Below are 103,439 nucleotides of genomic sequence, written 5' to 3' on the forward strand. Positions count from 1 at the left end.
GTTTTTAGGATTGAAAGTTAACAGGTACCCACTCTGTTTACAAGCAATATTTGAGGGGAAGGCTCAGGGTCAGGTCCGACATTCGGACATTTTGGAACTTTCCCTCCGTTCGAAAGTTCCAAATTTTCGTCTTTTGTCCGAATGTCGGACCTGACCCCCGGCTGTTACGCTGTGCGCTGGCGGCGCCGCGCGGCGATGCTCAGCGACAGCGCCGAGACCAGGAAGTAGAACGCGCCGAAACCTGCGTAGCCGGCGACGGTGGCGATCGATGGCTCCGCCGGCAACTGGGCTTGGGAGATGAAGAACGCTCCGGCAAGCGCCGATTGCGCGCCGCTCAGTATCATCGCCCATTGCGCGCCGTGGCTTTTCCAGCGGCGCAGCGCGGTGCCGAGCTGCAGCAATCCTGACCCGATGGCCCAGGCGCCGAACACAACCAACACCCGGTGCATGTCCGGCAGGCTGACCGCGATCGCCAACGCGACGGCAAGGCTCACGAGGACGTTGATCAGCTGGGTACGGTTCCGCGCCAGCCCGCCGCTGCGTTTGCCGTCGATGAAATTGGCCAGCGCGTCCCATGCCGGATAGCCGATCAGCAGCAGCGCGCTGGCGGTAGCCGAGTTTTTGCCTATCGTTATCGCCGCGATGAGCCATAGCGCCGAAAAAGCCGCGCGGACATAGTAGTAGCGGTTGAGCCAGTTTTCCTGCGCCGCCGGGATGTTGATATTTACTTGCTGAGACATAATATTTTCCGTTTATGTGCTACCTACTAGTTGGTAGGTATTGAGGTTAAAAAAACCGATCCCTAAGCGCATCAGCGCTTAGCGGCTCGATGAAACTACGGTTGCGATAAATACCGCGCCAACTGGGCGCTGGCGATGGTGCCGAACATCGAGCCGTCGCCATAGGCGCGCGCCGACAGCATCGCGCCGTGAACCGTGGCCATGAAGATCTCCGCCTCGACCTGCGGCGTGTAGGCCGCCTGGATCGTTCCTCGCCGTATCGCCTCGGCGAGCACCGAGGCCAGCCAACCCGAGAGGAACCGGAAGTGGGCGCGCACTTCGATCGCCACCTCTTCCGGCAAAATTGGCAATTCGCCCGCCAGCAGGGCGCAGACGCAAAACGGCGCGCTCAGATCTTCGATGCATTTCGACCAGTGCTGGATGTACGCGCGCAGCTGCTCCACCGGATCGGCAATGGCTTGCTGGAGATGGCCCAGCCCTTCCTCCGTGGCTTGGCGGTGTTGCACCACGAGCGCCTTGACCAGATCCACCTTGTTCGGGAAATGGTGGTGGATGCTGGCCTTGCGTATACCGACCACCTCGGCGATATCGGCGTAGCTGAAGCCGTTATAGCCTCCGGCGATGATCAGTCCCCGTGCACAGGAGACGATTTCTTCGGCGGTATTGGATAATTTACTCATGCGTGAATGCTACCTTCTAGTAGGTAGGCTGGTCAAGAACTATTTGGATAGCGGTCCTGACCGGTGACACCGCTGTCGCCGGGCGACTAGTTCTCGCGCCTCGCTGGGAATTACGGCTGCCGTGTCGAAACGGGCGATGCGCCTTGCCGGTAGCCGTCGGTCAGGGTGTTGAGGAAGGCCACCAGGTCGGCGATGTCGCGTTCGCTCAGGGACGGCGCGCCGCCCGGGCGGCCGCCGAACGGCGCGTCCATGTTGACGTTGGCCTCCAGCCCGGCCGGCTGGTCGTCGAACTTGCGATCCTTGTACCACTTCATCGGCGTCGTATCGCGCGTGGCGTAGAAGCGCACCACGTCCTCCAGTCGGCTAAAGCTGCCATTGTGGAAGTAGGCCTTGCGTAGCGCGACGTTGCGTAGCGATGGCGTTTTGAAGCGGCCGCAATATTCCTTGTGGTCCTTGAGGTCGGTGCGGTCCGGGCCGCACAGGCCGAGGTCGTAGTGGCGCGGGTCGGCGTTGACCAGCAGCTTGCGGTTGCGCGGCACGCCGATGTTGATCAAGCCATAGTCGGTGAACTGCGGGAACACGCCGCCCGGCGAGATGCGGCTGATGTGGCAGGACGCGCAGTTGCCCTTGGTTTCGTCGTTGAACACCTGCAGCCCACGCAACTCCGGCGCCGACAGCGTGGCCTGCTTGCGCAGGAACGCGTCGTACTTGCTGCTGTAGGGATAGAAATCGGCCGGGCTTTCCTGGAACACCTCCAGCGCCATCAGCGCGCCCTGCAAGGCGGCGTTGGGCCGGGCGAAGATGTCTTCGCCGTACACCTCCTTGAACTTCGCCGCCAGCGGACTGGCCCGCAGCCGCGCCAGCACCGCCGCCTCGTCCTTGTTGCCCATCTCGCGCGCCGACAGAAGCGGCCCCAGCGCCTGCTCGTGCGCCGACCGCGCGCGGCCGTCCCAGTCGTGGCCGCCGGTGGGGCCGGCGTCGGTGCTGTCGTCGCCGTCGTCGTCATGGTAGTGCTCGCTGAAGGCGGGGGCGTTCTGGATGTAGCGCAGCGACGGCGTCGCGCGCGTGCCTTCGGTCTTGCCGTCGGCGCCGCCCAGCTGCGCCGCCAGATTGTTGTCGGGACCGTAGGCGTTGTCGGGACTGTGGCAGCTGGCGCAGGACAGCTTGCCCGACGCCGACAGGCTGGCGTCGTTGAACATGGCACGCCCGAGCTCGGTCAGCTCGGGTACCGTCGGCCGCCGTCCGGCCGGCGGCGCGTAGGCGGCTCGCGGCGCATCGGCAGAGGGTTGTGTCACTGCGGCGGGCGTGGCGGATGAGGGGGCCGTCGCGCGCTGGCAGGCACCCAGCAGCATGGTCAGTAAAAGTGCATAAATAATTTTCATGTGCTCAGACTACCAATATGACATGACCACTACATGACTGTTAGAAAACGATACAAAACGATACGTTTCCGGCCATTCCATTTCATCGTCCTGACATATTCGCCGCCTAGCATGAGCCGCTTTCATCCCACCCTCGAGGCAAGAACATGACATCCAAACTGAAAACCGCCCTGCGGCCGCTGCCATTGCTGCTGTTGGCGGCCGGCATCGGCGCCGGCCTGATCGCTTGCGGCAGTTCCTCCGACGGCGATGTGCCCACCCTGTCCGGCCAGGTGGTTGGCAGTTACTACGAAAACGCCTCGGTCTGCCTGGAAAGCACCAGCGCCAAGCTGACCTGCGACAGCAATTCTGGCAGCGTGCGCACCGGCGCCGACGGCAGCTTCAAGGTCACCGGCACCAACAGTGGCCAGCTGCTGGTCACCGTCGGTACCGACGCCATCCGCCACGACGCGCCGGGCGACGCCGGCACCAAGGTCACGCAGAAGCTGGTGTTCCGTGCGCCGAACGGCCACACCGGCATCATCGATGCCGTCAGCACCGAGCTGAGCGCGATCATGGACGCCAACGGCGGCGACTTCGCCAAGGCCAGCGCCCAGCTGGCGGCCCGCATCGGCGTGGCCGAAAGCAATCTGCTGGCCGACGTCAACAAGGTTTCCGGCGACGACCAGGCCAAGCTGAAAGCCGAGAACGACAACTTCACCGCCGTCATCGCCGCCGCCGGCACGCAGAGCGCCAGTGCCGACGTGGCCAACGCCATCAGCGCCGGCGCCGCGCTGGGCAACATCAAGAACATCGTCGTCATCTACGCGGAGAACCGGGGCTTCGACAATCTGTACGGCCTGTTCCCTGGCGCGAATGGCGTGCCCGGCGTCAACCCGAGCTCGACCGGCGGCTATGTGGCGCAGAAGGATGCCGACAACAGCACCCTGCCGGTGCTGCCGCCGACCTGGGGCGGCATGACCGCAGCCGGCCAGAGCCTGGTGATCACGCAGGCGCAGTCGGCCAACCTGCCGAACAAGCCATTCCAGATCGACGACGTCAACAGCCCGATCGCGATACCGCAGTCGGTCATCACGCGCGACCTGGTGCACCGCTACTACAACAACCAGATGCAGATCAACGGCGGCGCCAACGACAAGTTCGCCCTGTATTCGGATGCCGGCGGCCTGACCATGGGTTACTACGACGGCAGCAAGATGAAGATGTGGGACATCGCCAGGCAGTACGCGCTGGCCGACAACCTGTTCATCGGCGCCTTCGGCGGCTCGTTCCTGACCCACCAGTATTTGATCTGCGCTTGCGCGCCGCAATACCCGAACGCCGACAAGTCGGTGGCGGCAGGCTCGATCTCGAAGATCGACGTCGACGCCAAGGGCAACTTCGTGCGCCTGACACCGTCGGCCACCTCGCCCGGCAGCGTGCTGAACGGCGCGCAGACCTACGCCAACGACAGCACCTTGACGCCGGCCGACGCCAGCGGCATGTTCTACGCGGTCAACACCATGCAGCCGCCGTTCCAGCCGAGCAGCAACGCCCCGGCCGGCGCCGACGGCAGCCACCTGTACGCCGATCCGGCCAAGGCCAACACCTTGCCGCCGCAAACGCAGAAAAACATCGGCGACATGCTGACCAGTAAGAACATCGACTGGGCCTGGTACGCCGGCGCCTGGAACAGCACCACCGCCAACGCCACCTCGGCCACGCGCGGCAGCTTTGCCAACCCGCCCAACTTCCAGTTCCACCACCAGCCGTTCAACTACTTCGCCGAGATGGACCCGGTGGCGAACCCGGCCTACCGCGCGGCGCATTTGAAGGACTACGACACGCAGTTCGTGGCCGACGTCGCCGCCGGCACCTTGCCGCCGGTGGCGTTCTACAAGCCGCAGGGCAACCTTAACCAGCACCCCGGCTACGCCTCGGTGGCCGACGGCGACGCCCACATCGCCGACGTCATCGCCAAGCTGAAGCAGAGTCCGCAGTGGAAGAACATGCTGGTGATCGTCACCTATGACGAGAACGGCGGCTTCTACGACCACGCCGCGCCACCGAAGGGCGACCGTTGGGGCCCCGGCACGCGCGTGCCGGCGATCATCGTGTCGCCGTTCGTGAAGAAGGGTTCGGTCGATCATACGCAGTACGACTCGGCCTCGATCCTGCGCGCCATCACGCATCGTTTCAACCTGCCGGTGCTCGATGGCTTGACGGTGCGCGACCAGGCGCTGGCCGCCAACGGCGCCAAGCCGATGGGCGATTTCAGCGCGGCGCTGGCCCTGACGCCGCAGGAGTAGGCGACCGGCGCCGCACGGGAAACCGGTGCCACAAACAAAAATGGCCGGGATCGCACCCGGCCATTTTTTTCGTGTGGACGAAAGATCAGATTATTTGGCGGCCTTGAGCAGGCGCGCGACGTCCAGCGCGAAATAGGTCAGCACGGCGTCGGCGCCGGCGCGCTTGAACGCCAGCATCGATTCCATCATCACCTTGTCGTGGTCGAGCCAGCCGTTTTGCGCGGCCGCCTTGATCATCGCGTACTCGCCGCTGACCTGGTAGGCGAAGGTCGGCACCTTGAACTCGTCCTTGACGCGGCGCACGATGTCCAGATACGGCATGCCAGGCTTGACCATCACCATGTCGGCGCCCTCGGCCAGGTCCAGGCCCACTTCGCGCAGGGCCTCGTCGGAATTGGCCGGGTCCATCTGGTAGGTGTTCTTGTCGCCCTTGCCGAGATTGCCGGCCGAGCCGACCGCGTCGCGGAACGGGCCGTAGAAGGCCGACGCGTATTTGGCCGAATACGCCATGATGCGCGTGTGGATGTGTCCCTTTTCCTCCAGCGCCGCGCGGATCGCGCCGATGCGCCCGTCCATCATGTCCGACGGCGCCACCACGTCGACGCCGGCGTCCGCGTGGCACAGCGCTTGGCGGATCAGCATGTCGGTGGTGATGTCGTTGATGACGTAGCCGTTGTCGTCGATCAGGCCGTCCTGGCCGTGGCTGGTGTACGGGTCGAGCGCGATGTCGGTCAGGATGCCCAGTTGCGGGAACGCCTGCTTCAGCGCGCGCACGGCGCGCGGCACCAGGCCGTCCGGATTGGTCGCCTCGACGCCGTCCGGCGTCTTCTTCGACACGTCGACCACCGGGAACAGCGCCAGCACCGGCACGCCCAGGCTCACGCATTCCTCGGCCACCTTCAGCAACAGGTCGACCGAGACCCGCTCCACACCCGGCATCGACAGCACCGGCTCGCGCTGGTGCGTGCCTTCGAGGATGAACACCGGGTAGATCAGGTCCGAGGCCGTGACCGCGTTCTCGCGCATCAGCGCGCGGGAGAACGGGTCGCGGCGCATGCGGCGCATGCGGATGCCGGGGAATTGGGCGGAGGCGTGGGGTGTGTGCATCGTGAAAACCTTTACAGCGGAATAAAAGCGGCGGGATTAAAGCGCAGAATTATTTTTTGTCGTCTGGTTCGACGTCGTCTTCCATCTCGATCAGTTCGACCTGGGCCGCCGCTTCCTCGTCGGTGACGCCGGCCAGTTCCAGGATCTTGTCGTTGGCTTCGTCGATGCCGATGCGCTTAAGCGCGGAGAACAGTTGCACGGTGAAAGGAAAGCCTTCGCCGTCCTCGTCCACATAGCTGTCGAGCTTGGCTTTGGCCTGTCGCAGCACGTTGACCGATTCGTTGCGGTTCAACTTGTCAACCTTGGTCAGAATGCAATGGATCGGCTTGCCGGTCGGGGCGAACCATTCGAGCATCTGGATATCCAGGTCGGTGAATGGGCGGCGCGAGTCCATGATCAGGATCAGTGCGGCCAGTTGCTCGCGGCGCTGCACGTAGTCGCCCAGCAGGCGCTGCCAGTGCAGCTTGGCCGAACCGGACACTTCCGCGTAGCCGTAGCCGGGCAAGTCGACCAGCAGGCATTCGATTTCCTCGACGATGGTCGGGTCCTTGCGGTGCTGCGCGACGTGCGCGCCGCCGATGGAAAAGTAGTTGATGTGCTGGGTGCGGCCCGGGGTCTTGGACGCGAACGCCAGCCCTTTCTGGTTGCACAGGATGTTGATGGCGGTCGATTTGCCGGCGTTGGAGCGACCTGCAAAGGCGATTTCCGGCACCGTGGTATCGGGCAGATCACGCAATTGGTTGACGGTCGTAAAGAAGCGGGCTTGCCAGAGTTTGGACATGGGATGGGGAAAAATGCAACAAAAGGGAGCAAATATGCTGGAAAGCTATTGTACAATGAGTGGTTACGAAGTGTTGCCATGCATATTTCGTGCTAGCGTGGGCGACAGTTTCAAAAAAACTTTTTAGACTCGTCTCAGGGTGCTTGAATGAATCGTGTGTTTTCACCATTTGTAAAATCCTTGCTCATCGCTCTGCTGGCAGTCACCGCCTCCGCCTCCGCCGAAGAGAAAAAGCCTGCCACCGCCGCTCCGAAGATCGACGCGGCCAAAGGCGGCGCCCTGTACACCGATGGCGACAACGCGCGCGGCCTGCCGGCTTGCGTTTCCTGCCACGGCGCCAACGGCAATTCGACTATCGCCATCAATCCGAAACTGTCGTCCCAGCACGAGGGTTATATTTATAAGCAACTGGTGAACTTTACGACGCCGGAGCGGAATCAACCGGTGATGACGACCTACGCCAAGATGCTGACGGACGAGGAAAAGCACAACATCTCGGCCTGGCTGAGCACCCAGGCCACCAAGCCGGGGGCCGCGAAGAACAAGGATACGATAGAACTGGGCAAGAAGATCTACCGTGGCGGCATCGCCGACAAGAACGTGCCGGCCTGCGCCAGCTGTCACGGCGCCAGCGGCGGCGGCATCCCGGTGCAATATCCGCGCATCGCCGGCCAGCATCAGGATTACACGGTCGCGCAACTGGGCTTGTTCAAGTCCGGCGGCCGCAAGAACAGCGCGCAGATGAGCACGATCGCGCAGCGCATGTCGGACGAGGAAATGAAGGCCGTCGCCGATTACGTCGCTGGCTTGAAATAAAGTTGGCTTTGCCGCGCCGGTTGGCGCGGCGCCGCGAATAGACAAGGGCAGCAGCGCGAGCGGGCTGCCCTTTTTGTTGGTGCCGGGTGATACACTTGGTAGCTGCATCTTTTATTGAGACGTCCCACGCATGAGTAGCCCCAGCACCACCGGTATCGAACTGAAGACACGCCGCCCCATCGTCGGCGAGATCGTTGAACTGATTTCCTCCATGCGCTTCGCCATCGCGCTGCTGGCGATGATCGCCATCGCCGCCGTCATCGGCACGGTGATGAAGCAGAACGAGGCGACGCCGAACTACATCAACCAGTTCGGGCCGTTCTGGTACGAGGTGTTCGACAAGACCGGGCTGTATTCCGTGTATTCGGCGTGGTGGTTCCTGCTGCTGATGGGCATGCTGGTGACGTCGACCTCGCTGTGCATCGCACGCAACTCGCCGAAGATGATCAAGGACATGCGCAGCTGGCGCGAGAACGTGCGCGAGCAGTCGCTGCTGAACTTCCACCACAAGATGCAATGGCGCGCGCCGCTGGCCCGCGCGGCGCTGGCGCAACAAACCGCCGCCCGCCTGGCCGACGCCGGCTACAAGGTCAAGCTGGTCGAGAAGGACCACGGCATCTTGCTGGCGGCCAAGCAGGGCGCGGCCAACAAGTTCGGCTATATCTTCGCGCACTCGGCCATCGTCATCATTTGCGTCGGCGCGCTGTTCGATTCGGACATGCCGATCCGTTTCCAGGAATGGTTCCTCGGCAAGACGCCGTTCGGCGGCAGTGGCTTGATCTCGGCGGTGCCGCCGCAGCACCGCCTGAGCACGGCCAATCCCACCTTCCGTGGCAACACCCTGATTCCCGAGGGCGGATCGAGCGACAGCGCGCTGCTGCAGCGCGCTGACGGCGTGCTGATCCAGGAATTGCCGGTGACGATCAACCTGAAGAAATTCACCATCGACTTCTACAGCACCGGCATGCCCAAGCTGTTCGCCAGCGAGGTCGAGGTCAAGGACCATGCCAGCGGCGAGGTGGTCAAGGCGGTCATCGAGGTCAACAAACCGTTGTTATACAAGGGGCTGGCGATCTACCAGTCCAGCTTTGAGGATGGCGGCAGCAAACTGAAGCTGACCGGCTTCCCGATGACCGGCGCCGACACCACGCCGTTCGCCATCGCCGGCGAGGTCGGCGGCAACACCCCGCTGGGCAAGGAGTACACGGTCGAGTGGTCGGGCTTCCGCCCGTTCAACGTCGAGAACCTGGCCAGCCAGGACGCGCGCGCCGTCACGCAGGGCAAGAGCCTGCAGGAGCAGTTCGCGCAGGGACTCGACAAGCACACCGGCTCGGCCGGGCGCAACGCCAACAACAAGGATTTGAAGAACGTCGGCCCGAGCGTGCAGTACAAGCTGCGCGACAAGACCGGCCAGGCGCGCGAATTCCAGAACTACATGCAGCCGGTCACGGTCGATGGCGCCACCGTGTTCCTGGCCGGCGTGCGCTCGAATCCGTCGGACGCCTTCAGTTTCCTGCGCATTCCGGCCGACGACGCCCACAGCGTCAACGAGTGGATGCGCCTGCGCGCCGCGCTGACCGATCCGGCGCTGCGCGACGCCGCCGCCAAACGCTACGCCGAGCGCGCCGCGCCGAAGGGCCCGAACGCGGAAACCCTGCGCGAGCAGATCGAGGCGTCGGCGCAAAAAAGCCTGACCCTGTTCGCCGGCGACAGCAAGGCGGCCGGCTTCCTGGCCATTTCGCAATTCCTGGAGAAGGTGCCGGAAGCGGGCCGCGAGAAGACCGCCGAGGTGTTCATGAAGATCCTCAACGGCAGCCTGTGGGAGTTGTGGCAGGCCGCGCGCGCCAAGTCCGGTCTGCCGGAGGTGAGCGCCGACGAGAACCACGGCCGCTGGCTGCTGCTGGCCACCAACGCGCTGTCGGATGCCTTCTTCTACGGCGCGCCGGTGTACCTGCAGCTCGACGAGTTCGTCGAGGTCAAGGCGTCGGTGTTCCAGGTGACGCGCTCACCGGGCAAGAACGTGGTCTACCTTGGCTGCGCGCTGCTGGTGCTGGGCGTGTTCTCGATGTTCTACATCCGTGAGCGCCGGCTGTGGGTGTGGATCAAGGACGAGGGTGACGGCGCGGAGGCGCTGATGGCCATGAGCACGCAGCGCAAGACGCTCGATTTCGAGCGCGAATTTGAAACTTTGAAAGAAAAGCTGCCACAATCGGCATAATTGCAATTTGTGGAGCAAACCCAGCGGTACCGGAGAACACAATGGAACTCACTAAAACTCAGCAAACCTATATTCAGGCGCCAGGCTATTTCAAGCGATTGACGACGTTCGACTGGATCTTCGCGCTGGCGCTGCTGGCCGGCGCCGTGTTCGGCCTGAACCGCTACGGCCACTTCATGGACATCTATGAAAAGGCGATCCTGCTGCTGGCCGCGCCCACCTTCGCCGCGCTCGGCTGGCACTGGAAGCCGGTGCGCTGGATGATGCCGCTGGTGGCGCTGCTGTCGCTGTGGGCGATCTCGATGTACGACGGCCAGCTCGACATGGGCAGCACCAAGTTCTGGCTGCGCTACATGCTGTCGAGCCAGTCGGCGATCCTGTGGATGAGCGTGATGTTCTGCCTGTCGACCCTGTTCTACTGGATCGGCTTCGCCGGCCGCTCGGACTCGATCTCCAGCCTGGGCTCCAAGCTGAGCTGGGCCGCCGTCGTGCTCGGCTGGACCGGCATGATGGTGCGCTGGTACGAGTCCTACCTGATCGGCGCCGACGTCGGCCACATTCCGGTGTCGAACCTGTATGAAGTGTTCATCCTGTTCTCGCTGATCACGGCGATGTTCTACCTGTACTTCGAGCAGCGCTACGCGACCCGCCAGATGGGGCCGTTCGTGCTGCTGATCATCAGCGCCGCCATCGGCTTCCTGTTCTGGTACACCACCTCGCGCGACGCCGCCGAGATCCAGCCGCTGCTGCCTGCGCTGCAGAGCTGGTGGATGAAAATCCACGTGCCGGCCAACTTCATCGGCTACGGCAACTTCGCGCTGGCGGCGATGGTCGCGGCGGCCTATCTGCTGAAGACCTCGGGCTACCTGAAGGACCGCCTGCCGTCGGAGGAGGTGCTGGACGACGTCATGTACAAGGCCATCTCGGCCGGCTTCGCCTTCTTCACGATCGCCACCATTCTCGGCGCGCTGTGGGCGGCCGAGGCGTGGGGCGGCTACTGGTCGTGGGACCCGAAGGAGACCTGGGCGCTGATCGTCTGGCTCAACTACGCGGCCTGGCTGCACATGCGCCTGATGACGGGCCTGCGCGGCCGTCCGGCGGCGTGGTGGGCGCTGGTGGGCCTGCTGGTGACCACGTTCGCCTTCCTGGGCGTCAACATGTTCCTGTCCGGCCTGCACTCCTACGGCAAGCTCTAAAGCCGAGCGCGGCCGGCGCCCGGGCGTTCATCTAAACCACGTAGGGCGGATTAGCGCAGCGTAATCCGCCATGCATGCGCCGCCGGCGGCAAGCGCGAAGTCACCGTCTCGCGCTTGCTGTTTAAGCAACGAAATGTAATCGCAATGTAATCAGCGGGTAGCGACGATTGGTGTAATGTTCAGGCTATTGGTAACCGAGTCTGAATTTTGCATCTTTCTGGAGTCAACATGCTGATCAAGCGTAGCCCCAACGGCATCGACCTGCCGTTCTCATCGGAAATCACGCCGCGCGAACTGTACGAATCGCGCCGCAGCTTCATGAAGCAGATCGCCTTGGGCGCCGTGGGCAGCGCCACGCTGTTGGAAATGGCCAACCGCGAAGCATTCGCCCAGGGAGCCAATCCCAAACTGGCCGCCAAGCTGAACCCGGCGTACTCGGCGCTCGACAAGCAGACGCCGTACAAGGACGCCACCAGCTACAACAATTTCTACGAGTTCGGCACCGACAAGAGCGACCCGGCGCAAAACGCCGGCACCTTGAAGACGCGTCCGTGGACCGTCACCATCGAAGGCGAGGTCAAGAAACCGATGACGCTCGACATCGACGCGCTGCTGAAGCTGGCGCCGCTGGAAGAGCGCGTCTACCGCCTGCGCTGCGTGGAAGGCTGGTCGATGGTGATCCCGTGGATCGGCTACTCGTTCTCCGAAATCATCAAAAAGGTTGAGCCCACCGGCAACGCCAAGTACGTCGAATTCATCACCCTGGCCGACAAGAAGCAAATGCCCGGCGTCGGCAGCCGCGTACTCGACTGGCCGTACACGGAGGGCCTGCGCATCGACGAGGCCAACCACCCGCTGGCGCTGCTGACTCTGGGCATGTACGGCGAGAACCTGGCCAACCAGAACGGCGCCCCGGTGCGCATGGTGCTGCCATGGAAATACGGCTTCAAGTCGGGCAAGTCGATCGTCAAGATCCGCTTCGTCAAGGACCAGCCGCGCACGTCGTGGAATATCTCGGCGCCGCGCGAGTACGGTTTCTACTCCAACGTCAATCCGGAAGTCGACCACCCGCGCTGGTCGCAGGCGTCCGAGCGCCGCATCGGCGAGGACGGCTTCCTGGCGCGCAAGCGCAAGACCTTGATGTTCAACGGCTACAACGATGTCGCACCGCTGTACGCCGGCATGGATTTGAAGAAGTTCTTCTAGCCATGGCTTTTAATCCGACCGCGCGGCAGGCGAGCCTGATCAAGGCCGCCGTCTTCGTGCTGGCGCTGGTGCCCTTGCTGCGCATGGTCTACCTGACGGTGACAGGGCAGCTGGTCGAGCCGCTCGAATTCATCACGCGCGGCACCGGCGACTGGACCTTGTACTTCCTGTGCTTCACGCTGGCGGTGACGCCGCTGCGGCGGCTGACCAAGTGGAACTGGCTGGTCAAGCTGCGGCGCATGCTGGGGCTGTATATGTTCTTCTACGGCTTTTTGCACTTCATGACCTTCCTGTGGTTCGATCACTTCTTCGACTTCGCGGAGATGTGGAAGGACGTACTCAAGCGGCCATTCATCACGGTGGGCTTCATCGCCTTCGTGCTGCTGATACCGTTGGCGGTAACGAGCACCAACGCCATGGTCAAGCGCCTGGGCGGCAAGCGCTGGCAATGGCTGCACCGGCTGATCTACGTGATCGCGCCGCTGGCGATCCTGCACTTCTGGTGGATGAAGGCCGGCAAGCACAACTTCACCGAACCGATCATCTACGGCACCATCCTCGGCGCGCTGCTGCTGATGCGCGTCTACTGGGCGCGCGCCAAGGCCAAGGCGGTATGAACCGATGCCAACCGGTGGCGGCTTAATCGTAGGATCACGTAGGGCGGATTAGCGAAGCGTAATCCGCCAAGCTGCCGAGCCGCCGACGGCTTGCGCGTCCCCAACGAGGGTCGCCTTATGTCAGTGCCCGATACCTGAAATCACGCAGCACCACACTCCCGCCGCCCGCGCTGTAGATCCCCACCTTCAAGCTCAGGAATCCGCCAAACACATTGTGGTGGATGCCGGACACCTCCATGCGCAGCCCGTGCAACACCCACGTCTTGCCGTTGTCGTGCGAGTAGCGGAACGTGACGACATGATCGTCGTTGGTCATGCGCACCCGCACCGACGACGTCGCGCGGTTGGCGCGCATCCACGATTGTTCTTCCGCATACTCGAACGTCTTGACCAGCTCCGGCGTGAAGCCCAGCCCGACGAACGCCTTGTGGTTGTAGAACAGCAGCAGCCCGCCCTCGGCCTGGCCGTTCAGCTCCAAGGTCAATTCCACCTCGTAGTTGCGGTCGCCCACGGTGCAGGTGAGCGGCCGGCTGTCCGCCGGCGAGGCGCCCCGGCCGGCGATCCGCAAACCCTGCGCGGTGTATAGCGCCCGCTGCATCTCGTCCGGCGCCGGATCGTGGAAGGCCCACTGCACGCCGAAGCGGTTGCGTTTGAAATCATCGGACAGCGCCTGGCCGGCCGTCCCGGCCTTGCCGCCCTTCGGCTTGGCCAGCGGCTTGGACAGATCGCCGCCGAGCGCGCGGAACCAGCCGTCGTCGGTCCACTCCATCGGTTCGAGCAGGGTCTGGCGTCCCAAGGTGCGGTAGCCGTTTTCGTAGCCGTGGTACACCATCCACCAGTCGCCGGCCGGACCCTCGACCAGGGTCGCATGGCCGCGCGACCACCATGGCTCGGACGTGCCGAGGCTGCGCACCAGCGGGTTGTGCGGGCAATGCTCCCACGGCCCGTGGATCGAGGTCGAGCGCGCGGCGATGACCATGTGGCCGGTCACCGGTCCGGCCGTGCCGCCGACGGCCGTGACCAGATAGAACCACTTGCCGCGCCGGAGCAGCTTGGGGCCTTCCGGCGCGAAATTCTCCACCACCCAATCGTCCGGATAGCGCCAAGGCTTGTACGCTTGCTCGAGCGGTCCGTCGGTCGCCAGCCCGTCGTCGGTCAGGCGGATCTTGCGGATGCCGTTGACGAACAGGTAGCGCTTGCCGTCCTCGCCGACGATGTGTCCGGGGTCGATGCAACCGCTGATCTTCAGGTCCACCGGCTCGCTCCACGGGCCTTCGATGCGGTCGGCCCAGATGGCGTAGATCGACCAGGCGCTGCCATCGGGTGCGGCCGGGATGTAAATGAAATATTTGCCGTCGTGCTTGCACAGGTCCACCGCCCAGATCGTGCCCAGCGGCTTCGACAGCGAGGGGCCGACCGGGCGCCAGTTCACCAGGTCGGTCGAGTGCCAGATCACCAGCCCCGGGTACGAGTAGAACGACGAGTAGGTGAGATAGTAATCCTTGCCGTCCTTGAGGATGGTCGGATCGGGATGGTCGCCCGAGATGATCGGGTTGATATAGGTGCCGTCGCCCTGGTCGGCCTGGCGTTGGCCTTCGATGCCCCGGCGCCACTGGCGCGGCGCGGCGGTGACGGGCGAGGTGGCGCAGTCGGCCGCCGCCGTGACGCCGGGCGCGATGCCCAGGCCGGCGCCGGCCAGCAGGGTTTTGAACGCGTCTCTGCGCGATTGATTGGTCACGTGGTGTCTCCAGTGAAAATAAACAGGTGGGCGGGGGCCTTACGGCCCCGCCCGTGTAGAAATGGTGGACCTGACCCCGGAGTTTTACTTGCCGGCGGTTAGCTTGAGCAGGTAGACGTCGTTTTCGCGCAGCGGCAGCGAGAGGCTGGCGCGGCCGTCGGCGCCGACCCGCACCGTGCGGCGTTCGGACGCCTTGCCGGTGGCTTCGGACTTCAACGCGGCCACTTGCGGCCGGGTCAGCTGCTTGGGCGAGCCCATGTCGATGAAGGCGGTGTAGGCGTCGTTTTTCCGGTAGCCGACTTGCGCGATGCTCAGGTTGTAGACGCCTTGCTTCAAGCCCTGCAGTTTGACGTCGACCTTGCCCTTGGCTTTGGGCGGCAGGTCCTTGACGAAGTATTGCTGGTTGTTGGTGCCTTCCGGCAAGGTGTGCGTGTAGTCCCACAGCAGCACCTGAACCTCGCCCTTGGCGTTGACCGTCGCCAGCGAGTGGGCGTCTTTGTTCTTCAGCTCGGTGTCCGCCAGCTGGTTGAGGAACTGGTAGGCGAAGTAGGCCGGCTTTTTGATGCCTTGCGTGTTCATCAGGCCGAAACCGCCGTGGAAGGCTTCGAAGCGCGGACCCGGCTCCTCGAAGATGTCGGTGAAGACCCAGTACGACATCGATTGCGCGGCGTTGCCGACCTGCTTGAGCTTTTGCAGGATGTAGGCGGCCTGGTGGTAGCTGTCGTGCGTCGGATCGGCCGGCGTGTACGACGAGCTCCATTCGGTGTAGTGCAGCTCGAGCTTCGGCATGGCGGACGCGCCGATCTCCTTGCGGTTGCGCAGCACGTCGCCGCTGATCGCCGCTTCGTCCTTGATCAGCACGGTGCCCTTGGTGCCGTATTCGTCCAGGAAACCCTCGCCGACGCCGTAGGTGTGGGTGCTGACGAAGTCCAGCGGGACGTTGTTTTCCTTGCAGTAGGCGATCATCTCCGGGATCCAGGCCGCGCCGGCCGTTGCCGGACCGCCGACCTTGTAGCTCGGGTCGACGCTCTTGACGCCGCGCGCGGCGTGGGCGTACAGCTTGAAATACTCGGCTTGCGTGCCGGCCCAGAAGCCATCGAGGTTGGGCTCGTTCCAGACTTCGAAGTACCAGCTGGCCACTTCGGCCCGGCCGTAGCGCTCGGTCCAGTGCTTGGTCAGCGCCTGGACCAGTTTTTCCCAGCGCTCGTAGCTGCGCGGCGGCGTGACGTTGCCCTTCCACCAGAAGATGGTTTTGTCGCCGCTGGCCATGGCCGACGGCATGAAGCCGAGCTCGACAAACGGTTTGACATCGATGCTGATCAGATAATCGAACAGCGCGTCGATATATTGGAAGTTATATTCGTCATTGCCTTTGGCGTCGGTTTTATAGACGCCCATGTCGTCGGTCAATAAACCGTGCATGCGGATATATTTAAAACCGGCGTCACGTTTTATTTCGGCCAATTGCTGTTGCCAATCCGCCCGCAGCCCCTCGTTGGCGCGGCCTGCGCCGATCGCGAAATTGAAGGTTTTATTGAGTTTTCCCTGAACCTGTTTGGCATTCAGATCGATGACGCGATCTTGTGCGTTTCCGTAAAATGGAAACGCCAGGGCCGCGCTGAGCAGCATCGTTGCGAGTGGATTGAAACGCATTCGTTTGGGCTTTCGAAAGGTGGACGAACACCGCGCGTCGGCAACGCGCGGCATGACCCCCCAGCGTAACGCCGGCGGGCGCGCTGCGCCAGCGTCTCCACGCGAAATTGCGAGGGAAATGCAGATTTTGCTACGAATTTTTGAGTTGGTGTTAGCGCTATCCGCACTGGCCGGCTAGTCCGCTGGCGGGCGCTCGCACACCGTTCGGAAGGCTTTCGGCGTGCATCCGTACTCTTCTTTGAACAGCTTGTTGAAATATGAAACGTTGCGATAGCCGACCGAATAGGCGATTTCCGCGACCGCCGCCGTTTCTTTTTCCGCCAGCAGGCGGGCCGCCTCGGTCAGGCGCAGTTTATTTAAATATCCGCTGAAGGTGTGGCCGAATTCGGATTTGAGAATATCGTTGATCTTATTGCGATTAACACCGGTCTCGGCGACGATTTGTTCCAGGTCGAGTTCGGCGTTGGCATAGCCGTTGGCGATATAACGCAGAATGGCCGCCTTTTCCTTATCGCGGTGCGGTTCGATCGACAATTGCTGATACGCGACCAGCGGCAAATCCTTGCGCAGCTTTTCCTTGACGTCGGCGATCAGCGCGCGCGTGTGCCGGCGGAACGTCCACAGGCCGAAGCCGCTCCAGCACACGGCCAGCATGATGGCCAGCGCCGCCAGGTAGCGGTAGTCGCGGCCGGTGAGCACCAGGCTGTCGATCTCGACCCGGGACTCGACGTTCTTCGGGCTTTGGAAGGTGCTGCCGATGGAGATTTTGGGCACCTGGTCGAGCTTGTACGCCTGGTGCGACAGGTCGAGCTTGAACATGTCGAACCACCATTGCGGTGTTTCCAGCCGCGTCAGATCCAGTTCGACGGTCGAACCGTTCGGGCCGCACGAGAAAAACGCCGACGGCGCGCGGTAGGTCAGCCAGTCGCCGCGCCGGGAGACTTTTTTCTCCAGGGTCGAGGCCGTCAGGCTCAAGGTGTTGGCCGGTGTGCACCGGGCCGACAGCGCCACCGATGTGTAACGGGATAAATCCACGTGCGCCGGCGTGCCGTCGCGGTTGGAGAAAAACAGGCCGACGGCGGCGAAGGGGTAGCGCGCGTCCGACGACAGCTTGAAGTTGAAGCCCAGCCGCCGGCTGTCGCCGTCGATGCGGGCCAGCGATTGCGGCAGGTCGGAGTCGGGTTTGACGCGCCAGGGTAGGGCGCTGTCGCGCTGCGGCAGCAGCGGCGCGCGCAGATAGCTCAGGCTCAGACCGACGTAGCCGGCCAGCACGCTCGCCGCGAGGAGCACGAGGAAGCCGTACAGCGTCTTTTTATAGAATTCCTGCATCGATGGCCGGACACGGATTATCAGCGGATTGATAGGCAAGAAGCCGCCGGCCTCGCGGCGGGCGGCTTCCGTGGGAGCACTTCAGCTTACTTGATCAGCGATTCGAGCGCGAACAGGTCGGCCGGTTGTTCGCGCCGGCGCACCTCGTGGCAGACGGTGCCGTCGACGATGATCTCGGCGGCGCGCCCGCGCGTGTTGTAGTTCGACGCCATCGTCATGCCGTAGGCGCCGGCCGTGTGCATCACCAGCAGGTCGCCGGCGGCCACCGCCAGTTGGCGGTCGCGCGCCAGCCAGTCGCCGGACTCGCAGATCGGGCCGACCACGTCATAGGTCAGCGCATCGGCGTTGCCGATCGCCACCGGCTGCATGTCCATCCAGGCCTGGTACAGCGCCGGACGGGCCATGTCGTTCATGGCGGCGTCGACCACGCAGAAGTTCTTCTCTTCGCCGTGCTTGAGGAATTCGACCCGGGTCAGCAGCACGCCGGTGTCGCCGACGATGGAGCGGCCCGGCTCGAAGATCACCTTGATGGCCTTGCCGTCGTGGCGCGCCGCGCGCCAGGCGTCGATCTTGGCGAACAGGCGGCCCAGGTAGTCGCCCACCCGCACCGGCGCGGCCTCGCCCGCCTCGCGGTAGTCGATGCCGATGCCGCCGCCGATGTCGACGTGGTGCAGCACGATGCCCTCGTCGCCCAGTTTATCGATCAGCTCGATCAAGCGGTCGAGCGCCTCCAGCAGCGGCGCGTCGTCCAGCAGCTGCGAGCCGATGTGGCAGTCGATGCCGGCCACTTCCAGGTGCGGCAAGGTGGCGGCGGTGCGGTAGGTGGCCAGCGCGTCGTCGAAGGCGACGCCGAACTTGCTCGCCTTGAGGCCGGTGGCGATGTACGGGTGGGTCTTGGGGTCGACGTTGGGGTTCACGCGCAGCGACACGCGCGCGGTCTTGCCCATGGCGCCGGCCACCTCGTTGAGGCGGTGCAGCTCGGGGATCGACTCGACGTTGAAGCACAGGATGTCGTGCGACAGCGCCAGGCGCATCTCGTCGGCGCTCTTGCCCACGCCGGAGAAGATCACCTTGCGCGGGTCGCCGCCGGCGGCCAGCACGCGCAGCAGCTCGCCGCCGGAGACGATGTCGAAGCCGGCGCCCTGGCGTGCCAGCAGGTCCAGGATGGCCAGGTTGGAATTGGCCTTCATGGCGTAGCAGACCAGCGCGTCGCGCCCGGCGCAGGCGTCGGCATAGGAGGCGAAGTTGGCCAGCAGCGCCGCCTTCGAGTACACATAGGTCGGCGTGCCGAACTGTTCGGCGATGGCGCTCAGCGCGACGCCTTCGGCGTGCAGCACGCCGTCTTGATACGAAAATTGCGACATAGGAATTATTGTTGGGGTGCTGGGAGAGTGGACGGAACCGGGGACGGCGTCACGGGAACCGGTGTGGCGGGCGCGCCGGGCAACGTGTCGGATGGCGCGACCGGCGTGACAGTGGCCGGGGTGCCGGCGGGCGTTACCTTGGCCGCGCCGCTCTTGGCTGGCTTGGCGGTCGGTTTGGGCAGGTACAGCGGGCCGGTTTGGCCGCAGCCGCTCAATAACACGGTTAGCGCCAGGGTAATGGTGCCGATAAACAAACGAAAAGAGGACTTCACGATAAAATCATGGATTGACTATAGATTATTGGAGTGTAGCATGGGCGAATCAGAATTCCTGGCGCAGGCCGAAGCCACCCTCGACGCGATCGAGGCGGCCTTGGACCAATTGAACGACGACGACATGGTCGACGTCGAATGCAGCCGCAGTGGCAATGTGCTGGAAATCGAGTTCATCGACAACGGTTCCAAGGTCATCGTCAACAGCCAGGCGGCGATGCAGGAGTTGTGGGTGGCGGCCCGCTCGGGCGGTTTCCACTACCGCCAGAAGGATGGCAAGTGGCTCAACACCCGCGACGGCTCCGAGCTGTTCGCGGCGCTGTCGGAGATCGTCACCGCCCAGGGCGGCGCCCCGGTGGTGGTGGCACCGAAGGCGTAAGCGCCCGCCGCCAGCGCCGTCAGAACAACTCGTTCTTGACGGCGTCCTTGGCCTTTTCCTCGGCCGGCGTGCCCTGGGCGGCGCCGTCGATGTTATGCACGCCCGTGCCCGGCGGATTCTCCGCGTAGTAGTACTCGTCGCCCACCAGCATCACCCCTTCCGGCACGGCCCGTTCCTCGATCGGGATGTTCTTCAGCGCCTTCTGCATGAAATTGATCCAGATCGGCAGCGCCAGGCCGCCGCCGGTCTCGCGGTTGCCCAGGTTCTTAGGCTGGTCGTAGCCGATCCAGGCGATGCCCACCAGCTTGGGCTGGTAGCCGGCGAACCAGGCGTCGATCGAGTCGTTGGTGGTGCCGGTCTTGCCGGAGATGTCGGGCCGCTTGAGCGAGAGCGCCTTGGCCGCCGTGCCGAAGCGCACCACGTCCTTGAGCATGCTGTCCATCAGGAAGGCGTTGCGCTCGTCGATGACGCGGTTCTTCTCGTCGCCGGCCCGGTCCGGATTGGCCTGCGACAGGATCTTGCCGTCGGCGTCGGTCACCTTGGAGATCAGGTAGGGGCTGACCTTGTAGCCGCCGTTGGCGAACACCGAGTAGGCGCCGGCCATCTGCAGCGGCGTGACGTTGCCCGCGCCCAGCGCCAGCGTCAAATACGGCGGGTTCTTGTCGGCGTCGAAGCCGAAGCGGGTGGTGTATTCCTGGCCGTACTTGGCGCCGATCTTGTGCAGGATGCGGATCGAGATCATGTTCTTGGACTTGGTCAGGCCGCGCCGCATCGTCATCGGTCCCTCGTACTTGCCGTCGTAGTTCTTCGGCTCCCAGGCCTGGCCGCCGGTCTGGCCGGCGTCGAACGAGATCGGCGCGTCGTTGATGATGGTCGACGGCGACAGGCCGCGCTCGAGCGAGGCCGAGTAGATGAACGGTTTGAACGACGAGCCCGGCTGGCGCCAGGCCTGGGTGACGTGGTTGAACTTGTTGCGGTTGTAGTCGAAGCCGCCGACCATGGCCTTGATGGCGCCGTCCTCGGTGCTGGCGGCAACGAAGGCCGATTCGATCTGCGGCATCTGCGTCACTTCCCAGTCCTTGCCCTCCTGCATCACGCGGATCACCGCGCCACGGCGGATGCGCTTGTTCGGCAAGGCTTTTTCCGACAGCCACGAGCGGCCCATCTCCAGGCCGGCGCCGGCGATCTTGATCTCCTCGCCGGAGGCGGTGACGGCGACGATCTGCTGCGGCGTGGCCTTGAGCACCATGGCGGCGACGATGTCGTCGCTGTCCGGGTGGTCGGCCAGCTCGGTCTCGATGACGTCGTCGGCCTCCTCCTTGTTGGCCGGGATGTCGATATACGCCTCCGGGCCGCGGTAGGCGTGGCGGCGCTCGTAGTCCATGACGCCCTTGCGCAGCGCCAGGTAGGCGGCGTCCTGGTCGGCCTTGGTGATGGTGGTGAACACGTTCAGGCCGCGCGTGTAGGTGTCCTCCTTGAACTGTTCATAGACCAGCTGGCGTGCCATTTCCGCAACATATTCGGCGTGCACGCCGAATTCGCTGCTGTCGGTCTTGACCTTCAGCGGCTCGGCCTTGGCGGTCTCGAACTGCGCGTCCGTGATATAGCCCAACGCGTGCATGCGCTGCAGGATGTACTGTTGGCGGGTTTTGGCGCGTTTCGGGTTGACCACCGGGTTGTAGGCCGACGGCGCCTTCGGCAGGCCGGCCAGCATGGCGGCCTCGGCCACGGTGATGTCGCGCAGGTTCTTGCCGAAGTAGATCTGCGCCGCCGACGAGAAGCCGTAGGCGCGCTGGCCCAGGTAGATCTGGTTCATATAGACCTCGAGGATCTGGTCCTTGGTCAGGTTCTTTTCGATCTTCCACGCCAGCAGGATCTCATAGGCCTTGCGCTTGAGCGTCTGCTCGCTCGACAGGAAGAAATTGCGGGCCACCTGCTGGGTGATGGTCGAGGCGCCCTGTTTGGCGCCGCCGGTGGCGTTGTGCACGGCCGCCCGCAGGATGCCGGTGTAGTCGATGCCGCCGTGCTGGTAGAAGCGGTCGTCCTCGATCGCCAGCACGGCCTTTTTCATCACGTCCGGGATGTCCTTGATGCGCACCAGGTTGCGGCGCTCCTCGCCGAACTCGCCGATCAGCACGTTGTCGGCCGAGAAGATGCGCAGCGGCATTTTGGGGCGGTAGTCGGTCAAGGTGTCCAGTTCCGGCAGGTTGGGATAGGCCATCGCCAGGCCGAACACGACCAGCAGCACGGCGCCGACGCCCAGGCCGAGCACCGACAGGCCGGCCATCAGCAGCCAGCGGGTGGGCGATTTGCCCGGTTTCTTGCCGGTCTTTTTGCCCGAGGACTTGTCGGAGGAGGGTGGCGGTGCCGAATTGGAGGAAGCCATTGCGGTGCGATCTTTCTGTTATGAGTGCGAAGCATTATAAGCGAGCGCAAACCCCTACGGCGCGCCGTGCCTTGCGACAGAAATACTTTCCTATGATCAACAAAACAACGGAGTTGTTTTTGCTGCCACGCGGTCAACAATAAGTGTGGCGAAAGTCTCACACTGTAACAATCGTGCACAGTAGAAATATCTTTACACTTATATAGGCACGATTTAATGTGGGGGCTTGCTTAAGCCGGGCTTAGGCGTGATTCAGCTTTTAGCTCTGCTATGTAGCGCAGCCGACATCCCGGCGCCGGAGACTCTCGCATGATCGATTTCAAGATGCTGTTCGGGCAGGCCAGCGCGCCGCTGATGGGCCTGGACATCAGCACCTCCAGCGTGCGCGTGGTGGAGCTGGCCCAGGGCGCCAAGGGCGAGCTGCGGCTGGAGCGCTACGCCGCCGAGCCGTTGCCGCGCGGCGCCGTCGTCGATGGCAACATCGAGAACATGGACCAGGTGGTCGAGGTGGTGCGGCGCGTCTGGAAGAAAAGCGGCAGCCGCGCCAAGCTGGCCGCGCTGGGCATGCCGCCGGCGTCGGTCATCACCAAGAAAATCATCCTGCCGGCCGGCCTGTCGGAGGACCAGCTCGAGGTGCAGGTCGAATCCGAGGCCAGCCAGTACATCCCGTTCGCGCTCGACGAGGTCAGCCTGGACTTCGACGTCATCGGCGCGGCCGCCAACTCGCCCGAGGACATCGAGGTCATGCTGGCAGCCTCGCGCCGCGAGAAGGTCGAGGACCGGGTCGCCATCGCCGAGGCGTCCGGCCTGAAGGCGACCGTGATGGACATCGAATCGTACGCCGCCCGCGCCGCGCTCGACCGCATCACCGCGCAACTGCCCGAGGCCGGCGCCGGCCAGGTGGTGGCGCTGTTCCAGATCGGCGCCCAGGTCACCCATATCTCCGTCATGCTCGACGGCGCCACCGTCTACGAGCGCGAGCAGCCCTTCGGCGGCAACTCGCTGACCCAGGACATCGTGCGCGCCTACGGCATGGCCTTCGACGAGGCCGAGGCGCGCAAGAAGAGCGGCGACCTGCCCGACAACTACGCGCCGGAGCTGCTCACGCCCTTCCTCGAGAGCGCGGCGATGGAGGTCACGCGGGCGATCCAGTTCTTCTACACCTCCACCCCCTACACCCGGGTCGACCAGCTGTTCCTGGCCGGCGGCTGCGCCGTCATCCCCGGCCTGCTCGAACTGGTCGCCGGCCGCACCCGGATCGCCAGCGCCGTCATCTCGCCGTTCAAGGGCATGCAGCTGGGGGCGTCGGTGCGCGAGGCGCAGCTGCGCGCCGACGCCCCGGCCTACCTGGTCGCCTGCGGCCTGGCGCTGCGGAGGTTCGGCTGATGATACGCATCAACCTGTTGCCCCACCGCGAGGAAAAGCGCAAGCAGAAGAAGTCCGCCTTCTTCGCGCTGCTGGCGCTGGGCGGCGTCATCGGCGTCGGCGTGGTGCTGCTGGTGGGCGGCTACAACGCCCGCGCGATCTCCATCCAGGGCGAGCGCAACCAGGTGCTGAAGACCGCCATCAGCGGACTCGACAAGAAAATCGCCGAGATCGCCACGCTGAAGCAGGAGATCGAGGCGCTCAAGGCGCGCCAGCAGGCGGTCGAGGATTTGCAGGGCGACCGCAACCAGCCGGTCTACCTGCTCGACGAGCTGGTCAGGCAGACCCCGCCCGGCGTCTATCTGAAAAGTTTCAAGCAGGAGGGGCAGAAGGTGTCGGTGCTCGGCTACGCGCAGTCGCAGGAGCGCGTGTCCGAACTGCTGCGCAACCTGGCGGGCGTGTCGCCGTGGCTGGAGCGCCCGGACTTGATCGAAGTCAAATCGACCGCCCTCGGCCAGGGCAAGACCAGCAAGAAAGTGGTGGAATTCAACCTGATGGTCCTGATCAAGCGCCCGCGCGACAAGGACGGGGTCCCCGCTGACAAGGGCGGGGCCAAGTCCGGCGCGGCCGCCACCACGGCGGCCTTGTCCGTCCCGCCCACCAGTCCGGCCACCGGCGTCAAGCCGGTCCAGCCCTAGGAGCGATGGCGATGCCGACAGCGATGGCGACAAGCAACCTCGATCTGAACCAGCTGGGCGCGCGGCTGGCCGGGCAGTTCCGCAACCTCAACGACCGCCATCCCGGCCAGTGGCCGCTGGCGCCGCGCCTGCTGTGCGCCGTCGGCGTGGCGGCGGCGGTGATGGTGGCCGGCTACTTCGGCTACTGGAGTTCGCAGTTCGAGGAGCAGGAGGCGGGCGCCCTGGCCGAGCTCAAGTTGCGCGACGAATACCGCTTCAAGACCGGCCAGGCGGTCAACCTGGAGGCGCTGCGGGCGCAGAAGGTGCAGGTCGACCAGTATGTCGAACGGCTGCAGAAGCAGCTGCCCAGCAAGGCCGAGATGGCCGCCTTGCTGACCGACATCAACCAGGCCGGCTCCGGCCGCGGCCTGCAGTTCGAGCTGTTCAAGCCGGCCCAGGTGGTGGTCAAGGATTACTACGCGGAGTTGCCGATCGATATCAAGGTCACCGGCGGCTACCACGACATCGGCGCCTTCGCCGGCGACATGGCCAACCTGTCGCGCATCGTCACGCTCAACAACATGGCGCTGAGCACCGGCAAGGACGGCGTGCTGACCCTGGAGGCGGTGGCCAAGACCTTCCGCTACCTCGATCCGGAAGAGGTGCAGGCGCAGCGCAAGGCGGCGGCCGACAAGAAAAAGGCGGCGAAAAAATCATGAGCACGTTGAGATCGCTCCCCTTGTGGCTGGTGACGGCGGCGCTGCCGCTGCTGTCGGCCTGCGGCGACGACGACGCCCAGCAGGTGCGCGCGTGGATGCGCGAGGTCGATGCCCAGACCAAGGTGGCGGTGCCGCCGCTGGCCGAGCCCAAGACCTTCATCCCGTTCGCCTACGCCCAGAAGGACCAGGTCGATCCGTTCAATCCGAACAAGCTGCTGGCCGAGCTGGCCAAGCTGGACGCGCGCCCCGGCGGCGGCCTGCGCCCGGACCTCGACCGGCGCAAGGAGCTGCTCGAGAGCTATCCGCTCGACACCGTCAAGATGGTCGGCACCATCGAGAAGAACGGCGTCATCCACGCGGTGCTGCAGATCGACCGTTCGGTGCACCAGGTCGTCAAGGGCCAGCACATCGGACAGAACTACGGCCGGATCACCGGCATCACCGAGGACGCGGTCAGCATCAGGGAAATCGTCCAGGACGCGACCGGCGACTGGGTCGAACGCATGTCGAAGCTGGAACTGCAGGAAAGCAAGGAGAATATCAAATGACCGCTCGAACCACGGCCCGGCGCGCGCCGGCCGCCTGCCGGGCGCCTCGGTGGGCCCTCGCTCTGACCATGACCTTGACCCTGGCCCTGGCGCCGCAGCCGCAAGGCGTCAGCGCCCAGCCCGCCGCCACGGCGGCCACCGCCAACGCCATCGAGTCGATCAGCGCCAACCAGCAGGGCGCCAACGTCATCGTCAAGATCGCGCTGAAAAACCCGCCCGACAAACTCCCCCTCGGCTTCGCCATCACCAATCCCTCCCGCGTCGCGCTCGATCTCGGCGCCACCGTCAACGGCACCGGCAAGACCACGCAGGAGTTCAACGTGGGCGACCTGCGCAGCGTCAACGTGGTGCAGGCGGGCGGGCGCTCGCGCCTGGTGTTCAACCTCAAACGCAGCCTCAATTACGCCACCGCCATCGACGGCAACGCCATCATCCTGACCATCGACGGTTCCGGCGGCGTGGCCACGGCGGTCGACGGCCGCGGCCTGCCGGTCGCCCCGGCCGCCACGGCGGCGCCCGGGCGCCAGATGCTGCGCGACCTCGATTTCCGCCGCGGCGCCAACGGCGAGGGCAGGGTCGTGGTCGACCTGCCCAACAACCAGGTGGCCGTCGACGTGCGCCAGACGCCGACCGGCGTGGTGGTCGACTTCCTCAAGACGGGGCTGCCGGAGACCTTGCGCCGCCGGCTCGACGTCGGCGACTTCGGCACGCCGGTGGCGCTGGTGACCAGCGTGCCCTACGGCGACAACACGCGCCTGACGGTCGAGGCGCGCGGGCTGTGGGAGCAGACCGTGTACCAGAGCGACACCCAGCTGGTGATCGACGTCAAGCCGATCAAGGAGGACCCGAACAAGCTGACCCAGGGCTCGCAGGGCTACCGCGGCGAGAAGCTCTCGTTCAACTTCCAGAACGTCGAGGTGCGCGCGGCGCTGCAGGCGATCGCCGACATCTCCGGCCTGAACATCATCACCAGCGACAGCGTCAGCGGCAACCTGACGTTGCGCCTGAAGGAGGTGCCGTGGGACCAGGCGCTGGACGTGGTGCTGCAGGCCAAGGGCCTGGACATGCGCAAGAACGGCAACGTGCTGTGGATCGCGCCCAAGGAGGAGTTGCTGACCAAGGAAAAGCTGGAACTGGAGCAGCGCGCCCAGATCGCCGACCTCGAACCGCTCAAGTCGGAGATCTTCCAGCTCAACTACCAGAAAGCCGAGGCCTTCAAGACCGTCTTCGGCCTCGAGGGCGGCGACGCCAAGAACCGCATCCTGTCCAAGCGCGGCAGCGCCATCATCGAGCCGCGCACCAACCAGCTGTTCGTCACCGACATCGCCTCCAAGCTCGAGGACGTGCGCCGGCTCATCGCCAAGACCGACATCGCCACCAAGCAGGTGCTGATCGAGGCGCGCATCGTCGAGGCCAGCGACACCTTCACCCGCAACCTCGGCGCCAAGCTCGGCTTCGCCGACATGCGCACCATCCGCGGCGGCGACGCCGGCTACCAGATCGGCAACGGCAATACCCGCATCGGCATCGGCGGCAACATGAACGGCATCGGCCAGACCACCGGCCAGGTGGCGCTCAACGACGGCACCTTCGACAACACCCAGTTCGTCAATCTGCCGGCGGGCAACATCAACGGCGTCCCGGCCGGCAGCCTGGCGATCAGCCTGTTCTCGTCGGCGGCCAACCGCTTCCTCAACCTCGAACTGTCGGCGCTGGAGGCCGATGGCACCGGCAAGATCATCTCCAGCCCGCGCGTGATCACCGCCGACAAGGCCATCGCGCTGATCGAGCAGGGCATCGAGCTGCCCTACCAGGTCGCCACCAGCAGCGGCGCGACCTCGATCCAGTTCCGCAAGGCCAACCTGCGGCTGGAGGTGACGCCGCAGATCACGCCGGACGGCAACGTCGTCATCGACGTCGACGTCAACAAGGACAGCGTGGGCCAGGAGACACGCGCCGGCTTCGCCATCGACACCAAGCACGTCAAGACGCAGGTGATGGTCGAGAACGGCGGTACGGTGGTGCTCGGCGGCATCTACCAGCAAACCGAGCGCAACACCACCAGCAAGGTGCCGCTGCTGGGCGACGTGCCGGTGCTGGGCTATCTGTTCCGCACCAATTCGCGCACCAACGACAAGACGGAGTTGTTGGTGTTTATCACGCCGAAGATCGTCGCCGAGCGCCTGTCGACGCGTTGATCCGGGATGTTTTGTCTGTTTGAGTGATTCACTTATTCTAGTTATGGGAAACACGGTCATGAAAAAATTCACGGGATGGCTGGTGATGGTGGTGTGCGCCGGGGTGCTGTCGGCCTGCGGTGGCGGCGGCGGTTCGCCGGGGACCAATGGCAGCGGGGTGGCGCCATCCAAGGCGGCCAGCGTGGTGCTCACGGCCAGCGCTACGACCATCGCCTCGTCCGGCCTGGACGGCACCGAGGTGACCTTGACGGCCATCGTCAAGGACGCCGGCGGCAACGCGCTGTCCGGCGAAACGGTCAGTTTCACCACCAGCTCGGGCACCGTGACAAGCACCAACCGCCTGAGCAGCGCCGCCGGCGAGGTGGTCGAAAAGCTCAGCGTCAAGGGCGACAGCTCGCTGCGCAAGATCACCGTGACGGCCAGCGCCGGCGGCCGGACCTCGAGCCCGGTCACCATCGACGTGGTCAACGCCGTGCCGACCTTGTCGCTGACCACCGACGCCGCCACCCTGGCCTCGGTCGGCACCGCCGGCAACGAGGTGACGGTGGTGGCGCTGGTGCGCGACTCCAACAACACCGTCATGCCCGGCGTGCCGGTCGACCTGCGGGCCGATTCGGGCAGCCTGAGCCTGACCACCCGCACCACCAACGCCCAGGGCATCGTCACCGAGAAGCTCGGCACCGGCGGCGACGCCACCTCCCGCTCGATCAAGGTCACCGCCTCGGTGGCCGGCGCCGTGCCGGTCACCACCATCGTCAACGTGGCCGGCAACGGCTTGACCATCAACGCCGCGCGCACCATCAACGTCGGCGCCAGCGCCGACATCACCGTCAAGCTGGTCGATTCGGCCGGCAACGCGCTGGTCGGCAAACCGGTCGTGTTCGGCTCGAACGCCAATACCCTGGTGGTCAAGGGCGGCGGCGCGGCCGTCACCAACGCCGCTGGCCAGCTCATCCTCAGCTACACGGCCACCGGCGGCAGCGCCGACGTGGTCACCGTGCGCGCGATGGGGGAGGCGGCCTCGACCAGCATCACCATCAATTCGTCGGCGTTCGCCATCCGCTCGCTCAACGCCGGCGGCGCCGTACAGACCACGGCCGCCATCGGCGGCTGCCAGCAAGTCTCCGTCACCGGCGGCCCGAGCGGCAACGTCACCATCAGCAGCTCGCGCGGCACGGTCTACAGCGACGCCGCGTGCGCCGTGCCGTTGGCCGGCACCCTGCCGTTGAGCGGCGGGGCGGCGGTGGCCTACCTCAACGCCACCGGTCCCGGGGTCGCCACGTTGACGGCCAGCGCATCCGGCCTGACCACGCAGGCCGAGCTGGAATTCGTCGCGCCGCTGACCGGCACGGCCACCATCTCGCTGCAGGCCGACCCGGCCGTGATCGGCGCCAACACGGCCGGCAGCACCACCCAGCAGGCCACCTTGCGCGCCGTGGTGCGCGACGGTCCGGCGCAAAACAACCCGGTCAAGAACGCCACGGTGGCCTTCTCCATCCTCACCGATCCGAGCGGCGGCACGCTGACGCAGCCGTCGGAAGTGCTCACCGCCGCCGACGGTTCGGCCACCGTCAGCTATGTTGCCGGGACCACCGCCACCGCCACCAACGGCGTGCGCATCCAGGCCAGGGTGGTCGGCGGCTCCGGCGCCACGGCGGCGGTCAACCTGACCGTGGCGCAAAAGTCGCTGTTCATCAGCGCCGGCACCGGCAACACCATCGGCTTGCCGAACAGCGCCACCTACCAGGCCGACTACGCCGTCATCGTCACCGACGCGGCCGGCAACGCCGTGCCGGGCGTCAAACTGACCGCCTCGGTGCTGCCATACCGCTACTACAAGGGGGCGCTGACCTTCAGGCCGCCGCAGGGACCGTGGGAACGGGTGATGACCGCACAGTGCGACAACGAGGACCTGAACGCCAACGGCATCCTTGACCCGGGCGAGGACTTGAACGGCAACGGCACCCTGCAGCCGGGTATTCCGGTGACGGTCACCACCAACGTGGTCACCGACGCCAGCGGCCGCGCCACCGTGTCGCTGGTCTACCCGCGCAACTTCGTCAATTGGCTCGACGTCAACCTGACCATCCGCGGGTCGGCGTCATCCGGCACCGAGTCTTCGTACACCTCTCTGGTACACTTGATGGGCTTGAGCACCGATTACAGTGATCTCGCAGTTACGCCACCAGGCGTGGTCAGCCCTTACGGGGTGGCGGCATCGTGCAGCAACCCGCAGTGATCTGCAGCCATCGGCCGCGATCCGCTGGCGGGGGAGCCGATGCCGCCGCCCGCATTTAGTTGGATCGTGCATGCAAAATGTGTTTTTAGTCGGCCTGATGGGGGCGGGAAAGACCACCATCGGCCGTATTTTGGCCCGCAAACTGGGTCTGCGGTTCATGGATTCGGACCACGAGATCGAGGCGCGCACCGGCGCCTCCATCCCGTGGATCTTCGAAATCGAGGGTGAACCGAGCTTTCGCCGGCGCGAGGCGGAGGTCATCCGCGAGCTGACCGGCCAGCGGGACCTGGTGCTGGCCACCGGCGGCGGCGCCGTGCTCGATCCGGAAAACCGCGCCTTCCTCAAGGCGCGCGGCACCGTCATCTACCTGCGCACGACCGTGCACAGCATCCTGCAGCGCACCGCGCACGACAAGAACAGGCCGCTGCTGCAGACGGCCGACCCGCGCAAAAAGCTCGAGGAATTGATGGCCGTGCGCGATCCGCTGTACATGGAGATCGCCGACGTGGTGATCGATACCGGCCGACCTAACGTACAATCGATGGTCCAATCCATTTTGACCCAGTTGGAGAGGCTGGCCTGCGAGGCCGCGCCCAACTGCGTCACCCAAGCGGAACCATCGATGAACGAAGAATCCACCATCCTGTTGAATGTCGATCTGGGCGAGCGCAGCTACCCGATCTCGATCGGCCCGGCGCTGCTCGCCGACGGCGCGCTGCTGGCGCGCCACGTCCACGGCGGCAAGGTCGCCATCGTCACCAACACCACCGTCGCGCCGCTGTACCTGGAGCGCGTCGAGGCCGGCCTGCGTAGTGCCGGCAAGCAAGTAATGACCGTCGTGCTGCCCGACGGCGAGGAATACAAGACCTGGCCGAGCCTGATGCAGATCTTCGACGCGCTGCTGGCCAACAAGGCCGACCGTAAGACCACGCTGATCGCCCTCGGCGGCGGCGTCATCGGCGACCTGACCGGCTACGCGGCCGCCAGCTACATGCGCGGGATCGACTTCATCCAGGTGCCGACCACCTTGTTGTCGCAGGTCGACTCGTCGGTCGGCGGCAAGACCGGCATCAACCATCCGCTGGGCAAGAACATGATCGGCGCCTTCTACCAGCCGCGCGCGGTGATCGCCGACACCTCGACCCTGGAAACCCTGCCGGCGCGCGAGCTGTCGGCCGGCCTGGCCGAAGTCATCAAGCACGGCGCCATCATCGACGCCGCCTTCTTCGACTGGATCGAGGCCAACATCGGCAAGCTGATGGCGCGCGACAAGGGCGCGCTGGCGTACGCCATCGCCCGCTCGTGCGAGATCAAGGCCGACGTCGTGCGCCAGGACGAGCGCGAGGGCGGCCTGCGCGCCATCCTCAATTTCGGCCACACCTTCGGCCACGCCATCGAGAACGGCCTGGGCTACGGCCAGTGGTTGCACGGCGAGGCCGTCGGCTGCGGCATGGTGATGGCGGCCGACCTGTCACAGCGCATGGGGCTGGTCGACGAGGCCACCGTGGCGCGCGTGCGCGCGCTGGTCGAGGCGGCCGGCCTGCCGGTCAAGGCGCCCGACCTGGGCGCCGAGCGCTGGCTGGAACTGATGGAGGTCGACAAGAAGAACGAGGGCGGCGCCATCAAATTCATCCTGCTCAAGCCGCTGGGTGCGCCAAGCATCACCAACGCGCCGCGCGAGCTGCTGCTGGCCACTCTGGCCGCCAGCGTCTAGGCGGGGGCGACGATGCTGCCCGAAGAGTACCTGGCCCCGTACGCCGCCCATTCGGCCGGCGGCGCCGGTCGCCGCTATCCGGAAACGGCGCATTCGTCGCGCAGCCAGTTCCAGCGCGACCGCGACCGCATCATCCATTCGTCGGCGTTCCGTCGGCTCGAGTATAAAACCCAGGTCTTCCTCAACCATGAGGGCGACCTGTTCCGTACCCGGTTGACGCACAGCCTGGAGGTGGCGCAGGTTGGCCGTTCGCTGGCGCGCAACCTGCGCCTGAACGAGGACCTGGTCGAGGCGATTTCGCTGGCGCACGACCTCGGCCACACGCCTTTCGGCCACGTCGGCCAGGACGTGCTCAACGAATGCATGAAGGAACACGGCGGCTTCGAGCACAACCTGCAAAGCCTGCGCGTGGTAGACGAGCTCGAGGAGCACTACGGCGCCTACGACGGCCTCAACCTGATGTTCGAGACGCGCGAGGGCATCCTCAAGCACTGCTCGCTGACCAACGCCCGCCTGCTGGGGCCGGTCGCGGTGCGCTTCATCGACCGCACGCAGCCGTCGCTGGAGGCGCAGCTGACCAACCTCGCCGACGAGATCGCCTACAACAGCCACGACATCGACGACGGCCTGCGCTCCGGCCTGATCACAATCGAGCAACTCGAGCAGGTCGATTTCTTCGCGCGCCTGTGGCGCGACGTCCAGCACACCTTCCCGGGGCTGTCGGGACGGCGCGCGATCTACGAAACGTTGCGGCGGCTGATCACGGCGCTGGCCGACGACCTGATCGTCACCTCCGGCGCCTTGCTGGCCGACGCCGCGCCCAAGAACATCGACGACGTGCGCGCCGCGCCGCCGCTGATCCGCTTCTCCGACCCGATGCGCAAGGACGCCACCGAGCTCAAGCGCTTCCTGCGCGAGAACCTGTACCGCCATTACAAGGTCAACCGCATGCGCGTGAAGGCCAGCCGCATCGTGCGCGAACTGTATGAATCGTTCATGGCCGAGCCCGTCTTGCTGCCGCCGGATTACCAGGACAAATCGGGCGACGCCGGCAAGCAGGCGCGCAAGATCGCCGACTACATCGCCGGCATGACCGACCGCTACGCCATCCGCGAACACCGCCGTTTGTTCTCGCTCGACGAGCTTTGAGGCGGCTCAAACGTGCACCCTTGATCGTCCGCGCCGTTGGTATGATCATGGGGGATGGACGAGCAAATCAAACAACTCGATACACGCCTGAGCTCGGTGGAGAGGGACTTGGCCGTGTTGACTGCGCAGGCCGAACATGTGCAGCTGCACTACGCGACGAAAGAAGTCGTGGCGGAGTTGCGCACAGAAATTGTCGCATCCGAGCTAAGGCTGAGTAAGCAAATAGCCTCTTTGGAAGAAAAAATTCTCGACCTGGAAAACCGGCATTTGCGCTGGACCGTCGGAGCCATAGTCGCCGTCGCAGGCATCGTGCTAGCCATCGTTCGAACATTCTCGTGAGGTGGTCTATGGATGAGCAAATTGTTGAGCTCGATAGACGGTTAGTCATGGTGGAAAAAGACGTTGCCACGTTGAAGGCAGAGGCGGCATTTGCACGCGAGCACTTTGTGACTAAGCAAGACTTTGCCAGACTCGAAGAACGCGTCGCATCCATCCAGGCCAACTATGCGACAAAAGAGGGGGTGGCGGGAGGGCTGGCGGCGTTGGAAGCCAGAATAATGTGCAAACTTTCGCAGCTTGAAAGTCGCATGGTGCGCTGGTGCGTCGGCACCATGATCACGCTGACCGGCGTGGCCATGGCCGTCGTCAAGTTCTCTCTTTAAAACGCCATCCGCGCCTGCGCATCGCGCGCGTCGCCCATCAACTCCAGCAGCAGCTTCTTGATCGGCGCCGGCAGCGCCGCGTCGGCGAGTTTGGCCGCGTCGTACCAGACGTGGCCGGCCTCGGCCGCCATCGGCGCGCGCCGCGCCAAGGTCACGCGGTACGGCGCGATGTGCAGCTTGTAGTGCGTGAACACATGCGTGACCGTCGACAGCCGCTCGTGCGATTCCATTTCACCGAACTTGCCGACCGCTAGTATCAGCGCGTCGTCGCCGGCCGCCGGGATGTCGTCGTCCTCGGCCAGCACATGGCCGTCGAGCTCCGGCAGCGACAACAGGCCGCCCCAGATCCCGGTCGGCGGACGCTGCTCCAGCAGCACCTGGCCGTTGTCGATAATCGCCAGCATCACCGAGTGCTTCTCCGGCGACGTCTTCTTCGGCTTGCGCACCGGCAGGTCCTTGGTCCGGTTGGTGGCGAAGGCCACGCAGCGCGGCTGCATCGGGCAGCGCTCGCACGACGGGCTGCTGCGCGTGCACAAGGTCGCGCCCATGTCCATCAGCCCCTGTGTGTACGACTCGATGCCTTGCTCCGGCAACAGCGCCTCGGCGCGACGCCACATCATCTCCTCGGTGCGGCGCTCGCCCGGATAGGCGTCGATGCCGAACACGCGCGCGAACACCCGCTTGACGTTGCCGTCCATGATGGCGGCGCGCGTGCCGCTGGAAAACGCCGAGATCGCCGCCGCCGTCGAGCGGCCGATGCCGGGCAGCTCGGCCAGCAGCGCCGGGTCGGACGGGAACACGCCGTCGTACTCGGCCACCACGCGCTGCGCGCACTTGTGCAGGTTGCGCGCGCGGGTGTAGTAGCCCAGGCCGCTCCATTGCGCCATGACGTCCTCGACCGGCGCCGCCGCCAGGTCGCGCAGGGTGGGGAAACGTTCAAGGAAGCGCGCGTAGTAGCCCAGCACCGCCGACACCTGCGTTTGCTGCAGCATGATTTCGGACAGCCAGATCAGATACGCGTCGGTGGTGTTTTGCCACGGCAGCGCGTGGCGCCCGTGCTGTTTCTGCCAGCCGATCAGGTCCGATGAAAAACTCGGATCGGCGAAATTCTCGACAACTTCTACCTTCATTTGCATCCTAAATTAAACATGTTGCGCGGCTTGGCGCGGCTTAATCCGTCACGCTTCGTCGGCGGCTCATGGCCGATTACGCGCTGCGCGCTAATCCGCCCTACGAAAATCTATCTTGTTAAGCGGCGGCGTCGAGCGCCTCGAACTCCGCGTTGATGGCGGTGCCGATGGCGGCCGCCAGTTCCGTCAGGCGCAGCTTCTGCGCCTCCAGCTGCTGCTGGCTGCTTTCGAACGCGTCGATTTTCTGCTCCAGGCTGTCGGTGGCGTCGTGGATGCGCTGGATCGACGCCAGCCGGTGCTTGAGCTGATCCTTGTGCTGGCGGATCTGCGCCTCCAGCGGCGCCATGATCACCTTCAGCCACGCCTCGGCGTCGTTGTTGGCCGACTTGAAACAGCCGCGCACGCGCGAGGCGATGGTGTCGAAGAACTTCTCCATCAGCACGACGCGGCTGGTCGTGATCAACGTCGCAGTGCCGAACTGTTTGTAGTAGATCGCCTCGATCGACGCGATCTCGTCGCGGTACAGTTGCAGCGAAAACGGCATCGGCAGCGCCAGGGTCAAGCCGTGCTCGCTGGCGAAGCGGCGGTACATCACGCCCATCATCTCGCTGATCTCGACGGTCTTGCGCTCGGACGCGTCGAGGTTGGCGCGGATGCGCTCGAAGTAATTGCGCACCGCCTCGCGCACGCCGGTGAAGAAGCGGCTGCGCTGCATCTGTTCGCGCACCACGTCGATGTCGTCGCGCACGATGTCCATGCCGATGCTGGTGTAGAGCTCGGTCGACAGCCGGGTGAACACGGCGCGCGTGGCCTGCAGCTTGAACAGGCTGGTGTCGAATTCCTTTTTCTCGACGTCGATGCGGCGCATCATGTGGGCGATCACCGTCTGGTTCTTGCCGCGCAGGCTCTTGAGCTCGTGCAGCTGCTCGACGATGCCGCGCGAGCGCGCATTGACCAGCGCCATTTGCGCCACGCTCAGCGCCTGTAATTCTTCGCGCAGTTGCTTGCGCACGATGTCCTTCTTGGCCGGGATCAGCTCGTCGAACAGCGCCGCTTCGAGCGCCTGCAGGCGGCTGCGGGCGAGCAGGGCGTTGTCCTGTGTGATCTTGCCCACCAGCGCCTTTTGCGCCGACACCGGAAACACCTGGCGCGGCTCGAGCGCCAGCACGTGCGCGACATTGGCCTGCTGGCGTTCGATCTCGACGTCGACCTCGGCATGGCTGCGCAGCTCGTCCCACATGCTGTCGATCTTGTTGAGCACGACGAGGCGGCCTGCGCCGGCGCCGATGTGGTTGCGCCAGACCTCGATGTCGCTCTTGGTCACGCCGGTGTCGGCGGCCAGGATGAACAGCACCGCGTGCGCATTCGGAATCAGGTTCAAGGTCAGTTCCGGCTCGGTGCCGATGGCGTTCAGGCCGGGCGTGTCGAGGATCACCAGCCCCTGCTTGAGCAGCGGGTGCGGGAAGTTGATGATGGCGTGGCGCCACAGCGAGATCTCGACCTTGCCGTCCTCGCTCAGGGTGACCGGCATGTCGGGATCGTCCTCGTCGTACAAGCCGTAGCGCTTGGCCTCCTCGACCGGCACGTGGCGCGTCATGCTGACCTGCTTGAAGACCTCGTGCATGTCGGCGCCGACCTCCAGGTTCAGCGGCAGCACGGTCCAGGCCGATGGTTGATCGCGGTAGTCGCCGGTCGACAGGTTGTCGGCCCGCGTCTCGATCGGCAGCAGGCGGATCGACGGCGCGAAGCTGGGGTCGTACATCAGCTCGGTCGGACACATGGTGGTGCGGCCGGCGGCCGACGGCAGGATGCGCTGGCCGTAGTCGGCGAAGAAGATGGCGTTGATCAGCTCGGATTTGCCGCGCGAGAACTCGGCGACGAAGGCCACCGACAACTTATCGTCGGCCAGCCGCGCCAGGGTGCGGCCGATGCGCTGGTCGGTGGCGGCGTCGGTCAACGACGCGGCCGCCACCCAGGACTGGTAGTTTTTCAGCGCCGTCACCACGCCTTGCCGCCAGGCGCTGTACTGCTCGAAATCCCTGGCCATCATGCTTTCCGCCCTTGTTCTAAAGTTCACTTTTGGCAATTGACACAGTAAAAAGTGGAGCGCTGTCCTTGCTTGATCTGCCGCACCGGCGCCGCGCACACCTTGCAGGGCACGCCAGCACGATCATAGACGAAATACGTCTGCTGGAAATAACCGGACTGGCCGTTGACGCTAATAAAGTCGCGCAAGGTGCTGCCGCCCTGGATGATGGCTTCGGCCAGGATCTCGCGGATCGCCTGCGCCAGTTTCTCGTAGCGCGCCAGGCTGATACGCTTGGCGGGCGTCTTTGGATTGATGCCCGCGCGAAATAAACTTTCCGAAGCGTAAATATTGCCGACGCCGACTACGATATCGCCGGCCAGCAGCACTTGCTTGACCGGGGCGCTGCGCTGGCGGGTCTGATCGTACAACAATTTGCCGGTAAAGCCCGTTTCCAGCGGCTCCACGCCCAGTTCGCGCAGCAGGACGTGGTGTTCAAGCAGGCCGTCGGCGTCGTCGTGCCACAGCACGGCGCCGAAGCGGCGCGGGTCCTTCATGCGCAGCACCTGTTTGCCTTGCGGCCCCTCGATCACCAGATCGAAATGGTCGTGCTTTTCCGGCTCGATGTCGGTGTCCATCACCCGCAGGTGGCCCGACATGCCCAGGTGGATGATCAGGGTGCCGTGCTCGAAGTGGACCAGCAGGTATTTTCCGCGCCGCCCGGTGCGCACCACCAGCCGTCCGGCCAGCAATTGTTGCAACTGGGCGGGAAACGGCCAGCGCAGGCCCTCGCGGCGCAGCACCACGTCGCGCACGGTGCGGCCTTCGATATGGGGCGCGACGCCGCGCCGTGTCACTTCAACTTCTGGCAATTCTGGCATGTGGATGGCAAATGAGTGAAAACAAGGGCAAGCGTTTCAGAGTGGGGCGGCATTTCGGGCCGATGATCGTACATCAAGGCGGTAAAAGCCGGCGCAACCTGGCCGGCGTAAAATATTTGGTTACACTAGTCAAAACACGCAAGCGATGCGTTGCGCGTAAAATCAGCTGACCATTGCCGACCAGGATCTTCCCTTGAAAAACGCTTTCGCCATTGTAACCCTCTCTGCCTTGCTGTCGGCGTGCGCCATGGCGCCGCAAAAACAGGCCGAGTCCACCGCCGCACCGGAGCCTGCCGCCCCCGACAGCGCCGCCGCCGTGGTGGAGGCGCCCGCGCCCGTGCCGGAAGTGCTACCCAACAATGCCCTGACCGGCGACATGCTGTTCCGCATCACCAAGGCCGAGCTCGAGTTCAAGCAGGGACAATGGCAGGGCGCGTATATCACGATGCTGTCGCTGGCCCAGCAGACCCGCGATCCGCGCCTGGCACGCCGCGCCGCCGAGATGGCGCTGGCCGCCAAGCAGGGCCAGGAGGCGCTGGCGGCGATCCGCCTGTGGCGCGAACTGGCGCCCGATTCGGACGAGGCGACCCAGTATTTCCTCGGCTTTGCCGTCGTCAACGATGACCTGAGCGAAGCGGAGGCGATTTTCGCCCAGCGCCTGAAGGCGGCGCCGCCGGCCCAGCGCGGCATGGCGATGTTGCAGATGCAGCAATTCATGCTGCGCGCCAAGGACAAGGCCGCCGCGTTCGCGCTGCAGGAGCGCGTGCTGGCGCCCTATGACGACATGCTGGAAAGCCACCTGATCCTGGCGCAGGGCGCCTTCGCCGTCAACGACGCCGAGCGCGCCCGCGCCGAGGCGCAAAAAGCCCAGGCCATCAAGCCCGACTCCGAGCTGGCGGTGCTGACCATGGCGCAGGTGTCCGGCGACATCGACGCCGCGGGCAAGGTGTTGACCGCTTTCCTGGAGAAATATCCGAAGGCGCGCGAGGTGCGCGCGGCCTACGCCCGCATCCTGGTCGACGCCAAGCGGCTCGAGCCGGCCCGCCAGGAATTCCTGACCTTGCTGAAGGACCAGCCCGACAACATCGCGACCTTGTACGCGCTGGGCGTGATGGCGATGCAGGCCAACGATTTGCCCGAGGCGGAGAAATATTTCACGCGTTTCATCACCGTCATGGACGACCATCCCGACGACGAGCGCGACCCCTCCAAGGTTCTGATGATACTGTCGCAGATCGCCGAGCAGCGCGGCGACATCGACGGCGCCTACAAATGGCTGGAGAAAATCGAAGGCGACGATCCCAAGCTGTACCTGAACGCGCGCATGAAAATGGCGACCCTGACGGCGCGCAAGGGCGATGTCGACGGCGCGCGCAAGCAGCTGGCCACCTTGACGCCGGCCGACCCCGCCGACCAGGCGCAGATCTTCCAGACCGACGCCCAGTTGCTGCGCGACGCCGGCGATACCCGCGCCGCCTACACGGTGCTGGAGAACGCCGTCAAACGCTATCCGGACAATCCGGACCTGCTGTACGACTTCGCGCTGGTGGCGGAAAAACTGGGCAACGTGGAGCTGATGGAAAAAGCGCTGCGCCAGGTGATGATCGCCGCGCCCGACAACCAGCACGCCTACAACGCGCTGGGCTATTCGCTGGCCGAGCGCAACGAGCGCCTGCCGGAGGCCTATGCGCTGATCGACCAGGCGATGAAGATGGCGCCGGGCGACCCGTTCATCATGGACAGCATGGGCTGGGTACAATTCCGCATGGGGAACCTGGACGAGGCGGAATCGCTGTTGCGCCGCGCCTACGCGCTGCGGGCCGATCCGGAAATCGCCGTGCATCTGGGCGAGGTGCTGTTCGTCAAGGGCGACGTCACCGGCGCGCAAAAGTTGTGGCAGGAAGCCAAAAGCAAAGACCCCAAGAACGACGCGCTCAAGAACACGCTGGCGCGCCTGAACCAAAACCTCTAACAACCGATAGCAATCACCACTGATGACGATTTCCATTTTCCGCCGCGCGGCAAGCGCGCTGGCACTGGCCGGCGCGCTTGCCGTGCTGGCCGGCTGCGCCACCACCTCCGCGCCACGCTCGACCACCGCCGTCGCGCCGTACCGCGACACGCTCGACCTGGCCGGACGCATCGCCATCAATTACAGCCGGGACGGCAAACAGGAGTCGCTGAGCGGCAAGTTCACCTGGCGGCAAACGGCGGCCAACACCGACGTCACCTTGATCTCGCCGACCGGGCAGACGGTCGCCGTCATCAACGTCACGCCGACCTCGGCCACGTTGAAGCGCAGCGGCGAGCCGACCCGCACCGCGTCCGACCTCGACAGCCTGACCCGTCAGACCCTGGGCTGGACCTTGCCGGTTTCCGGCCTGCGCGACTGGCTGCAGGGCTACGCGGTCGCCGCCGACGGCAGCCGCTTCACCGCCTCGCCGGCCAGCGATACCGTCGTCACCCGCGACGGCTGGAAGCTCGACTACGTGTCGTGGCAAGATGATTCGGCGGCCGTGCCGCAGCCGAAACGCATTGACGCCACCCGCATCGCGCTGGGCCAGCAGGTCGATGACATGTCGATCCGCATCGTGATCGATCCTGCCGCACAATAAATTGATACCCCGATGACCAGTCTGAAGAATTGTCCGGCCCCGGCCAAACTGAACCTTTTCCTGCACGTCAACGGCCGCCGCGCCGACGGCTACCACCTGCTGCAAACCGTGTTCCAGCTGGTCGATCACGGCGACACCTTGCATTTCACCTTGCGCGACGACGACGCGCTGCGCCGCGTGACGGCGATCGAAGGGGTGCCGGAGGAGGGCGACCTGATCATCCGCGCCGCCAGGCTGTTGCAGGCCGAGGTGCTGCGCCGCACCGGCGCTTTGCCGCGCGGCGTCGACATCGCCATCGACAAGATCCTGCCGATGGGCGGCGGCCTGGGCGGCGGTTCGTCGGACGCGGCCACCACCTTGATGGTATTGAACCATTTGTGGCGCGCCGGTCTAACGAATGAGGAGTTGATGGCGCTGGGCCTGCCGCTGGGCGCGGACATCCCGTTCTTCATCTTCGGCGAAACCGCGTTCGCCGAGGGCGTGGGCGAGGCGCTGCAACCGGTGAAAGCGCCCGATTGTTGGTATGTCGTCATCGAACCCGGGGTGGCGGTGCCGACTGCGGCAATTTTTTGCTCGGAACGTTTGACAAGGAGCACACCGCCCGTCATAATAACGGACTTTTCCAGCTGCCACGAAAATCAAACTGATTTGAAGGGGTACGGAAGGAACGATTTACAGCAAGTGGCAACGAGTTTGTTCCCGCCGGTGGCAGAGGCGATAGAATGGCTTAGCGCTTACGGTGATGCCAGGATGACTGGTTCCGGTGCTTGTGTATTTTGTGCAGTGGCAACCCAGGCTGACGCCGACGCGGTACTTCAACAAGTGCCCGCCAAGTGGAAAGCATGGAAAGCCGAGGCGCTGACACGGCATCCACTCACTAAAATGTTGTAGACGGGTAAAAAAAGATTTGGCTTGGCGTGAAATTGGCGATAAAATACTCGCCGTTGTAGCGACAAGCAGTCAGTTGCGTAGGGGAATCGCCAAGCTGGTTAAGGCACTGGATTTTGATTCCAGCATACCAAGGTTCGAATCCTTGTTCCCCTGCCATTCGTTTTCCTTGTGTCACCGTCGAGGCGTTAGTCTCCGGCCAAGGCAAGCATCAATGTCCGCGCCCAGCGCGGATCATTCTGAGTACAGCGCCACGCGGCTTCCGCTGGCGACATCAAAAATTTCATCGACTATCTCTGGGACTCCCATGGCTTACGAAAACCTGATGGTTTTTACCGGCAACGCTAATCCTGCGTTGGCAGAAGGAGTCGCAAAAAATCTCGGCATTCCACTCGGCAAGGCAAACGTTTCGAAATTCTCGGACGGCGAAGTGATGGTCGAGATTAACGAGAACGTTCGCGGTAAAGACGTTTTCGTTCTGCAATCGACTTGCGCACCAACCAACGACAGCCTGATGGAGTTGATCCTGATGGTCGACGCGTTGAAACGCGCATCGGCAGGCCGCATCACCGCCGCCATCCCTTATTTCGGTTACGCCCGTCAAGACCGCCGCCCGCGTTCGGCGCGCGTCGCGATCTCGGCCAAAGTCGTGGCCAATATGCTGGAAAGCGCCGGCGTCGAGCGCGTCCTGATCATGGACCTGCACGCGGACCAGATCCAGGGCTTCTTCGATATCCCGGTCGATAATATTTATGCTTCGCCAATTCTGCTGAGCGATCTGCAGAAGAAGAACTACCAGGACCTGCTGGTGGTGTCGCCGGACGTCGGCGGTGTGGTACGTGCGCGCGCCCTGGCCAAACGCCTGGGCTGCGACCTGGCCATCATCGACAAGCGCCGTCCGAAAGCCAACGTTTCCGAAGTGATGAACATCATCGGTGAAGTCGAAGGCCGCAACTGCGTCATCATGGATGACATGGTCGATACCGCCGGTACGCTGGTCAAGGCGGCGGAAGTGCTGAAGGAGCGCGGCGCCACCAAGGTGGTCGCGTATTGCACCCACGCGGTCCTGTCGGGTCCTGCGATCGAGCGCATCGCCAACTCGTCGCTGGACGAGCTGGTCGTGACCGACACGATTCCGCTGTCCGACGCGGCCCGTGCCTGCGGCAAGATCCGCCAGTTGACCTGCGCGCCGCTGCTGGCCGAGACGTTCAAACGCATCATTAAGGGCGATTCCGTGATCTCCCTGTTTATCGATTAATCGATAAACTAAGCGATAAACGACGCTACTGTTTTTTAGCGGCGCGCGTGGCAAATATGCCCCGCGCGCCGTTGTACTTCCCGGTTTCATGAGCGTAGTCAGCTCATTTTCGAAGCACCCTGGTCGCGGGGGCTTCATAACACGAGGCGCGAGCCTTGTTATTTTTGGAGTTACACATGAAAGTTGTTGCATTCAAACGCGAATTGCAAGGTTCCGGAGCGAGCCGCCGCCTGCGCAATTCGGGCCAAACCCCAGGCATCATCTACGGCGGTACTGAAGCGCCAGTGACCATCTCGCTGGACCACAACGCGCTGTACCACGCGCTGAAAAAAGAAGCCTTCCACTCGTCGATCCTGGATCTGGAAATCGACGGCAAGACCCAGCAAGTGCTGCTGCGCGACTTCCAAGTCCACGCGTTCAAGCAACTGGTTCTGCACGCTGACTTCCAGCGCGTCGACGCATCGAAAAAAGTGCACATGAAAGTTGCCCTGCACTTCGCCAACGCCGAAATCTCGCCAGCGGTCAAACTGCACGGCGCGACCATCAGCCACGTCGCCAACGAAATCGAAGTGTCGTGCCTGCCGAAAGACCTGCCAGAGTTCATCACCGTCGACCTGACCAACATCGACGTCGGCAGCTCGCTGCACATCGACGAACTGACGCTGCCAGCAGGTGTTACCGCTGTTGCCGCCGGCACCAACCTGACCATCGCCACCGCTTCGGTGCCGCCAGGTCACGTGTCGGCCGAAGCCGACGCCGCTGAAGCCGCTCCAGCAGCCGATGCCAAGCCAGCCGCTAAAGCCAAGAAGTAATATTGAACGCCGCAGCGATGCGGCGGCAATGAAGGACCCCCGCTAGCCCCAGGCCGTCGGGGGTTTTTTTTCGTTTGACCGATAATATCGTTTTCCTTGATTGAGCATCCCATGCCCATACGTCTCATCGTCGGCCTCGGCAATCCCGGCGCCGAATACGAACAAACCCGCCACAACGCCGGCTTCTGGCTGGTCGACAACCTTGCCAACGACGTCGGCGCGCGCCTGCAGCGCGAGACCAAGTACAACGCGCTGGCCGCCAAGAGCCAGATCGCCGGACAGGAGGTGTGGCTGCTGGAACCGCAGACGTATATGAACCGCTCCGGGCAATCGGTTGGCGGCCTGTGCCGCTTTTTCAAGATCAACCCGGACGAAGTGCTGGTGGTGCACGACGAGCTCGATCTGATGCCCGGCATCGCGCGCCTGAAGAAGGGCGGCTCGTCGGGCGGCCACAACGGCCTCAAGGACATCACCGCCGCGCTCGGCACGCAGGATTACTGGCGGCTGCGCTTGGGTATCGGCCATCCGCGCACGCTCAGCCTGCAACAGCAGGTGGCCGACTTCGTGCTGCACCGGCCGCGCCGCGAGGACCAGGACCTGATCGAGCAGGCCATCGAAAAATCGCTGCAGGTCATGCCGCTGATCGTCGACGGCAAATTCGAGGCGGCGACGATGAAACTGCATACAGTCTAAAGCCGGCGCGTCGATGGTATGCTGAGGGAACTATTTCCCTCAGACTAAGGACACCATCAATGAAGCGCTTGCCGATCGCCGCACTCGTAACATCTTTATTGTTGGCCGTTGTTCAAACGCAGGCCCAGGCACAAGGCCCGGACAGCGGCGCCGTCGCCAGGCAGATCGACGGCATGTATCCCAAGCTCGACGTCATCTACAAGGACTTGCACGCGCATCCGGAAGTGGCCTTCCAGGAAGTGCGCACGGCCGCCAAGCTGGCCGCCGAGATGCGCGCCATCGGCTTCGATGTCACCGAGAAGGTCGGCAAGACAGGCATCGTCGCCCTCTACAAGAACGGGGCCGGCCCGACGGTGCTGGTGCGCACCGAGATGGACGGCCTGCCGATGGAGGAAAAATCCGGCTTCGCCTACGCCAGCAAGGCCCACGCGACGCTCGACGGCAAGGACACGATGGTCGCCCACAGCTGCGGCCACGACGTCCACATGACGGCCTGGCTGGGCGCCGCGCGCACCCTGGTGGCGATGAAATCGCAATGGAAGGGCACGCTGATGTTCATCGGCCAGCCGGCCGAGGAGATCGTCGCCGGCGCCAAGGCCATGCTCGACGACGGCCTGTTCAAGCGCTTCCCGAAACCGGACTACGCCTTCGCGTTGCACTCGTGGCCGCTGGCCCACGGCACCATTGGCTACAACAGCGGCCCGGTGTCGTCGAACTCGGACGCGATCGAAATCACCTTCAAGGGGCGCGGCGGCCACGGCTCGGCGCCGGACAAGGCGCTCGACCCGATCACCATCGCCGCCCGCTTCGTGGTCGACGTGCAGACGGTCATCAGCCGCGAAAAGGATCCAAAGGAATTCGGCGTGGTGACGATAGGCGCGATCAACGGCGGCAGCGTCGGCAACATCATCCCGGACTCGGTCAAGGTGCGCGGCACCATCCGCACCTACAACCCGGCGGTGCGCGCCAAGATCCTGGCCGGCGTGCGCCGCGTCGCCAACGCGTCGGCCGCGATGGCCGACGCGCCAGCGCCGGACGTCGAGCTGATCACCGGCGGCGCGGCCATCGTCAACAACGACGCGCTGGTCACGCGCACCGAGGGCGTGCTCAAGCAAGCCTTCGGCGATGCAAACGTCTCGCGCATGCCGGCCATGACGGCCAGCGAGGACTTCTCGGTCTACGCCAACGAGGGCATCCCGTCGATGTTCTTCTTCACCGGCGTCTACGATCCCAAGGCGGTGGCCGAGGCGGACAAGCCGGGCGGCAAGCCGATCGCCTTCAACCACTCGCCGTACTACGCGCCGGTGCCGGAGCCGTCGATCAAGACGGCGGCCCAGGCGATGACCCTGGCGGTGCTGAACGTGATGTCCAAATAAATCAGGGGCCGCCTGTTTATTTGCTGGCGGCGATCCATTTGTCCACGCGGGCCTCCAGGATCGGCAACGGCAATGTGCCGTCGCCGATCACCACCTGGTGGAATTTCTGGTAGCTGAACTTGTCGCCCAGCGCCGCCTGCGCCCGCGCGCGCAATTCCAGTATTTTCAGCGAGCCGATCTTGTAGCTCAGCGCCTGGGCCGGCCACACCATGTAACGCTCGATCTGGTTCTTGGCGCGCGCCTCGCTCCAGCCCAGCGTGTCGGCCAGATAGGTGATCGCCTGCTCGCGGCTCCAGCCCTTGGCGTGCATGCCGGTGTCGACCACCAGGCGCGCCGCGCGCAGCATCTCCGCGTTCAGGTGGCCGTAGTAGGCGACCGGATCGTCATACAGGCCCAGCTCGCGGCCCAGCGTTTCCGAATACAAGGCCCAGCCTTCGGTATAGGCCGCGCTGTTGGGATTCTCGGTGCTGAACTTGCGGAAGTCCGGCAGATCCAGCTCTTTCAACAGCGCGCCGTGCAGGTGGTGGCCCGGCACGCCCTCGTGCAGGAACAGGCTGACCATGTCGACCCGGCTGTACTGCTTGGCATCATTGACCACCGGCCAGAACACGCCTGGATGCGAGCCGTCCGCCGCCGGCGGCGTGTAGTGGTCGGAGGCGGTCGCGCGCGTCAGCTCCGGTTCCAGATGCAATTCCATCTTCCCCTTCGGGATCAGGCTGAAGTAGGCCGGCAGCTCGGCCTGCACCGTCGCGTAGAGTGCGCGGTAGGCGTCCAGCACCTGCTCGTCGGTGGTAAAGATCTTGAACTTCTGCTGCCCCGCCATCCATTGCGGCAACTGCTTTTCCGGGCCGTCATAGCCCAGCTTCGGCCCCAGCGCCGTCAACTGCTGCTGGATGCGCGCCACTTCCTTCAGGCCCAGCGCGTGCACCGCGTCCGGCGTCAACGGCAGGTTGGTGCTGTCCTTGATGCGGGCCGCGTACCAGGCGGCGCCGTTCGGCAGCGCGCTCCAGCCGGTGCTGGCGCGGCTGGCCGGCAGGTATTCGTTTTGCAGGAAATCCACCAGGCGGGTCAGCGCCGGGGCGATCTTGGTATCGACCGTATTCAGGTAGGCTGCCGTTAGCCGCTGCTTGTCGGCGGCGGAAAACTGCGCCGGCAGGCGCGTGATGGGCGAATAGTAGACGCTGGTCTCCGGCGTGGCCGCGCGCAGGTTCTGGAACTGCGGCAGCATCGCCACCGTGATCGCCTTCGGCTGCACGATGCCGGCGCGGATGCCTTGTTTCATGTTGGCGATGGCCTGGTCTATCCACGCCGGCAACTGCTTCAGGCGGCCCAGGTAGGCTTGATACTGGGCGACCGTGCCCAGCGGCTGCGAGCCGGTGCCGTCGGCGTAATTGGCCAAGGTGCTGGGGACGTTGTCGAACTGGTTGAGCGGCAGCAGATGTTCCGGGAAGGATTCCAGCTGCATGGCGTTATTAAGTTCGTAGGACAGCAGATCGTAGGTCAGCTGGTCCGGCTCGCCGAGCTGGTCGCGCCGCACCGCCATCAACTGCTTTTGCATCTGGCGGTACTGCGTGAACTGGGCGGCGCGCACGGCGGGGGAGATGGCCAGGCCGATCTGATCGTTGTAGCGGCTGTCGCCGTTGGCGGTGGCGAACAGCAGGGGATCGAATTTGCAGCGCGCCGTGTGGAAGGCGGCGGCCAGTTTCGCCAGTTGTTTCTGCGCCTGGCTGGCCTGGGCGGCGGAGGTCTGCGCGGCCTGGGCAGGCAACATGCCGGCGCCGGCGAAAAGAAGGGTGGCGGTCAGTATCGAGGTCCGCAGCGAGGCGCGGCAGCGAGTGTGGGGCATGGACATTTCCTGGTAAGCAGATAAGCCGCCCATCGGGCGGCTTATCTTGACGGCGTGTTGGGCAATTGTTCGCCAGGAAGTCTAGCACTAAACAATCGCCCCGGAAATTGCCCGCCCGGCCGGAACCTTAGTTCGAACGCAGGCCGCCGTCGACCACGCGCACATCGTCGCCCTGGTGCCACGATGGCTGCTCGGTCTGGTGGAACTTGCGCACCGAACCGTCGTTCATGCGGACCACGATGTCGTAGCTCTTGCTGGCCTTGACCTTGCCCTCGATCTGGTTGCCGGCGACCGCGCCGCCGATGGCGCCGGCCACGGTGGCCAGCTTGCGGCCGTTGCCGCCGCCGACCTGGTTGCCCAGCAGGCCGCCGACCAGCGCGCCGCCGACCGCGCCCACGCCACTGCCTTCGGCGCGGGTTTCGATTTCGTTGACGGCTTCGATCACGCCACAATTGTTGCAGACCGCCGGCGCGTTCTTGACCGGGGTGTGCTTGACGACAGGAGGCTTGTCGCGCACCACTTCGCGGACGGGCTCGCGCACCGGCTCGCGGACTTGCTCACGCACCGGTTCGCGCACCTGGTCGCGGCCGGGCGCGGCCGGCGCGGTTTGCTCGACCAGCGGCTGGCCGTTGGGCGCCAGCGCCGGGTCCTGGTTCTGGGAATTGGAGGAAGGCAGCCAGCCCATGATGGCGGCGACGCCGACGCCACTGACCAGCACAACGGCGGCGGCGGCGGCCATGATCATCGGATGCAGCTTGGAATTGGATGTGTTGTTCATTTTTCTACCTTTTATGTGTTGAGTGGCTTGTTTGACTACAAGCAACTAACGCGCTGGCCGGAAATCCGACTGACGCAGATTTCGTATCAAATGTAAGCAATTGTTCCCGGAATGCATGACGCGGCCGGCTTTGGGCCTGTTTTTTTGATGACTGGGGGCGGGGGAGGTACAATTGATCCTTGAACGCTTTAAATAGCAGGAATATTCAGAAAACGCCCGCGTCGGCCGTTTTTCACCAGCCGCTCGCCGGCAACATTTGATTATTAAAAGGTTTTCCATGAGTCTCCAATGCGGCATCGTCGGCCTGCCCAACGTCGGCAAGTCCACCCTCTTCAACGCCCTGACCAAGGCCGGCATCCCGGCTGAAAACTACCCGTTCTGCACCATCGAGCCCAACGTCGGCGTGGTCGAGGTGCCGGACCCGCGCATGGCCGCGCTGGCCGCCATCGTCAAGCCGGAACGCATGGTCAACGCCATCGTCGAATTCGTCGACATCGCCGGCCTGGTGGCCGGCGCGTCGCAGGGCGAGGGCCTGGGCAACCAGTTCCTGTCGCACATCCGCGAAACGGACGCCATCGTCAACGTCGTGCGCTGCTTCGAGGACGACAACGTGATCCACGTGTCCGGCAAGGTCAGCCCGCTGGACGACATCGAAGTGATCCAGACCGAGCTGGCGCTGGCCGACCTGGGCACCGTGGAAAAAGCCATCCACCGCGAAAACAAGAAAGCCCGTTCCGGCGACAAGGACGCGGCCAAGCTGCTGGCCATCATGGAGCGCATCGTGCCGCACCTGAACGAAGCCAAGCCGGTGCGCGCCATGGGCCTGGACGCCGACGAGATGGCCCTGATCAAGCCGCTGTGCCTGATCACCGCCAAGCCGGCCATGTACGTCGCCAACGTCTCCGACACCGGCTTCAAGAACAATCCGCTGCTCGACCAGCTGACCGCCTACGCCGCCACCCAGAACGCGCCGATCGTCGCGATCTGCGCCTCGATCGAAGCCGAGATCGCCGATCTGGAAGACGCCGACAAGACCGAGTTCCTGAACGACATGGGCATGGAAGAGCCTGGCCTGGACCGCCTGATCCGCGCCGCCTACAACCTGCTGGGCCTGCAGACCTACTTCACCGCCGGCGTCAAGGAAGTGCGCGCCTGGACCATCCACATCGGCGACACCGCGCCGCAGGCGGCCGGCGTCATCCACACCGACTTCGAACGCGGCTTCATCCGCGCACAGACCATCGCCTACGACGACTACATCCAGTACAAGGGCGAGGGCGGCGCCAAGGAGGCGGGCAAGATGCGCGCCGAGGGCAAGGAATACGTGGTCAAGGATGGCGACGTGCTGAACTTCCTGTTCAACGTCTAAGCGTCCGTTTCACCCTTCAAGAAGCCCCGTCCAGACGGGGCTTTTTCACATCCGCGTCGGCCGCCTCCTCGTCCTGCCGGTACTTGATGCACCAGTCGACAAAGCTGCGCAACGCCGCCGACATATGCTTGCGGCTGGGGTAGTACAGGTAGAACCCCGGCATGGCCGGGCACCATTCGTCGAGCAGGCGCACCAGTTTGCCCCGGCGGATGTGCTCGCGCGCGTAGTACTCGTGCACGAAGGCGATGCCGACGCCGTCGCGGGCGGCGTCGACCATCATCTCGTCGTCGTCGAGCACCAGCGGACCGTCGACGCTGACGGCCACGCTCTTGCCGTCGCGCTCGAACTCCCATGAATAGATCACGCCGCTGGGAAAGCGGCGCCCGATGCACGGCAAGGCGCGCAGGTCGAGCGGCCCGTCGGGGCGTCCGTGCACGGCCAGGCATTCGGGCGAGGCCACCACGGCGAAGCGCAGCGCCGCGCCGATGGGGACGGCGACCATGTCCAGCGCCAGGCTCTCGCCGAAGCGCACGCCGGCGTCGTAGCCCTGGGCGACGATGTCGACCAGCTGGTCGTCGGTGATGACCTCGATCGTGACGTTGGGGTGGACCTTCAGAAAGCCGCTGAGCATGGGCGCGAGCAGCAGGCGCGCCGCCGGGCGCGGCACGTTGAGTCGCAGCGTGCCCTGGATCGTGTCGCGGAAACCGTTGATCTCGTCGAGCGCCTGTTCCAGATCCTGGATCACGCGGCTCACGCGCGCGTACAAATGCTTGCCGGCCTCGGTCGGCTCGACGCTGCGGGTGGTGCGGTTGAGCAGGCGTATGCCCAGCCGCGCCTCCAGCGCCCGCATGGTGTGGCTCAGCGACGAGGCGGTGACGTTTCTTTCCTCGGCCGCCTTGCGGAAGCTGCGGTGGCGTGCCACGGCGATGAATACTTCGAGGTCGTTGAGGTCATGCCGCATAGGTGGATTCCGAATAATAAGGACGGCGGCCATACCGTGGAGGTCACACCCCGCGAAACAGCTTGTCGCGGGATGCTGTTGATCCGCATCAAACAAGCTGTATTCATTAATGAAATATTTTCAGTGGTACAAGTGGTTTACCGCTGATTGTGTTGATTATAAAGCAAATATATCATCATTTCCATTATTCGAAGACGGAGGGAAATGATGAAACAGCGGAAATTAGGCAATGGCGGCTTGCAGGTCTCGGCCATCGGTTTGGGTTGCATGGGCATGAGTTTCGCCTACGGCGGCGGCGACGACGACGTCTCGGCCCGCACCATCGAACGCGCCGTCGACCTCGGCGTCACCTTCTTCGACACGGCCGAGGTCTACGGCCCCTACGTCAACGAGGAGCTGGTCGGCAAGGCGCTGCGCGGCGTGCGCAACAAGGTGCAAATCGCCACCAAGTTCGGCTTCCGCATCCTGCCGCACGGCCAGGGCATGGAGCGCATGGCCGGCGTCGACAGCCGGCCCGAACACGTCCGCGAGGCGGTCACGGGCTCGCTGCGCCGGCTCGGCGTCGAGACCATCGACCTGCTCTACCAGCACCGGCCCGATCCGTCCGTGCCGGTCGAGGAGGTGGTCGGCGCGATGGCCGACCTGGTGAAGGAAGGCAAGGTGCGCCACCTGGGCCTGTCCGAAGTGTCGGCCGAGACGGTGCGGCGGGCGCACGCGGTCCATCCGATCGCCGCCGTGCAAAGCGAATACTCGCTGTGGAGCCGCGACCCCGAGCGCCACGTGCTGCCCGCATGCCGCGAGCTGGGCATCGGCTTCGTGCCGTACAGCCCGCTGGGCCGGGGTTTCCTGACCGGCGCCCTGACCTCGACCGACGCCCTGGCGCAAGACGACTTCCGCCGCACCCTGCCGCGCTTCCAGGACGCCGCCCTGCGCAGCAACCTGGCGCTGATCGGCCAGCTGTCGCAACTGGCCGCCGGCCGTGGCGCGACCGTGGCGCAGCTGGCGCTGGCCTGGCTGCTGGCCCAGGACGAGCAAATCGTGCCGATCCCCGGCGCCCGCCGCATCCCCCACCTCGAGGAGAACGCGGCCGCCGCCGACGTGGCGCTCGATACGGCGGAACTGGCCGCCATCGAGGCCATCTTCAGCGCCAACAGCGTGCAGGGCGCCCGCTACGCCCAGGGCGACCTCGACCTGCTCGAACGCTGAGCCCGCACCCACCCCTCCGGCGGCCGCCGCGCGGTCGCCGACCCACCAAGGAATCAATGTGTCTGCAAGCAATCTGAATCAAAAGATGCCGGTCTCCATCTACGCGCTCGCCGTCGGCGCCTTCGGAATCGGCACGACGGAATTCATCGTCATGGGCCTGCTGATGGAAATGGCGCGCGACTTCAACACCACCATCAGCGGCGCCGGCTACATCATCACCGTCTACGCGCTGGGGGTGGTGCTGGGCGCGCCCCTGCTCACGCCCTTCCTCGGCCGGCTGCCGCGGCGGCCGGCGCTGATCGGCCTGATGGCCCTGTTCACCCTGGGCAACGCCGCCTGCGCGCTGTCCGACTCGTTCTGGCAAATCCTGCTGGCCAGGCTGTTGACCTCGTTCGCCCACGCCTCGTACTTCGGCATCGGTTCGGTGGTGGCGGCCGACCTGGCGCCGCCGGGCAGGAAATCGAGCGCGCTGTCGACCATGTTCCTGGGCGCGACCCTGGCCAACGTCATCGGCGTGCCGCTGGGAACCCTGATCGGGCAAACCTACGGCTGGCGCGCCAGCTTCTGCGCGGTGACCATCGTCGGCCTGCTGGCCACCCTGGCGACGGCCGTGTTCGTGCCGAAACTGGCGCGCGCCGCCACCGCCCCCAACCTGCGGGCCGAGCTGCGCGTGCTGCGCCAGCCCGAGATGTTGCAAGCCTTCGCCGTGACCGTGCTCGGCTTCGGCGGCACGTTCGCCGCCTTCACCTACATCGCGCCGTTCCTGACCCAGGTGACGGGCCTGCCGGAGCAGTATGTCTCGCCGATGCTGGTGCTGTTCGGGCTGGGCATGGTGGTGGGCAATCCGATCGGCGGCAGGCTGGCCGACCGCGACACGGCGCTGGCGCTGCGCCTGACCCTGGGCGCGCTGGCCACGGTGCTGCTGTTGCTGGTGCCCGCGGCGCGCAATCCGTACGCGGTGGCGGTACTGGTCTTCCTGTTCGGCGCGGCGATGTTCGCCACCATCTCGCCGTTGCAAACCCAGGTGCTCGAACGGGGCGCCGGCGCGCCGACCCTGGCGGCGGCGTGCAACATCGCCGCCTTCAACCTGGGCAATGCCGGCGGCGCCTGGGCCGGCGGGGTGGTGATCGCCTCGGGCCTGGGACTGGCGCTGGTGCCGGCGGTGGGCGCGGCCATCACCTTGGCCGGCCTGGTGGTCGCCATGCGCTACGGCCGGGTCAACGCGGTGGCGGCCCGCGGTATCGGCCGATAAGCGGCCAATAGGCGGCCAATAACTAGAAATTACGGGGATCTTTTTTTTGTTGTTGTCCATGAAAGGGGAATGTATGACTTACGTCGTTGTCGTTGGGGATCACTTCAAGAAGTTCGCGAGTGATAAGAAGCATGTCTTGACCGTCAGTGAGCTGGAGCGGGAAATCTGGCAGGGTACCGCGCCGGGCCGGGAGGCCATCGTCATCGGACAGGGTGTCGAGCATGACCGCTTTGTCGGCCTGGTCAACCTGATGGAGCGCCGCCGCAAGCGCGGCGTGCGGGTGCAAAACATGCCGCAGATACTGGACCAGTGCGATCCATTGCACCAGCGCAGCGTGCACAAGCACAGGCGCGAGAACGTGCTGATCACCAAACCGGTGGCCGGTCCCGACGGCACGTACCACGCCCAGCTGTCGATTTGCGACTCGGGCGAGCTGCTCAACGACCACGCGACCGGCCAGCATATCCAGGGCATCGTGCTGACCGAGGCGGGCCGGCAGATGCTGATCTCGACCTCCGAGTACCACCTGCTCGACGGCGCCGACGCCGGCCGCTGCTATTTCGTGCTCAACTCGCTCAACACGGAATTCAAGCAGTTCGCCTTCCCGTTGCCGGTCACCATCGTGTTCCGCGCCTTGTCGCAATCGCACAAGCCGGGACGCTATCTGAAAGTCGACTGCGAGATCTCCTTCCTGCAGAACGACGTGCCGGTGGCCGTGGTGCGCAGCAGTTACTGCGCCTACTCGGCCCAGTACATCGAGGAGAAGGAATCGACGCTGGCCATCTCGGCCTGCGACGGCGTCCACCGGCAAGCCGACGCGGACCTGCCCGCGCTGGCGGCCTGAGGCGGGCGGCGTCATGGCCATCGCCTTTTTCGATGTGGACGAAACGCTGATCGCGATGAAAAGCATGTTCTCCTTCCTGCGCGTGTTCCTGGCGCGGGTGGAGGACCCCACGCACGGCAGCTACCAGCGCATCATGGCCACCATCGACAGGCAGGTCGCCATGGGGGCGTCGCGCGAGGACATCAACCGCTATTACTACTCGCTCTACTGCGGGCACCGCCAGTCGGAGGTGCGGCGCCACGCGCAGGCCTTCTTCGACGCCATGGCCGTGCCCTACCAGATGGACGTGGTGCGCCGCCTCAAGGCGCACCAGGCCGCCGGCGACGAGGTGGTGGCGGTGTCGGGCGCGATGCGCGACATCATTTATCCCGTCATGGACCGCCTCGGCGTGCACGCCTACCTGTGCTCCGAGCCGGAGGTGGTCGACGACCACTACACGGGGCGCCTGCTGGCGCAGGCCATCGGCGCCGGCAAGGGGCGGCTGGTGCGCGCGTACTGCGCCGGGCGCGGGATCGACGCCGCCAACTGCACCGCCTATGGCGACCACGTCTCGGACGCCGACATGCTGGGCGCGGTCGGGCGTGGCGTGGCGGTCCATCCGCAGGAGGCCATGCGGCGGCTGGCGCGCGAGCGGCGCTGGGAGGTGATGCCGGCCGCCGCCTGACACGGCGCCGGGCCGGGCCCGGCGCCATCTGAATTTTCTTTTTACTTTAATCAAGGACAGGCATGAAATATCGTTATCTGGGCAATACGGGTTTATCGGTGTCGGAAGTGTGCTTCGGCGCCATGACGTTCGGCGAGCAGGGCGCGTTCCTGGGCGCGCCGGACCGCAACTGGTCGGAGTTCGGCGTCGTCGGCGGCTCCGAGGCGACCAATATGGTGCACATGGCGCTCGACCACGGCGTCAACTTCTTCGACACGGCCGACGTCTACAAGAACGGCCAGGGCGAGGAGCTGCTGGGCGCGGCGCTCAAGGGCCGCCGCCAGTCGACCGTCATCGGCACCAAGGGCCGCTGGCGCACCGGCGAGGACCCCAACCAGGTCGGCTCGACCCGCCACCACCTGATCGCCGCCGTCGACGAGAGCCTGGCGCGGCTGCAGACGGACTACATCGACATCTACCACCTGCACGGTTTCGATCCGCGCACCTCGATCGAGGAAACGCTGCGCGTGCTCGACGACCTGGTGCGCAGCGGCAAAATCCGTTATCTGGGCGTGTCCAACTTCGCCGCCTGGCAACTGGCCAAGGCGCTGGGCGTGTCGGAGCGGCGCAACCTCGAGCGTTTCGTCGTCTACCAGGGGTATTACAACCTGGCCGCGCGCGAGCTCGAGCATGAGATCGTGCCGCTGTGCGTGGACCAGAACGTCGGCCTGACGATCTGGAGCCCGCTGGCCGGCGGCTTCCTGACCGGCAAATACAAGCGCGGCGAACCGCTGCAGCCGGGCAGCCGCCTGTCGCACGCCACGCCGTTCGAGTCGGCCCCCGTGGCCGACCGCGAGCAAGCCTTCGACGTCATCGACGCCATGGGCCGCATCGCCGCCGAGCGCGGCGTGACGGTGCCGCAGGTGGCCTTGAACTGGCTGCTGCGCAAGCCCGGCGTGACCTCGCTGGTGATCGGCGCCACCCGCCCGGCGCAGCTGGGCGACAACCTGGCGGCGGTCGAGTGGGAATTGTCGGCGGAAGAGCTGCGGCTGCTCGACGGCGTGAGCGCGCGCGAGAAACCGTATCCCTACTGGCATATGTGCAATGTGGCCGGCGACCGCCGCCTGCCGCACGATATCTATCCATAAGCCGGCCCGGGATCGATCCAGGGCGGCCGCCGACGGCCGGGTTCGCCCGGCCACGGCGGCGCGATTTTCAAGGCAAGGGCCGGCGCGGGGCGCGCCGGCCAACAGGGGATGGAATATGAACGCACGGGTATTGATAGTGGGGGCCGGGCCGGTCGGCCTGTTCGTCGGCGCCGAGCTGGCCAAGTACGGCATCGCGGCCGATATCATCGACAAGAACACCGGTGGCAACAGCCATTCGAAGGCGCTCAGCGTCAGCGCCGCCAGCCTGAAGGCCTTCCACGGCCTCGGCTTGCAGCGCGAGTTCGCCGGTCGCGGCAAACCGATCCACGAGATCGAGGTCTACTTCAACGGCGCGCGCTGCGCCCGCATCGACAAGCGCAAGCTGGGCGGCTTGTACGACTACTACCTCAGCGTGCCGCAGCCGGAGACCGAATCGCTGCTGCGGCTGGCGCTCGAGCGCGCCGACGGCAAGGTCGACTACGGCCACGAACTGACCCGGCTCGAGCAGGACGCCGACGGGGTCGACGTGGTCATCCGCGCCGCCGGCGGCCGGGCGGAGCGCCGGCGCTACGAAATGGTGCTCGGCTGCGACGGCGCCCAGAGCAGCGTGCGCCAACTGCTGGGCATGCCGTTCGAGGGCTACGACTATGACGTCCACTTCATCATGGGCGACGTGTACTTCGACGGCGGCGCCGGGTCGGACGCGACCTCCTACCACGTCTACGAGGACGGTTTCATGATCTTCCTGCCGATGGAGAACGGCCTGACCCGGCTGGTGGTGAGCAAGCCGGGGCCGCTGCCGCCGGGGCGCCCGGCGCCCGACCAGGCCGAGCTGCAAGAATTCCTGACCCGGTATTACCCGAGGCCGCTGCGCATCAGCCAGGTCGTGTGGGGCTCGAGCGCGCGCTTCTTTAACCGCCTGGCCGGCAGCAACCATGTCGGCCGCGTGTTCCTGGCGGGCGACGCTTTCCATCTGTTCAGCCCGATAGGCGGACAGGGGATGAACACCGGCATCCAGGACGCCGCCAACCTCGGCTGGAAGATCGCGTTTTACCTCAACGGCGCGGCCAAGACCGCGCTGCTGGACAGCTACCGGCGCGAACGCTACATCGCGGTCGGCAAGGCGGCCGACCTGACGGACGCCAACACCGAACTGATACTGCGGCGCGGCGGCGGCGACCACATGCGCTGGCGCTACACGCCGGCCATGGCCAACCGCGGCTTCTACCGCCGGCGCCTGTCGCACGACTTTTCCGGCCTGCTGGCCGACCACAACGTCGAAAGCGCGTCGCTGGTGGGCCGCCACGTGCCGTACCGCGCGCGCGACGACGGCCTGCTGGGGCTGCGCAGCACCTACGACATCCCCAAGCTGGGCCGCAATGTGCTGTTCTGCAACGACGACGTGGCCGACGCCGCGCTCGAACGCTTGCGGCGCTACGAGCGCGTGGTGGTGGCGGCCGGCCTGCCGGCCGGCGACCACGACTGGCGCGCGGCGTTGACCCTGGACCGGCACGCGGCCTGCCTGGTGCGCCCGGACGGCTACGTCGGCTTCTGCGGCAGCCTCGACGAACTTGAACGTTATCTCGACCATCTTTACCACTGAACAGGGAGCCGGCATGAGCCAAACAATGAAGCACGCAACGCAGCGCGCAACGGCGCACGACACGGCGCACGACACGGGGCGCGCGGACGGGCACGCCGCCGAACCCGGCGCGAAGGAGGTCGAGGACGCCGGCCGGCGCCGCCTGTTGCGCCTGGGCGCGGCGGGACTGCTGGGGCAAGGCCTGATGCCGGAGTCGGCGCTGGCGCTGGTGACCGGCGCGCCGTCGGCGGTGGACGGCGTGCTGCCGTTGCGCCGGCTGGGGGCGGGCGGCCCGCTGGTGCCGGCGGTCGGCCTGGGTTGCATGGGGATGTCCGAATTCTACGGCAAGGCCGACGCCCGCGCGGTGCGGCGCACGCTCGACGCCGCGCTCGAGCGCGGCACGATGCTGCTCGACACGGCCGACATGTACGGCAGCGGCGCCAACGAACGCCTGCTCGGGCAGTATCTGCGCGGGCGCCGCTCGGGCGCCGTCGTCGCCACCAAGTTCGGCATCGTGCGCGAGCGGCAGGGCTGGCACGTGGACAACCGCCCGGCCTATGTCAAGGCGGCGTGCGAGGCGTCGCTGCGCCGCCTCGGCATCGACTGCATCGACATTTATTACGCGCACCGCATCGATCCCGGCCATCCGGTCGAGGACATGATCGGCGCGATGGCGCAGCTGGTCAAGGAGGGCAAGGTGCGCGCGATCGGCCTGTCGGAGGCGGCGCCGTCGACCATCCGCCGCGCGCACGCGGTCCATCCGATCGCGGCCGTGGAGACCGAGTATTCGCTGTTCAGCCGCGAGCCCGAGCGCGAGCTGATCCCGCTGTGCGCGGAGATCGGCGCCGCCTTCGTGCCGTACGCGCCGCTCAGCCGTGGATTGCTCGGCGGCCAGGCGGCGCCGGCCGACAAGCTGGAGGCGGACGATTTCCGCAAGCACCTGCCGCGCTTCCAGGCCGACAACTTCCGGCAAAACCAAGCCATCGTCGCGGCCTTCGCGGCGCTGGCGCGGCGGCGCGAATGCGGCAGCGCGACCTTGGCGCTGGCCTGGCTGCTGGGGCAGGGCGCGCATCTGGTTCCGATTCCCGGCACCCGCCGCGCCGACCACCTGGCCGACAACCTGGCGGCGGCGTCGCTGCAGCTGTCCGCCGAGGAGCGGGCGGAGATCGAACGCCTGTTCCCGGTGGGCGTGGCGCATGGCAAGCGGTACTCGGATACGGAGTTGACGACAGTCGATTTGTAACCTGCAAGCAAAACAAGAGGGCGCTATAAACGCAGTGGCCCCGGCATGCAACACTGGGGCCGTTAATACAAGAAGGCCGCGAATTTCGCGGCTCTTTTTCGCCTAGACGCCCGGGGGGAAGGGCACTGGAAAGTCGGCCGGTGTAAATTAATCGCATTATTTGTATCAAAATGTGACTGGAGGCATTATTTCTGATTTGCAATCGTGATAACATGTGATGTTACCAAAACAATCAGAAAGAATTCCCGTGAGTAAAGACGTTATCTTCATCGACAGCCGCGCCGGCGGCGCCTCCCTCGTCAGTGGCCAAGTCGGTCCGGATACCGAAATTATCATACTGGATGGAATGCAGAACGGCCTGGAGCAGATGGCCCGGGCGCTGATTGGCCGCTCCGGGCTGGATTCGGTTCAATTGATCTCCCACGGAGCCGCCGGCACCTTATTGCTCGGCAATATGCTGATCACCAGAGATGATCTGGCTAGCTATCAGTTCCAGCTTCGGCTCATCGGAGCGAGCCTGGCCGAAGGCGGCGACTTCTTGCTGTACGGTAGCGACGTCGCCCATGGCGAGGCCGGCCAGCACTTCATCGAGGCGCTGGCTCTGGCGACCGGCGCCGACGTTGCCGCGTCGACCGACCTGAGTGGTCCCGCCGGGCTGGGCGGAAACTGGACGCTGGAGGCGGCGGTAGGGACGGTAGAGACGGCGTCGCTGAGCGTGGCGACCGGCGACACGCTCGGCCTGTACACCGGGACTTCGAGCAATGACACGCTTCAAGGAGGGTACGGCAGCGATACTATCTTGGGTGGAGACGGCGACGACTCCATCAGCGGAAGTTATTATTCGAGCTCCGGGCGCGGCGGCGACCATTTGGACGGTGGGAATGGCAATGACAGCATCTGGGGAAGTTTCGAGAACGATCTGCTCATCGGTGGCGCGGGCGATGATACGCTCGAGAGCGGTACTGGGCGAGACACGGTTCAAGGTGGGGAAGGTGATGATCTCATTAACATGTACTCCCCTAACGCGGACCAGTTGATTGACGGCGGCGCCGGCAACGACACCATTTACGCTGACGGCAACGACACCGTCACGGGGGGCGATGGTAACGACCTTATCCTGAATGCCGCATGGACCGATCGCCCGGTTTTGCTGCAGGTGGATGGTGGGGCCGGCGACGATACGATCCACATGCTTTTCTTTCCCACGCCCGACCAACAAATGTTGGCCACGGGCGGTACTGGCAGGGATACGTTTGTCCCTGGGACGTATAACGTTAATGGCCAGAATATCGTGACGGACTTCAGCGCCGGTCCCGGCGGTGATCGTATCGATGTGTCCCAGTTGCTTATTAATAGCACCACTTTCGGTATGACCACGGCAATCAATCCGTTTGACGCGTCATACCGCTACCTGCGTTTAATCCAGGACGGTAGCGACACCTTGCTTCAGTACGATGTTGATGGAATAGCCTCCGGGACCGATGAGTACAAAACGGTCCTGGTGCTTCGAAACGTCAATGCAAGCAGCCTGACCAAAGAAAATTTCACCGATTTGATTTCGCCGGACGGCGGCAAAATCGGCGGCCAAGTGGTTATCACACCGAATGGATTGGGCGTGCTGCAAGGCGGTTTTTACAACGACACCATCACCGGTGGCACAGGCACCAACACGCTGGCGGGCGGTTACGGTAACGATCGTTTGCAAGGTGGTAACCAGCCGGACGGCGAGACCGGCGACAAGATGAGCGGCGGTGCTGGTGACGACACGCTGATCGGCGGCACGGGCAACGACACCTTGCGCGGGGAGTCGGGGAGTGATTACCTCGACGGCGGCAGCGGCGACGACCACCTGATCAGCGGCGGGATTGATAGCGACAGCAACAAGGGCATCGATACGCTGATCGGCGGCGACGGCAACGATATCTTGTCGTTCCGTGCAATCTTCTACAACGGCGCACCGGTAATCATCAATGGCGGCGCCGGCGACGATGTGATCGATGCATGGAGCGGGGCTGGCTTGGGCGTCATTAGTGGCATCCTTACCGGTGGCAGCGGCAGCGACACCTTTGGCACGCCCATTTCGTTCTTTTCCGTCGGCAACATCCTCCAGGTCACCGATTTCAAGGTCGGTGCCGGTGGCGACCGCGTCGATGCAGAAGGGCTGCTCAGCGATGATATCCTTAATTTCAAGACGAATCCATGGCTGACCGGTAGCGGCTTTGTGCGCCTGCTGCAGTCGGGCGCCGACACGTTGGTACAGCACGATATGGATGGCATCGGCGGCGCCCAAACGTTCGTCACGGTGCTGGCGCTTCAAAACGTCAACGCGAGCCAACTCACGCAGGCCAACTGGCTGGCGCACTTGCTCGAAGGCGGGACCGGCGACAATACCTTGTACGGCGGCTTCGGCGCGGACACCCTGAGCGGCGCCGGTGGCAATGACGTGCTGGACGGCGGCGTGGGCGACAACCTGTTGCTGGGCGGCGCCGGGAACGACACGCTGCTCGGCGGCGCCGGCGCGGACCAGCTCGGCGCAGGCGCAGGCGTCGACATCGCCGACGGCGGCGCCGGCGTCGACACGCTGACGGTGCTGGGCAACTTCGCCGACTATGCGCGCACGCGCGTCAACGCCGCCGACACCCTGCTGGTCAACACGACGACCGGCGAAAGCCTCACGCTGCGCAACATCGAACATGTCGTGTTTGCCGACGGCAGCCGGACGATGGCGCAAGTCTTCACCAACCTCGTCACCAACTTCGACGACGTGCTGGCAGGTGACGGCGGCGCCAACGTCCTCGATGGCGGCAAAGGCAGCGACACCATGGCCGGCGGCGGTGGCGACGATATCTACACGGTGGACGTGCCGGGCGACGTCATCGTGGAATCCGCGGACGGGGGAATCGACCGCGTGGACGTCGCGCTGAGCGCCGCCGGCACCTACGTGCTGGCGGCCAACGTGGAAAACGCCACCGTGACGGCGGCGGCGATCGCCGTCAACCTGACCGGCAATGCATTGGATAACAGGCTGATTGGCAACGCGGCGGCCAATACGCTGCTGGGCGATGCGGGCAACGATATGCTCGACGGCGGCGCCGGCAACGACAAGCTGACCGGCGGCAGCGGCGATGACACCTATGTGGTGGACGCGGCGGGCGACACGGTCACCGAGCTGGTCAATGAGGGCGCCGACACGGTGGAAACCACGCTGGCCAGCTATGTGCTGGGAACCAACGTGGAGAACCTGGCCTACAAAGGCCTGGCCGCCTTCACGGGCAAAGGCAACGAATTGGCCAACCGCATCACCGCCGGCAATGGCGGTTCCACGCTCGACGGCGCGGCCGGCAACGACATCCTCAACGGCGGCGCCGGCAACGACAGTCTGCAAGGCGGGCTGGGCGACGACGTGCTGACCGCCGGCGGCGGCAAGGACAGCGTCGACGGTGGCGCCGGCGCGGACGTGCTGCGAGGCCTGGGCAAGTTCAGCGACTATGCCGTCGCGCGGCCGACCGCGACCGACACGGTGCTGACCGATGGCGCGGGCAACGCGCTCACCGTGCGCGGCGTGGAAAGCTTCGCCTTCGCCGATGGCGACAAGACCTTGACGCAGGTACAGGACAACGTCCCCAGTTCCTCAAACGACAACCTGCGTGGCACCGACGGCAACGACGTGCTCAACGGCGGCCTCGGCGTCGACACCTTGAGCGGCGGCCTGGGCGACGACACCTACGTGATCCTCAACGCGGCCGACATGGTGTTGGAAAACGCCGGCGAAGGCCTCGACCTGGTCCAGGTGGCGTTGACGGCGGCCGGCACCTACGTGCTGGCGGCCAACGTGGAAAACGCCAGCGTGACGGCGGCTGCGGCGGTGGCGGTCAACCTCACCGGCAACGAACTCGACAACGTCCTGACCGGCAACGCGGCGGCCAACACGCTGACCGGCGGCGCCGGCAACGACATGCTGATCGGCGGCGCCGGCAGCGACGTCCTCAAGGGCGGCACCGGCGACGACACCTACATCGTGGCCGAGGCGGGTGACACCGTCACCGAACTGGCGGGGGAGGGCGCGGACAGCGTCAGCGCGTCGCTGGCGAGCTACACGTTGACGGCCAACGTCGAGAACCTGGCCTATACCGGCGCGGCCGCCTTCACCGGCACCGGCAACGCGCTCGACAACATCATCACCGGCGGCAACGCCGGCAACAAGCTCGACGGCGGGGCCGGCAACGACAAACTCGCCGGTGGCAACGGCGCGGACAACCTGATCGGCGGCCTGGGCGATGATACCTTCATCGGCGCGACAGGCAAGGATACCGTCGACGGCGGCGCCGGCGCCGACCTGCTGCAAGGCCTGGGCAAGTTCGGCGACTACGTCGTCACGCGGCCGGCGGCGACCGACACCGTGCTGACCGACGGCGCGGGCAACGTGATCACCGCCCGCGGCGTGGAGAATTTCGCCTTCGCCGATGGCGACAAGACGCTGGCGCAGGTACAGGACAACGTTCCCAGCGGCCAAAACGACAACCTGCGCGGCACCAACGGCAACGATGTGCTCAACGGCGGCCTCGGCGTCGACACCTTGAGCGGTGGCCTGGGCGACGACACCTATGTGATCCTCAATACGGCCGACGTGGTGGTGGAAAGCGTCGGCGAAGGCCTCGATCTGGTCCAGGTGGCGCTGACGGCTGCCGGCACCTACGCGCTGGCAGCCAACCTGGAAAACGCCACCGTGACGGCGGCCGCGACGGTGGCGGTCAACCTCACCGGCAACGAACTCGACAACGTCCTGACCGGCAACGCGGCGGCCAACACGCTGACCGGCGGCGCCGGCAACGACATGCTGATCGGCGGCGCCGGCAGCGACGTCCTCAAGGGCGGCACCGGCAACGACACCTACATCGTGGCCGAGGCGGGCGATGTCGTCACCGAACTGGCCGGCGAGGACACGGACACCGTGCGCGCGTCGCTGGCGAGCTACACGTTGACCGCCAACGTCGAGAACCTGGCCTATACCGGCGCGGCCGCCTTCACCGGCACCGGCAACGCCATGGATAACATCATCACCGGCGGCAACACCGGCAACAAGCTCGACGGCGGAGCCGGCAACGATCAGCTCACCGGCGGCAATGGCGCCGACAATCTGGTCGGCGGTCTGGGCGACGACACCTTCATCGGCGCCACTGGAAAGGATACCGTCGACGGCGGCGCCGGCGCCGACCTGCTGCAAGGTTTGGGCAACTTCGACAGCTATGTGGTGACGCGGCCGACCGCGACCGACACGGTGCTGACCGATCGCGCGGGCAACGTGATCAGCGTGCGCAGCGTGGAAAACTTCGCCTTCGCCGATGGCGACCGGACCTTGGAGCAGGTGCAAGACAACATCGCCAGCGTCGGCAACGACAGTCTGCGTGGCACCGACGACGCCGACGTACTCAACGGCGGCCTCGGCGTCGACACCTTGAGCGGCGGCTTGGGCAACGACACCTATGTGCTTCTCAACGCGGCGGACGTGGTGGTGGAAGGCGAGGGCGAAGGCCTCGACGTGGTCGAGGTGGCGTTGACGGCGGCCGGCACCTATGTGCTGGCGGCCAACGTGGAGGACGCCACCGTGACGGCGGCGGCCTCGGTGGCGGTCAACCTCACCGGCAATGAACTCGACAACGAACTGACCGGCAACGCGGCGGCCAACACACTGACCGGCGGCGCCGGCAACGACAGGCTCGATGGCGCCGCCGGCGCCGACAAGCTGATTGGCGGCAGCGGCGACGACATGTATCTGGTGGATGTGGCCGGCGATGTCGTCACCGAATTGGCGGGCGAGGGCACGGACGGCGTGCGCACGTCGCTGGCGACCTACACGCTGGCGGCCAATGTCGAAAATCTGGCGTACACCGGCAAGGCCGCGTTCACCGGCACCGGCAACGCGCTCGACAACGTGATCACCGGCGGCGACGCCGGCAACAAGCTCGACGGCGGGGCCGGCAACGATCAACTCACCGGCGGCAATGGCGCCGACAACCTGATCGGCGGCCTGGGCGACGACACCTTCATCGGCGCGACGGGCAAGGACACCATCAATGGCGGCAGCGGCGATGCCGATGTGCTGTCCGGTCTGGGCGCGCGGGCCGACTATGTCGTCACCCGGCCGAACGCGGACGACACGGTGCTGACCGATCGCGCGGGTAATGTGATCGCCGTGCGCGGCGTGGAAAGCTTCGCCTTCGCCGATGGAGATCAGACGCTGGCGCAGGTACAGTACAACGTTCCCAGCGTCTTGAACGACAGCCTGTACGGTACCGCCGGCGCCGATACGCTCGACGGCGGCGCCGGTGCCGACACCATGGATGGCGGTGACGGCGACGATACCTACCTCATCGACAACGTCGGCGATGTGATCAATGAAGGCCAGTACTTCGGCACCGACGTCGCGCTGGTGGCGCTGACCACCGCCGGCACCTATACGCTGGGCGGCGACGTCGAGATCGCCAAGGTGACCTCGGCCGCCTCGGTGGCGGTCAACCTCACCGGCAACGACGTCGACAACCTGTTGACCGGCAATGCGGCCGTCAATACGCTCATCGGCGGCGCGGGCAACGACACGCTCGATGGCGCTGCCGGCAGCGACAAGCTGGTTGGCGCCGCCGGCGACGATACCTATGTGGTGGATGTGGCCGGCGATGTCGTCACCGAGCTGGCCGACGAGGGGACGGACACCGTACGGACGTCGCTGGCGACCCACGCCTTGGCGGCCAACGTCGAGAACCTGGTCTATACCGGTACGGCGGCCTTCACCGGCACCGGCAACGGGTTCGACAACGTGATCACCGGCGGCAACGCCGGCAACAAGCTCGACGGCGGGGCCGGCAACGATCAGCTCACCGGCGGCAATGGCGCCGACAACTTGATCGGCGGCCTGGGCGACGACACCTTCATCGGCGCGACCGGCAAGGACACCATCAACGGCGGCGGCGGCGGCGATGCGCTGACCGGTCTCGGCGCGCGAGCCGATTACACCCTCAGCCGGCCGAACGCGGACGATATCGTGCTCACCGACAAAGCCGGCAACATGCTGACCGTGCGCGATGTGGAATGGTTCGAATTTTCCGACGGTCCGCTGGGACTGGAGAGTCTGGTGTACAACGTGCCGAGCATCGGCGCCGATACCCTGGCGGGCGGCGCCGGCGCCGACACGCTGGACGGCGGCGCCGGCGCCGACACCATGGATGGCGGTGACGGCGACGATACCTACGTCATCGACAATGTCGGCGATGTCGTCATCGAGGGCCAGTACTTCGGCAACGACGTCGCGCTGGTGGCGCTGGCCACCGCCGGCACCTACACGCTGGGCGACAACGTCGAGACCGGCAAGGTGACGGCGGCCGCCACGGTGGCGGTCAACCTGACTGGCAACGATCTCGACAACAAGTTGACCGGCAATGCGGCCGCCAACACGCTGATCGGCGGCGGCGGCAACGATGTCCTCGACGGCGGCGCCGGCAGCGACAAGCTGCTGGGCGGCGATGGCGACGACGTCTACCTCGTCAACGACGCCGCCGACGTGATCACCGAGGCCGTGGACGCGGGCCGCGACGTTGTCAAGACGTCGCTGGCCAGCTACGCGCTGGCCGCCAACGTCGAGCTACTGAATTACACTGGCACGGTGGCCTTCACCGGCATCGGCAATGCGGGGGACAACGAGATCACCGGAGGCAATTTCGGCAACAAACTCGACGGTGGCGACGGCAACGATACACTGGTCGGCGGCACTGGCAACGACAACCTGATCGGCGGCGCGGGCGACGATGACTTCCTGGGCGGCGGCGGCAACGACACCATTGATGGCGGCCTGGGCCAGGACCGTTTCTGGATGCAGTCGGTGGCGCACGATCAGGTGAAGGTGACCCGCGTCAGCGCCACCAACACCGTGCTGACCGATGGCGCCGGCAACATGGTCACCTTGCGCAATATCGAATCGGTGGAGTTCAGCGACTGGCACGCCACGCTCGACGAGCTGATATACAACCTGCCCAGCCCCGGCGGCGACCACCTGTATGGCAGCTGGGACGCCGATCGGCTCAATGGCGGCCTCGGCGCCGATACGCTCGAAGGCTACGCCGGCGACGACACCTACGTGATCGCCGACAAGGCCGCCGTCGTGCTCGAAGGCGCCGATGGCGGCAACGACACCGTCGAGGTGGCGCTGACGGCGGCCGGCACCTACACGCTGGCCGACAACGTGGAAATCGCCACGGTGACGGCCGCCGCCTCGGTGGCGGTCAACCTCGTTGGCAACGCCCTGGACAACAGGCTGACCGGCAATGCCGCCGCCAATACCCTGAGCGGCGGCGCCGGCAACGACACCATCGACGGCGGCGCCGGCGCGGACCAGATGGCCGGCGGCACCGGCAATGACATCTATGTCGTCACCGAGAGCGGCGACGTGGTCACCGAGCTGGCCGACGGTGGCGCCGACACGGTGATCACCACCTTGTCGAGCTACGCGCTGGCGGCCAATGTCGAGCTGCTGTTTTACGCCGGCAGCGGCATGTTCACCGCCACCGGCAACGCCCTCGACAATTTCATGGGCGCGCGTGACGGCGGCTCCAAGCTCGACGGTGGTGGCGGTGACGACTTCCTCGTTGGCGGCGCCGGCAATGACAGCCTGGCCGGCGGCGTCGGCAACGATGAGTTCGAGGCATCGGCCGGCGTCGATACCATCGACGGCGGCGCCGGCAACGACACGGTGTGGGGCCTGGACGACTACCGCACCTACAGCATCGTGCGGCTGAACGCGACCGACACCATGCTGACGCACAATTCCGGCGCCAAGGTCACCGTGCGCAACGTCGAGTCATTCGGCTTCGGCGGCACCGTGAAGTCGACGGAGCAGATGCTGAGCAACAGTGTCGGCCCCGGCAGCGATACCGTCATTGGCGGTGCCGGCGACGACATCCTCGACGGCGGCGTCGGCGACGACGTGTTGGCAGGCGGCGCTGGCGACGACCTCTACAAGGTGTCCTCGCCGGGCGACTACGTTTACGAAGAGTGGAACGAAGGCCATGACATGGTCGAAGTGGGGTTCGCGACGGCCGGCACCTACACGATGGATGTCAATCTGGAGGACGCCATTATCACCGGCACCGCCGCCATCAATATCGTCGGCAACGGGGAGAACAACTACCTGGGCGGCAACGCCGCCGCCAACAACCTGCGCGGCGAATCCGGCGACGACACGCTGGTCGGCGGCGCCGGCAGCGACACCATGGCCGGCGGCATCGGCGACGACATCTATTGGGTGGCCGACAGCGGCGACCAGGTACGGGAAAACGCCGGCGAAGGTTACGACGTGGTGTACAGCAAGCTGGCCGCCCACGCCCTCGCGGCCAACGTGGAGGACCTGATGTATGACGGCACCGGTGCCTTCTCCGGGAAAGGCAACGACGGCGACAACCGCCTGTACGCCGGCTACAGCAGCGGCGCCACGCTGGATGGCGGCGCCGGCAATGACCTCATGGTCGGCGGCGCCGGCAACGACAGCCTGTCCGGCGGCGTGGGTGACGATCAATTCCAGGCCAGCGAAGGCAAGGACACCATCGACGGTGGAGCCGGCCTGGACGCTTTCTACGGCATGAACGCGTTCTCCAGCTACAGCATCTTCCGCGCAAACGGCACCGACACCGTGCTGACCGATGGCGACGGCCATGTCTACACGGTGCGCAACGTTGAAAACTTCTACTTCAACGGCGGTCTGAAGACGCTGGCGCAGGTGCAGCAAAACACCGCCAGCACCGGCGCCGACCAGCTGTTCGGCACCGATGGCAACGACACGCTTGACGGCGGCGCCGGCGCCGACACGATGACGGGCGGGTACGGCCTTGATGTCTACGTGGTCGACAACGTCAACGACAAGGTCGTCGAAACGGTCGATGGCGCGTACGACTCGGTCCTGGTGGCGCTGAGCGCCGCCGGCACCTACGTCATGGCGGCCAACGTCGAGCGTGCGGTGGTCACGTCGGCCCTCGGCGCGGGGGCGGTCAACGTCACCGGCAACGAGCTCGACAACGAAATCACCGGCAATGCGGCCGCCAACAAATTGATCGGCGGCGATGGCGCGGATCTGCTCGACGGCGGCGCCGGCAACGATGCGCTCACCGGCGGCGCCGGCGCCGACATCTTCGTGCTCAACAGCTTGGTCGGCACGGACACGGTCACCGACTTCGTCTCCGGCACCGACCATCTTCTGCTGAACCTGGCAGGGCTGGGCGTGGGCAATCGCGACCTGTCGCTCGACGGCGCCACGACGCGCGAGGCGCCGGGCGGTTTCGCGCACGAGTCCGAGCTGGTGTTGTTCAGCGCCCGCATGGCCAGCGCCAGCGCCGCCAACGCCGCCGCCGTGATCGGCTCGGCAAGCAGCGCCTACGCCGTTGGCGAGACCGCGCTGTTCGCGGTCTCGACCGGCGCGGCCACCAACTTGTACCTGTTCAAGTCCAGCGGCGCCGACGCGGTGGTTTCCGCCGCCGAGCTGACCCAGCTGGCGGTGCTGACCGGCACGCCAAGCACCGTGCTGGCGGATTACATGATCTAAGGGCGCGGCAAGCCGTATCCGGACCACGTGGAACGGATACGCATTTGCTCGTTTTTACCTGTCGATCTGCCAACATAAATTTTTAATAAATATATATATATTTAATTCCAATGGCCAAAACTAGCCCTACCGACGCAAGCGTTCCTAGCCCAACGAACGGCATGTTGCCGATCGACCGCGATGCCAGCGGACAAGTAATCAACGGCACCGCCGGCGACGATTTTATTTTTGTGTGGGGCGGTAACAATACGCTGGTGGGCGCGGACGGCAACGACGACCTAAACACGATGACGAGCAGTTTCGGCAATGTCCTGCTGGGGCAAAATGGCGATGATTCGCTGTTGGGCGGTCGCGCCGGCGACCTTCTCGACGGTGGCGATGGCAATGATCGTCTGCTGGCATGGGGCAATAGCGGCATCGACACGCTCTTGGGCGGCGCTGGCGATGACACGATCATCATAGGCGTAGAGGGCAGTCTCGATGGCACCATCATTGCCGATGGCGGGCGCGGAGATGACGTCTTCGAGTTGGGCATCCAGGATGGCTGGAACACGACAAGCATGGCGCTGACCGGTGGCCTGGGCAGCGATAGCTATAGCCTCCGAGACATAAGAAGCACCAACGCCACCATCCTCGATTTCATGGTCGGCCCCGGTGGCGACCGGATCGACCTGGACGCGCTGCTCGATCGCGCCTCCCAGGAAAACAACGGCTACCGGGGGGGCAACCCGTTCGGACCGGACATCCGGTATGTCCGCCTGGTCCAGAGCGGCGCCGACACTTTGCTGCAATTCGATGTGGATGGCGCGGCCGGAAACCGGTCCGATTTTCAAACCATGTTGACGCTCAAAGGCGTGGATGCCGGCACGTTGACCGCGGATAATTTTGTTGATGGTCTGCCCGCCTCGCCGGTCGATCCCTCCGGCGCGCAAGTTGCGGGCCGCGTCGTCACCGGTACCGCTAACGCCGATACCTTGGACGGAGGTCACTTCAACGACACCATCGCCGGCGGGGACGGCGCGGACTTTCTGTCGGGCGATACGGGCGCTGACATGTTGTATGGTGACGCGGGCGACGATTATCTGAATGGCGGGATAGCGGAAGATTACCTTGATGGCGGCGCCGGTAACGATACGCTGACCGGCAAGTTAGATGATGGCGATACGCTGGTGGGCGGCGATGGTAACGATGTTTTCTACGCCTTGTGGGGCAGCACGGAACGCAACGTTACTGGCACCGTTTCGCTGGTGGTCGAAGGCGGCGCCGGCGACGATGTGCTCAGCGTGTATCTCCAAGGCACCGGCCGTGTCACCGCGAACGGCGGCGCCGGGCGCGACACGTACGAGATGATTGATCCCGATGGCGTCGCTCGTCTCCACGTCGAGGATTTTGTTGCGGGCAAGGGCGGCGATCAGATCGATCTAACCGAATTGCTGAATAGCAGCACCAGGTGGCATCTCGGCACGGACAATCCCGGCTATGCCGGTGGCAATCCCTTCACGGCGGAGGCCGGCGTCATCCGCCTGGTGCAGGAGGGGGCTGACACCCTGTTGCAGTATGACCTGGACGGCGTCGCCGGCACCGAATTCGACTTCGTGACGGTGGCGGTGCTGTCCAACGTCCGGGTCGGCGATCTGGATGCCAGCAATTTTGTGGGCGGCATCTCGCCGGACGGCTCGCCCGTAACGGGCCGGCTGCTTCTGGCCGAGAAGGACGCGAGCTGGCATCAGAGCATGGACGGCAGCTACTTTAACGACACCATCATCGGCGGCGGCGTGTCCCAGTACCTGATCGGCTACGGTGGTGACGACGTGCTGACGGCCGGGGCGAAACCGGCGGGTGGCGAGGGCGATATCCTGATCGGCGGCGCGGGCAATGACCACTACGTGGTCGCGTCGCCCGGCGACGTGGTCATCGAACAAGAAAACATGGGATATGACACGGTGGATGTCGCTTATACGAGGACGGGTACCTTTGTCATGCCGGACCACGTGGAGAACGCCACGGTCACCGCGGCCGCCTCGGTCGCGGTCCATATCACCGGCAACGCGCTTGACAACCATCTGAGCGGCAATGCGGCGGCCAATACGCTGAGCGGCGGCGCCGGCAACGACACGCTCGATGGCGCAGCCGGCGCCGACAAGCTGGCAGGCGGCAGCGGCGACGATACCTATGTGGTTGATGTCACGGGCGATGTCGTCACCGAGTTGGCGGGTGAGGGCACGGACACCGTGCGCACCTCGCTGGCGAGCTACACGCTGAAGGCCAACGTCGAGAACCTGGCCTACACCGGCGCGGCCGTCTTCACCGGCACCGGCAACGCGCTCGACAACGTGATCACCGGCGGCAACGCCGGCAACAAGCTCGACGGCGGCGCCGGCAACGACAAACTCATCGGCGGCAGTGGCGCCGACAATCTGATCGGCGGCCTGGGCGACGACACCTTCATCGGCGCGACCGGCAAGGACAGCGTCGACGGCGGCGCCGGCGCCGATCTGCTGCAAGGCTTGGGCAAGTTCGGCGACTATGTCGTCACGCGGCCGACATTGACCGACACGGTGCTGACCGACGGCGCGGGCAACGTGATCACCGTGCGCGGCGTGGAGAACTTCGCCTTCGCCGACGGCGACCGGACGCTGGCGCAGGTGCAAGACAACATCGCCAGCCCCGGCAACGACAGCCTGCGCGGCAGCGCCGGATCGGACAGCGAAACGATGGACGGCGGCTTGGGCGCCGACACCATGACCGGCGGCGCCGGCGACACTACTTATATCGTCGACAACGTGGGTGACACCATCGTCGAAGGTGCTGGTCACGGCACGGACACGGCGCGCGTGTCATTGGCCGGCGGCGCCACTTTCACGCTGGTCGACGGGCTGGAAAACGCCGTCATCACCGGGACGGCGGCCGTCAATCTAATGGGTAACATGCTGGCCAATGCCCTCACCGGCAACGCCGCAGCCAATACGCTCATCAGCATCGGCGGCGACGACACCCTCGATGGCGGCGCCGGCGCCGATAAGTTGTTCGGCGGCACCGGGAACGATGTCTATATCGTGACCGACGTCGGCGATGTGGTCACCGAATACAGTGGCGAAGGGCTCGACGAAGTGCGTACCACCTTGTCGAGCTACACGCTGGGCGCCGATGTCGAGCGGCTGACCTTCACCGGCAAAGGGGCGTTCGCCGGCACCGGAACCGGGCTTTACAATGTGCTCACCGGCGGCGACGGCGGCAACAAGCTCACCGGCGCCGATGGTGGCGACGTGCTCACCGGCGGCGCCGGCGCCGACAGCCTCGTGGGCGGCGCGGGCAATGACAGCTTTGTCGGCGCCGTCGGCAAGGACACCATCGACGGCGGCGCGGACGATGACGTGCTGAGCGGACTGGGCGCCCTTGCCGGCTACACCGTCACCCGGCCGAACGCTGTCGACACGGTGCTCACCGACGCCGGCGGCAACGTGCTCACGCTGCGCAATGTCGAGACGGTGGTCTTCGCCGACGCCACCCGGACCATCGCGCAACTTCAATACAACATCGCCAGCATGGGGGACGACAGGCTGGACGGCACCTCCGGCGCCGACACGCTCGACGGCGGCCTCGGTGACGATATGATGACAGGCGGCGGCGGCGACGACACCTACGTCGTCGAGCGCTACGGCGACGTGGTCGTCGAGGCTTACGACGGCGGCATCGACCTGGTTCAAGTGGCCTACACCGCCGCCGGCGGCTACCTGTTGGGGGATTACCAGGAAAACGCCACCGTCACGGCCGCTGCCTCGGTCGCGGTCGACCTTTACGGCAACCGGGGCGGCAACGTCCTGACCGGCAACGCCGCAGCCAACAAGCTGTACGGCAACGACGGCAACGACACGCTCGACGGCGGCGCCGGCAAGGACCAGCTGATCGGCGACTTCGGCGACGATGTGTACATCATCGCCGATGCCGGCGATGTGGTCGTCGAACTGGATAGCCAGGGGGAAGACGTGGTGCGCACCACGTTGTCGGGCTACACGTTGGCGGACAACGTGGAGGCGCTCGACTACGCGGGCAAGGCGGCGTTTGCCGGGACCGGCAATCTATTGAACAACGTCATTCACGGCGGCAACGGCGGCGCGCGGCTTGATGGCCGCGGCGGCGACGATACCCTGTATGGCGGCAGCGGTGCCGACAACCTGCAAGGCGGGCAGGGCAACGACGTGCTGGTCGTCAGCGCTGGCAGGGACACCATCGACGGCGGCGACGATTTCGACCTGTTGCGCGGGTTGGGTGATTTCGCCGACTACACCGTGACCCGTACGAGCGCGACCGAGATCATGCTGGTCGACAAGGCCGGCAATACACTCACCGTTCGCAACATCGAAGGCTTTGAGTTTTCCGACTTCACCCGCGACCCGGACACCGTGGTCTACAACACGGTCACGCCATTCGGCGACAGGATCTACGGTACCGACGGCGCCGACACACTCGACGGGGGCGCGGGGGCCGACACCATGAGCGGTGGTGACGGCGCGGACGTCTACATGATCGACAACGTCGCCGATGTCATCCTGGAAAACTATGGCTATACCGACGTGGCGCTGGTGGCGTTGAAGACGGCGGGCACTTACCATCTGGCTGACGCCGTCGAGAACGCCACGGTGACGGCGGCCGCCTCGATCGCCGTCAACCTGATCGGTAATTATGATAGCAACGAGCTGACCGGTAACGCAGCCGCCAACATCCTCGACGGTGGCATCGGCGATGACACCCTTGATGGCGGCGCCGGCAGCGATCGGCTGCTGGGCGGCGTCGGCAACGACGTCTACATCGTCGCCGACGCCGGCGACGTCGTCGTCGAAGCGGTCGACGAGGGCTTCGACACCGTGCGCACCACGCGCGCCAGCTACGCGTTGGGTACCAATGTCGAGCGCCTGTCCTTTATCGGCAGCGGTGGCTTCAGCGGTACAGGCAACGAGTTGAACAATATGCTGGAGGGCGGCGACGGTGGCGTCAAACTGGACGGCGGCGCTGGCGACGACTTCGTCGGCGGTGGCCGGGGCAACGACAGCCTGCTCGGCGGCGCGGGTGACGATATATTGCAGTCCGGCGGCGGCCGCGACACCATCGACGGCGGTGCCGGCGAGGATAGGGTATGGATGGCGGGCGACGCGTACGGCGCTTTCACCGTCAAGCGCATCAGCGCGACGGAGACGGTCGTGACCGATTTTCACGGCAATTCGGTTACCCTGCGCAACGTCGAAACGCTAGAGTTCGCCGGCTTGCCCATACGTATAGAGGACTTGCACTACAACATCCCAAGTCCGGGCAACGACCAGCTGTACGGCCGTGCGGGCGAAAGCGACACCCTCGACGGCGGTCTTGGCGTTGACACCTTGCGGGGGTTTGGCGGCGACGACACTTATGTGATCGTTGACGCCGCCAGCCTCGTTCTGGAAGACGAGAACGACGGGCGCGACCTGGTGCAGGTGGCCCTCACCAGGGCCGGCACCTACGCGCTGGCCGACAACGTCGAGGACGCCACCGTGACGGCGGCCGCCTCGGTCGCGGTCAACCTGACCGGCAACGCGCTCGACAACCTCCTGACGGGCAACGCCGCCGCCAACACGCTATTGGGCGGACTGGGCAACGACACCCTCGACGGCGGCCTCGGCAATGACGCGCTGCGGGGCGGCGACGGCGACGACCTCTACCGCGTGGGCCAGGCCGGCGACAGCGTCACCGAACTGGCCGGCGAGGGCCTGGACACGGTCGCCACCACCTTGGCGAGCTACACCCTCGGCGCCAACCTGGAGATGCTGGAATACGGCGGCACGGCGCTGTTCACCGGCACCGGCAACGCGCTGGACAACCTGATCCTGGCCGGCGACGGCGGCTCCAAACTGGACGGCGGCGCCGGCGACGACGTGCTCGCCGGCGGCCGCGGCAACGACAACCTGCTGGGCGGCGCCGGCAACGACGCCTTCTTCAGCGGCGCCGGGCGCGACAGCGTCGACGGCGGCGCCGGCAGCGATCGCTTGCGCGCGCTGGATTACTTCGGCAATTACACGGTGACCCGTCCGAACGCCACCGACGTGGTGCTCACGCACCGCTCGGGGGCCTCGGTGACGGTGCACGACGTCGAGTTCTTCGATTTCGCCGACGCCACGCTGACACTGGCCGAGCTGCGCGAAAACATCGCCAGCCCGGGCAACGACGCCATCCACGGCAGCGGGGGGCGCGACGCGCTGGACGGCGGCGCCGGCAACGACACCCTGTCGGGCGGGCTCGGCGACGATGTCTACCGGCTCTCGGCGAGTGGCGACGTCGTCGTCGAAATGCCGGACGAAGGCCTGGACCTGGCGGTGCTGGACTTCGCGGCGGCCGGCAGCTACACGATGGCCGACAATCTCGAGCAGGTCATCATGGTCGATGCCGCCAAGGTGGCGATCAATGTCGTCGGCAACGCGCTGGACAACTACATCGGCGGCAACGCGGCGGCGAACAACCTTGCCGGCGGCGCCGGCAACGACGTGCTGGCCGGCGGCGCCGGCAACGACACGCTCACCGGCGGCGGCGGCGACGACGAATACCAGGTCGCCGAAACGGGCGATGTGATCGTCGAGAAAGCCGGCGAGGGCGTCGACCACGTCTTTAGCAAGGCGGCCGTCTATACGCTGGGCGCCAATGTCGAGCGGTTGATTTTCAACGGCAGCGGCGCCTTCACCGGCACCGGCAACGCCGACGCCAACCAGTTGTTCGCCGGCAGCAGCAACGCGGCCAAGCTGGACGGCGGCGCCGGCAACGACACCCTGGTCGGCGGCGCCGGCAACGACTCGCTGGCCGGCGGCCTGGGCGACGACCAACTGGAGGCCGGCGCCGGCCGCGACACGCTCGACGGCGGCGCCGGCTTCGACATCGTCAACAGCCTGGGCGCGTTCTCCGGATACAAAATCACGCGCACGACCGCCACCGACACCGTGCTGACCGACGCCAACGGCGTGGCCACCACGGTGCGCGGCGTCGAGCATTTCTACTTCGACGGCGTCGGCATGACCCTGGCGCAGGTGCAGAACAACTCCGGCGGCATCGGCAACGACGTGATCGTCGGCACCGCCGGCGGCGACGTGCTCGATGGCGGCGTCGGCGCCGACACCATGGTCGGCGGCGACGGCGACGACACCTATGTGGCCGACAACGCCGGCGACGTGGCGACCGAGAACGCCGGCGAGGGTGACGACCTGGTGAGCGTGACGATGGCCTCCGGCACCTACGTGCTGGGGGGCAACGTCGAGAGCGCGGTCGTCGTCTCGACGGGCGCCGTGCACCTGACCGGCAACGCGTCGGACAACCTGCTGGCCGGCAATGCGGCCGCCAACCGGCTCGCCGGCGGCGACGGCGACGACACGCTCGTCGGCAACGCCGGCAACGACACCATGGTCGGCGGCGCGGGTGACGACCTGTATCTGGTCGAGGAAACCGGCGATGTGATCACCGAGCTGGCCGGCGGCGGCCTCGACACGGTGCTGACCAAGGCGTCGGCCTACACCTTGTCCGCCAATGTCGACGACATGTTCTACCAGGGCTCGGGCGCGTTCACCGGCACCGGCAACGAGATCGACAACCTGATCTTCGGCGGTGGCGGCGGCGCCCGGCTCGATGGCCGTGGCGGCAACGATACGCTGCAAGGCGGCGACGGCAATGACAGCCTGGCCGGCGGCGCCGGCGACGACCAGCTGTTCGCCATGGCCGGCGCCGATACCCTCGACGGCGGCACCGGCGACGACACCGCCCGCCTGGCGGGCGCGTTCGCCGATTATACGATCGCGCGCCCGAACGCCAGCGACGTCGTGCTCAGCGACCGGGCGGGCAACGTCGCCACGCTGCGCAACATCGACACCGTGTACTTCGCCGACATCCTGATGACCATCGAGGCGATCAAACTGGGCGGCAACGTCGCCACGACCGGTAACGACGCGCTGCAAGGCGGCGCCGGCAACGACACCATCGACGGCCTGGCCGGCAACGACACCATGACCGGTGGCGGCGGCGACGACGTCTACGTCGTCAGCGCGGCGGGCGACGTCATCGTCGAGTCCCCGCTCGAAGGCGTCGACCGGGCCGCCGTCGCCTTCAGCGCCGCCGGCACCTACGTGCTCGCCGAGAACGTCGAGAACGCCACCGTCACGGCGGCGGCCGGCATCGCCGTCAACGTGACCGGCAACGCGCAGGACAACATCCTGGTCGGCAACGCGGCGGCCAATACGCTGGCGGGCGGCGCCGGCAACGACACGCTCAACGGCGCCGCCGGGGCCGACAGCCTGGCCGGCGGCGACGGCGACGACTACTATGTGGTCGACGCCGCCGGCGACAGGGCGGTCGAGGCGCTCGATGCCGGCACCGACAGCGTCGACACGTCGCTGGCCAGTTACACGTTGGCCGCCAACGTGGAGAACCTGCGCTACACCGGCGCGGCGGCCTTCACCGGCACCGGCAACGGGCTGGACAACACCATCCAGTCCGGCGCGGGCAACGACGTGCTCAACGGTGCGGCGGGCGACGATGTGCTGACCGGCGGGGCGGGCAGTGACCGGCTCACCGGTGGCGCCGGCGCCGACACCTTCGTGCTCAACAGCCTGGCCGGCGCCGACACCATCACCGACTTCGTCTCCGGCACCGACCATCTCGCGCTGAACCTGGCCGCGCTGGGCGTGGGCGATGGCGACTTGTCGCTGGACGGCGCCGACACGCGCGATGCGCCGGGCGGTTTCGCTTCCGGGGCCGAGCTGGTGTTGTTCAGCCAGCGCGCGGCCGGCGCCGGCGCCGCCAACGCGGCAGCCGTGATCGGTTCGGCGAGCGGCGTCTACGCGGCGGGCGAGACGGCGCTGTTCGCGGTCTCGACCGGCAGCGCTACCACCTTGTATCTGTTCAAGTCCGGCGACGACGACGCCACGGTGTCGGCCGCCGAGCTGACGCAGGTGGCGGTGCTGACCGGCACGCCGACGACGGCGCTGGCGGATTACCTGATCTAAGGGGCGGCGATCGGGAAACCGCGCATGGTCTGAAACACGTAGGGCGGATTAGGCGGAACGCCGTAATCCGCCCTACGTGTTTCAGGCATTATTCAGGCCGCACGAAATCCAGCAGCGCCGGCAGGCATTGCCGCCTCAGGTCGTAGCGTTCGACGATGGTCCGGCGGGCGGCGTCGCGCAGGTGATGCAGCTCCGCGCGCCGCTCCAGCGCGTCGGCCACGGCGGCCGCCAGCGCCTGGTGGTCGAAGAAGTCGACCAGCAAGCCGTTGCGCCCGTGCTCGATCACCTCGCGCACCGGCGCCGTGTCGGATGCCACGATCAGGCAGCCGCAGCTCATCGCCTCCATCAGCGACCACGACAGTACGAACGGGTAGGTCAGGTAGGTGTACACCGCCGCCACCTGCATCAGTTGCGTCAGCACTTCGTGCGGCACTTTGCCGACGAAATGCACGCGGCCGGCATCGATGCCGCCGGCCACCTCGTCGCGGAATATCTGTTTCCACGTTTTGCCCTTGGGCGGAGGGGCGCCGTAGCTGACGCCGTCGCCGCCGACGATGACCACGCGCGCGTTGGGCCGGCGCTTGAACAGCTCCGGCAGCGCGCGCATGAAGGTGTGATAGCCGCGATACGGTTCCAGCTGGCGCGCCACGAACACCACCACCTCGTCGTCCGCCCGCAACGTCAGGCCGGCCGAGCGCAGGTGCACCGAGGCGGCGGCGTCGGGCTGGAAACGGTCGGTGTCGATGCCGTCGTGGATGACCGAGATACGCTCGCGGAACCAGGCCGGATGGCGGTCGCGCTGGAACGTGGTCGGCGACAAGGCGCCGTCGGCCACCGACATCGCGTGCAGCAGATGGGTGTTGCGCAGCCGGAGCCGCTGCACCGCCGCCGCGTTCGGCCGTGAGAACTCGGGATCGAAGAACGAGTCGCCGCCCTCGAGCTCATAGTAGTACTCGGCGTAGACCAGCAGTTTGGCCTCGGGGAACACGTCCTTGACGAACAAGGCTTCGCCCCAGCCCGGATGGACGAACACCACGTCCGGCGCGTAGCCCTCGTCCTTGAGCGCTTGCATGGCGGCGGCGGCCGATTCGCCGCGCAGCACCTTGCTCTGCAGATCCTTGAGCTGGGGCGGGGCGGGGCGGTGGTGGGCGCCCGCCTCGACCGCATGGCGAACGTAGCGCACGCCCGGCAGGGCGACGGCCGGCTCGCACATGCCGAGGCCGACCACTTCGTGCCCCTGGGCCGCCAGCGCGGGCGCCAGGTGTTTGAATTGGCCGGGGAAATTCTGGTGGATGAACAGATATTTGTGGCGTGCTTGCAAGGCGTGACCTATGGTGTGGGAGGGGCGGGGAGCGGACATGCCAGCCAGTATACATTGCCGCCAGTCACCAACGCGTGTCTGGCTGGCTGTGCGGTTCGCCGTGCGGCGCCCGTTGTTGGGTATAATCGTTGCATTATCCGCTAGCCGGGCCGCCGCGTTTGCGTTCCGCACCCGCCTCTCTTCCTCACTAGAAAAAAATTACTCTTCATGGCTTCTTCCAACGATAACGTCAGCATGGCGCTGTTCTGCGATTTTGAAAACGTGGCGCTCGGTGTGCGCGACGCCAATTACGACAAGTTCGACATCAAGCCGGTGCTGGAGCGGTTGCTGCTCAAGGGCAGCATCGTGGTCAAGAAGGCGTATTGCGACTGGGACCGCTACAAGGCGTTCAAGGCGCCTATGCACGAGGCCAACTTCGAGCTGATCGAGATCCCGCACGTGCGCCAGTCGGGCAAGAATTCGGCCGACATCCGCATGGTCGTCGACGCGCTCGACTTGTGCTACACCAAGTCGCATGTCGACACCTTCGTCATCATCTCGGGCGATTCCGATTTTTCGCCGCTGGTGTCGAAGCTGCGCGAGAACGCCAAGAAGGTGATCGGCGTCGGCGTCAAGCAGTCGACCTCCGACCTGCTCGTGGCCAACTGCGACGAATTCATTTTCTACGACGACCTGGTGCGCGAGAGCCGCCGCGCCAAGCGCGACGCCGGCGAAGCCAACAAGCCGGCCGTCAAGCGTTCGCCGGAAGAGGAGCGCGGCCGCCGCGAAGAGATGGACAAGCGCCGCAACCAGGCGGTGGAAATCGCCGTCAACACCTTCGAGGCGCTGGTGCTCGAGCGCGGCGACAGCGGCAAGATCTGGGCCTCGGTGCTCAAGGAGGCGATCAAGCGCCGCAAGCCGGACTTCAGCGAATCCTATTATGGCTTCCGCACCTTCGGCAACCTGATCGAGGAATGCAAGGCGCGCGGCTTGCTCGAATTCGGCCGCGATGAAAAATCCGGCGCCTATGTGTACCGCAGCAGCGGTTCGTCCAACGGCGCCCCGCAGGGCGCGGGCGAGACCCAGGCCTCCGACAATGCCGGCGCCGAGGCGCAGGAAGGCGGCAAGCAGGAATCGCGCCGCAGCCGCGGCCGCGGCCGCACCGCCGCCGAGCGCTTCGCCGAACGCCAGGCCGAGCGCCTGGCGCAACAGGCGCGCGCGGGACAGGATGACGACCGCAACGATGACGACGCGGACGCCGACGAAAGTGTGCCGGTGGTGGATGCCTATGCCGCGTGGCAGACCGAGCCGGAGCAAGCCGTCGACCAGTCCGACACGGCGCCGGAAGCGCAGCCGCCGGCCCAGCCGGAATCGGACCGCAATCGCGGCCGTGGACGCGGCAATCGCGGCGGCCGCAAGCAGGGTGAGCGCCAGGTTGGTCAAGGCGCCGTGGCGGCGGCCGAGGCGCCCGTCGTGACGGAGATGGCGGTGGATCTGCCGGTGCCGTCGCCGGTTGCTGAAACGTATGCTGAAGTGGTCCAGGACGCGGAAGCGGCCGCGCCGGCGCCGGCGAAAAAGAAAAGCGGCGCCAAGCCGCCGGCGCGCAAGGTCAAGGCCGCTGCCAAGCCGCAGGTCGAAGAGGGCAAGCCGGCCAAGGGTGGCAAGGGCGGCAAGGGGCGCGGCGCTGTCGCCGCCGAGCCGGTGGCGGTCGCGGTGGAATCGGCCGCGCCGGTGGTGGTCGAGGTGGCGGAAGCCGCGCCGGCCAAGCCGGCCAAGCCGCGCGCGCCGCGCAAGCCACGCGCTGCCAAGGCCGTCGCCGAATCGAACGAGTAAAGCCCGGCAAGGGGCGGCAGCGGATCGTATAATGACAACGTTACGATCTTATTAACCAGCGCGGCGGATGCCGCCCATAAAGGTAGCCGCCTCATGCCCATCCTTTCCGCCCTCACGCTGTATCCGATCAAATCCTGCGCCGGCGTGCCGTTGCAGGAAGCCACGCTGACCACGGCGGGGTTGATGACCGAGCAGATCTACGACCGCGAATGGATGGTCGTCGACGAGGACGGCGTGGGCATGACGCAGCGCGAGCATCCGCGCATGGCGCTCATCGCTCCCACGCTGAAAGCCAACACCTTGGAGCTGCGCGCGCCCGGCATGCTGCGCCTGGAAATCCCGCTCGGCCTGCCCGATCCCGACCTGGCGCCGACCCTGTCCACGCAAATCTGGGACCACACCATCCTGGCCTACGACTGCGACGACCTGACGGCCGAATGGTTCACCAAGGCTATCGGCGTGCCGTGCCGCCTGGCGCGCTTCCACGCCAACGCCACCCGCGCCGTCAGCGAGACCTGGACCAAGGGCGTGCCGGCCACCACCTTGTTCTCGGACGGCTATCCGATCCTGGTGGTGGGCCAGTCCTCGCTTGACGACCTCAACGATAAGCTGCGCGGCGCCGGGCGCGAGGCGATCCCGATGAACCGCTTCCGGCCCAACCTCGTCGTCGGCGGCATCGAGGCCTTCGAGGAGGATTACGCCGAGTCGTTCCAGATGGGCGACGCGCTGCTCAAACCGGTCAAACCGTGCCCGCGCTGCCCGATGCCGTCGATCGACCAGGCCACCGGCGTGTACGGCCCCAACCCCCTCGACCTCATGCAAGGCTACCGCGCCAAGCCCGAACTCGACGGCGCCGTCTGCTTCGGCATGAACAGCATCCTGATCACCGGCGACGGCCAAAGGGTGCGCGTCGGTCAGGAAATCGTCGTTACACTGGCGTTTTAATGCACTTGGGCGGCCTAGGGCATTCCCAAGCGGCACAACTTGGCGTAATGTTGCAATGACATGAAACCGGGTGAACAGTAAGGGCAACTATGACGCAAACCGCAACTGGCAAAGTAACGACGCCGACCGACCACGCAACGCGCGCGAACGATCTGGCGGCCGAAAACCAGGCTTTGCGGGCACGCATGGCATATCTGCTGGAACAGGCCGAACGCAACCACTCGATCATGACGCGCCACCAGGCGTTCGACCTGAACATCGTCGGCGCGGCCAATTTCCCCGAGCTGGTCGGCACCATCTTCCGCGTGCTGCCGGTGATCTCCGAGCTCGACAGTGTGACGCTGACCTTGGTCGACGAGGGCGCCGACATCCGCGAGGTCATGCTCAAGCTCGACGTGGTGTTCGCCGATTTCCCCGACCTGATCTTCGTCGAGGAGCTCGACGGCCTCGGTTTCGACCTGGGCCAGCGCGGCCCGGGCGCGCCGCCGCCCAAACCGCTGTTGGGCATGTACGACGCGCGGCGCCACGCGCTGCCGTTCCCGAACGCGCCGGCCGGGCTGCAAAGTGTGGCATTGGTGCCGCTGCTGCGTAACAAACGCGTCATCGGCAGCCTGAACCTGGGCAGCCGCGATCCGACCCGCTTCACGCCCAGCCTGGGCACCGACTTCATCGAGCACATGGCGTCGATCATCGCCATCTGCCTGGAAAACGTCATCAGTAACGAGATGCTCAAGTACATCGGCCTGACCGACTCGCTGACCGGCGTCTACAACCGCCGCTACATCGACCGCCGGCTGCTCGAGGAGATCGCCCGCGCGCGGCGCCAGTCGTACCCGATCTCGTTCATGTACATCGACATCGACCACTTCAAGCGCGTCAACGACACCGTCGGCCATGGCGGCGGCGACGAGGTGCTGCGCGAGGTGGCCACCCGCATCAAGAACGAGCTGCGCGCCTCGGACGCGCTGGCCCGCTTCGGCGGCGAGGAGTTCGTCGTGCTGCTGATCGACGCCAATCTGGAGAGCGCCGCCTTCGTGGCCGAGCGCATCCGCTCGAGCGTGGCCGGCACGATGATCGCGCTGTCGCCATCGCTGCAATTGTCGGTGACGGTGTCGATCGGCGTGGCCTGCCTCAATCCCGGCGACACCGAGGGCGACCCGGTCACCGTGGCGCGCACCTGGATCGCCCAGGCCGACACCTTGCTGTACGTGGCCAAGGAGGCGGGGCGCAACCGCGTGGTCAGCATGCCGCCGGCGCCCCCGGACTGCCTTCCGAAATGATAGTTGTGGCAAGATTGCTATTTCCTTAAAGTTTACTTGCAGAAATCTCCTGGCGTCACTAGTATCAGGTTGCCAATGACTATTGGTATCCCATTGCTGGTGATGCAGACACTCATAACAGGAGATGAACATGACGATCCGCCACGCAGGCGCCGGGGCCAAGCCCGCGCCGTTGTACAGATTGCTGCAACGTTTGGTCCTGGCCGCCGCGTTCGGCGCTGTCGTGCCGTTGACGACGGCGTCGGCCCAGGTGGTGGACCAGGGCACGACGGCCACCGCCTGGGGCCCGGCGACGGTGCGGGGACCGGCCGTCACGCCCGGCACATGGCGCGCCGGCGGACCCAACCCCGAACAATCCAACTTCAGGCTGGTCAAGGAATCGGCCCATTTCGCCTTCTACTCGGATGAAACGCTGTCCGACGCCGACCTCAACCTGGCCGCCGACACGCTGGAAAACGTCGTCTGGCAGAACCTGTTCAACGCCAACCTGTTCATGCCGGAGCCGTTCTTCAACCGGGCCGACAAGATCAAGCCGGCGATCCACATCCATTCCGGCTGGGGCCTGACCGGCGGCGCCTGGGTGGACAGCCAGCGCGCGCTGCACATGGGCATGTGGATCGCGCCGGCGGCGCTCAGGGACCGCTGGGGCCTGACCCACGAGTTCACGCACGGCTGGCAGTCGTGGAGCAACTACAACGGTGGCCTGGCCTGCAACCAGTCCAACACCTGCGGCTGGATCTTCGAGAGCCATGCCAATTTCACGCCGCACCAGCTGCCCGAGTACCAGAACGACGTGCATTGCTCCGAGATGCTGCCGAACGCGCCGCACCTGTACCTCGGCTCGTCCCGCGACCGCTATTGCAACTGGCAATTCATGGAGTACCTGAAGGACAAGCACGGTGCGGAGGCGGTCACGCAGATCTGGACCACCCCGGGGGCGGACCCGTTCACCAACATCCAGGCCTCGCGCGGCTGGAGCGTCTCGCAACTGAACGACTTCATCGGCGACTGGGCCACGCACAACGTGGTGTGGGATTACAAGGCGACGCCGGCCGCCTTCCGCAACAGCTACGGCAACATCACCTCGGCCGACAAGGCCGAGCGCAAGCGCAGGCTGATGCCGCTGGAGGCGCTGGACAACAATTGGGCGGCCAACCGCCGCTTCGCTTCGCCGTTCCACGGCGCGCCGCAGCGCTTCGGCTACAACGTCGTGCGGCTGTACCCGGTCAACGGCGCGACGACGGTGACGGTCAAATTCCGTGGCGTCAACCAGTCGGGCTCGGACGCCGACTTCCGCTGGGCGCTGGTGGCGACCAACACGCAGTTCACGTCGGCGCGCCGCAGCGCGTTGCAAAAGGGCCTGAACGCCGACCTGACGTTCGCCGTCAATCCGGGCGAGCCCCTGTTCATGGTGGTGGCGGCCACGCCCTCGGCCTTCAAGACCATCGTCTGGGACCAGGACTACAACACGATCTGGCGCTATCCGTACATGATCGAGCTGGCCAACGCCTGGCCCCAGGGCTTCCAGAACGGCCAGCGCGACGCCTGCCCGGCGGGCACCGCGCGCCACGCCAACGGCGCCGGCTGCGCGCCGTCCGGCACGCCTTCCACGGTCTACGTCGGCCCCTACGCCACCATCCTGCCTGGCGGCCGGGCCAGCGGCACCGCGCGCATCGAGGACCAGGCCATCATCGCCAACGGCTCGGTCACCGGCGGCACGGTGGGCGGCTTGAGCGTGGTCGGCGTGACCGGCGGTAACTGGGGCAACAACAGCTTCAACGTGTCGGGCTCGGCCCAGGTGCGCACCAGCTTCTATCCGCTGGGCTTCTTCGAGCCGAACCAGGGCGCTTCGGGCACCTTGAACCTGTACGGCGACGTCGAGTACCGTGGCGCCGGCCTGAACCTGGGCGCGGGCAACCGCTCCGGCTTCGTGGACGCCGGCTCGACCGTGGGTTCGGCCACCGACATCAACCCCAGGACCACGTTGATCTGGCGCCCCTGAATCGCGGCGCGGGCGAATACTACTGTTGCCACATGGAAATAAATGATATGCTTGTTGTCAATTCTCTTACAACAGGCATGTCATGAAAAAATCCCCCCTGTCATTTTTCCTCGGCGCCGCGCTGTGCTGCGCGCTGCCGTGGGCGTCCGACGCCGCCGCCCAGGCGGTGAACGTGCCGTTTCCGCCGGACAGCGCGTCCATCGTCTACAAATCGGACGGCGCCGGCATGATCGTCCAGTTCGCCACCAGCACCGAGTCCGAATCGTGCAAGGGGCTGGAGCCGATCGGCAAGGTGTTCGCGGCTGATTTGCTGCGCCAGAAGTTGTTGGGATTCGTCTACAAGACGGTGGAACGCAGCAACCGCCTGCTGGGCGCCTATCCGCAGATCGAGACGGTGGTCAAGGCGGAGAAACCGTTGCAGATCCGGGGCTACTCGAGCTGGAGCGATTCGACCGCCGGCTTCCGCAGCAACGGCTCGTGCGGGCCGCTGACCGCCCAGTTCACACCGCAGCCGCTGCACAAGTATCTGGTGATGTTCAATTTCGCCAACGGCACCTGCACCCAGGACGTCTACGACGTGACCGAGCCGGATCAAAAGGCGGCGGTGGAAACCACCGCCATCGCCAGCTGCGAAAAGCCGTGACGGCGGGCCGCTCCCGCGCCCGCGTCCTTGGGCGCTAGCGCAGCAACCGGTTTTCCGCGCGCGCGACGGCGTCCGCCCCGCCGCGCACCACCACCACGTCGCCCGCCTCGAGCACCGTGTCCGGCCCCGCGTCGAGCTGCGCCTTGCCGCGCCGGATGGTGGTCACCTCGGCGCCCGAGCCGGTGACGTCGATGTCGCCCAGCTGGCGGCCGACGGCGGTGGCGCCGCCGTCCAGGGTGACCGAGTGCAGCCGCTCCAGGTCGGCGTCCTCGCCGGCGTCGCTGACGCCGCGGAAGTAGCCGCGCAGCGACGCGTAGCGCTCCTCGCGCGCAGCCTGCACCCGGTGCACCACGCGCCGCAGCGGCACGCCCAGCATCACCAGCGCGTGCGAGGCCAGCATCAGGCTGCCCTCCATCAGTTCCGGCACCACCTCGGCCGCGCCGGCCGCCTTGAGCCGGTCCAGGTCGGTGTCGTCGTGCGATCGGACGATCACCGGCAAGGTCGGCGCCAGCTCGTGCACCAGGTGCAGCACCTTGAGCGCCGACGGCGTGCTGGCGTAGGTGATCACCACCGCGCTGGCGCGGTAGATGCCGGCCGCGATCAGGCTCTCGCGCCGCGCCGCGTCGCCGTATGACACTTGCCGTCCGGCCGCCTGCGCCTCCTGCACCCGCTCGGGGTCGAGGTCGAGCGCGTGGTATTCGATGTTTTCCTCGCTCAGCAGGGTCGCCAGGCTCTGGCCGCTGCGGCCGAAGCCGGCGACGATCACGTGCTTGCTGGTCGACATGGTGCGGCTGGCGATCTTGGTCAGCGCCAGCGATTGCATCATCCACTCGTTGCTCGACACCTTCATGACGATCTGGTCCGACTTGGCGATGATGAACGGCGCCACCAGCATCGACAGCACCATCGACGCCAGCACCACCTGGATGATGAACGAATCCATCAGATTGCTGCCGCCGGCCAGGTTGAGCAGCACGAAGCCGAACTCGCCGGCCTGCGCCAGCGCCAGGCCGGTGCGGATCGACACGCCGTCCGACGAGCCGAACAGCTTGGCCAGGCCGGCGATCAGCGCGAACTTGAGCAGCACCGGGCCGCCCAGCAACACCAGCACCAGCCACCAGTTCTCCAGCACCAGGCGCACGTTCAACAACATGCCGATGGTGATGAAGAACAGCCCCAGCAGCACGTCGCGGAAGGGCTTGATGTCCTCCTCCACCTGGTGCCGGTATTCGGTTTCGGAGATGAGCATGCCGGCCACGAAGGCGCCCAGCGCGAGCGACAGTCCGGCGCGCTCGGTGATCCAGGCCGCGCCCAGCGTGATCAAGAGCAGGTTGAGCATGAACAGCTCTTGCGAGCGGCGCTTGACGACGATGGTGAACCAGCCGCGCATCAGGCGGTGGCCGACGAACAGCAGCAGCGCCAGCACGATGACCGCCTTGACGCCGGCCCAGGCCAGGGTCTCGACCAGCGCGTCGGGGCGCTGGCCCAGCGACGGGATCAGGATCAGCAGCGGCACCACGGCCAGATCCTGGAACAGCAGGATGCCGATGATCTTACGGCCGTGTTCGCTTTCGAGCTCGAGGCGTTCGGTCAGCATCTTGACCACGATGGCGGTCGACGACATGGCCAGCGCGCCGCCCAGCGCGAACGAGGCCTGCCAGCTGATCTGGATGGACGGGGGCAGCTGGGTGGCGATGGCCCAGCCGAACAGCATGGTGGCGGCGATGGTGAACACCACCTGCGCCATGCCGAGCCCGAAGACGATGCCGCGCATGGCCATCAGTTTGGGCAGCGAGAATTCGAGGCCGATGGAGAACATCAGGAACACCACGCCGAACTCGGCCAGTCCGTGGGTGGCCTCGCTTTGTTCGGCCAGGCCCAGCGCGTGGGGACCGATCAGGATGCCGACGGCCAGGTAGCCGAGCATCGGCGGCAGGTGCATCATGCGGAACGCCACCACGCCCAACACGGCGCTGCCGAGCAGTATCAGGGTTAATTCCAGGGGTGAAAACGTCATTTCAACATAGCCAGTAGAATAATATTTAGTTGTTTGTCGCCGGGGCCGGGCGTTATGTTTTGACTGGCAAGTTTTTTGCTTTCTCAATTCGGCTATACTTGGGTATGAGTGTAACCCATGAAAAAACAATGCTGAAAGCTTTCGACGCAAAAATGGCCGGGAACGCCTTGCGGCTGGCCCGCGAAACGTTGCAAAACGAGGCAGACGCCATCGCCGCCCTCAACGCCCGCCTGGGCGACGACGACAGCGTGGTGCGCGCCATTGAACTGTTGCTAAATTGCAAGGGCAGGGTGGTGGTGTCGGGCATCGGCAAGTCCGGCCACATCGGCCGCAAGATCGCCGCGACCCTGGCCTCGACCGGCACGCCGGCGCTGTTCGTGCACCCGGCCGAGGCGGCCCACGGCGACCTCGGCATGGTCACCGCCGACGACGCCTTCATCGCCATTTCGTATTCCGGCGAGAGTGCCGAACTGATGACCATCTTGCCGGTGGTCAAGCGCATGGGCAGCAAGGTCATCGCGATGACCGGCAAGCCCGGCTCGAGCCTGGCGGAGATCGCCGACGTCCACCTGAACGTGGCCGTGGCCAAGGAAGCCTGCCCGATGAACCTGGCGCCGACGACGTCGACCACGGTCACCCTGGCGCTGGGCGACGCGCTGGCCGTCGCGCTGCTGGACCTGCGCGGCTTCCGCGAAGAAGACTTCGCGCGCTCCCACCCGGGCGGCGCGCTGGGCCGCCGCCTGTTGACGCACGTGCGCGACGTCATGCGCAGCGGCGACGATGTACCGAAAGTCGGCGCCGACGTGAAACTGACGGACGCGCTGCTGGAGATCACGCAAAAAGGCATGGGCATGACCGCCATCGTCGACGCCGACGGCAAGCCGGTCGGCGTGTTCACCGACGGCGACCTGCGCCGCATGATCGAGAAGGTCCAGGACTTCACCAAGGTGGTGATCCGCGACGTGATGCACCCGAATCCGCGCAGCATCTCGCCGGAAAAACTGGCGGTCGACGCCGTGGCCGTGATGGAGCAGTACCGCATCAACCAGATGCTGGTGACCGACGCCGACGGCAAGCTGGTCGGCGCGCTGCACATCCACGACCTGACCCGCGCCAAAGTGATCTGAGGTGATTCGATGAGTGAAACGACCTATCTGGAACGCGCCGCGCGCGTCAAACTGATGATCTTCGACGTCGACGGCGTGCTCACCGACGGCAGCCTGCATTACGGCGCCGACGGCGAGGCGCTCAAGACCTTCAACGTGTATGACGGCCTGGGCATCAAGCTATTGCAGGAGTCCGGCGTGCAGACGGCCATCATCAGCGCGCGCGTGTCGCCGCAGGTGGTCAAGCGCGCCGCCGACCTGGGCATCGGCTTCCTGCACCAGGGCGGCCACGACAAGCTGACGCCGTTCAACGCGCTGCTGGAAAAGACCGGCCTGACGGCCGAACAGGTCGGCTTCATCGGCGACGACATCGTCGACCTGCCGATTTTGACGCGGGTCGGCTTCGCGGTGGCGGTGCCTGGCGGGCGCAAGGAAGTGCTCGAGCGCGCCCACCACGTGACGGTGGCGCAGGGCGGACGCGGCGCGGTGCGCGAAGTGTGCGAGCTGCTGTTGCACGCGCAGGGCACGTACGAGCGCGTGCTGGCGCAGTTCATGGTGTGACGGAGCGGAATCATGCGTAAAAGAACAGCACATCGCTGGCAGCTCACGCTGACCATGATCATCGGCGTGTTTGTCGCCGTCGGCAGTTTTTGGCTGGTGCAGGTGGTCAACCAGTCCGGCCAGGAGCAGCAGGCGGACCAGTTCCTCAACGAGCCGGACTACATCATCGACCGCTTCAGCCTGGTGCGCATGACCAAGGAGGGCCGGCCGGCCTATATCGTTTCCGGCGACAAGCTGACCCACCGGCCGATCGACGACTCGTCCGATATCGACAAGCCGTTCCTCAACAGCCTGTCGGGCCAGCAGCCGCCGATGACGATCCACGCCGACACCGCGCGGGTCGACCAGAACAACACGCGTGTCACGCTCAACGGCAACGTCGACGTGGTGCGGCCGGCCTCGCCGAAGGCCGAGGCGATGCACCTGCAGACCAGCACCCTGACGGTGTTCCCGGACGAGGAACGGATGGAAACCAAGGCGCCGGTGCAGATGAAGCTGGGTAACATGACCTCCAGCGGCACCGGCATGAAAACCAATAACGCGACGCGCCAGTTGCAGCTGGGCGGACGCGGAACGATCACGATGCCGCCGAAGGCGCCGCGCTAATACAAGAGACACAGATATGAAGGATACGATGATGAAAAAACTGATACTGTCGGCCGCGCTGCTGCTGGCCGCCATGGGCGCGGCCCACGCCGAAAAAGCCGACTCCAACAAGCCGACCGAGATTTCCTTCGACAACCTCGACGCCGACGACGTCAAGCAGATCAAGACCTTCACCGGCAACGTCGTGCTGACCCGCGGCACTTTGCTGATGAAGTCGCCGAAGGCGGTCGTCACCGAAGACCCGGAAGGCTACTCCTTCGTGGTGTTGACGGCCGGCGGTGGTACCCAGGCGACGTTCCGCCAAAAGCTCGACGGCGCCGGCGACCAGTGGGTCGAGGGCCGCGCCGACCGCATCGAGTACGACAGCAAGACCGAGCTGGTCAAGCTGTTCTCGAAGGCGCAGATCAAGAAGCTGGAAGGCAGCAAAACCGCCAGCCAGGTCGACGGCGAGTTCATCTCGTATGACAGCCGGCGCGAATTCTTCGCCGTGAAGAACACCCCGACCGGCGAAAGCAAGCCGGGCGCCGGCCGCAGCACGATGGTGATCCAGCCGTCGGTCAAGCAGGCGCCCGCGCCCGCACCGGCGACCAACCCAGCGGCGGGGAAATAAGCATGGAGCCAACATGCGGTAGCACCCTGATCGTGCGCGGCCTGCAAAAGACCTACGGCAAGCGCCAGGTCGTGCATGACGTGTCGCTGCAGGTCGAATGCGGCGAAGTGGTCGGCCTTCTCGGCCCCAACGGCGCCGGCAAGACCACCTCGTTCTACATGATCGTCGGCCTGGTGCCGTCGGACGCCGGCACCATCGACATCAGCGGCGTCGACATCTCCTCGCTGCCGATCCACCGCCGCGCCTCGCTCGGCCTGTCCTACCTGCCACAGGAGGCTTCGGTGTTCCGCAAGCTGACCGTGGAAGAGAATATCCGCGCCGTCCTCGAAATCCAGAAAGTGGACGGCAAGCCTTTATCCAAGGCTGCCATTGATGAACGGCTCAATACCCTGCTGGCCGATCTGCAAATCGAAAAGCTGCGCGAAAACCAGGCGCTGTCGCTGTCCGGCGGCGAACGCCGCCGCGTGGAGATCGCCCGCGCGCTGGCCACCAACCCGCGCTTCGTGCTGCTCGACGAACCTTTCGCCGGGGTCGACCCGATTGCCGTCATTGAGATCCAGCGCATCGTGCGCTTCCTCAAGGAACGCAATATCGGCGTCCTCATTACCGATCACAATGTGCGCGAGACGCTGGGCATCTGCGACCGCGCATATATCATCAACCAGGGCTCGGTGCTGGCTTCGGGCCGGCCGGACGACATCATCGCCGACGAGTCGGTGCGCCGCGTGTACCTGGGTGAACACTTCAGAATGTAATCGCGCCCCATGAAACAGTCATTGCAACTGCGCACGTCGCAGCACCTCGCGCTGACACCCCAGCTGCAGCAGTCGATCCGTCTGCTGCAGCTGTCCACGCTGGAGCTGCACCAGGAGCTCGAGCAACTGCTCACCGATAACCCTTTGCTCGAGCGCCTGGACGACCCGCTCGACCGTTCGCTGCGGCTGCTGTCCGACGGCGCCATCAGCCAGCAGGCGCCGTCCGGCGAGGCCCCGTCCGAAGGCCCGCCGAACCAGCAGGACGCGCCGGCGCCCGCCGACGCCGACAACTACGACGGCCCGGCCGCCGATACCGAAAGCACCAGCAGCGAGGCCGATGTCGACTGGAGCGACGCCGGCCGCAGCAAGGCTCCCGACGACGAGGACGCGCGTCCGCAACTGGAGGCCAACCACTGCACCCTGCGCGAGCACCTGATGGAGCAGATGCGCGTGACGGTGCTGGAGATGCGCGACCGCGCGCTGGTCGAGCTGATCATCGACGCGCTCGACGAGAACGGCTACCTGGAGGAGCCGCTGGAGGAGATCCACGCGCGCCTGCCGGAGGAACTGGAAGTCGACATCGACGAACTGCGCACCGCCTTGTCGATGCTGCAAAGCTTCGACCCGATGGGCGTGGGCGCGCGCAACGCCTCCGAATGCCTGGCGCTGCAGATCAAGCGCCTGCCCGGCATCGCGCTGGTGACGCGGCGCATGGCGCTGACCATCGTCGAAAACCATTTGACGTGGTTCGCCCAGCGCGACTTCAACAAGCTGAAAAAAGCGCTGGTGTGCGACGACGAGGACCTGCGCGAGGCGCAGGCCGTCATCCGTCTGTGCAATCCGCATCCGGGGTCGGCGTTCGCCTCGGACGTGTCGGACTACGTGGTGCCGGACGTGATCGTCAAGAAGTCGCGCAGCGGCTGGCAGGTCAGCCTCAACAACGACGTCATGCCGCGCCTGCGGGTCAACGCCATGTACGCCAACCTGCTCAAGCAGGGCAAAGGCGAGGGCCAGATGGGCGCCCAGCTGCAGGAGGCCAAGTGGCTGATCAAGAATATGCGCCAGCGCTTCGACACCATCCTGCGCGTGGCGCAAGCGATAGTAGAAAGACAAAAGAACTTTTTCTCGCACGGCGCCGTTGCCATGCGGCCCCTTGTGCTTCGCGAAATTGCTGATACACTGGGTTTACACGAGAGCACTATTTCTCGGGTGACGACTCAAAAGTACATGCTGACGCCGCACGGCATGTTTGAGTTGAAATATTTCTTTGGTAGCCATGTCGCCACCGAAGCGGGCGGTGAAGCAAGTTCGACGGCGATACGGGCACTCATCGTGCAATTGACAGGAGCTGAAGACCCTAAAAATCCTTTATCCGACAGTAAGATTGCGGACATGCTGGGGGAACAAGGCATGGTGATTGCGCGACGCACTGTTGCCAAATATCGCGAAGCGTTGAAAATCCCTCCCGTCAGTCTCCGCAAGTCTTTGTAGTTACTTGGTCACTGTGCGCCCGGCCGCAATGGGCGCGGCACTGACCGTAAGCGACATTTATCTTTAGGAGCGTGTATGAATCTGACCATCAGTGGACATCATCTCGAAGTGACCGCGGCCATCCGCGAATACGTACAGAACAAACTGGAACGTGTCACTCGTCACTTCGATCAAGTTATTGATATTGCTGTCATTCTGACTGTAGATAACCTTAAAGAGAAATCCAAACGCCAGAAGGCTGAAATCAATCTGCGTCTGTCGGGTAAAACCGTGTACGTGGAAAGCCTGTCGCAAGACCTGTACGCCGCGATCGACACCCTGGTCGACAAGCTTGACCGGCAGGTCATGAAATACAAATCCAAAGTTCAGCAGCACGGCCACGATGCGATCAAGCATCTCCCGGATAGCTACGAACCCGCTGCCGCCGCCCTATAACAACGGCCTCCGGCACCATCCAACAAAGGGCGCAAGGGCGCCCTTTTTTGTGTCCGCTTGTTGTGTCCGCTTTTGTCCCCTTTCGATTCGATGAAAATAATTTATCCCGTTTAGGTGGCGGTAGAATGGGGTTTTTCATCACGGGTTGCGACATCATGAGCGAATTGGTCCACACCAGCATCGTCAACGGCACCGGCTTCATCACGCTGGACCGGCCCAAGGCGTTGAACTCGCTGTCGCTGAAGATGCTGCGCGCGATCACGGCGGCGCTGCTGGCGTGGCGCGACGACTCCGCCGTCGCCGCCGTCGTCATCCGCTCCAGCAGCGAGAAGGCCTTCTGCGCCGGCGGCGATATCCGTTTCTTCTACGAGGCCGGGCGCGCCACGCCGCAGGCCGGCAGCGCGTTGCTCGAGGATTTCTTCACCGAGGAGTATGCGCTCAACCACCTGGTGCACGGCTATCCGAAGCCGTACGTCGCGCTGATGGACGGCGTGGTCATGGGCGGCGGCATGGGCATCGCGCAGAGCGGACCGGACAGCCGGGTGCGCATCGTCACCGGGCGCACGAAGATGGCGATGCCGGAGGTGAACATCGGCCTGTTCCCGGATGTGGGCGGCAGCTATTTCCTGTCGCGCGCGCCGGGCGGGCTGGGGCGCTATCTGGGCGTGACCGGCGTGACGATAGGCGCGGCCGACGCGCTGTATGCCGGCCTGGCCGATCACTATGTGCCGGTGGACGCGCTGGAGCCGCTGTACGCGATACTGGAATCGACCCCGGGCGCGGAACTGGTCGAGGCGATCGCGGCCTTCGCGGAGCCGTTCAAGGGCGCCGCCGGGGCGGGCAGGCTGGAGGCGCGGCGCGGCGATATCGACCGCCACTTCGGCGCCGGATCGGTGCCGGCCATCGTCGCCTCGCTGGAGGCGGACGGCGGCGAGTTCGCGCGCGCCACGGTGGCGATGATGGCGACCCGTTCGCCGTTGATGATGTGCGTCACGCACGAGTTGATCGAGCGCGGCGCGGGGCTGGACATGGCCGCTTGCCTGCGCATGGAGCGCGCGCTGGTGCGGCGCGCGTTCGAGAATGGCGGGGTGATCGAGGGCGTGCGCGCGCTGGTCATCGACAAGGATGGCGCGCCGGCATGGCAGCCGCCGTCGCTGGAGCGGGTGAGCGGGGAGATGGTGCGCGGCTTGTTCGAGCCGGTGTGGCCGGATTATGCGCACCCGCTGCGCCATCTGGCCTAGCGCCCCGCCGGTGTCCCCACCGCGCGCCGCGCGTCGCCGGCCATGTCGGCGCGGGCCGCCATGGAAGCGCGGCCGCCGAAATCACCTGGCATGGCTGACGATCGCGGCGGGAATGTCGTCCAAGGACAAAACACGATCGACCACGCCCAGTTTTACCGCCTCCTTGGGCATCCCGTAGACCACGCAACTGGCCTCGTCCTGGGCCAGCGTTGTTGCGCCCGCATCATGCATTTCCTTGAGGCCGCGGGCGCCGTCGTCGCCCATGCCGGTCATGATGATGCCCATCGCGTTGGCGCCGGCATACTTTGCGGCGGAGCGAAACAGCACGTCCACCGAAGGGCGGTGGCGGCTGACCAGCGGCCCATCGACGATTTCCACCAGATACTGCGCTCCGCTACGTTTGAGCAGCATGTGATGCCCCCCGGGTGCAATCAATGCCCGGCCTGGAACCACCCTGTCGCCACTCCTGGCTTCCAGCACCTCGATTTGACACAGGCCGTCGAGACGCTTGGCAAAGGCTTCGGTGAAGTGTTCCGGCATGTGCTGCACGATAACGATGCCCGGGCAAACCCGCGGCAGCGCGGTCAGCACGAACTCCAGTGCCTGGGTGCCGCCGGTGGACGTGCCAATGGCCACCACGGTTTCGGTGGTCTGGACGAGTGCGTGGCTGCCGGCTGCCAGGATCGCGTCGGCGGAGAGCTTGGGCGCGGGCTTGGGCGCCAGGACCCGTCGGGAGACACCGGCCATGTTGGCGCGCGCCGCAGCCTTGACGACACTCGACAAATCCTCCGAACTGTCCACCAAAAATTGCTTCAGCCCCAACTTGGGCTTGGCAACCACGCTTATCGCGCCGGCGGCGAGGGCCTTCATGGTGGTCGCCGCCCCCTTTTCGGTCAACGTGGAGCAGATCACCACGGGGATGGGGCGCTCCAGCATGAGTTTTTTGAGGAAGCTGATGCCGTCCATGCGCGGCATTTCCACGTCCAGCACAATCACGTCCGGCCAGTTGCGGGACATATGTTCCATAGCAAAAATTGGATCGATGGCGGCGCCGACGACCTCTATGCCGGGGTCCGCGGACAGCACGGCGGACAACACTTGGCGCACCGTGGCCGAGTCGTCGACAATCATTACTTTGATACGGCTCATGCCCAGGGGATACCTCTCAGCCATAGGGTTTGCGGTAAATGGAAGGCTTGACAGACTTGACCGCATCGGTAATGCCGTTCAAGTTTTCCGAATGACTCACGATGAACCACCCTCCCGGGCGCAGCCGCGCGAGCAGGCGCTGCGCCACCTGGCGTTTGGTTTCCGGGGTGAAGTAAATCATCACGTTGCGCAAAAAAATGACGTCGAACTCGCCGAGCGCCGGCAGCGGCGCATTGAGGTTGACCTGGAGAAATTGCACACGCGCCCGTAGAACCGGATCGATAAGGAAAGTGCCTTCATTGCGCCCCACGCCACGCCAACAATACTTCCGCAGCAACGCCCTGGGAATGCCTTGCTCGTCGGCGACGGGGTACAGGCCGGTCCGGGCCTTTTCCAGCATGCGCATGCTGATGTCGGACGCTACCAGCGCCCAGGGTTGGCCACCCAGTTTCTCGGCCATCGTCATGGCTATCGTATAGGGCTCCTCGCCACTGGAGCAGGCGCCGCTCCAAATTCGCACCGTGCCATGGCCGCGCAGTTCGGGGAGGATGACGTCACTCAAAAATTCAAAGTGCTTGGGTTCGCGAAAAAAATAGGTCTCGTTGGTGGTCAACAAATCCACCGCCACCTGCATCTCCTCCGGGTCCGTCCGCAGGCCATGGAAGTAGTCGCCATAACTGGCCTCGCCCCGTTCGCGTACCCGTTTGGCCAGGCGGCCGGCGACCAGCGGGCGTTTGGCATCCGCCATATGAATCCCCGCCACCTGGAAAATCATGTCGCGGAACAGTCCGAATTCATGCGCGGTCAATGTCGTGGTATTAACGTTGTTCATATGGTTTAGCGATACCCGCCGTGCTCTTCGCGCACCCCGCCAGCCAGATCGGCCATCTCCCCGACCGAGAGCACCTTGTCGACATTGAGGATGATCACAAAGTGTTCATTGATCTTGCCCATGCCAGCGACGAAGTCGGCACGGATGGCGGCACCGAACGACGGTGGCGGCTCGATCCGGGCCGCCGGGATTTCCAGCACCTCGTTGACCGCATCGACCATGATGCCCACGTCTTGTCTCTCGCCGTCCTCGGCCACCTCGATGATCACGATGCTGGTGCGCCGCGTGATCGCGGTGGGGGGCTTGCCGAAGCGCGCGCCGAGGTCGATCACCGGCACCACCGCGCCGCGCAGGTTGATCACGCCGCGGATGAACGCCGGCAAGCGGGGCACGGTGGTGAGGTGGCCATACTCGATAATCTCCTTGATGCCGGGTATGCCCACGGCAAAGGTTTCACTCGACAGCATGAAAGTCAGGTATTGCTGGTGGTGATCGGCCACGGTGGTGCCCGGGACAGTCGGCGGCGTGCCCGCGGCGGCGGGGCTTGTGCCGATTGTGGCGACAGCGCTCACAGTCCGCCTCCTTAGTAGCGGACAAAGTCGGCCGGAGCCAAGTCCGCGGCCCTGCCCTGGCGAAGCAGCGCTCCCGGCGCGGTGGCTCTGCGCGCCGCCGCCGGGCGCACGGTGGCGGCGCCGGTCGCGCCCACGTCGGCCACGGTAAAGAATTGCATCAACCGCTGCAACTGTTCGGCCTGGCCGCCCATTTCCTCCGACGTCGCGGCCAACTCTTCGGAGGCGCTGGCGTTCTGCTGCGTGGCCCGGTTCACTTGCTCCATGGCGCCGTTGATCTGGCCTATGCCCGCTGCCTGCTCGGAACTCGAGGCGGCGATCTCCTGCACCAGGTCCGAGGTCTTCTTGATGGTGGGCACCATGCTGTCGAGTAATTGCCCGGCGCGCTCGGCCTGTTTGACCGAGTTGATGGCCAGGTTGCCGATCTCTTGCGCGGCCACTTGGCTGCGCTCGGCCAGCTTGCGCACTTCGGCGGCCACCACGGCAAAGCCCTTGCCGTGCTCACCGGCACGGGCGGCTTCAATGGCGGCGTTCAAGGCCAATAGATTGGTCTGGTAGGCGATATCGTCGATGATGCCGATCTTTTGCGCGATCGACTGCATGGCCGCGACCGTGGTTTTGACGGCGGTGCCGCCTTCGTTGGCTTCGTCGGCGGCCTTGGCGGCCATGTCGTCGGTGACCTTGGCGTTTTCGGTGTTCTGGCCGATGGTGGCCGACATCTGTTCCACCGATGCCGAGGTCTCTTCGACCGCGGCGGCCTGCTCGGAGGCCCCCTGCGACAGGCTTTGCGCGGTGGCCGAGACTTCCTCTGAGGCCGAGGACAAGGCTTCGGCGGCGTTGCGCACCTCGCCGATGACTTGCCCGAGTTTGGCCACGGTGTTGTTCAAGGCTTGCTTGACCTGGTCGAAGGAGCCCTGGTAGTCGCGGGTGACGACTTTGGTCAGGTCGCCATTTTCCAGCGCTTGCGCCACCTCGATGGTGTCCTTGAACGCCGTGTCGACCGTGCGGGTGAGCTCGTTGAGCAGCTCGGCGAGGGTCTTGGGGAAACCTATTTTGCCAGCCACGTCGATCGTGACGCTGAAGTCGCCCTGGTTGGCGGCGGCGGTGATTTCCTGAATTTCCCGCACCACGCGGCGCAGATTGGCGCGCAGTTGCTCGATGGTGTCGTTGATGAACTTCTTTTTGCCCGGGAACTGCTCCAGCGGGGCATCGAGGTCGCCTTCGCCGAACGCCTGGATGCAGGCCATGGCCTGTTTCTTGACCGTGATGTGGCCCAGGACCATGGTGTTGACGCCAGCGGCCACGGCCTTGAAGGCGCCCTGGAACTTGGATTCGTCCATCTTCACGTCGATGTCGCCTTTGTCGTGTTCGGCGGACATGTGGTTCATATTCTCGATCAAGCCTTTGACATTGCCGCGCAACAGCTCGATGGTGTCGTTGATGAACTTCTTCTTGCCGGGGAAAGCAGGCAGGGGCGCATCCATATCGCCTTCGCTGAAGCCTTGGACGCAGGCCATGGCCTGTTTCTTGACCGCGATGTGGCCCAGGACCATGCTGTTGACGCCGGCGGCCATGGTCTGGAAGGAGCCTTGGAACTTGGACTCGTCCATCTTGACGTCGATGTCACCTTTGTCGTGTTCGCCAGACATGTGGTTCATGTCGTCGATAAGCCCCTGGATCGTCGCCATCATGCGGTGCATGGCGGCCATCAGGCTGGTGGTGTCTCCGGCCTTGAGCGTGATCCGGGAGAGGTCGCCGGAGGCGATGCGGTTGGCGACCTCGGCGGCCTCGTCGGGTTCGCCGCCCAATTGCCGCATCAGGTTGCGGGTGATGAAGAAACCCAATCCGGTAACGGCCAGCAGGGTGAGCGCGGCCACCACGGGCGCCGTGCGGGTTGCCGACGCTTTGATGGCCGCGCCTTCCTCGGAGGCTTTCCGACCGAGCTCGGCGTTGTATTGCCGTTGGGCCGTAATCGCTTCGTTGGCTTTTTGCGCCGCCGGAAGCATTTTCGTCATGATCTGGTCCAGCAGTTGCGCGTCTTTGTGCGCGGCGGACAGCTCGATGCCCTTGGCTTGCTCGCTCTTGAAGTCGGCCAGGCGGAGCTTGACTTCGGCGAACAGCGCTTTTTCCTTGTCGTCCGAAATGCAACCGCTGCCCATGTGGCAATCGGTGTCGTATTTTTTTACGGCGGCATCGATCGCCAGCCAGGACGCCGTGATGCGTTGGGCAAGGCTGTTCTTGGCGGCGTCATCGGAGCTCAAGGCGTGTATGAACCCGAGCGGACGCACATTGCTGAACTCGCCATGAATCTCGTCCAGCACCTGCAGGCTGGGCACGGTGTTGATATTGCCGTAATTGGAGGACTCGTACACCCTGTTTATCTGGTAGTGCCCGATGCCTGTCAGCATGATGATACCCAGCAGGGCGGAGAGCACCAGCAACACCATTTTTATTTTCATCGTCATCATAAGCTCGCTTTTTTATAGATTTTTTCAACGGGGGGGGCTTGCTGTTTAAAATGCGGGAATACAGTCGCGACGAGGACTGACGGCCGTTTTCATTCCGGACATCAGGCCGCGATGGCCACGACGCCACATTGTTCGTCTTCGCGCATCACCTCGCCAATCAGGCTGGGCACGTCCAGAATCAGCGCCACTTCGCCGCTGCCCAGAATGGTGAAGCCGCCCAGGCCACGGGTATGGCAAAAGACCTTGCCCAGCGGTTTGATGACGGTCTGGAATTCCCCCATCAATTGGTCCACCACCAGCCCGGCGCGCCGGCCCCCATACTGGAGGACCACCACGTTTTCGCGGCGCACCGGTTCGGCATCGACGCGAAAGAGCTTGCGCAGGCGCACAAAGGGCAGCACCTCGCCCCGCAGGTTCAGGTAGTTGCGGCCATGGGTGGCGGCCGCCTGCTCAGGGGTGAGCTCGATGCATTCGACCACCATGTCCAACGGCACGACATACACCGATTCGCCCACGCCAATCAGAAAGCCGTCGATGATGGCCAGCGTCAGCGGCAAACGGATATGCACGGTGGTGCCAAGGCCTTCGACACTGGACAGGTCCACGGTACCGCGCAGCGCGGTGATGTTGCGCTTGACGACATCCATGCCGACGCCGCGGCCCGACAGGTTGCTCACTTGCGCGGCGGTGGAAAAGCCCGGCTCGAAGATCAGGTTGTAGATGTCGCGCTCCGCGAGGTTGGCGCCTTCCTCGACCAGGCCGCGCTCCACCGCCTTGGCCAAAATGCGTTCCTTCTTCAAGCCGCCACCGTCGTCGCCCACTTCAATGACGATGCCGCCCGCATCGTGGTAGGCGTTGAGCCGGAGCGTGCCGTGCGCGGGCTTGCCGTTGGCGACGCGCACCTCGGCCGGTTCGATGCCATGGTCCATGGCGTTGCGCACCAGGTGGGTGAGCGGGTCGCCGATTTTTTCGACCACGGTTTTGTCCAGCTCGGTTTCAGCGCCGCCGATGTCGAGGCGAATGTCCTTGCCCAGTTCGGCCGAGACATCACGCACCACGCGCTGGAAGCGGTTGAAGGTGCCGCCAATTTGCACCATGCGCAGGGTCAGCGCGGAGTCGCGAACCTGCTCGACAAGGCGGGTCACCGTGGTGGTGGACTCGACCAGCTCCGGCGCGCCCGTGTTGCGCGCGGCGAGGGTGGCGCCGGCACTGGCAATGATGAGCTCCCCCACCAGGTTGATGAGTTCATCAAGCTTGGCCGCGTCCACTCGGATCAGACTGGCTTCGGCGCTCTGCGTGTCGCGGACGGTCTTCTGCTTTTTCAGCGCGGCTTCCACCACCACGGGGCGCACCATGTGCTGCTCCACCAACATTTCTCCGATGGGGTGGGCGGTGGTGGGGTGATGGTGGATCTGCTGCCGCAAGGCGGCATCGAGCTCGGCTTGGGTCAGGGTTCCGCAACGCACCAACATGTCGCCCAGGCGCATCTCCTGGCCGGGCATGTCTTCAATCAGACGCAGAAATTCGCCGACTTTGCTGTGCGGCGGCAAGATGCGGATGCGGCTGTCCTCGCGCACAAAATCAAACGCTCCCTCAATGGCGGCCTTGTCCGCATCGGTGCGATAGGCGATTTCAAAGCCCAGGTAGCAAGTCTCGGCGTTCAAGCCGGGCAGCGTCGGGACCGCCTCGGTGAGCGTGACGATGTGGACGATTTCACCGAACGTGGCGAGGTAGCGGATGATTGCCAGCGGGTCCATGCCGTTGCGTAACAAATCCGGACCAAAGCGCAAGGACAGGTGCCAGTGGTCCGTATCCACGCCATCGCGCCCTTCAATGGCCATCACGGCCGGCTCGGGCGCCGTGGTCATGGCGCCGGTCGGGGCGGACGCCAGGTAGACCTGCAGCCGCGCCATCAAGCCTTCGCTGGTCTGGTGGATGGCGGCATCCGGTTCGGTGCGGGCGGCGAGCAGCGCAACCATGGTGTGGAGGTGGTCGCAGACGTCGAGGAACAGGGCCGCGAGTTCGGCGGCGATGGCGAATTCGCCCCCGCGCACGCGGTCCAGCACGCTTTCGGCGACGTGGGTGAAGGAGACGATGTGGTCCAACCCGAACAGTCCGGCCGAACCTTTGATGGTGTGGGCGGCACGGAAGATGGCGTTGATGGTGTCGGGGTCGTCACCGTCCTGCTCGATGCGCAGCAGTGCCGCTTCCATCTGTTCCAGCAGCTCGCCGGCTTCAATGATGAAGGTCTGGAGCGCGTCGTCGAGTGTCATGCGCGCTCCCCGGTGTCGGTTTTGCGCGTGGCGGAGAAGACCACGACCGGATCGCCGAAGTAGCCCACCAGGTCGCACAGGTCCAGCATTCCCAGTACCGGGCCGCTGTGGTTGATGAAGCGCAAGTGCTTGCCGATCGATGTTGCGTACTGCTTGGCAGCAACCATCAATTGCAGCCCGGCCGCATCGATCTCGCTGACGCCGCACAGGTCCACGTCCATGTCCAGGCCGATGGCGATGGCCTCCAGCAGTTTGGACTGCTGTTCCATCGCGGTAAAAATGGTCAGTTCCCCGTCCAGGGCGAGATAGCCAGGGGAAGCAAAGTCGGTGGATTCCATGGGATGGGGTGCTCCGTGGCGGTCAAGGCAGGATCAATTTGGAGACCGCGCTGAGGACGGTCGCGGGCTGGAACGGCTTGACGATCCAGGCGCGGGCGCCGGCGGCCTGGCCGGCCGCCTTGCGGGCGTCGCCGGCCTCGGTGGTGAGCATGACGATGGGGGTGAACTTGTACGCCGGCAACCGCTTGGCGGCGGCGACGAAGGCGATGCCGTCCATGTTGGGCATGTTCACATCGCTGATGATCAAATGGTATTTGCGACCGTCGAGCTTGCGCAGCGCGTCGGCGCCGTCGCCTGCCTCGACGACGTCGTAGCCGGCGCCGCGCAGCGAAATGCACAGCACTTGCCGCAGCGATGCGGAGTCGTCGACGATCAATATGGTTTTTGACATGAAAAATCCTGGTGGGGTCAGAAAAAAGTGATTTCGTCGGCGTCCGCCGGCAGGGCCGGCTGCCGGCCCGGATGCGGGCCATGCTGTTCCGGCGCGGTGTAGCCGCGGGCCAGCTCGTCGAGCCAGCCTTGGGGATCGAGCGGCAGGGGCGAGCCGTCGGCCGCCAGGCGGGCCTCGAGCTTGCCCATGTCGGCCCGCACCTGGCCGAGGATCTGGCTGACGCGGTCCTGGAATTGCAGCGCGACGAGTACTTGCTCCAGTTCGCCGCCGACCGCCGCGCTTTCGTGGCGCATCCGCTGCGCGGTCGCGGCCAGGGTGGTGGTGGCGGTGTGGAAGTCGGCCACCACGCGTTCGATGATCGCGGTCGAGCTGGCCAGCCGCTGCTGGTCCTGCCGCGCATATTGTTGCGATGCTTGCAAGGTCTCGGTCATGGCGTGGTTGACGACGTCGATGGTGTCGCCGATCTTCTTGCCGGCGGCGCCCGAGAGCAGGGACAGCTGGCGCACCTCGCGCGCCACCACGGCGAAGCCGCGGCCGGCCTCGCCGGCCCTGGCCGCCTCGATGGCGGCGTTGAGCGCCACCAGGTTGGTCATCCTGGCGATGTCGGCGACGCTTTGCGCGGACTCGCGCAGCTCGCCGGTGAAGCGCGACAATGTGCCGACCTGGTCCAGCAGCGCGTCCTTGGTCGACAGCGCGGCGCGCAGCGCGTCGGTGATGGAATCGAGTTCGCCGCGGCAGCGGGCGAGCAAATCGAGCAGGACGCCGTCGTCGCCGCCGTGGCTGTTCGACACGGCGTTGGCGACCCGCTGGTTGATGTCGACGAAACGCTGCGCCAGCGCGGTGATGGCTTCCTCGGTCTGGTCGCGGGCCAGTGCGATCTGGGCCGACCAGACCGGCAGCACGCCGGTGCAGAGCTCGTCCAGGCCCGGCGCGCCGCCGGCCGGGCCGGCCCGCCGGGCGTCGCCGGTGGCGCGGCCGATGACGGCGAGCACGCCGGCGCCGGCGCCGGCGGCCGCCAGCACGAGGA

Annotated in this window: 75 protein-coding genes and 1 tRNA gene; 49 read left to right on the forward strand and 27 right to left on the reverse strand. The window is 65.3% G+C overall.

From position 1 onward, the window contains the following. Positions 1-164 precede the first annotated feature (164 nt). The 3 genes from AC07P1_RS30150 to AC07P1_RS30160 all read right to left on the reverse strand — a co-directional run bounded on the left by AC07P1_RS30150 (position 165) and on the right by AC07P1_RS30160 (position 2,802). Positions 165-740 (reverse strand): DUF308 domain-containing protein, encoded by a 576-nt coding sequence (locus tag AC07P1_RS30150; protein WP_494699290.1) that lies wholly within the window; start codon positions 738-740, stop codon positions 165-167. A gap of 95 nt (positions 741-835) precedes the next feature. Further along, positions 836-1,420 carry a TetR/AcrR family transcriptional regulator gene (locus AC07P1_RS30155; protein ID WP_494699291.1) on the reverse strand — a complete coding sequence of 195 codons (585 nt, stop codon included), beginning with the start codon at positions 1,418-1,420 and terminating at the stop codon, positions 836-838. Positions 1,421-1,530: 110 nt separating this feature from the next. Further along, complete coding sequence (locus AC07P1_RS30160; protein WP_494699292.1) at positions 1,531-2,802, reverse strand: cytochrome-c peroxidase; 1,272 nt, start codon at positions 2,800-2,802, stop codon at positions 1,531-1,533. Between the two features lie 146 nt (positions 2,803-2,948). Here AC07P1_RS30160 and acpA point away from each other — a divergent pair, with 146 nt between their 5' ends. Continuing rightward, on the forward strand, positions 2,949-5,090 hold the full coding sequence (gene acpA / locus AC07P1_RS30165) for an acid phosphatase (protein WP_494699293.1): 2,142 nt from the start codon (positions 2,949-2,951) through the stop codon (positions 5,088-5,090). A 90-nt stretch (positions 5,091-5,180) separates the two neighbouring features. Here acpA and hemB read toward each other — a convergent pair whose 3' ends face one another. Together hemB and yihA are read right to left on the reverse strand one after the other, a co-directional pair. Beyond that, positions 5,181-6,197, reverse strand: coding sequence for a porphobilinogen synthase (hemB, locus tag AC07P1_RS30170; protein WP_494699294.1), 1,017 nt, complete (start codon positions 6,195-6,197; stop codon positions 5,181-5,183). A gap of 49 nt (positions 6,198-6,246) precedes the next feature. After that, positions 6,247-6,978, reverse strand: coding sequence for a ribosome biogenesis GTP-binding protein YihA/YsxC (yihA, locus tag AC07P1_RS30175; RefSeq protein ID WP_494699295.1), 732 nt, complete (start codon positions 6,976-6,978; stop codon positions 6,247-6,249). Positions 6,979-7,125: 147 nt separating this feature from the next. Between yihA and AC07P1_RS30180 the strand changes: the two genes are divergently transcribed. The 5 genes from AC07P1_RS30180 to msrQ all read left to right on the forward strand — a co-directional run bounded on the left by AC07P1_RS30180 (position 7,126) and on the right by msrQ (position 13,031). Further along, on the forward strand, positions 7,126-7,794 hold the full coding sequence (locus AC07P1_RS30180) for a c-type cytochrome (RefSeq protein ID WP_315219160.1): 669 nt from the start codon (positions 7,126-7,128) through the stop codon (positions 7,792-7,794). A gap of 130 nt (positions 7,795-7,924) precedes the next feature. Continuing rightward, positions 7,925-10,012, forward strand: a complete 2,088-nt coding sequence (locus tag AC07P1_RS30185; protein WP_494699296.1) for a cytochrome c biogenesis protein ResB — start codon at positions 7,925-7,927, stop codon at positions 10,010-10,012. A gap of 41 nt (positions 10,013-10,053) precedes the next feature. Beyond that, on the forward strand, positions 10,054-11,208 hold the full coding sequence (gene ccsB, locus AC07P1_RS30190) for a c-type cytochrome biogenesis protein CcsB (RefSeq protein ID WP_494699297.1): 1,155 nt from the start codon (positions 10,054-10,056) through the stop codon (positions 11,206-11,208). 228 nt (positions 11,209-11,436) lie between these two features. After that, entirely contained in the window at positions 11,437-12,414 is a 978-nt protein-coding gene (gene msrP / locus AC07P1_RS30195; protein WP_494699298.1) for a protein-methionine-sulfoxide reductase catalytic subunit MsrP, read from the forward strand. Between the two features lie 2 nt (positions 12,415-12,416). After that, positions 12,417-13,031: a protein-methionine-sulfoxide reductase heme-binding subunit MsrQ gene (gene msrQ, locus AC07P1_RS30200; protein ID WP_494699299.1), complete on the forward strand. Its 615-nt coding sequence runs from the start codon at positions 12,417-12,419 to the stop codon at positions 13,029-13,031. 115 nt (positions 13,032-13,146) lie between these two features. On the opposite strand, the gene AC07P1_RS30205 is transcribed toward msrQ, so the two are convergent. The 5 genes from AC07P1_RS30205 to lptM all read right to left on the reverse strand — a co-directional run bounded on the left by AC07P1_RS30205 (position 13,147) and on the right by lptM (position 19,387). After that, a complete protein-coding gene (locus AC07P1_RS30205; RefSeq protein WP_494699300.1) occupies positions 13,147-14,769 on the reverse strand; it encodes a family 43 glycosylhydrolase in 1,623 nt (540 codons plus the stop codon). Positions 14,770-14,853: 84 nt separating this feature from the next. After that, on the reverse strand, positions 14,854-16,476 hold the full coding sequence (locus tag AC07P1_RS30210) for a GH39 family glycosyl hydrolase (RefSeq protein WP_494699301.1): 1,623 nt from the start codon (positions 16,474-16,476) through the stop codon (positions 14,854-14,856). A gap of 120 nt (positions 16,477-16,596) precedes the next feature. Continuing rightward, positions 16,597-17,751, reverse strand: a complete 1,155-nt coding sequence (locus tag AC07P1_RS30215) for an AraC family transcriptional regulator (protein ID WP_494699302.1) — start codon at positions 17,749-17,751, stop codon at positions 16,597-16,599. An 86-nt stretch (positions 17,752-17,837) separates the two neighbouring features. Next, positions 17,838-19,115 (reverse strand): diaminopimelate decarboxylase, encoded by a 1,278-nt coding sequence (lysA, locus tag AC07P1_RS30220; RefSeq protein ID WP_494699303.1) that lies wholly within the window; start codon positions 19,113-19,115, stop codon positions 17,838-17,840. Between the two features lie 5 nt (positions 19,116-19,120). After that, entirely contained in the window at positions 19,121-19,387 is a 267-nt protein-coding gene (gene lptM, locus AC07P1_RS30225; protein WP_494699304.1) for an LPS translocon maturation chaperone LptM, read from the reverse strand. 40 nt (positions 19,388-19,427) lie between these two features. Here lptM and cyaY point away from each other — a divergent pair, with 40 nt between their 5' ends. After that, positions 19,428-19,766 (forward strand): iron donor protein CyaY, encoded by a 339-nt coding sequence (gene cyaY / locus AC07P1_RS30230; RefSeq protein WP_315219170.1) that lies wholly within the window; start codon positions 19,428-19,430, stop codon positions 19,764-19,766. A 19-nt stretch (positions 19,767-19,785) separates the two neighbouring features. Here the strand turns inward: cyaY and AC07P1_RS30235 are convergent, their stop codons facing one another. After that, positions 19,786-22,152 (reverse strand): penicillin-binding protein 1A, encoded by a 2,367-nt coding sequence (locus tag AC07P1_RS30235; protein ID WP_494699305.1) that lies wholly within the window; start codon positions 22,150-22,152, stop codon positions 19,786-19,788. A 309-nt stretch (positions 22,153-22,461) separates the two neighbouring features. Between AC07P1_RS30235 and AC07P1_RS30240 the strand changes: the two genes are divergently transcribed. The 10 genes from AC07P1_RS30240 to AC07P1_RS30285 all read left to right on the forward strand — a co-directional run bounded on the left by AC07P1_RS30240 (position 22,462) and on the right by AC07P1_RS30285 (position 33,423). Beyond that, the gene (locus AC07P1_RS30240; protein WP_494699306.1) at positions 22,462-23,538 is read left to right on the forward strand and encodes a pilus assembly protein PilM; all 1,077 of its coding nucleotides are present in this window, start codon (positions 22,462-22,464) and stop codon (positions 23,536-23,538) included. After that, complete coding sequence (locus AC07P1_RS30245) at positions 23,538-24,215, forward strand: PilN domain-containing protein (protein WP_494699307.1); 678 nt, start codon at positions 23,538-23,540, stop codon at positions 24,213-24,215. Before AC07P1_RS30240 ends, AC07P1_RS30245 begins: the two co-directional genes overlap by 1 nt. Positions 24,216-24,226: 11 nt before the next feature. After that, positions 24,227-24,913 (forward strand): type IV pilus inner membrane component PilO, encoded by a 687-nt coding sequence (locus AC07P1_RS30250; protein ID WP_494699308.1) that lies wholly within the window; start codon positions 24,227-24,229, stop codon positions 24,911-24,913. Next, positions 24,910-25,461, forward strand: coding sequence for a pilus assembly protein PilP (locus AC07P1_RS30255; protein WP_315219174.1), 552 nt, complete (start codon positions 24,910-24,912; stop codon positions 25,459-25,461). The genes AC07P1_RS30250 and AC07P1_RS30255 overlap by 4 nt, the downstream gene beginning before the upstream one ends. Next, a complete protein-coding gene (locus AC07P1_RS30260; protein ID WP_494699309.1) occupies positions 25,458-27,659 on the forward strand; it encodes a type IV pilus secretin PilQ in 2,202 nt (733 codons plus the stop codon). Before AC07P1_RS30255 ends, AC07P1_RS30260 begins: the two co-directional genes overlap by 4 nt. 58 nt (positions 27,660-27,717) lie before the next feature. Beyond that, complete coding sequence (locus AC07P1_RS30265) at positions 27,718-29,898, forward strand: beta strand repeat-containing protein (RefSeq protein WP_494699310.1); 2,181 nt, start codon at positions 27,718-27,720, stop codon at positions 29,896-29,898. A 70-nt stretch (positions 29,899-29,968) separates the two neighbouring features. Then, positions 29,969-31,612 carry a bifunctional shikimate kinase/3-dehydroquinate synthase AroKB gene (aroKB, locus tag AC07P1_RS30270; protein ID WP_494699311.1) on the forward strand — a complete coding sequence of 548 codons (1,644 nt, stop codon included), beginning with the start codon at positions 29,969-29,971 and terminating at the stop codon, positions 31,610-31,612. 12 nt (positions 31,613-31,624) lie between these two features. After that, positions 31,625-32,761: a deoxyguanosinetriphosphate triphosphohydrolase gene (locus AC07P1_RS30275; protein ID WP_494699312.1), complete on the forward strand. Its 1,137-nt coding sequence runs from the start codon at positions 31,625-31,627 to the stop codon at positions 32,759-32,761. Positions 32,762-32,815: 54 nt separating this feature from the next. After that, positions 32,816-33,100 (forward strand): hypothetical protein, encoded by a 285-nt coding sequence (locus AC07P1_RS30280; protein ID WP_494699313.1) that lies wholly within the window; start codon positions 32,816-32,818, stop codon positions 33,098-33,100. An 8-nt stretch (positions 33,101-33,108) separates the two neighbouring features. Further along, positions 33,109-33,423 (forward strand): hypothetical protein, encoded by a 315-nt coding sequence (locus AC07P1_RS30285; protein ID WP_494699314.1) that lies wholly within the window; start codon positions 33,109-33,111, stop codon positions 33,421-33,423. Here AC07P1_RS30285 and mutY read toward each other — a convergent pair. From mutY to mutM, 3 genes are all read right to left on the reverse strand, one after another. Beyond that, positions 33,420-34,553: an A/G-specific adenine glycosylase gene (gene mutY, locus AC07P1_RS30290; RefSeq protein WP_494699315.1), complete on the reverse strand. Its 1,134-nt coding sequence runs from the start codon at positions 34,551-34,553 to the stop codon at positions 33,420-33,422. The genes AC07P1_RS30285 and mutY overlap by 4 nt on opposite strands. A 118-nt stretch (positions 34,554-34,671) precedes the next feature. Then, positions 34,672-36,600: a dynamin family protein gene (locus AC07P1_RS30295; RefSeq protein ID WP_494699355.1), complete on the reverse strand. Its 1,929-nt coding sequence runs from the start codon at positions 36,598-36,600 to the stop codon at positions 34,672-34,674. 26 nt (positions 36,601-36,626) lie between these two features. Further along, complete coding sequence (gene mutM / locus AC07P1_RS30300) at positions 36,627-37,460, reverse strand: bifunctional DNA-formamidopyrimidine glycosylase/DNA-(apurinic or apyrimidinic site) lyase (protein ID WP_494699316.1); 834 nt, start codon at positions 37,458-37,460, stop codon at positions 36,627-36,629. Between the two features lie 11 nt (positions 37,461-37,471). On the opposite strand from mutM, the gene AC07P1_RS30305 reads away from it, so the two are divergent. The 9 genes from AC07P1_RS30305 to AC07P1_RS30345 all read left to right on the forward strand — a co-directional run bounded on the left by AC07P1_RS30305 (position 37,472) and on the right by AC07P1_RS30345 (position 45,102). Then, positions 37,472-37,630: a hypothetical protein gene (locus tag AC07P1_RS30305; protein ID WP_494699317.1), complete on the forward strand. Its 159-nt coding sequence runs from the start codon at positions 37,472-37,474 to the stop codon at positions 37,628-37,630. Between the two features lie 23 nt (positions 37,631-37,653). Next, positions 37,654-39,432 carry a tetratricopeptide repeat protein gene (locus AC07P1_RS30310; RefSeq protein WP_494699318.1) on the forward strand — a complete coding sequence of 593 codons (1,779 nt, stop codon included), beginning with the start codon at positions 37,654-37,656 and terminating at the stop codon, positions 39,430-39,432. Between the two features lie 22 nt (positions 39,433-39,454). Then, positions 39,455-40,075, forward strand: coding sequence for an outer membrane lipoprotein LolB (locus AC07P1_RS30315; protein ID WP_494699319.1), 621 nt, complete (start codon positions 39,455-39,457; stop codon positions 40,073-40,075). A 12-nt stretch (positions 40,076-40,087) separates the two neighbouring features. Beyond that, entirely contained in the window at positions 40,088-40,966 is an 879-nt protein-coding gene (gene ispE, locus AC07P1_RS30320; RefSeq protein ID WP_494699320.1) for a 4-(cytidine 5'-diphospho)-2-C-methyl-D-erythritol kinase, read from the forward strand. A gap of 79 nt (positions 40,967-41,045) precedes the next feature. Next, positions 41,046-41,122: transfer RNA gene (locus AC07P1_RS30325), tRNA-Gln, on the forward strand. Between the two features lie 148 nt (positions 41,123-41,270). Next, positions 41,271-42,221, forward strand: a complete 951-nt coding sequence (locus tag AC07P1_RS30330) for a ribose-phosphate pyrophosphokinase (protein ID WP_090326037.1) — start codon at positions 41,271-41,273, stop codon at positions 42,219-42,221. 176 nt (positions 42,222-42,397) lie between these two features. Further along, a complete protein-coding gene (locus AC07P1_RS30335) occupies positions 42,398-43,033 on the forward strand; it encodes a 50S ribosomal protein L25/general stress protein Ctc (protein WP_494699321.1) in 636 nt (211 codons plus the stop codon). 111 nt (positions 43,034-43,144) lie between these two features. After that, positions 43,145-43,726 carry an aminoacyl-tRNA hydrolase gene (gene pth / locus AC07P1_RS30340; RefSeq protein WP_494699322.1) on the forward strand — a complete coding sequence of 194 codons (582 nt, stop codon included), beginning with the start codon at positions 43,145-43,147 and terminating at the stop codon, positions 43,724-43,726. A 59-nt stretch (positions 43,727-43,785) separates the two neighbouring features. Further along, complete coding sequence (locus AC07P1_RS30345) at positions 43,786-45,102, forward strand: amidohydrolase (protein WP_494699323.1); 1,317 nt, start codon at positions 43,786-43,788, stop codon at positions 45,100-45,102. A gap of 16 nt (positions 45,103-45,118) precedes the next feature. Here AC07P1_RS30345 and AC07P1_RS30350 read toward each other — a convergent pair whose 3' ends face one another. Both AC07P1_RS30350 and AC07P1_RS30355 read right to left on the reverse strand, forming a co-directional pair. Then, positions 45,119-46,948 carry a DUF885 domain-containing protein gene (locus AC07P1_RS30350; RefSeq protein WP_494699324.1) on the reverse strand — a complete coding sequence of 610 codons (1,830 nt, stop codon included), beginning with the start codon at positions 46,946-46,948 and terminating at the stop codon, positions 45,119-45,121. Between the two features lie 127 nt (positions 46,949-47,075). Further along, complete coding sequence (locus AC07P1_RS30355; RefSeq protein ID WP_494699325.1) at positions 47,076-47,726, reverse strand: glycine zipper 2TM domain-containing protein; 651 nt, start codon at positions 47,724-47,726, stop codon at positions 47,076-47,078. 277 nt (positions 47,727-48,003) lie between these two features. On the opposite strand from AC07P1_RS30355, the gene ychF reads away from it, so the two are divergent. Further along, a complete protein-coding gene (ychF, locus tag AC07P1_RS30360; RefSeq protein ID WP_463453880.1) occupies positions 48,004-49,095 on the forward strand; it encodes a redox-regulated ATPase YchF in 1,092 nt (363 codons plus the stop codon). Between the two features lie 16 nt (positions 49,096-49,111). On the opposite strand, the gene AC07P1_RS30365 is transcribed toward ychF, so the two are convergent. Beyond that, positions 49,112-50,056, reverse strand: a complete 945-nt coding sequence (locus AC07P1_RS30365; protein WP_494699326.1) for a LysR family transcriptional regulator — start codon at positions 50,054-50,056, stop codon at positions 49,112-49,114. Between the two features lie 207 nt (positions 50,057-50,263). Between AC07P1_RS30365 and AC07P1_RS30370 the strand changes: the two genes are divergently transcribed. The 9 genes from AC07P1_RS30370 to AC07P1_RS30410 all read left to right on the forward strand — a co-directional run bounded on the left by AC07P1_RS30370 (position 50,264) and on the right by AC07P1_RS30410 (position 77,567). After that, positions 50,264-51,262: an aldo/keto reductase gene (locus AC07P1_RS30370; RefSeq protein ID WP_494699327.1), complete on the forward strand. Its 999-nt coding sequence runs from the start codon at positions 50,264-50,266 to the stop codon at positions 51,260-51,262. 58 nt (positions 51,263-51,320) lie between these two features. Then, complete coding sequence (locus AC07P1_RS30375) at positions 51,321-52,514, forward strand: MFS transporter (RefSeq protein ID WP_494699328.1); 1,194 nt, start codon at positions 51,321-51,323, stop codon at positions 52,512-52,514. Positions 52,515-52,650: 136 nt separating this feature from the next. Then, positions 52,651-53,358, forward strand: a complete 708-nt coding sequence (locus AC07P1_RS30380) for an AfsA-related hotdog domain-containing protein (RefSeq protein ID WP_494699329.1) — start codon at positions 52,651-52,653, stop codon at positions 53,356-53,358. Positions 53,359-53,371: 13 nt separating this feature from the next. Then, complete coding sequence (locus tag AC07P1_RS30385) at positions 53,372-54,022, forward strand: HAD family hydrolase (RefSeq protein WP_494699330.1); 651 nt, start codon at positions 53,372-53,374, stop codon at positions 54,020-54,022. A 62-nt stretch (positions 54,023-54,084) separates the two neighbouring features. Next, a complete protein-coding gene (locus tag AC07P1_RS30390; protein WP_494699331.1) occupies positions 54,085-55,149 on the forward strand; it encodes an aldo/keto reductase in 1,065 nt (354 codons plus the stop codon). A 115-nt stretch (positions 55,150-55,264) separates the two neighbouring features. Continuing rightward, complete coding sequence (locus AC07P1_RS30395) at positions 55,265-56,752, forward strand: FAD-dependent monooxygenase (protein ID WP_494699332.1); 1,488 nt, start codon at positions 55,265-55,267, stop codon at positions 56,750-56,752. 13 nt (positions 56,753-56,765) lie between these two features. Further along, on the forward strand, positions 56,766-57,974 hold the full coding sequence (locus AC07P1_RS30400) for an aldo/keto reductase (RefSeq protein WP_494699333.1): 1,209 nt from the start codon (positions 56,766-56,768) through the stop codon (positions 57,972-57,974). Positions 57,975-58,221: 247 nt separating this feature from the next. Then, entirely contained in the window at positions 58,222-68,556 is a 10,335-nt protein-coding gene (locus AC07P1_RS30405; protein WP_494699334.1) for a DUF4347 domain-containing protein, read from the forward strand. A 161-nt stretch (positions 68,557-68,717) separates the two neighbouring features. After that, the gene (locus AC07P1_RS30410; protein ID WP_494699335.1) at positions 68,718-77,567 is read left to right on the forward strand and encodes a type I secretion C-terminal target domain-containing protein; all 8,850 of its coding nucleotides are present in this window, start codon (positions 68,718-68,720) and stop codon (positions 77,565-77,567) included. An 88-nt stretch (positions 77,568-77,655) separates the two neighbouring features. On the opposite strand, the gene AC07P1_RS30415 is transcribed toward AC07P1_RS30410, so the two are convergent. Continuing rightward, entirely contained in the window at positions 77,656-78,888 is a 1,233-nt protein-coding gene (locus AC07P1_RS30415) for a glycosyltransferase (RefSeq protein WP_494699336.1), read from the reverse strand. Between the two features lie 207 nt (positions 78,889-79,095). On the opposite strand from AC07P1_RS30415, the gene AC07P1_RS30420 reads away from it, so the two are divergent. The 5 genes from AC07P1_RS30420 (at position 79,096) to AC07P1_RS30440 (ending at position 85,570) form a co-directional block, all read left to right on the forward strand. After that, positions 79,096-80,700, forward strand: coding sequence for an NYN domain-containing protein (locus AC07P1_RS30420; protein WP_494699337.1), 1,605 nt, complete (start codon positions 79,096-79,098; stop codon positions 80,698-80,700). Positions 80,701-80,793: 93 nt separating this feature from the next. Then, entirely contained in the window at positions 80,794-81,645 is an 852-nt protein-coding gene (locus AC07P1_RS30425) for an MOSC domain-containing protein (RefSeq protein WP_494699338.1), read from the forward strand. An 89-nt stretch (positions 81,646-81,734) separates the two neighbouring features. After that, on the forward strand, positions 81,735-82,925 hold the full coding sequence (locus AC07P1_RS30430) for a GGDEF domain-containing protein (protein ID WP_494699339.1): 1,191 nt from the start codon (positions 81,735-81,737) through the stop codon (positions 82,923-82,925). Positions 82,926-83,055: 130 nt separating this feature from the next. Beyond that, positions 83,056-84,927: a DUF6055 domain-containing protein gene (locus AC07P1_RS30435; protein WP_494699340.1), complete on the forward strand. Its 1,872-nt coding sequence runs from the start codon at positions 83,056-83,058 to the stop codon at positions 84,925-84,927. Positions 84,928-85,009: 82 nt separating this feature from the next. Beyond that, positions 85,010-85,570: a hypothetical protein gene (locus AC07P1_RS30440; protein ID WP_494699341.1), complete on the forward strand. Its 561-nt coding sequence runs from the start codon at positions 85,010-85,012 to the stop codon at positions 85,568-85,570. A gap of 34 nt (positions 85,571-85,604) precedes the next feature. On the opposite strand, the gene AC07P1_RS30445 is transcribed toward AC07P1_RS30440, so the two are convergent. Continuing rightward, positions 85,605-87,587: a monovalent cation:proton antiporter family protein gene (locus tag AC07P1_RS30445; protein ID WP_494699342.1), complete on the reverse strand. Its 1,983-nt coding sequence runs from the start codon at positions 87,585-87,587 to the stop codon at positions 85,605-85,607. A 128-nt stretch (positions 87,588-87,715) separates the two neighbouring features. Here AC07P1_RS30445 and AC07P1_RS30450 point away from each other — a divergent pair, with 128 nt between their 5' ends. The 8 genes from AC07P1_RS30450 to AC07P1_RS30485 all read left to right on the forward strand — a co-directional run bounded on the left by AC07P1_RS30450 (position 87,716) and on the right by AC07P1_RS30485 (position 94,392). Beyond that, on the forward strand, positions 87,716-88,714 hold the full coding sequence (locus AC07P1_RS30450) for a KpsF/GutQ family sugar-phosphate isomerase (protein ID WP_494699343.1): 999 nt from the start codon (positions 87,716-87,718) through the stop codon (positions 88,712-88,714). Positions 88,715-88,723: 9 nt separating this feature from the next. After that, entirely contained in the window at positions 88,724-89,254 is a 531-nt protein-coding gene (locus tag AC07P1_RS30455; protein ID WP_494699344.1) for a KdsC family phosphatase, read from the forward strand. A 12-nt stretch (positions 89,255-89,266) separates the two neighbouring features. Further along, positions 89,267-89,860, forward strand: coding sequence for an LPS export ABC transporter periplasmic protein LptC (lptC, locus tag AC07P1_RS30460; protein ID WP_363510359.1), 594 nt, complete (start codon positions 89,267-89,269; stop codon positions 89,858-89,860). Positions 89,861-89,891: 31 nt separating this feature from the next. Further along, positions 89,892-90,470, forward strand: coding sequence for a lipopolysaccharide transport periplasmic protein LptA (lptA, locus tag AC07P1_RS30465; protein ID WP_494699345.1), 579 nt, complete (start codon positions 89,892-89,894; stop codon positions 90,468-90,470). A gap of 2 nt (positions 90,471-90,472) precedes the next feature. Then, a complete protein-coding gene (lptB, locus tag AC07P1_RS30470) occupies positions 90,473-91,225 on the forward strand; it encodes an LPS export ABC transporter ATP-binding protein (protein WP_315219209.1) in 753 nt (250 codons plus the stop codon). 9 nt (positions 91,226-91,234) lie between these two features. Next, entirely contained in the window at positions 91,235-92,716 is a 1,482-nt protein-coding gene (locus AC07P1_RS30475; protein WP_315219210.1) for an RNA polymerase factor sigma-54, read from the forward strand. 75 nt (positions 92,717-92,791) lie between these two features. Beyond that, a complete protein-coding gene (gene hpf / locus AC07P1_RS30480; protein ID WP_315219211.1) occupies positions 92,792-93,151 on the forward strand; it encodes a ribosome hibernation-promoting factor, HPF/YfiA family in 360 nt (119 codons plus the stop codon). A gap of 155 nt (positions 93,152-93,306) precedes the next feature. Beyond that, complete coding sequence (locus AC07P1_RS30485) at positions 93,307-94,392, forward strand: enoyl-CoA hydratase/isomerase family protein (RefSeq protein WP_494699346.1); 1,086 nt, start codon at positions 93,307-93,309, stop codon at positions 94,390-94,392. An 81-nt stretch (positions 94,393-94,473) separates the two neighbouring features. Here the strand turns inward: AC07P1_RS30485 and AC07P1_RS30490 are convergent, their stop codons facing one another. The 8 genes from AC07P1_RS30490 to AC07P1_RS30525 form a co-directional block, all read right to left on the reverse strand. Then, positions 94,474-95,541, reverse strand: coding sequence for a protein-glutamate methylesterase/protein-glutamine glutaminase (locus AC07P1_RS30490; protein WP_494699347.1), 1,068 nt, complete (start codon positions 95,539-95,541; stop codon positions 94,474-94,476). A 16-nt stretch (positions 95,542-95,557) separates the two neighbouring features. Beyond that, positions 95,558-96,373 carry a CheR family methyltransferase gene (locus AC07P1_RS30495; RefSeq protein ID WP_494699348.1) on the reverse strand — a complete coding sequence of 272 codons (816 nt, stop codon included), beginning with the start codon at positions 96,371-96,373 and terminating at the stop codon, positions 95,558-95,560. Positions 96,374-96,378: 5 nt separating this feature from the next. Then, positions 96,379-96,945: a chemotaxis protein CheW gene (locus AC07P1_RS30500; protein ID WP_494699349.1), complete on the reverse strand. Its 567-nt coding sequence runs from the start codon at positions 96,943-96,945 to the stop codon at positions 96,379-96,381. Between the two features lie 11 nt (positions 96,946-96,956). Then, positions 96,957-99,407, reverse strand: coding sequence for a methyl-accepting chemotaxis protein (locus AC07P1_RS30505; RefSeq protein WP_494699350.1), 2,451 nt, complete (start codon positions 99,405-99,407; stop codon positions 96,957-96,959). A 104-nt stretch (positions 99,408-99,511) separates the two neighbouring features. Continuing rightward, positions 99,512-101,683 carry a chemotaxis protein CheA gene (locus AC07P1_RS30510; protein WP_494699351.1) on the reverse strand — a complete coding sequence of 724 codons (2,172 nt, stop codon included), beginning with the start codon at positions 101,681-101,683 and terminating at the stop codon, positions 99,512-99,514. After that, positions 101,680-102,021 carry an STAS domain-containing protein gene (locus AC07P1_RS30515; protein WP_494699352.1) on the reverse strand — a complete coding sequence of 114 codons (342 nt, stop codon included), beginning with the start codon at positions 102,019-102,021 and terminating at the stop codon, positions 101,680-101,682. Before AC07P1_RS30515 ends, AC07P1_RS30510 begins: the two co-directional genes overlap by 4 nt. 22 nt (positions 102,022-102,043) lie before the next feature. Then, complete coding sequence (locus tag AC07P1_RS30520; RefSeq protein ID WP_494699353.1) at positions 102,044-102,412, reverse strand: response regulator; 369 nt, start codon at positions 102,410-102,412, stop codon at positions 102,044-102,046. 17 nt (positions 102,413-102,429) lie between these two features. Continuing rightward, on the reverse strand, positions 102,430-103,439 hold a 1,010-nt coding region (locus tag AC07P1_RS30525), incomplete at its 5' end, for a methyl-accepting chemotaxis protein (protein ID WP_494699354.1).

The sequence above is a fragment of the Duganella sp. GW821-FHT07F09 genome (genome assembly GCF_059418705.1).

What these genes read in the sequence shown, in the direction of transcription:
- AC07P1_RS30305 (WP_494699317.1), top strand. Translation starts at nt 37,472, where the DNA reads ATGAGTGAAAACAAGGGCAAGCGTTTCAGAGTGGGGCGGCATTTCGGG.
- AC07P1_RS30265 (WP_494699310.1), top strand. Translation starts at nt 27,718, where the DNA reads ATGAAAAAATTCACGGGATGGCTGGTGATGGTGGTGTGCGCCGGGGTG.
- ychF (WP_463453880.1), top strand. Translation starts at nt 48,004, where the DNA reads ATGAGTCTCCAATGCGGCATCGTCGGCCTGCCCAACGTCGGCAAGTCC.
- AC07P1_RS30425 (WP_494699338.1), top strand. Translation starts at nt 80,794, where the DNA reads ATGCCCATCCTTTCCGCCCTCACGCTGTATCCGATCAAATCCTGCGCC.
- yihA (WP_494699295.1), bottom strand. Translation starts at nt 6,978, where the DNA reads ATGTCCAAACTCTGGCAAGCCCGCTTCTTTACGACCGTCAACCAATTG.
- lysA (WP_494699303.1), bottom strand. Translation starts at nt 19,115, where the DNA reads ATGTCGCAATTTTCGTATCAAGACGGCGTGCTGCACGCCGAAGGCGTC.
- AC07P1_RS30455 (WP_494699344.1), top strand. Translation starts at nt 88,724, where the DNA reads ATGAGTGAAACGACCTATCTGGAACGCGCCGCGCGCGTCAAACTGATG.
- AC07P1_RS30365 (WP_494699326.1), bottom strand. Translation starts at nt 50,056, where the DNA reads ATGCGGCATGACCTCAACGACCTCGAAGTATTCATCGCCGTGGCACGC.
- AC07P1_RS30495 (WP_494699348.1), bottom strand. Translation starts at nt 96,373, where the DNA reads ATGAACAACGTTAATACCACGACATTGACCGCGCATGAATTCGGACTG.
- AC07P1_RS30210 (WP_494699301.1), bottom strand. Translation starts at nt 16,476, where the DNA reads ATGCCGCGCGTTGCCGACGCGCGGTGTTCGTCCACCTTTCGAAAGCCC.
- AC07P1_RS30445 (WP_494699342.1), bottom strand. Translation starts at nt 87,587, where the DNA reads ATGACGTTTTCACCCCTGGAATTAACCCTGATACTGCTCGGCAGCGCC.
- AC07P1_RS30150 (WP_494699290.1), bottom strand. Translation starts at nt 740, where the DNA reads ATGTCTCAGCAAGTAAATATCAACATCCCGGCGGCGCAGGAAAACTGG.
- AC07P1_RS30235 (WP_494699305.1), bottom strand. Translation starts at nt 22,152, where the DNA reads ATGGCTTCCTCCAATTCGGCACCGCCACCCTCCTCCGACAAGTCCTCG.
- AC07P1_RS30215 (WP_494699302.1), bottom strand. Translation starts at nt 17,751, where the DNA reads ATGCAGGAATTCTATAAAAAGACGCTGTACGGCTTCCTCGTGCTCCTC.
- AC07P1_RS30410 (WP_494699335.1), top strand. Translation starts at nt 68,718, where the DNA reads ATGTTGCCGATCGACCGCGATGCCAGCGGACAAGTAATCAACGGCACC.
- hemB (WP_494699294.1), bottom strand. Translation starts at nt 6,197, where the DNA reads ATGCACACACCCCACGCCTCCGCCCAATTCCCCGGCATCCGCATGCGC.
- hpf (WP_315219211.1), top strand. Translation starts at nt 92,792, where the DNA reads ATGAATCTGACCATCAGTGGACATCATCTCGAAGTGACCGCGGCCATC.
- AC07P1_RS30450 (WP_494699343.1), top strand. Translation starts at nt 87,716, where the DNA reads ATGCTGAAAGCTTTCGACGCAAAAATGGCCGGGAACGCCTTGCGGCTG.
- AC07P1_RS30335 (WP_494699321.1), top strand. Translation starts at nt 42,398, where the DNA reads ATGAAAGTTGTTGCATTCAAACGCGAATTGCAAGGTTCCGGAGCGAGC.
- AC07P1_RS30250 (WP_494699308.1), top strand. Translation starts at nt 24,227, where the DNA reads ATGCCGACAGCGATGGCGACAAGCAACCTCGATCTGAACCAGCTGGGC.
- AC07P1_RS30185 (WP_494699296.1), top strand. Translation starts at nt 7,925, where the DNA reads ATGAGTAGCCCCAGCACCACCGGTATCGAACTGAAGACACGCCGCCCC.
- AC07P1_RS30440 (WP_494699341.1), top strand. Translation starts at nt 85,010, where the DNA reads ATGAAAAAATCCCCCCTGTCATTTTTCCTCGGCGCCGCGCTGTGCTGC.
- AC07P1_RS30330 (WP_090326037.1), top strand. Translation starts at nt 41,271, where the DNA reads ATGGCTTACGAAAACCTGATGGTTTTTACCGGCAACGCTAATCCTGCG.
- AC07P1_RS30280 (WP_494699313.1), top strand. Translation starts at nt 32,816, where the DNA reads ATGGACGAGCAAATCAAACAACTCGATACACGCCTGAGCTCGGTGGAG.
- AC07P1_RS30345 (WP_494699323.1), top strand. Translation starts at nt 43,786, where the DNA reads ATGAAGCGCTTGCCGATCGCCGCACTCGTAACATCTTTATTGTTGGCC.
- msrP (WP_494699298.1), top strand. Translation starts at nt 11,437, where the DNA reads ATGCTGATCAAGCGTAGCCCCAACGGCATCGACCTGCCGTTCTCATCG.
- AC07P1_RS30355 (WP_494699325.1), bottom strand. Translation starts at nt 47,726, where the DNA reads ATGAACAACACATCCAATTCCAAGCTGCATCCGATGATCATGGCCGCC.
- AC07P1_RS30430 (WP_494699339.1), top strand. Translation starts at nt 81,735, where the DNA reads ATGACGCAAACCGCAACTGGCAAAGTAACGACGCCGACCGACCACGCA.
- AC07P1_RS30390 (WP_494699331.1), top strand. Translation starts at nt 54,085, where the DNA reads ATGAAATATCGTTATCTGGGCAATACGGGTTTATCGGTGTCGGAAGTG.
- msrQ (WP_494699299.1), top strand. Translation starts at nt 12,417, where the DNA reads ATGGCTTTTAATCCGACCGCGCGGCAGGCGAGCCTGATCAAGGCCGCC.
- pth (WP_494699322.1), top strand. Translation starts at nt 43,145, where the DNA reads ATGCCCATACGTCTCATCGTCGGCCTCGGCAATCCCGGCGCCGAATAC.
- ccsB (WP_494699297.1), top strand. Translation starts at nt 10,054, where the DNA reads ATGGAACTCACTAAAACTCAGCAAACCTATATTCAGGCGCCAGGCTAT.
- AC07P1_RS30240 (WP_494699306.1), top strand. Translation starts at nt 22,462, where the DNA reads ATGATCGATTTCAAGATGCTGTTCGGGCAGGCCAGCGCGCCGCTGATG.
- AC07P1_RS30180 (WP_315219160.1), top strand. Translation starts at nt 7,126, where the DNA reads ATGAATCGTGTGTTTTCACCATTTGTAAAATCCTTGCTCATCGCTCTG.
- AC07P1_RS30295 (WP_494699355.1), bottom strand. Translation starts at nt 36,600, where the DNA reads ATGGCCAGGGATTTCGAGCAGTACAGCGCCTGGCGGCAAGGCGTGGTG.
- AC07P1_RS30510 (WP_494699351.1), bottom strand. Translation starts at nt 101,683, where the DNA reads ATGACACTCGACGACGCGCTCCAGACCTTCATCATTGAAGCCGGCGAG.
- aroKB (WP_494699311.1), top strand. Translation starts at nt 29,969, where the DNA reads ATGCAAAATGTGTTTTTAGTCGGCCTGATGGGGGCGGGAAAGACCACC.
- AC07P1_RS30435 (WP_494699340.1), top strand. Translation starts at nt 83,056, where the DNA reads ATGACGATCCGCCACGCAGGCGCCGGGGCCAAGCCCGCGCCGTTGTAC.
- lptA (WP_494699345.1), top strand. Translation starts at nt 89,892, where the DNA reads ATGAAAAAACTGATACTGTCGGCCGCGCTGCTGCTGGCCGCCATGGGC.
- AC07P1_RS30255 (WP_315219174.1), top strand. Translation starts at nt 24,910, where the DNA reads ATGAGCACGTTGAGATCGCTCCCCTTGTGGCTGGTGACGGCGGCGCTG.
- AC07P1_RS30490 (WP_494699347.1), bottom strand. Translation starts at nt 95,541, where the DNA reads ATGAGCCGTATCAAAGTAATGATTGTCGACGACTCGGCCACGGTGCGC.
- AC07P1_RS30475 (WP_315219210.1), top strand. Translation starts at nt 91,235, where the DNA reads ATGAAACAGTCATTGCAACTGCGCACGTCGCAGCACCTCGCGCTGACA.
- AC07P1_RS30315 (WP_494699319.1), top strand. Translation starts at nt 39,455, where the DNA reads ATGACGATTTCCATTTTCCGCCGCGCGGCAAGCGCGCTGGCACTGGCC.
- AC07P1_RS30515 (WP_494699352.1), bottom strand. Translation starts at nt 102,021, where the DNA reads ATGGAATCCACCGACTTTGCTTCCCCTGGCTATCTCGCCCTGGACGGG.
- AC07P1_RS30350 (WP_494699324.1), bottom strand. Translation starts at nt 46,948, where the DNA reads ATGCCCCACACTCGCTGCCGCGCCTCGCTGCGGACCTCGATACTGACC.
- AC07P1_RS30285 (WP_494699314.1), top strand. Translation starts at nt 33,109, where the DNA reads ATGGATGAGCAAATTGTTGAGCTCGATAGACGGTTAGTCATGGTGGAA.
- AC07P1_RS30275 (WP_494699312.1), top strand. Translation starts at nt 31,625, where the DNA reads ATGCTGCCCGAAGAGTACCTGGCCCCGTACGCCGCCCATTCGGCCGGC.
- lptC (WP_363510359.1), top strand. Translation starts at nt 89,267, where the DNA reads ATGCGTAAAAGAACAGCACATCGCTGGCAGCTCACGCTGACCATGATC.
- mutM (WP_494699316.1), bottom strand. Translation starts at nt 37,460, where the DNA reads ATGCCAGAATTGCCAGAAGTTGAAGTGACACGGCGCGGCGTCGCGCCC.
- AC07P1_RS30260 (WP_494699309.1), top strand. Translation starts at nt 25,458, where the DNA reads ATGACCGCTCGAACCACGGCCCGGCGCGCGCCGGCCGCCTGCCGGGCG.
- AC07P1_RS30155 (WP_494699291.1), bottom strand. Translation starts at nt 1,420, where the DNA reads ATGAGTAAATTATCCAATACCGCCGAAGAAATCGTCTCCTGTGCACGG.
- AC07P1_RS30485 (WP_494699346.1), top strand. Translation starts at nt 93,307, where the DNA reads ATGAGCGAATTGGTCCACACCAGCATCGTCAACGGCACCGGCTTCATC.
- AC07P1_RS30400 (WP_494699333.1), top strand. Translation starts at nt 56,766, where the DNA reads ATGAGCCAAACAATGAAGCACGCAACGCAGCGCGCAACGGCGCACGAC.
- AC07P1_RS30385 (WP_494699330.1), top strand. Translation starts at nt 53,372, where the DNA reads ATGGCCATCGCCTTTTTCGATGTGGACGAAACGCTGATCGCGATGAAA.
- AC07P1_RS30520 (WP_494699353.1), bottom strand. Translation starts at nt 102,412, where the DNA reads ATGTCAAAAACCATATTGATCGTCGACGACTCCGCATCGCTGCGGCAA.
- acpA (WP_494699293.1), top strand. Translation starts at nt 2,949, where the DNA reads ATGACATCCAAACTGAAAACCGCCCTGCGGCCGCTGCCATTGCTGCTG.
- AC07P1_RS30245 (WP_494699307.1), top strand. Translation starts at nt 23,538, where the DNA reads ATGATACGCATCAACCTGTTGCCCCACCGCGAGGAAAAGCGCAAGCAG.
- AC07P1_RS30420 (WP_494699337.1), top strand. Translation starts at nt 79,096, where the DNA reads ATGGCTTCTTCCAACGATAACGTCAGCATGGCGCTGTTCTGCGATTTT.
- AC07P1_RS30160 (WP_494699292.1), bottom strand. Translation starts at nt 2,802, where the DNA reads ATGAAAATTATTTATGCACTTTTACTGACCATGCTGCTGGGTGCCTGC.
- AC07P1_RS30370 (WP_494699327.1), top strand. Translation starts at nt 50,264, where the DNA reads ATGAAACAGCGGAAATTAGGCAATGGCGGCTTGCAGGTCTCGGCCATC.
- lptB (WP_315219209.1), top strand. Translation starts at nt 90,473, where the DNA reads ATGGAGCCAACATGCGGTAGCACCCTGATCGTGCGCGGCCTGCAAAAG.
- AC07P1_RS30395 (WP_494699332.1), top strand. Translation starts at nt 55,265, where the DNA reads ATGAACGCACGGGTATTGATAGTGGGGGCCGGGCCGGTCGGCCTGTTC.
- ispE (WP_494699320.1), top strand. Translation starts at nt 40,088, where the DNA reads ATGACCAGTCTGAAGAATTGTCCGGCCCCGGCCAAACTGAACCTTTTC.
- AC07P1_RS30505 (WP_494699350.1), bottom strand. Translation starts at nt 99,407, where the DNA reads ATGACGATGAAAATAAAAATGGTGTTGCTGGTGCTCTCCGCCCTGCTG.
- mutY (WP_494699315.1), bottom strand. Translation starts at nt 34,553, where the DNA reads ATGAAGGTAGAAGTTGTCGAGAATTTCGCCGATCCGAGTTTTTCATCG.
- cyaY (WP_315219170.1), top strand. Translation starts at nt 19,428, where the DNA reads ATGGGCGAATCAGAATTCCTGGCGCAGGCCGAAGCCACCCTCGACGCG.